This window comes from Chryseobacterium sp., assembly GCF_019236175.1.
In the GTDB taxonomy this organism is placed as follows: Bacteria; Bacteroidota; Bacteroidia; order Flavobacteriales; family Weeksellaceae; genus Chryseobacterium.
Genome location: NZ_JAFAJM010000017.1, coordinates 1 through 115343, shown reverse-complemented (window position 1 = coordinate 115343; position 115343 = coordinate 1). Strand labels below are relative to the sequence as shown.

At 36.1% G+C, this 115343-nt stretch carries 111 protein-coding genes and 1 other RNA gene (1 of these 112 running past the window's edge); 85 read left to right on the top strand and 27 right to left on the bottom strand.

The window, feature by feature from the left end; translation table 11 throughout:
* The 7 genes from glgB to apaG all read left to right on the top strand — a co-directional run.
* Positions 1–1529, top strand: the 3' portion of a protein-coding gene (glgB, locus tag JO178_RS15290) for a 1,4-alpha-glucan branching protein GlgB (RefSeq protein WP_291937755.1). It extends 418 nt beyond the left edge of the window; 1529 of the gene's 1947 nt are visible here — the last part of the coding sequence; the start codon falls outside the window, past its left edge; it ends in the stop codon at positions 1527–1529.
* 2 nt (positions 1530–1531) lie between these two features.
* Entirely contained in the window at positions 1532–2938 is a 1407-nt protein-coding gene (locus JO178_RS15285) for a glycogen/starch synthase (protein ID WP_291937753.1), read from the top strand.
* A 74-nt stretch (positions 2939–3012) separates the two neighbouring features.
* Entirely contained in the window at positions 3013–4281 is a 1269-nt protein-coding gene (locus JO178_RS15280) for a glucose-1-phosphate adenylyltransferase (RefSeq protein ID WP_291937751.1), read from the top strand.
* A gap of 250 nt (positions 4282–4531) precedes the next feature.
* Positions 4532–5572, top strand: a complete 1041-nt coding sequence (locus JO178_RS15275) for an SRPBCC domain-containing protein (RefSeq protein WP_291937748.1) — start codon at positions 4532–4534, stop codon at positions 5570–5572.
* 114 nt (positions 5573–5686) lie between these two features.
* Complete coding sequence (locus tag JO178_RS15270) at positions 5687–8500, top strand: 2-oxoglutarate dehydrogenase E1 component (RefSeq protein ID WP_291937745.1); 2814 nt, start codon at positions 5687–5689, stop codon at positions 8498–8500.
* Positions 8501–8537: 37 nt separating this feature from the next.
* Positions 8538–9791 (top strand): 2-oxoglutarate dehydrogenase complex dihydrolipoyllysine-residue succinyltransferase, encoded by a 1254-nt coding sequence (gene odhB, locus JO178_RS15265; protein ID WP_291937743.1) that lies wholly within the window; start codon positions 8538–8540, stop codon positions 9789–9791.
* An 81-nt stretch (positions 9792–9872) separates the two neighbouring features.
* Positions 9873–10262, top strand: a complete 390-nt coding sequence (gene apaG, locus JO178_RS15260) for a Co2+/Mg2+ efflux protein ApaG (protein ID WP_291937740.1) — start codon at positions 9873–9875, stop codon at positions 10260–10262.
* Positions 10263–10375: 113 nt separating this feature from the next.
* Here the strand turns inward: apaG and JO178_RS15255 are convergent, their stop codons facing one another.
* The 3 genes from JO178_RS15255 to JO178_RS15245 all read right to left on the bottom strand — a co-directional run bounded on the left by JO178_RS15255 (position 10376) and on the right by JO178_RS15245 (position 12890).
* Positions 10376–10930, bottom strand: a complete 555-nt coding sequence (locus tag JO178_RS15255) for a 3'-5' exonuclease (RefSeq protein WP_291937736.1) — start codon at positions 10928–10930, stop codon at positions 10376–10378.
* A 91-nt stretch (positions 10931–11021) separates the two neighbouring features.
* On the bottom strand, positions 11022–11999 hold the full coding sequence (locus JO178_RS15250) for a glycosyltransferase family 2 protein (RefSeq protein ID WP_291937733.1): 978 nt from the start codon (positions 11997–11999) through the stop codon (positions 11022–11024).
* Between the two features lie 6 nt (positions 12000–12005).
* Positions 12006–12890 carry a lysophospholipid acyltransferase family protein gene (locus tag JO178_RS15245; RefSeq protein WP_291937730.1) on the bottom strand — a complete coding sequence of 295 codons (885 nt, stop codon included), beginning with the start codon at positions 12888–12890 and terminating at the stop codon, positions 12006–12008.
* A gap of 80 nt (positions 12891–12970) precedes the next feature.
* On the opposite strand from JO178_RS15245, the gene JO178_RS15240 reads away from it, so the two are divergent.
* On the top strand, positions 12971–13540 hold the full coding sequence (locus JO178_RS15240; protein WP_291937727.1) for a thioredoxin family protein: 570 nt from the start codon (positions 12971–12973) through the stop codon (positions 13538–13540).
* A 59-nt stretch (positions 13541–13599) separates the two neighbouring features.
* On the opposite strand, the gene JO178_RS15235 is transcribed toward JO178_RS15240, so the two are convergent.
* From JO178_RS15235 to JO178_RS15220, 4 genes are all read right to left on the bottom strand, one after another.
* A complete protein-coding gene (locus tag JO178_RS15235; protein ID WP_291937724.1) occupies positions 13600–14961 on the bottom strand; it encodes an aldehyde dehydrogenase in 1362 nt (453 codons plus the stop codon).
* Between the two features lie 256 nt (positions 14962–15217).
* Positions 15218–16780 carry an MFS transporter gene (locus JO178_RS15230; RefSeq protein WP_291937722.1) on the bottom strand — a complete coding sequence of 521 codons (1563 nt, stop codon included), beginning with the start codon at positions 16778–16780 and terminating at the stop codon, positions 15218–15220.
* Positions 16781–17023: 243 nt separating this feature from the next.
* Complete coding sequence (locus JO178_RS15225; protein ID WP_291937718.1) at positions 17024–18070, bottom strand: HlyD family secretion protein; 1047 nt, start codon at positions 18068–18070, stop codon at positions 17024–17026.
* Between the two features lie 5 nt (positions 18071–18075).
* Positions 18076–19407, bottom strand: a complete 1332-nt coding sequence (locus JO178_RS15220) for a TolC family protein (RefSeq protein ID WP_291937714.1) — start codon at positions 19405–19407, stop codon at positions 18076–18078.
* Positions 19408–19549: 142 nt separating this feature from the next.
* Here JO178_RS15220 and JO178_RS15215 point away from each other — a divergent pair, with 142 nt between their 5' ends.
* The gene (locus JO178_RS15215; protein ID WP_291937712.1) at positions 19550–20353 is read left to right on the top strand and encodes an AraC family transcriptional regulator; all 804 of its coding nucleotides are present in this window, start codon (positions 19550–19552) and stop codon (positions 20351–20353) included.
* A 226-nt stretch (positions 20354–20579) separates the two neighbouring features.
* Here JO178_RS15215 and rplI read toward each other — a convergent pair whose 3' ends face one another.
* The 3 genes from rplI to rpsF all read right to left on the bottom strand — a co-directional run bounded on the left by rplI (position 20580) and on the right by rpsF (position 21862).
* A complete protein-coding gene (gene rplI, locus JO178_RS15210; protein ID WP_291937709.1) occupies positions 20580–21077 on the bottom strand; it encodes a 50S ribosomal protein L9 in 498 nt (165 codons plus the stop codon).
* Positions 21078–21185: 108 nt separating this feature from the next.
* Positions 21186–21488, bottom strand: a complete 303-nt coding sequence (gene rpsR / locus JO178_RS15205) for a 30S ribosomal protein S18 (RefSeq protein ID WP_002979091.1) — start codon at positions 21486–21488, stop codon at positions 21186–21188.
* Positions 21489–21520: 32 nt separating this feature from the next.
* The gene (rpsF, locus tag JO178_RS15200; RefSeq protein ID WP_291937706.1) at positions 21521–21862 is read right to left on the bottom strand and encodes a 30S ribosomal protein S6; all 342 of its coding nucleotides are present in this window, start codon (positions 21860–21862) and stop codon (positions 21521–21523) included.
* 154 nt (positions 21863–22016) lie between these two features.
* Between rpsF and JO178_RS15195 the strand changes: the two genes are divergently transcribed.
* On the top strand, positions 22017–22613 hold the full coding sequence (locus JO178_RS15195; RefSeq protein ID WP_291937703.1) for a hypothetical protein: 597 nt from the start codon (positions 22017–22019) through the stop codon (positions 22611–22613).
* A gap of 30 nt (positions 22614–22643) precedes the next feature.
* Here JO178_RS15195 and JO178_RS15190 read toward each other — a convergent pair whose 3' ends face one another.
* The 5 genes from JO178_RS15190 to JO178_RS15170 form a co-directional block, all read right to left on the bottom strand.
* Positions 22644–23996, bottom strand: a complete 1353-nt coding sequence (locus JO178_RS15190) for a chloride channel protein (RefSeq protein ID WP_291937701.1) — start codon at positions 23994–23996, stop codon at positions 22644–22646.
* A 42-nt stretch (positions 23997–24038) separates the two neighbouring features.
* Positions 24039–24725: a hypothetical protein gene (locus JO178_RS15185; protein ID WP_291937698.1), complete on the bottom strand. Its 687-nt coding sequence runs from the start codon at positions 24723–24725 to the stop codon at positions 24039–24041.
* A 91-nt stretch (positions 24726–24816) separates the two neighbouring features.
* Positions 24817–26247 (bottom strand): serine hydrolase domain-containing protein, encoded by a 1431-nt coding sequence (locus tag JO178_RS15180; protein ID WP_291937696.1) that lies wholly within the window; start codon positions 26245–26247, stop codon positions 24817–24819.
* Positions 26248–26420: 173 nt separating this feature from the next.
* Entirely contained in the window at positions 26421–27734 is a 1314-nt protein-coding gene (locus JO178_RS15175; RefSeq protein WP_291937695.1) for a dihydrolipoamide acetyltransferase family protein, read from the bottom strand.
* 63 nt (positions 27735–27797) lie between these two features.
* Positions 27798–28625: an SAM-dependent chlorinase/fluorinase gene (locus JO178_RS15170; RefSeq protein ID WP_291937693.1), complete on the bottom strand. Its 828-nt coding sequence runs from the start codon at positions 28623–28625 to the stop codon at positions 27798–27800.
* A 131-nt stretch (positions 28626–28756) separates the two neighbouring features.
* On the opposite strand from JO178_RS15170, the gene JO178_RS15165 reads away from it, so the two are divergent.
* The 5 genes from JO178_RS15165 to JO178_RS15145 all read left to right on the top strand — a co-directional run bounded on the left by JO178_RS15165 (position 28757) and on the right by JO178_RS15145 (position 33085).
* Positions 28757–29716 (top strand): PhoH family protein, encoded by a 960-nt coding sequence (locus JO178_RS15165; protein ID WP_291937690.1) that lies wholly within the window; start codon positions 28757–28759, stop codon positions 29714–29716.
* A gap of 116 nt (positions 29717–29832) precedes the next feature.
* The gene (locus JO178_RS15160; RefSeq protein ID WP_291937687.1) at positions 29833–30498 is read left to right on the top strand and encodes a porin family protein; all 666 of its coding nucleotides are present in this window, start codon (positions 29833–29835) and stop codon (positions 30496–30498) included.
* 145 nt (positions 30499–30643) lie between these two features.
* A complete protein-coding gene (locus JO178_RS15155; RefSeq protein ID WP_291937684.1) occupies positions 30644–31141 on the top strand; it encodes a hypothetical protein in 498 nt (165 codons plus the stop codon).
* A 552-nt stretch (positions 31142–31693) separates the two neighbouring features.
* A complete protein-coding gene (locus tag JO178_RS15150) occupies positions 31694–32344 on the top strand; it encodes an outer membrane beta-barrel protein (RefSeq protein ID WP_291937681.1) in 651 nt (216 codons plus the stop codon).
* Between the two features lie 90 nt (positions 32345–32434).
* The gene (locus JO178_RS15145) at positions 32435–33085 is read left to right on the top strand and encodes an OmpW family outer membrane protein (RefSeq protein ID WP_291937678.1); all 651 of its coding nucleotides are present in this window, start codon (positions 32435–32437) and stop codon (positions 33083–33085) included.
* Positions 33086–33169: 84 nt separating this feature from the next.
* On the opposite strand, the gene ffh is transcribed toward JO178_RS15145, so the two are convergent.
* Positions 33170–34531: a signal recognition particle protein gene (gene ffh, locus JO178_RS15140; protein WP_291937675.1), complete on the bottom strand. Its 1362-nt coding sequence runs from the start codon at positions 34529–34531 to the stop codon at positions 33170–33172.
* Between the two features lie 156 nt (positions 34532–34687).
* Here ffh and JO178_RS15135 point away from each other — a divergent pair, with 156 nt between their 5' ends.
* The 33 genes from JO178_RS15135 to JO178_RS14975 all read left to right on the top strand — a co-directional run bounded on the left by JO178_RS15135 (position 34688) and on the right by JO178_RS14975 (position 68919).
* The gene (locus tag JO178_RS15135; protein ID WP_291937672.1) at positions 34688–35059 is read left to right on the top strand and encodes a hypothetical protein; all 372 of its coding nucleotides are present in this window, start codon (positions 34688–34690) and stop codon (positions 35057–35059) included.
* Between the two features lie 59 nt (positions 35060–35118).
* Complete coding sequence (gene atpB / locus JO178_RS15130) at positions 35119–36216, top strand: F0F1 ATP synthase subunit A (protein WP_291937670.1); 1098 nt, start codon at positions 35119–35121, stop codon at positions 36214–36216.
* 48 nt (positions 36217–36264) lie between these two features.
* Positions 36265–36459, top strand: coding sequence for an ATP synthase F0 subunit C (atpE, locus tag JO178_RS15125; protein WP_048511689.1), 195 nt, complete (start codon positions 36265–36267; stop codon positions 36457–36459).
* Between the two features lie 82 nt (positions 36460–36541).
* Positions 36542–37039: a F0F1 ATP synthase subunit B gene (locus JO178_RS15120; protein ID WP_291937665.1), complete on the top strand. Its 498-nt coding sequence runs from the start codon at positions 36542–36544 to the stop codon at positions 37037–37039.
* Between the two features lie 2 nt (positions 37040–37041).
* Positions 37042–37581: an ATP synthase F1 subunit delta gene (atpH, locus tag JO178_RS15115; RefSeq protein ID WP_291937662.1), complete on the top strand. Its 540-nt coding sequence runs from the start codon at positions 37042–37044 to the stop codon at positions 37579–37581.
* Between the two features lie 16 nt (positions 37582–37597).
* A complete protein-coding gene (atpA, locus tag JO178_RS15110) occupies positions 37598–39175 on the top strand; it encodes a F0F1 ATP synthase subunit alpha (protein ID WP_291937661.1) in 1578 nt (525 codons plus the stop codon).
* A 74-nt stretch (positions 39176–39249) separates the two neighbouring features.
* Positions 39250–40113 (top strand): ATP synthase F1 subunit gamma, encoded by an 864-nt coding sequence (atpG, locus tag JO178_RS15105; RefSeq protein ID WP_291937658.1) that lies wholly within the window; start codon positions 39250–39252, stop codon positions 40111–40113.
* A 268-nt stretch (positions 40114–40381) separates the two neighbouring features.
* Positions 40382–41740: a hemolysin family protein gene (locus JO178_RS15100; RefSeq protein WP_291937655.1), complete on the top strand. Its 1359-nt coding sequence runs from the start codon at positions 40382–40384 to the stop codon at positions 41738–41740.
* A gap of 11 nt (positions 41741–41751) precedes the next feature.
* Positions 41752–42057 (top strand): ATP-dependent Clp protease adaptor ClpS, encoded by a 306-nt coding sequence (locus JO178_RS15095; protein ID WP_291937653.1) that lies wholly within the window; start codon positions 41752–41754, stop codon positions 42055–42057.
* A gap of 272 nt (positions 42058–42329) precedes the next feature.
* On the top strand, positions 42330–42944 hold the full coding sequence (udk, locus tag JO178_RS15090) for a uridine kinase (RefSeq protein ID WP_291937651.1): 615 nt from the start codon (positions 42330–42332) through the stop codon (positions 42942–42944).
* 2 nt (positions 42945–42946) lie between these two features.
* Positions 42947–43303: a septum formation initiator family protein gene (locus tag JO178_RS15085; protein ID WP_291937649.1), complete on the top strand. Its 357-nt coding sequence runs from the start codon at positions 42947–42949 to the stop codon at positions 43301–43303.
* Positions 43304–43404: 101 nt separating this feature from the next.
* Positions 43405–44568: a methylmalonyl-CoA mutase family protein gene (locus tag JO178_RS15080; RefSeq protein WP_291937647.1), complete on the top strand. Its 1164-nt coding sequence runs from the start codon at positions 43405–43407 to the stop codon at positions 44566–44568.
* A complete protein-coding gene (locus tag JO178_RS15075) occupies positions 44568–45011 on the top strand; it encodes a DinB family protein (protein WP_291937644.1) in 444 nt (147 codons plus the stop codon). Before JO178_RS15080 ends, JO178_RS15075 begins: the two co-directional genes overlap by 1 nt.
* A gap of 70 nt (positions 45012–45081) precedes the next feature.
* Positions 45082–45453, top strand: a complete 372-nt coding sequence (locus tag JO178_RS15070; RefSeq protein WP_291937642.1) for a GxxExxY protein — start codon at positions 45082–45084, stop codon at positions 45451–45453.
* 182 nt (positions 45454–45635) lie between these two features.
* Positions 45636–46811 (top strand): class I SAM-dependent methyltransferase, encoded by a 1176-nt coding sequence (locus tag JO178_RS15065; protein WP_291937640.1) that lies wholly within the window; start codon positions 45636–45638, stop codon positions 46809–46811.
* 138 nt (positions 46812–46949) lie between these two features.
* The gene (locus tag JO178_RS15060; protein ID WP_291937638.1) at positions 46950–47228 is read left to right on the top strand and encodes a hypothetical protein; all 279 of its coding nucleotides are present in this window, start codon (positions 46950–46952) and stop codon (positions 47226–47228) included.
* A gap of 168 nt (positions 47229–47396) precedes the next feature.
* Entirely contained in the window at positions 47397–48776 is a 1380-nt protein-coding gene (locus tag JO178_RS15055) for a dipeptidase (protein WP_291937636.1), read from the top strand.
* 208 nt (positions 48777–48984) lie between these two features.
* Positions 48985–49902: a T9SS type A sorting domain-containing protein gene (locus JO178_RS15050; protein WP_291937634.1), complete on the top strand. Its 918-nt coding sequence runs from the start codon at positions 48985–48987 to the stop codon at positions 49900–49902.
* Between the two features lie 77 nt (positions 49903–49979).
* Positions 49980–50687: an SDR family oxidoreductase gene (locus JO178_RS15045; RefSeq protein WP_291937632.1), complete on the top strand. Its 708-nt coding sequence runs from the start codon at positions 49980–49982 to the stop codon at positions 50685–50687.
* Positions 50688–50837: 150 nt separating this feature from the next.
* The gene (locus JO178_RS15040) at positions 50838–51584 is read left to right on the top strand and encodes an electron transfer flavoprotein subunit beta/FixA family protein (RefSeq protein ID WP_291937630.1); all 747 of its coding nucleotides are present in this window, start codon (positions 50838–50840) and stop codon (positions 51582–51584) included.
* A gap of 40 nt (positions 51585–51624) precedes the next feature.
* Positions 51625–52572, top strand: a complete 948-nt coding sequence (locus JO178_RS15035) for an electron transfer flavoprotein subunit alpha/FixB family protein (RefSeq protein WP_291937628.1) — start codon at positions 51625–51627, stop codon at positions 52570–52572.
* Positions 52573–52754: 182 nt separating this feature from the next.
* Positions 52755–53354 (top strand): bifunctional nuclease family protein, encoded by a 600-nt coding sequence (locus JO178_RS15030; RefSeq protein WP_291937626.1) that lies wholly within the window; start codon positions 52755–52757, stop codon positions 53352–53354.
* Positions 53355–53376: 22 nt separating this feature from the next.
* A complete protein-coding gene (locus JO178_RS15025) occupies positions 53377–54759 on the top strand; it encodes a nucleoside permease (protein WP_291937624.1) in 1383 nt (460 codons plus the stop codon).
* A gap of 293 nt (positions 54760–55052) precedes the next feature.
* Entirely contained in the window at positions 55053–55457 is a 405-nt protein-coding gene (locus tag JO178_RS15020) for a hypothetical protein (RefSeq protein WP_291937623.1), read from the top strand.
* 114 nt (positions 55458–55571) lie between these two features.
* Complete coding sequence (locus JO178_RS15015) at positions 55572–56750, top strand: acetyl-CoA C-acyltransferase (protein ID WP_291937621.1); 1179 nt, start codon at positions 55572–55574, stop codon at positions 56748–56750.
* A gap of 106 nt (positions 56751–56856) precedes the next feature.
* The gene (locus JO178_RS15010; RefSeq protein ID WP_291937618.1) at positions 56857–58347 is read left to right on the top strand and encodes an MFS transporter; all 1491 of its coding nucleotides are present in this window, start codon (positions 56857–56859) and stop codon (positions 58345–58347) included.
* Between the two features lie 602 nt (positions 58348–58949).
* A complete protein-coding gene (locus JO178_RS15005; protein WP_291937616.1) occupies positions 58950–60443 on the top strand; it encodes a ferritin-like protein in 1494 nt (497 codons plus the stop codon).
* 18 nt (positions 60444–60461) lie between these two features.
* Positions 60462–62723 carry a hypothetical protein gene (locus tag JO178_RS15000; protein ID WP_291937614.1) on the top strand — a complete coding sequence of 754 codons (2262 nt, stop codon included), beginning with the start codon at positions 60462–60464 and terminating at the stop codon, positions 62721–62723.
* 23 nt (positions 62724–62746) lie between these two features.
* Complete coding sequence (locus JO178_RS14995; protein WP_291937613.1) at positions 62747–64117, top strand: radical SAM protein; 1371 nt, start codon at positions 62747–62749, stop codon at positions 64115–64117.
* Positions 64118–64132: 15 nt separating this feature from the next.
* On the top strand, positions 64133–65611 hold the full coding sequence (locus JO178_RS14990; RefSeq protein ID WP_291937611.1) for a tryptophan 7-halogenase: 1479 nt from the start codon (positions 64133–64135) through the stop codon (positions 65609–65611).
* 207 nt (positions 65612–65818) lie between these two features.
* The gene (locus JO178_RS14985) at positions 65819–66745 is read left to right on the top strand and encodes a mevalonate kinase (RefSeq protein WP_291937609.1); all 927 of its coding nucleotides are present in this window, start codon (positions 65819–65821) and stop codon (positions 66743–66745) included.
* A 10-nt stretch (positions 66746–66755) separates the two neighbouring features.
* Positions 66756–67685, top strand: a complete 930-nt coding sequence (locus JO178_RS14980; RefSeq protein WP_291937607.1) for a UbiA family prenyltransferase — start codon at positions 66756–66758, stop codon at positions 67683–67685.
* Positions 67686–67749: 64 nt separating this feature from the next.
* The gene (locus JO178_RS14975; protein WP_291937605.1) at positions 67750–68919 is read left to right on the top strand and encodes a proline dehydrogenase family protein; all 1170 of its coding nucleotides are present in this window, start codon (positions 67750–67752) and stop codon (positions 68917–68919) included.
* Between the two features lie 489 nt (positions 68920–69408).
* On the opposite strand, the gene JO178_RS14970 is transcribed toward JO178_RS14975, so the two are convergent.
* Positions 69409–69948 (bottom strand): helix-turn-helix transcriptional regulator, encoded by a 540-nt coding sequence (locus tag JO178_RS14970; RefSeq protein ID WP_291937602.1) that lies wholly within the window; start codon positions 69946–69948, stop codon positions 69409–69411.
* Positions 69949–70812: 864 nt separating this feature from the next.
* On the opposite strand from JO178_RS14970, the gene JO178_RS14965 reads away from it, so the two are divergent.
* Positions 70813–71922: a M14 family zinc carboxypeptidase gene (locus JO178_RS14965; protein ID WP_291937600.1), complete on the top strand. Its 1110-nt coding sequence runs from the start codon at positions 70813–70815 to the stop codon at positions 71920–71922.
* A 154-nt stretch (positions 71923–72076) separates the two neighbouring features.
* On the opposite strand, the gene JO178_RS14960 is transcribed toward JO178_RS14965, so the two are convergent.
* Positions 72077–72577: a DUF4920 domain-containing protein gene (locus tag JO178_RS14960; protein WP_291937598.1), complete on the bottom strand. Its 501-nt coding sequence runs from the start codon at positions 72575–72577 to the stop codon at positions 72077–72079.
* A 143-nt stretch (positions 72578–72720) separates the two neighbouring features.
* Between JO178_RS14960 and JO178_RS14955 the strand changes: the two genes are divergently transcribed.
* The 6 genes from JO178_RS14955 to JO178_RS14930 all read left to right on the top strand — a co-directional run bounded on the left by JO178_RS14955 (position 72721) and on the right by JO178_RS14930 (position 80655).
* Complete coding sequence (locus tag JO178_RS14955; protein WP_291937595.1) at positions 72721–74133, top strand: amino acid permease; 1413 nt, start codon at positions 72721–72723, stop codon at positions 74131–74133.
* 163 nt (positions 74134–74296) lie between these two features.
* A complete protein-coding gene (locus JO178_RS14950) occupies positions 74297–74737 on the top strand; it encodes a GPW/gp25 family protein (RefSeq protein ID WP_291937592.1) in 441 nt (146 codons plus the stop codon).
* A 26-nt stretch (positions 74738–74763) separates the two neighbouring features.
* Positions 74764–76647, top strand: coding sequence for a type VI secretion system baseplate subunit TssF (locus tag JO178_RS14945; RefSeq protein WP_291937590.1), 1884 nt, complete (start codon positions 74764–74766; stop codon positions 76645–76647).
* A gap of 213 nt (positions 76648–76860) precedes the next feature.
* The gene (gene uvrA / locus JO178_RS14940) at positions 76861–79692 is read left to right on the top strand and encodes an excinuclease ABC subunit UvrA (RefSeq protein ID WP_291937586.1); all 2832 of its coding nucleotides are present in this window, start codon (positions 76861–76863) and stop codon (positions 79690–79692) included.
* A 282-nt stretch (positions 79693–79974) separates the two neighbouring features.
* A complete protein-coding gene (locus tag JO178_RS14935) occupies positions 79975–80379 on the top strand; it encodes a hypothetical protein (RefSeq protein WP_291937583.1) in 405 nt (134 codons plus the stop codon).
* 141 nt (positions 80380–80520) lie between these two features.
* Complete coding sequence (locus JO178_RS14930) at positions 80521–80655, top strand: protein with bacteriocin-type signal sequence (protein ID WP_291937580.1); 135 nt, start codon at positions 80521–80523, stop codon at positions 80653–80655.
* Positions 80656–80691: 36 nt separating this feature from the next.
* Here the strand turns inward: JO178_RS14930 and JO178_RS14925 are convergent, their stop codons facing one another.
* Positions 80692–81234 (bottom strand): hypothetical protein, encoded by a 543-nt coding sequence (locus tag JO178_RS14925; protein ID WP_291937579.1) that lies wholly within the window; start codon positions 81232–81234, stop codon positions 80692–80694.
* A gap of 186 nt (positions 81235–81420) precedes the next feature.
* Between JO178_RS14925 and JO178_RS14920 the strand changes: the two genes are divergently transcribed.
* The 4 genes from JO178_RS14920 to JO178_RS14905 all read left to right on the top strand — a co-directional run bounded on the left by JO178_RS14920 (position 81421) and on the right by JO178_RS14905 (position 83024).
* Positions 81421–81933: a YetF domain-containing protein gene (locus JO178_RS14920; RefSeq protein ID WP_291937576.1), complete on the top strand. Its 513-nt coding sequence runs from the start codon at positions 81421–81423 to the stop codon at positions 81931–81933.
* A 5-nt stretch (positions 81934–81938) separates the two neighbouring features.
* Entirely contained in the window at positions 81939–82430 is a 492-nt protein-coding gene (locus JO178_RS14915; protein ID WP_291937574.1) for an N-acetyltransferase family protein, read from the top strand.
* Positions 82431–82487: 57 nt separating this feature from the next.
* Positions 82488–82679: a quinol oxidase subunit 4 gene (locus JO178_RS14910; RefSeq protein WP_291937572.1), complete on the top strand. Its 192-nt coding sequence runs from the start codon at positions 82488–82490 to the stop codon at positions 82677–82679.
* A gap of 117 nt (positions 82680–82796) precedes the next feature.
* Positions 82797–83024 (top strand): hypothetical protein, encoded by a 228-nt coding sequence (locus JO178_RS14905; RefSeq protein ID WP_291937571.1) that lies wholly within the window; start codon positions 82797–82799, stop codon positions 83022–83024.
* Between the two features lie 55 nt (positions 83025–83079).
* Here the strand turns inward: JO178_RS14905 and JO178_RS14900 are convergent, their stop codons facing one another.
* Entirely contained in the window at positions 83080–83394 is a 315-nt protein-coding gene (locus JO178_RS14900; RefSeq protein ID WP_291937568.1) for a DUF4286 family protein, read from the bottom strand.
* Positions 83395–83543: 149 nt separating this feature from the next.
* Between JO178_RS14900 and gyrA the strand changes: the two genes are divergently transcribed.
* From gyrA to JO178_RS14865, 7 genes are all read left to right on the top strand, one after another.
* Positions 83544–86141, top strand: a complete 2598-nt coding sequence (gyrA, locus tag JO178_RS14895; RefSeq protein WP_291937565.1) for a DNA gyrase subunit A — start codon at positions 83544–83546, stop codon at positions 86139–86141.
* A 29-nt stretch (positions 86142–86170) separates the two neighbouring features.
* On the top strand, positions 86171–87202 hold the full coding sequence (locus JO178_RS14890; protein WP_291937563.1) for a tetratricopeptide repeat protein: 1032 nt from the start codon (positions 86171–86173) through the stop codon (positions 87200–87202).
* A 154-nt stretch (positions 87203–87356) separates the two neighbouring features.
* Positions 87357–88193 carry a 1,4-dihydroxy-2-naphthoyl-CoA synthase gene (locus JO178_RS14885; protein WP_291937561.1) on the top strand — a complete coding sequence of 279 codons (837 nt, stop codon included), beginning with the start codon at positions 87357–87359 and terminating at the stop codon, positions 88191–88193.
* A gap of 81 nt (positions 88194–88274) precedes the next feature.
* Positions 88275–89204 (top strand): 1,4-dihydroxy-2-naphthoate octaprenyltransferase, encoded by a 930-nt coding sequence (menA, locus tag JO178_RS14880; RefSeq protein WP_291937560.1) that lies wholly within the window; start codon positions 88275–88277, stop codon positions 89202–89204.
* 16 nt (positions 89205–89220) lie between these two features.
* Positions 89221–89667: an SRPBCC family protein gene (locus JO178_RS14875; protein ID WP_291937557.1), complete on the top strand. Its 447-nt coding sequence runs from the start codon at positions 89221–89223 to the stop codon at positions 89665–89667.
* Between the two features lie 5 nt (positions 89668–89672).
* On the top strand, positions 89673–89960 hold the full coding sequence (locus tag JO178_RS14870) for a hypothetical protein (RefSeq protein ID WP_291937554.1): 288 nt from the start codon (positions 89673–89675) through the stop codon (positions 89958–89960).
* Positions 89961–90031: 71 nt separating this feature from the next.
* Positions 90032–90718 carry a metal-dependent hydrolase gene (locus JO178_RS14865; RefSeq protein WP_291937552.1) on the top strand — a complete coding sequence of 229 codons (687 nt, stop codon included), beginning with the start codon at positions 90032–90034 and terminating at the stop codon, positions 90716–90718.
* Positions 90719–90833: 115 nt separating this feature from the next.
* On the opposite strand, the gene ffs is transcribed toward JO178_RS14865, so the two are convergent.
* Positions 90834–90931, bottom strand: an RNA gene (ffs, locus tag JO178_RS14860) — signal recognition particle sRNA small type.
* 131 nt (positions 90932–91062) lie between these two features.
* Here ffs and JO178_RS14855 point away from each other — a divergent pair.
* The 11 genes from JO178_RS14855 to JO178_RS14805 all read left to right on the top strand — a co-directional run bounded on the left by JO178_RS14855 (position 91063) and on the right by JO178_RS14805 (position 101750).
* Positions 91063–91665, top strand: a complete 603-nt coding sequence (locus JO178_RS14855; RefSeq protein ID WP_291937549.1) for a DUF4199 domain-containing protein — start codon at positions 91063–91065, stop codon at positions 91663–91665.
* A 17-nt stretch (positions 91666–91682) separates the two neighbouring features.
* Complete coding sequence (locus JO178_RS14850; protein ID WP_291937545.1) at positions 91683–92633, top strand: glycosyltransferase family 2 protein; 951 nt, start codon at positions 91683–91685, stop codon at positions 92631–92633.
* Complete coding sequence (locus JO178_RS14845) at positions 92633–93025, top strand: rhomboid family intramembrane serine protease (RefSeq protein ID WP_291937542.1); 393 nt, start codon at positions 92633–92635, stop codon at positions 93023–93025. Before JO178_RS14850 ends, JO178_RS14845 begins: the two co-directional genes overlap by 1 nt.
* A gap of 385 nt (positions 93026–93410) precedes the next feature.
* Complete coding sequence (locus JO178_RS14840) at positions 93411–94112, top strand: DUF2807 domain-containing protein (RefSeq protein WP_291937540.1); 702 nt, start codon at positions 93411–93413, stop codon at positions 94110–94112.
* A gap of 197 nt (positions 94113–94309) precedes the next feature.
* Positions 94310–96025: a phospho-sugar mutase gene (locus JO178_RS14835; RefSeq protein WP_291937537.1), complete on the top strand. Its 1716-nt coding sequence runs from the start codon at positions 94310–94312 to the stop codon at positions 96023–96025.
* Between the two features lie 19 nt (positions 96026–96044).
* Complete coding sequence (locus JO178_RS14830) at positions 96045–96959, top strand: hypothetical protein (RefSeq protein WP_291937534.1); 915 nt, start codon at positions 96045–96047, stop codon at positions 96957–96959.
* Positions 96960–96981: 22 nt separating this feature from the next.
* Positions 96982–98235 (top strand): aminotransferase class I/II-fold pyridoxal phosphate-dependent enzyme, encoded by a 1254-nt coding sequence (locus JO178_RS14825; RefSeq protein ID WP_291937531.1) that lies wholly within the window; start codon positions 96982–96984, stop codon positions 98233–98235.
* Positions 98236–98501: 266 nt separating this feature from the next.
* Positions 98502–99482: a phosphatase PAP2 family protein gene (locus JO178_RS14820; RefSeq protein ID WP_291937528.1), complete on the top strand. Its 981-nt coding sequence runs from the start codon at positions 98502–98504 to the stop codon at positions 99480–99482.
* Positions 99483–99615: 133 nt separating this feature from the next.
* A complete protein-coding gene (gene kdsB / locus JO178_RS14815; RefSeq protein ID WP_291937524.1) occupies positions 99616–100338 on the top strand; it encodes a 3-deoxy-manno-octulosonate cytidylyltransferase in 723 nt (240 codons plus the stop codon).
* Between the two features lie 134 nt (positions 100339–100472).
* Positions 100473–101135: a histidine kinase gene (locus JO178_RS14810; RefSeq protein ID WP_291937521.1), complete on the top strand. Its 663-nt coding sequence runs from the start codon at positions 100473–100475 to the stop codon at positions 101133–101135.
* 39 nt (positions 101136–101174) lie between these two features.
* Positions 101175–101750, top strand: a complete 576-nt coding sequence (locus tag JO178_RS14805; RefSeq protein WP_291937517.1) for a glutathione peroxidase — start codon at positions 101175–101177, stop codon at positions 101748–101750.
* Between the two features lie 76 nt (positions 101751–101826).
* On the opposite strand, the gene JO178_RS14800 is transcribed toward JO178_RS14805, so the two are convergent.
* Positions 101827–102489, bottom strand: a complete 663-nt coding sequence (locus JO178_RS14800; protein ID WP_291937512.1) for an NAD(P)H-binding protein — start codon at positions 102487–102489, stop codon at positions 101827–101829.
* Positions 102490–102623: 134 nt separating this feature from the next.
* On the opposite strand from JO178_RS14800, the gene JO178_RS14795 reads away from it, so the two are divergent.
* Positions 102624–102980 (top strand): MmcQ/YjbR family DNA-binding protein, encoded by a 357-nt coding sequence (locus tag JO178_RS14795; RefSeq protein WP_291937509.1) that lies wholly within the window; start codon positions 102624–102626, stop codon positions 102978–102980.
* A 98-nt stretch (positions 102981–103078) separates the two neighbouring features.
* Positions 103079–103564 (top strand): hypothetical protein, encoded by a 486-nt coding sequence (locus JO178_RS14790; RefSeq protein ID WP_291937506.1) that lies wholly within the window; start codon positions 103079–103081, stop codon positions 103562–103564.
* A gap of 42 nt (positions 103565–103606) precedes the next feature.
* On the opposite strand, the gene JO178_RS14785 is transcribed toward JO178_RS14790, so the two are convergent.
* Positions 103607–104527, bottom strand: a complete 921-nt coding sequence (locus JO178_RS14785) for a bifunctional riboflavin kinase/FAD synthetase (RefSeq protein ID WP_291937503.1) — start codon at positions 104525–104527, stop codon at positions 103607–103609.
* Between the two features lie 230 nt (positions 104528–104757).
* Here JO178_RS14785 and atpD point away from each other — a divergent pair, with 230 nt between their 5' ends.
* From atpD to JO178_RS14770, 3 genes are all read left to right on the top strand, one after another.
* Entirely contained in the window at positions 104758–106266 is a 1509-nt protein-coding gene (gene atpD / locus JO178_RS14780) for a F0F1 ATP synthase subunit beta (protein ID WP_291937501.1), read from the top strand.
* Positions 106267–106355: 89 nt separating this feature from the next.
* A complete protein-coding gene (locus JO178_RS14775) occupies positions 106356–106637 on the top strand; it encodes a F0F1 ATP synthase subunit epsilon (protein WP_291937498.1) in 282 nt (93 codons plus the stop codon).
* Positions 106638–106715: 78 nt separating this feature from the next.
* A complete protein-coding gene (locus JO178_RS14770; RefSeq protein WP_291937495.1) occupies positions 106716–107534 on the top strand; it encodes a hypothetical protein in 819 nt (272 codons plus the stop codon).
* Between the two features lie 119 nt (positions 107535–107653).
* On the opposite strand, the gene JO178_RS14765 is transcribed toward JO178_RS14770, so the two are convergent.
* Complete coding sequence (locus JO178_RS14765) at positions 107654–109843, bottom strand: radical SAM protein (RefSeq protein WP_291937492.1); 2190 nt, start codon at positions 109841–109843, stop codon at positions 107654–107656.
* A 225-nt stretch (positions 109844–110068) separates the two neighbouring features.
* Here JO178_RS14765 and JO178_RS14760 point away from each other — a divergent pair, with 225 nt between their 5' ends.
* Together JO178_RS14760 and JO178_RS14755 are read left to right on the top strand one after the other, a co-directional pair.
* Positions 110069–110656 (top strand): Crp/Fnr family transcriptional regulator, encoded by a 588-nt coding sequence (locus JO178_RS14760; RefSeq protein WP_291937491.1) that lies wholly within the window; start codon positions 110069–110071, stop codon positions 110654–110656.
* 141 nt (positions 110657–110797) lie between these two features.
* Positions 110798–111448, top strand: a complete 651-nt coding sequence (locus tag JO178_RS14755) for an NAD(P)-binding domain-containing protein (protein ID WP_291937487.1) — start codon at positions 110798–110800, stop codon at positions 111446–111448.
* Positions 111449–111535: 87 nt separating this feature from the next.
* Here JO178_RS14755 and JO178_RS14750 read toward each other — a convergent pair whose 3' ends face one another.
* The 3 genes from JO178_RS14750 to JO178_RS14740 form a co-directional block, all read right to left on the bottom strand.
* Positions 111536–112414, bottom strand: a complete 879-nt coding sequence (locus JO178_RS14750; RefSeq protein ID WP_291937483.1) for a DMT family transporter — start codon at positions 112412–112414, stop codon at positions 111536–111538.
* Positions 112415–112489: 75 nt separating this feature from the next.
* Entirely contained in the window at positions 112490–113761 is a 1272-nt protein-coding gene (locus JO178_RS14745; RefSeq protein WP_291937933.1) for an aminotransferase class I/II-fold pyridoxal phosphate-dependent enzyme, read from the bottom strand.
* Positions 113762–113840: 79 nt separating this feature from the next.
* Positions 113841–114878, bottom strand: a complete 1038-nt coding sequence (locus tag JO178_RS14740) for a cysteine synthase family protein (RefSeq protein WP_291937480.1) — start codon at positions 114876–114878, stop codon at positions 113841–113843.
* A 221-nt stretch (positions 114879–115099) separates the two neighbouring features.
* Between JO178_RS14740 and JO178_RS14735 the strand changes: the two genes are divergently transcribed.
* Positions 115100–115343, top strand: a 244-nt coding sequence (locus tag JO178_RS14735) for a DUF2723 domain-containing protein (protein WP_291937477.1), incomplete at its 3' end; no start/stop codon positions are given.

The following is a 115343-nucleotide window of genomic DNA, read 5'->3' as shown; positions in this document are numbered from 1 at the left end:
AAAGCCGCTGGAAAAAAAATAGTCTGGAAGCCCCTTTATCAGTCTATGAGATTCATCTGGGATCATGGCTCAGAAATGAAAAGGATCCCGATCGTTTTCTAAATTATCGGGATATAGCGGAAAAGCTTGTTCCCTACGTAAAGAAGATGGAGTTTACTCATGTGGAACTGATGCCTGTAATGGAATATCCATATGATCCGAGCTGGGGTTACCAGATTACGGGATTCTATGCGGCAACTTCACGTTTCGGATCTCCGCAGGATCTGATGTATCTTATCGATGAGCTCCATAAAAACGGAATTGGTGTCATTCTGGATTGGGTTCCGTCACATTTTCCGGGCGACGCCAACGGACTGCACCGTTTTGATGGTTCATACCTTTATGAACACGAAGACCCCAGAAAAGGCTTTCACCCGGACTGGAAATCTTATATTTTTAATTACGGAAGAAATGAGGTTAAATCTTTCCTTATTTCCAATGCGATGTTCTGGCTGGACCGTTATCATGCGGACGGACTTCGCGTAGATGCCGTGACTTCAATGCTGCATCTGGATTATTCAAGAAATAAAGGCGAATGGGAACCCAATATATATGGAGGTAATGTTAATCTTGAAGCGAAAGCTTTTCTTCAGGAATTCAATACGGCGGTATATAAAGAATTCGGGAATAGCATCATGACAATTGCTGAAGAAAGTTCAGATTTTCCTCTATTGACAAAACCCGTTCATGATGGCGGAGTAGGCTTTGGAATGAAATGGATGATGGGCTGGATGCATGACACACTGGATTATTTTAAAGAAGATTTCCCCAATAGAAAATTTCATCATCACAAGCTCACCTTCGCATCCATGTATATGTATAATGAAAATTATATGATGCCTTTGTCACATGATGAAGTAGTACATGGTAAGGCCAGTCTGATCTATAAAATGAAAGGTGATGAATGGCAGCAGTTTGCCAATCTCCGGACTTTATATGTCTATATGTATACGCATCCGGGAGCAAAACTGCTTTTTATGGGCGATGAATTTGGGCAGACCAGTGAATGGGACTTTACCCGGAGCCTGGATTGGCATCTGCTGAAATACCCTGTTCATAAAGGATTACAGGAACTTGTACGAGAATTGAATCATCTCTATAAAACAGAACCTGCTTTTTATGAAAATCAGTTTGATAAAAGCGGCTTTGAGTGGGTAGAAGCAGATGACATGGAAAATTCGGTCTATGTATATCTGAGAAAGGGAAAAAGAAGGGATGATGTTGGCATGGTTATTCTGAATCTTGCTCCAAAAGTAATGGAGTATACCATTGGGATTCAGACAGGAAGCCGTTGGGAGGTAGTACTCAATTCTGATGACGAAAAATATAGTGGCAGTGGCGTGAAACCGGAAATTCTGGATGAAAAATATGAAGAGTGGAAAGGGTATCAGAAACTGATGATTATAAAGCTTCCTCCATTAGCAGGAGTTGTTTTGAAACAGAAGAAAGATAAGAAGTATCAATTACACAGAATAAAACATAAAAGATAAAAATGGTTGTTTATCATTTAAGCACAGAATGTTACCCCGTAGCAAAAGTAGGAGGATTGGCAGACGTAGTCGGGGCACTTCCGAAATATCAGAATAAGATAAAAGGCATGAATGCTAAGGTAGTCATGCCCTGGTACAATAAACCTTTTGTATATGATCATGAATTTGATATTGTTTTTGATGGATTCATTCATCAGGGAGGCAATATGCTACAGGTTCAGGTTATAAAAGAAAAGACAAATGTGCTGGGTTTTGAATTGTATATGGTGAAAATTCCGGGGCTTTTAGACCGGGAAAATCCTTATGGCTATCAGGATGAAAGTTTTCAGTTTCTTGCCTTTCAGCAAGGAGTGTTGCACTGGTTATGTGCTATGGAAATTCGTCCCGATATTTTACACTGTCATGATTATCATACGGGTTTGGTTCCTTTTATGATTGAAAACTGTCCGGATTTTAAGTTTTTAAAAGGAGTGAAAACGATTGGAACTATTCATAATGGTGAATATCAGGGAATGATGAGCTGGAATATGGCGAACTATATGCCTTCTTTTGACTCCTATAAATGGGGATTGATGGATTGGAACGGAATGATCAATCCGTTGGCCAGTATGATCAAATGTTCCCATGCCTTTACTACGGTTTCGGAAGGTTATCTTGAGGAGCTTTTTATCAGTTTCAGAGGACTGGAAAGTTTGGTACGTCAGGAATTCGGAAAAGCATACGGGATCATCAACGGGATCGATACGGAAGTATGGAATCCTGAGACCGATCCCATGCTGGATTTTAATTTTAACAGTAAAAATGCTGTTAGCCAAAAGAAAAAAGGAAAGGAAAAACTATGTAAAGAATATGGGCTAAAACCCGAACTTCCATTATTTGCCTTTATCGGAAGGTTTGCTACGGAAAAGGGAGCCGATTTGCTGCCTGATGTTGTATGGAAAAGCATCAAGCAGAGTTATGGAGCTTTAAATATAATGATCCTTGGTTCCGGAAATACATATATCGAAAATAAATTAAAAGAATACGAGTATACCTACACCAATTTTGCCCTTGATGTAGGGTATAAAGAACATCTTTCCCATAAAATTTATGCGTCCGCTGATTTCCTGTTGATGCCGTCAAGAGTTGAACCTTGCGGACTGAATCAAATGTATGCCATGAGATACGGGACAGTTCCTATTGTAAGGTATACAGGTGGGCTTAGAGATACCGTAGAAGATATTTCAACCGGTGGAGCAGGTTTGAATTTTACCTATCCGGGAGTGGATGATATTGTACATGCGATGAACAGAGCGTTACAGATTTATAATCAAAAAGGAGTCATGGAAGATCTTATCCATGCCAACATGAATTTTGATTTTGCATGGGAGAAATCTGCGGAAAAATACATAGCTTTATATAATCACTAATCAGGAAGAAAAAATTAATACAGGCATGTATTCAATATATGCTGAACACTAAACCTAATAAACGCAAGATATTTATGAATCGAAATGTAATCTCCATTGTTTTAGGAGGCGGCAGAGGGACAAGGTTATTCCCGTTAACGTATTCAAGATCAAAACCGGCAGTTCCGATTGCAGGAAAATACAGATTGGTAGATATTCCTATTTCAAACTGTCTGAATTCGGGATTGAACAAAATTCTGGTTCTGACTCAGTTTAATTCGGCTTCCTTAAATTCACATATCAAGAATTCTTATCATTTTGATATTTTCAGCAAAGGTTTTGTAGATATTCTGGCTGCTGAACAGAATGTGGAAAACGAGAGTTGGTATCAGGGAACGGCAGATGCGGTACGTCAGTCGATGAAACATCTTGAAAAATATGATTATGACTATATTTTAATCCTTTCAGGAGATCAGCTTTATCAAATGGATTTCAGGGAAATGCTGGATTTTCATATTGAAAACGGGGGAGATCTTACCATAGCTACCATACCTGTAAATGCCAAAGATGCTACCGGTTTCGGGATTTTAAAATCCGACGATGAAGGCAATATCACCTCCTTTTATGAAAAGCCGGATTATGATATGCTTGAAGGTCTGAAATCTGAAGTATCAGAAGAAAATAAACACAGGGGGAAAGAGTTTTTGGCCTCTATGGGAATTTATATTTTTACCAAAACTATTCTTAAAAAAATGTTTGATGAAGGAGCCGGAGATGATTTTGGAAAAGATATCATTCCAAGTTCCATAGGGAAATATAAAACCCTGAGTTTTCAATATGAAGGATACTGGACAGATATAGGGACTATTGAATCGTTCTATGAAGCCAATCTGGATCTTTGTCAGGACCTTCCGCAGTTTAATCTTTTCTCATCTTCTCCTATTTATACAAGGGCAAGAATGCTTCCGCCGTCAAAAATCAACGGATCTTATGTGAGTAAAGCAGTTTTTGGAGACGGATGTATCATAATGGCGGATAAAATTGAAAATTCCGTTATTGGAAATCGTACACGTATAGATAAAGGAAGCACCATTGTCAATTCTTATGTAATGGGGGCGGATTTTTACCAAAATACCACAGAAATTGTTATGAATGACAGAGGAGGGCGTCCTAATATGGGAATCGGGAAATATTGCTATATTGAAATGGCTATTCTGGATAAAAATTGTTATATCGGAGATAATGTGAAAATCATTGGCGGAAAGCATTTGCCGGACGGAGACTATGGTACCCATTCTGTTCAGGATGGCATTGTAGTCGTGAAGAAAGGAGCTGTATTACCTCCGGGAACACATATTGGATAGGAGAAAATAAAATAAGGGCTGGAAGATGGAAATTATTAAAACCGGAGTAAAACCAGTTATCTTTATCAAATGAGATTTGGATAAGGTTGAATATTTTTAATCAGAATAGGATGAGTACTTATTCGTCGAATACTGGCCTCCAGCTTTCCTCAGCTGGCTTCCAGTCTTTAATTAGGTTAATTATTGTTAAACATACAACAAGAGTGATCAGCATATTGGTCACTTTTTTTATTTGTACTATTTTTGCGTGATGCGTATTTTCAAAATATTAACTTTAATCATTATTCTTTTAGGAGGAGCGTATGTTGCTTCTATGTATTATTTTGTGGATGAAAGTAAAAATTTCACCATTGAAAAAGAAATTGATTACCCTGTAGATAAAGTCTTCGGACAGTTTAATAATCTTCAGCATTTTACAAGGTGGAATAATTATTTTACCAGTTCACAATCTATGGATATAGATTACTATATGCCTTATGAAGGGCAGGGGAGCGCCATCAGCTATGTGGATCCTAAAAATAATACCGATGGAGAGATGTTCATCAGGTATGAAAACCTTAATAAGACTTTAAAATATCAGCTTTTTGAAGATGAAAATGAAAACCCGACATTAGTTGATGTGAAATTCAAACCACTTTCTGCTGAAAAAACACAAATTATATGGTATGTACATACCCCTAAACTTCCCGTCTGGAAAAGAGTGGAAAATTTCTGGACAGAAGACCGGTTTGCTGAAAATATCACTAAAAGTATGGTGAATCTTAAGAATGTTTTAGGAAATAAAGTAGAAAAAGATAACCAGATGGCAGCCATTAAATATGACAGCCTGATGGTGGAAAAAGAAGAAGATAAATTGTTACTCGGAATCAATGTAAGTACAGCCAATAAAAAAGATGCATTGTACAAAAATATTGTGATGAATTATAACAAAATGTATAATTTCGTAACGATGGATCTTGGAAAGAAAGATGATGAGTTCGGGTATCCCGTTTTAATGACGGATGCAGATAATTATAAAGATAAAGAGGTGTCTTACTTTTTAGGAATTCCGCTTTCCAAGAAAATTGGCGTTACAGACAATAATTTTAGCTTCAGAACCATTAATCCTTCCCAGAATTATGTGATGTATTATAAAGGCAGTTATGAAGGTCGGATTAAAGCAATTCAGCTGCTGATTCAGAAAGCTAAGAAGGATGAGATGCGTTTTGGGGACATCCGCCAGACTTTCATTGAACGACCAATGGAAGGGCAGGATGTAAACCTTAAGCTCTCATTATCAGTCTTTAAATAAGTTTTTTTTTCTTAATTTTTTTTAACGGTTTTAGACTGTTCTAACTCGGTTTTTTTTATTAAATTTGAAGATTAATTCTACAAATAAATTTTAATAAATAGATAAACTGTAATAATGGACAGATTTTCATTCCTAAACGCAGCTCATTCTCAATTAATTGAGGATTTATACCAACAGTACTTAAAATTCCCAGATTCTTTAGAACCATCATGGAAAGCTTTCTTTCAAGGCTTCGATTTTGCTTTAGAGAACTACGGAGATGACGATAACATCCAGTTTATTCAGGCTCCGGCCAACGCTGCTCCGGCAGTACAGCAGATTTCTCAGGCCGTATCAAACGGAGAAGTACCTGAGCACATCAAGAAAGAATTTAAGGTAGTAAACCTTATTGAGGCTTACAGAACAAGAGGACACCTGTTTACAAAAACAAACCCGGTTAGAGAAAGAAGACACTACACACCCACTTTAGATATCGAAAATTTCGGTCTTTCTAAGGAAGATTTAAATACAAAATTCAATTGCGCTGTTGAAACAGGAATGAAGGAACCTGCTACTTTAGCGGATCTGATCAAGCATTTGGAAAATATCTACTGTGATTCTATCGGGGTAGAATATACTTATATCAACAATGTTGAAGAAAAAGATTTTATCAAGAAGTGGCTTCAGGTAAATGAAAACCACCCAAGTCTTTCGGCTAATGAAAAGACAGAAATCTTATTAAAATTAAACCAGGCGGTTGCATTTGAAAACTACCTTCATACAAAATTTGTAGGACAAAAAAGATTCTCATTAGAAGGAGGTGAAACATTAATCCCGGCTTTAGATCAGTTGATCTCAAGATCTTCTCAACTTGGAGTAGATGAAGTGGTATTGGGGATGGCTCACAGAGGTAGACTTAATGTACTGACCAATATTTTCGGTAAATCTTACAAACAGATTTTCTCAGAATTTGAAGGTAAAGAATTTGAAGAGGATGTATTCTCAGGTGACGTTAAATATCACTTAGGATCTTCTAAAAAGATCAAAACAGCTTCAGGGGAAGAAGTTTGTATCAACCTTACTCCAAACCCGTCTCACCTTGAAACGGTAGCAGCTCTTGTAGAAGGAATCTGCCGTGCGAAAGTGGACGACAAATATAAAGACTATTCTAAAGTATTACCGATCATCATCCACGGTGATGGTGCTATTGCCGGTCAGGGAATTGCTTACGAAGTTGCTCAGATGATGACTTTGGAAGGATACAGAACCGGAGGTACCGTTCATATCGTTGTCAATAACCAGGTTTCATTTACAACCAATTACATGGATGCGAGATCTTCAACCTATTGTACAGACATTGCAAAAGTTACAGAATCTCCTGTAATGCACGTAAATGCTGACGATGCTGAAGCTGTTGTTCATGCGATCCACTTTGCTGCTGATTTCAGAGCGAAATTCGGTAAAGATGTTTATATCGACCTGTTAGGATATAGAAAATACGGGCATAACGAAGGGGATGAGCCAAGATTTACTCAGCCCAACCTATATAAAACCATCTCAAAACACCCGAATCCAAGAGAAATTTATAAAGATAAATTACTTAAAGACAGTATTACTTCCAACGATGTAATCGCTAAAATGGAAACGGAATTCAAAGCACTCCTGGATAAAGACTTTGATGCTTCTAAGGAGATTGAGAAAAACGTAATGGACCTGTTTATGGCAGATGATTGGGTAAATTATCCGATCGGAAAAAAAGGTGCAGTTCAACTACCGGTTGATACTAAATATGACTTAGCTAAACTGAAAGAATTAGCACTTAAAATGTCTACGCTTCCTGCAGATAAAAAATTCCTTAACAAGATTACAAGACTCTTCGAAAACCGTATTAAAGCTATTGAAGGAGATTCATTAGACTGGGCATTAGGAGAATGGTTGGCGTATGCTACACTTCTTGTGGAAGGTCACAATGTAAGAATCTCCGGTGAAGATGTGGAAAGAGGTACGTTCTCTCACAGACATGCTGTCGTAAAAACAGAAGATACTGAAGAAGAATATATCCCGTTACGACATGTATCAGAAAGCAGATTTGATGTATTCAATTCTCACCTTTCAGAATATGGGGTTTTAGGTTTCGACTACGGATATGCAATGGCTTCTCCTAATACATTAACCATCTGGGAAGCTCAGTTCGGAGATTTCGTAAACGGTGCCCAGATTATTGTTGATCAGTATTTGGCAGCTGCCGAAGAAAAATGGAAAATTCAGGACGGTTTGGTAATGTTATTACCTCATGGTTCAGAAGGGCAGGGTGCAGAGCACTCTTCAGCAAGACTGGAGAGATTCTTAACACTTTGTGCTAATGAAAACATGGTTGTAGCGAATATTACTTCCCCTGCCAATTACTTCCACTTATTGAGAAGACAGTTGAAATGGGCGTTCAGAAAACCATTAGTTGTAATGAGTCCTAAATCTTTATTGAGACACCCTAAAGTTGTTTCTCCACTTGAAGATTTTGCAAACGGTTCATTCCAGCCCATCTTAGATGATCCAACGGCAGATCCTAAAAAAGTAGAAAAATTAGTTCTTTGTTCAGGTAAACTATACTTCGAATTATTAGCGAAGAAAGAAGAACTGAACTGTGATACTATTGCATTGGTAAGATTCGAGCAGTTGTATCCGCTTCAGACGGATGCTATTGAAGCGATCTTCAGTAAATATGAAAACAGAAAACAATTAGTATGGGCTCAGGAAGAACCTGAAAACATGGGGGCCTGGTCTTATATTTTAAGAAACTTCAGAGATACAGGAATCCAGGTAATTTCCCCGGTACCAAGCGGTGCACCGGCTCCGGGTAGCCACAAAATGTTTGAAAAGAACCAAAATGCAGTCATCAACAGAGTATTCGACAGAGATGATGCTCCTGCAAAAAGACCAGTTACAGCTTAATAAATAATAATCAATTAAAAAATAAAAAATACTCGATATGTCAGTTTTAGAAATGAAAGTTCCTTCACCGGGCGAATCAATTACAGAAGTTGAAATTGCAACTTGGCTTGTAAAAGATGGTGATTATGTAGAAAAAGATCAACCTATCGCTGAAGTAGACTCAGACAAAGCAACTCTTGAATTGCCGGCAGAACAAAGTGGTGTTATCACTTTAAAAGCAGAAGAAGGTGATGTGGTACAAGTAGGTCAGGTCGTTTGTTTAATTGATATGGATGCTGCTAGACCAGAAGGTGCTGCACCTGCTGCTGAAGCTCCAAAACAGGAAGAAGCTCCAAAGGCTGCTGAACCTGCTAAACAAGAAGCTCCGAAACCAGCTACACCGGTTGCTGCTCCACAAACTTATGCTACAGGAGCTCCGTCTCCGGCTGCTAAGAAAATCCTTGACGAAAAAGGAATGGATGCAGGACAGGTTTCAGGAACAGGAAGAGACGGAAGAATCACTAAGACTGATGCTGAATTGGCTGCAGTTCCTGCATTAGGAGGAAGCCCTCTTACTGCTACCGGTTCAAGGTCTACCACAACGACTAAACTTTCAGTTTTAAGAAGAAAAATCGCACAGAGATTAGTTTCTGTGAAGAATGAAACAGCGATGTTGACAACTTTCAACGAAGTTGACATGTCTGAAATCTTCAGATTAAGAAAGCTATATAAAGAAGAATTTGCTCAAAAACACGGAGTTGGACTTGGTTTCATGTCTTTCTTTACAAAAGCGGTTACAAGAGCATTACAAATGTATCCTGATGTAAATGCATCTATTGACGGAGATTTCAAAGTAAACTATGATTTCTGTGATATTTCAATTGCCGTTTCAGGTCCTAAAGGATTAATGGTTCCTGTATTGAGAAATGCAGAAAATATGTCTTTCAGCTCTGTTGAAGCTAATATCAAAGATCTTGCTATTAAGGTAAGAGATGGTAAAATTACAGTTGATGAAATGACCGGTGGTACTTTCACTATTACCAACGGAGGTACATTCGGATCTATGTTATCTACTCCAATCATCAACCCGCCGCAATCTGCCATCTTAGGAATGCACAATATTATCCAGAGACCTGTAGCTGTTGACGGACAGGTGGTTATCAGACCCATGATGTATGTGGCAATGTCTTATGATCATAGAATTATCGACGGTAAAGAATCTGTAGGATTCCTTGTAGCGGTAAAAGAAGGTATCGATAACCCTGTTGAAGTATTAATGGGTGGTGACGAAAGAAAAGGCCTTGGATTATAAGTTTTAATAAAATTATAATATAATTATACAATCTCGCCTTCAAAAAGGCGAGATTTTTGTATCTATTAAGAAAATACTATAATGATGTTCTCAAAAATGACTTCCAATATCAAAGTTTCAGTAATACCTGAATATGATAGTAAAAACAGTTTTCCATCCGAAAACCGTTACGTCTTTAAGTACAACATTACGATAGAAAATGACGGAAGCTTTCCTATCAAAGTGCTTAAAAGAAAATGGTTAATTTTTGATGTAGGATTTGGATATACTGAGATTATAGGTGACGGAGTAATAGGTTTGACTCCGGAAATAGGAACAGGTGAAAATTTCGCCTATTTCTCAAATGTAATGCTTCGGTCCGGTGTCGGAAATATGAGCGGAAAATACCTGGTTAAAAACCTTAAGACCCAAGAAACTTTTGAAATTGATATTCCAAAGTTTAATCTCTTATCTGAAGTTTTAAGCAACTAATATTTCCTGTACCGTAAGCAAGCACCTGAATGAATTATTTTCTTGTAAAAAAGAATATAAGGAATTTGGAAGAGATTATAGATCATGAGCCCGGGCCCATCATCCATAATTGTTTAAAGCTTTTTAATTTTTGCTTTCATGTATTCGTTTACTTCATCATTGCTGGTGAGGAAGAGTTTTTCAAAAGCAAGTAAAGAAATTTTAGCACAGACTTCAGCGTCAGCTCCGGCTCTGTGATGGGTAAAATCAATTTTATGATATTCAGCCAGAGGCTTGAGCCCATATTTAGGGAGGTAGTTCCAAGATTTTTTTGCCAGCTGAATACTGCATAAATAATTCAATGTAGGTGTAAACATCCCATAATGTTCAAGACATCCTCTTAAAACAGAAGCGTCAAAACCTGCATTATGTGCAATCATTAGACTTCCATACATCATATCCTGTGCTTCATACCATACTTCGTCAAAGGTAGGAGCATCTTTTACATCTTCCGGTTGTATTCCGTGTACAGCAATATTGAATCTACTAAAATAGGGGAAACTTGGCGGTTTTATCAGCCATGTCTTGGTTTCCACAATCCGGGAGTCCTGTACCACGCAAATACCCATCTCACAAGCAGAACTTTTCTCGTGAGTGGCTGTTTCAAAATCTATTGCACAGAAATCCATCTTTATTTGGAATTTTTTAGTTTAAAGTTTAAAGTTTTTCTTTTAACCGGCTTTTAAGTTTTACTATCTGAAATCTATCCTTTACAGCCTGCTATTTTCCGCCCAGGAAATGTTTAAAAATAAGCCATTTCGACTGATAGAATTTATCTTTCTGATGTTTTTGGCGAAGTTTCCAGGTGGCCGGAAGTTGTCTGTAAAATCCGAAGTGGGCTCTCACAACAGCCCAAAGGTGAGGGAAACCATGCTTTAATCCAAAATAAATTCCGGCTATCCCATCCAGGCAAAGTCTGAAGAATATAAGCCAGATCAGTCTTGGAAAAGGTAGGTTTTTAAGCATCATCGAAAGATTATTTCGGATGTTCAGATAGGTTTTTTGAGCACTTTGTTTATTCAATGTTCCCCCGCCTACATGATAAACGTTGGATTTCCCCGTATAGAAAATCTTTTTCCCTGAATTAATGAGTCTCCAGCATAGGTCTATTTCTTCCTGATGTGCAAAAAACCTCTCATCAAAGCCATTTTGTTCCCAAAAATCATTTGACCGGATGAAAAAGCAACAGCCCGATGCCCAGAAAATCTCTGTTTCATCGTCATATTGGCCTTTGTCTTCCTCCAGATCATCAAAAATCCGACCTCTGCAGTAAGGATAGCCCAGATTATCTATTAAACCACCTGCCGCACCGGCAAATTCGAAAAAGTTTTTCTGGTGATAAGAGAGAACTTTAGGCTGTACTGCTGCAACTGAAGGGTTTTTCTCCAGAATTTCCAGCACAGGCTCTGTCCAGTTCTCAGTCACTTCCACATCAGAATTGAGAAGACAGTAATATTCATTTTTAATCTCCTTTAAGCCTTCATTATATCCTCCTGCAAAACCATAGTTCTTTTGATTCTGAATGATTTTTACGCCCGGAAAACGGGTGTTCAGAAAGTCTATGGAATCATCTGTTGAAAGATTGTCAATAACATAAATGTCTGCATTCTGAGAAAATTGAACAACACTTGGTAAAAATTTCTCAAGCCAGTTTTTGCCGTTCCAGTTTAAAATGACAACTGCCAGTTTTTTCTGCATGTAAGTCTAGTTTTTTTCGGTATCAAAAAATTTGATAGAATCCTGATATTTCCATTTTCTATGAGACCATAGATAATTATCAGGGTGTTTATGTAAAGTGTTTTCCAGTAATTTATGAAATTTTCTTACCACTTCATGTTCTACAAATTTCTCATTATCCGGGTATATTCTGTGATAATTTACCTGATAATACCCTCGTTTTACTTTTTTCATTTCACAGTAAATAAACGCAAGGTCCATTCTTGTAGCCAGTTTGTCATATCCTATGAAAGCAGGTGTTCGCTGGTTCAGGAATTCCAGTCCGTAAGTAACGTGAGAAAAGTGTGGGGTTTGATCAGCCACAAACATATAAGCAGAATCTCCATTGTTTTTAGATCTGAAAATATTCATAATCACTTCATTGGCTTCCAACGCTTCATTTCCGAATTTATTACGCACCTTCTTCATCTGGTTTTCCCAAAAATCACTGTTTACTTTTCTGTATACAGGATGGCAATGGGCCTGAGGAATTATTCTTGCCAGTGCATTGATCCACTCCCAGTTGAAGACATGTCCTGCCAAAAGGATGATATTCTTGCCTTCCGCTTTAGCTTCATGAAACAAATCCTGGTTGATATGCTGCATTCTTACCCGGGATTCCGTTTCAGAAATACTGAAAGATTTGATGGTTTCTACAAGGTAATCCGAAAAATTCCTGTAAAACAGTTTGCGGATTTCCTTGATTTCCTCTTCAGACTTATCCGGAAAAGAATTTCTAAGGTTCTGGGTAATCACTTTTTTCCTGTAACCTATAAGATAATAGTTTAAGAAAAAGATAACGTCCGAAAAAATATACAATACCTTTAGCGGAAGTTTAGAGATGAAATATAATATTTTGATTAGGTAATTCATAAAACATGCAAATTTAGTGATAATAAAATTATGGTTCTATTTTTGCTGAGAGATATGTATTATTTTTTTACTTTTATGTTATGAAAAAATTGACAATAATCGCTCTTCTGGGACTAAGCACTTTTGCCTTTTCTCAGAATGCAAAGAATTTACCGGATAAAGGAAAACAAAAGACGGCTCTTATCGTTCCTACAGAACAGAAAGAATTGGAAGCAAAGAAAAAGGCCGCTGAAGAAAAAGCTAAGCTTCCTAAGCCATATAATCCAAAAGCTGATGCTCTGGCAGATATCAATAAATTGGTGGCTCAGGCTAAGAAAGAAGGTAAGAATATTATGATTCAGGCAGGCGGAAACTGGTGTATCTGGTGTCTTCGTTTCAATAACTTTGTACAGACAACTCCTGAACTGAAAAGTATTGTTGACAAAAATTATTTATATTATCACCTGAATTTTTCTCCCGATAATAAGAATGAAAAGGTTTTTGCTCAATATGACAATCCAGGTGAAAAATACGGATATCCGGTGTTTATTATTTTGGATAAAAACGGTAAAATGGTGAAAGTTCAGCAGAGTGATGTATTTGAAGACGGAAAAGGGTATAGCCTTGAAAAGGTAAAAGAATTTTTTAATATATGGGCTCCTAAAGGATAAAAATAAAAAAGCTGTGTTTATAATAAGACAGCTTTTTTTATTTCTGAGAACCAATATGTTTATAAAAGTCTTTTAATCCAGCTTAATTTTTTATCAGAATAAGGTGGATATTTGATATTCGGTTCTCCCCAAGTTGTCTTTTCCAGAATAGATTTCTGATGTGAGAAAGCTTCAAAACCGAACTTTCCGTGATAACTTCCTGTCCCTGAACTGCCCACTCCCCCAAAAGGTAAATTGTCATTGCTTAAATGCATGATCGTATCGTTGATACAACCACCCCCAAAAGACAATTTCTTGGTAAAGAGTTCTTTTTCTTCCTGCTTATTGGTGAAAAGATAGGCAGCAAGAGGTTTTTCCAGCTCCAGAATAGTGTTGAGAGCAGTATTGAAATTCCGGAAACTTAATACAGGTAAAACAGGACCGAAGATTTCTTCCTGCATAACAGCGTCATTCCATTCTACATTATTTAGGATAGTAGGCTCTATATAAAGATTTTCTTCATTGTAGTTTCCGCCGAAGTATACTTTTTCTTTATCAATAAGCTGGACCAGCCGATGAAAATTTCTTTGATTAATAATTCTGGGGTATTGCTCTGAATCCGGTTTGTATTTAAATTCGTGAATATATTTTCTCAGCATTTCCAGAAACTGTTCCTGAATAGATTCTTCCACGAAAAGATAATCGGGTGCAACACAGGTTTGTCCGGCATTTAAAAATTTCCCCCAGACAATTCTTTTGGCTGCTACATCAAGGTTGGCATCTTTTGTTACGATGGCAGGCGATTTTCCGCCCAATTCCAGAACCACAGGAGTCAGGTGCTCTGCAGCAGCTTTGTACACGATTTTTCCAACTTTAGTACTTCCTGTAAAGAAGATTTTATCGAATTTTAATTGTAAAAGCGTTGTCGTCTCTTCAATACCCCCTTCGTAAACGTATACATATTCCGGTGGAAAGTTTTCATTAATGATGGCAGACATGGCTTTCATCGTATTTTCTGCAATTTCACTGGGTTTCAGGATACAGCAGTTTCCAGCTGCCATCGCTGCAATGACCGGGGAGAGAGAAAGCTGGTAAGGATAATTCCATGCTCCTATGACCAGAGTTGTTCCCAACGGCTCAAAATAAATTTTACTGTTTCCCAGCTGATTCACCAGATTTGTGCCCGCTTTTTTAGGGCTGGAAAGTGATTTTAAATTTTTTAAATAATAATTAATATCATTCAGGATAAAAGAGATCTCTGTCGTAAATGTATCAAATTGAGATTTTCCGAAATCTTTATAAATAGCTTCATATAGCAAATTCTCATTGGAAATAATAAGTTCTCTTAGTTTTTCAAGATACATTTTTCTGAACGCAAGGCTCTTGGTTTGTTGTGTCTTGAAAAATGCTCCCTGACTCTGTACAATTTTTTCAATTTCCATACGTAAGTTTTTGTTTTTTATCCTCAATCTACTCATTGATAAAACAACAATAAACCGGCCAAAGTGAAGTGAGCCGGAAATGGAAATGTGAAGCCGGAAGCTTCTTTTTTAACGTTAGAGAGGTGTAAATAATTTTTATAAGAATTTACTATGATTGGTTTTAATTAAAAAAAATCAATTAATATTTTAACTTGGATCTGCTGTTGTTTTTTTACGCAAAGTCTACAAAGAATTTGATTTGAAGATTCCTTTATCCCTACATAATATTCCTTACTGCTATTTTTACCGGATGATACAGCAGCAAAAGAAGAGCGGTTATGAATGCAAGCCAAAATAATCCCGTAAAAATTTCCATATTGGAAAGCAGGATAGCCTGAGCCGTAATTTTCGCTTTAAATGCTCCTGCCGTCATTGATAATGAGTCATTAACAGGTAGTTTTGAAATATTGGCTCCTAAGAGTTGATTCCATTGATTATAGAAAACAGGATTAGTATCCGTCATAGTAAAGCTAATCGTATCAGAATGTTTTAAGGTTAAAAACAACATTAAATTCTGCATTAAAGCATACCCGATTGCTGTGGTCCAGAATCTTGTGGTTGTTCCTAAAGCAGTTGCATTGGCTACATATTCTTCCGGCATTCCTGAAATTAAGAAGAATACAAGTGGTGTAAACAGTAGTCCCTGAGCAATTCCCTGTAAGAAGAGTGGTGGGCAGATGGTAGACAGACTGGTATCCGGATAAAAAGTGTAAGTAAACCAGGCACAATCCACGGCCAGTAAAAAGAATCCGACAAAGAAGACTATTCTGGAGGAAATACCGCGCATCAGGCAGATTCCGGATAATAATACACCCAATAAGGTTCCGGCTACATTCCAGTACTGGATATTGACAATATAATCCCATGGCCATTTCCATACTGTCGCCATAATACTGTATACATTATTCAGCGCAGAACGGATCAGATAGAAAATAAAAAACAGAATCATTCCTACAATAACATTTTTGGAACTGAAGACTTCAAAGTGGAAAAGAGGCCTTTTGGAGTTTCTTTGCTTCAGCATAAATAATCCGCCGGAAATCAGAAAAGCGAACAGACAAAGAATAATGATATCAGATTCAAACCACATGAGTCTTTTTCCGTAAATAATCGCATAGCTTCCGGACTGCAGGCAGACCCAAAGGAGAAACCAGCTGGGAATATCCAGTTGATACAATGGTTTTTTAGGGAAAAATCTGTTTCTGTTAAAAATAGCAATTCCGATGATCAGTACAAAAACGTGGAAATAGACCATCATCAAAACCATATGCTGAAAATTGTAGTCCTCAATACTTGATTTTAATAATGTGGTTGTGACCGTTCCTCCTGTGAGCATAATGGCGTACATCACGAGGTAAGCAAGTACTTTTGCGTGTTTTGTTTTTAACTCGGCAATAATCAATGGCAGAAAAATAGCCCCTTCCAGCAATCCGAATATTCCTTCCAGAAACCGGATAACCAGAATGACATGATAATCATTCGTTACAGATAAAACATACAGAATAATAACAGATACGGATGACATCAGCAGCACATAATATTTTACACTGAAATAGGACATAAACCGCTGTAAAACTAAAAGGGTAACCACAAATGTCCCATACATCAAAATCATTAAGTATTGGATGTCGTCTGAATCTACATCCATAAAAGAAGATGTGAAGGCGCTGTTAGAGTGTAACAGCGACAACAGCATCAAATGGGGAAACAATGCCAATATAAGAAGAGGCAGTTTCAGCCATTGTGGTACCCATTTATGATAAACTGTATTGTGTTGCATAATCTCGGAGGTAAAAGAAAAGAACACCCTCTTTTATTTTACCCTTTTGTATTAAAATAAAATGCGAAAAGACAAAAGAGCGGGGGTGTAAAAAAAGCAAAAGGTAAAATGGCAAATATGCTCAAGAAAAAAAAGCAGATTTGCGGTTTTGCAGTTTTGCCTTTTCGCAAAAGATGATTTGATTTGAAAGATGTTAAAATAGTTTAATTAAGTGATCAGTGCGGAAAACTCTAGACTTTCAGACTACATTTTTTTCGCACTCACCAGCACATTCATCCCGGAAAGCAGTTTCTCGTTGTCTTTACTGTTGTTCAGCATAATTTTTACCGGAAAACGTTGTTCAATTTTCACAAAGTTTCCGGTTGCATTATCCGGTTTTACCAGTGAGAACTGAGAACCTGAAGCCGGTGAAACCGATACTATTTTCCCTTTAAATTCAATATCAGGATAAGCATCAGCTGTGATGATTACTTCTTTTTGCTGATCGATTTGCCCAAGCTGGGTTTCTTTGTAGTTAGCAATAATCCACTTTTCCTTGCTTACTATTTGTACCAGAGCCTGCCCCTCTTTAATCAGTTGCCCTTCCTGGATTGTTTTTTTACCCACCCAGCCATCATAAGGAGCTGTAATCACGGTATAAGAAAGAAAAAGCTTAGCATTGTTAAGATGGGCAGAACTCTGCTGAATCTGGCTTTTAGCGGGGGCTACTTTGGTTTGTTGTTCACTGGCTCCGGCTTTGACTGCGTTTTTCTGCTGATCCAGTGCCATAAGATTAGCTTTTGCCTGTTCATAAGACGCTTTTACATTTTCAAACTCCTGTTCTGTGGCAGCATCTTCATTGAGTAGATTTTTATATCTTTTGAAGTCCTGTTCAGTTCTCCATATATCAATTTTTGCTGAGGCTATTTTAGCATCAATAATTTTTGTGTCACTTTCTTTGGTATTCACTCCGCTTTGAATGGTCGCGATGTTTTCAGTATTGGCATGAAGGCTGGCTTCAGCAACCTTGACCTGATTAACAAATTCTCTGTTATCAATAATAATCAGTGTATCTCCTTTACGGACAAACTGATTTTCATTAAATTTTATGATTTTGATAAAGCCTGATACTTTACTTGAAACAGGAGTGATATATTGTTCGATCTGAGCATCGTTGGTAGTTACATTCTTTCTCGAAAAAAGATAAAAACTTACCATTCCTGCAATTCCGCTGATAATCAGAATCCAGGCCAGTAAAGTAATCGTTTTGTTGATTCTTTTTTCTTTTTGGGTTAGTTCTTTTTTTGCCATAGTTTTTATAAGTTTCCAATCGTATATTGGAGTTGATAGTATTTAAGTTGTCGGTTTATTTTTACAGAGATAAGATTGGATTCGGCTTCAAGGTAGGTATTGTCGGCATCGATAAGTTCTGTAATCAGGCTTAATTTATTGGCATATTTTGTTCGTACGATACGATAATTTTCTTTAGCCTGATCTATAGCTTCTTCGGCAATTTTCACTTTCTGGTCTGTTTCTTCAAACTTTTTATAAGCTTCATATACCTGGTGTCTTACCTTTTCCTCATTTTCTTCGATCTGAAGTTTAGCCAGATCAATATTTTCCTTGGCTTCCTGCATTTTGTATTTATTTTTATACAGGTTTTCGATGGGGTAAGTGAGGTTCATCCCGATCATTCCCAAGCGGTAGGCGTAAGGTTCCGGAGGAAAGAACATCATATTCGGATATTTTAAAAAATATTCACCACCTGCTGTAATTTTAGGTAAATAATTAGCCTTGGTAATCTTTTGATCCAGTTCTTTCAAGGAAAGATTTTTGTGGGTAATTCCTATAGACTCATTTTTATTTAAAGCGGTTTCGGTTAATTCATCGATATAGGGAATGGTGGCTTTATCCGAAATCAGATCTTCTGTATCAACATGCATTTCCTGTTTTTCAGGAAGAGAAAGGATGGTTTTCAGCTGGTGTTCGGCAATCTGAATATCATTGTCCAGTTCTGTACGGCTCATGGTATGATTGGAAAGCTGTAAAGAAGTTCTCAATACTTCGTTCACAGTCACTACACCATTCGCTTTAAGGGCTTTCACCTGTCTGATATTTACAGAATCTTCTTTCATCTTGTCATTGATAAGATTCTGTTGTTCTTTTAAATGATGAATTTGCAGAAAAGCTGTAATGATTTGCATTTTAAGCTGTCTTTCGTCCAGATGAGTCTTTAAAGCTGAGATTTCAGTATCAATAGCAGCTTTTTTTTCAGTATTTCTGATTTTTCCCCCCATATATACAGGAATGGAAGCTGAGAGCGTGAAATCATACATACCGTTGATCACATCATATTTTGTGGCTTTATTAAATAGGCCATTCTGATGTTGAAAAAGGTTAGTTACCTGATTATAGCTGGTATGGAACTCGATGTCCGGAAGCTTTTCCATTTTGAGATCTTTCTCTTTGGTAACGGACATCTCCTGTTTGAGACGGCTGATCTGAATGTTCTTGTTGTTTTTTAACCCAACTTCTACAGCCTGTTGTAAGCTGAGATGCTGATAATCGATCATCTGTGATTGTAAAAGACTGCTTGTCAGTAATAAGCACAACGCAATGCACTGATATCTGCATGCGTTAAATATCATATTCATAAATTTATTAATGGATTTTTGCTAAAATGATTTTGATAGTGCAAATTTACGACAGCTGATGTCAGACCCGATTTGTGAAACCAGAAAAAGATTTTCTCATTTACGCCATTTTAAAAATTCTTCCTATCTTTAAGAAATGAATGATAATCATTTTAAAGCAGTCGAAGAAGAAGATGCAGAGTTTTATGTGTATCATGTTCTTACCGGGAATGTCACAACGGAGATTCATTATCACAGTTCGGCACAATTAGTCTATGCTGAAGGTGGTATTGTGCATGTTTTTACGGATCTGAAACACTGGTATCTGCCGGCAAGATGTTTTATGTGGATTCCGGCAGGTACTCCCCATTATATTTTTTCAACCAGTCCCAAAGTAGACCTGTATAATTTTTATTTTAAAAAAGAAGAAACTGAAAATGGCTTTTTTGATGAAATTAATATTTACTCAGTGAATAATCTCCTTCGGGAAATGATTTTGTATACTAAAGACTGGGATGGGAAAATCACAAAAAATGACGGATCTAAATATTATTTCCTTAAGGCCTTAAAAGGAGTATTACCTGAAAAAAGAGATAAAAAACTGGCGTTTCCGGTACAGCATCCGTTTCCAAAAGATGAAATGTTACTTAAAATAGCAAAGTATATTCATGCTAACCTTGAAAAGCCCCTGAGTATTGACTCTACAGCCAAAGAATTCGGAATGAGTACAAGAACCCTTTCCAGAAAATTTAAAGAGATTTTAGGCATGAATTACGTTCGTTTCCTGAGAGCTTTAAGAATTACCCGGTCTCTTGAACTGATGCTGGAAGGAAAATACAATATGTATGAAATTGCTATGTTGGTAGGCTATAATAGCCTGTCTTCTTTTAGCAATATTTTCAAAAAGGTTATCGGAGTATCTCCTACTGAATATCAGCAAAAGCTGAGAGGGGATAGATAGTTGTTGGACTGCTTTAGATCTGCGGTTATGGGGGCATCCGGGAAAAGATAAACTTTATACATACAAATGACACTACACTCGTCTTCCGGATCTTAAAACGTCCTGTATTCCCTTTCTTTGCAAGAGGATGAGAAAGACGGGGTAGTTTATAAAAGAGTATACTTACAAAAAAACCACCTCAAATAAATGAAGTGGTTTTATATTGTGAGAAATTCTCAGTCGCTTATTAAGCTTCTTCAGATTTAGCTTCTTCTTTTTTAGCAGGAGCTTCAACCGGAGCGTCAGAAACGATATCGAATTCATAGTTGTACTCAACATTTCTGTGAAGTCTGATAAGAGCAGCAAATTTACCAGTTCTCTTGATCGTGTTACCAGGAATTTTGATATATTTTTTCTCTACAGAAACACCAGCTTTTTCTAAAGCAGCAGATAGATCAGCATTGTTGATAGATCCGAATAATTTGTCACCAGCACCTACTTTTGCAGGAATCGTGATAGAAGTTTTCTTCAATTGCTCAACTACAGCTGTAGCAGTAGCGATTAATTTAGCTTCTTCTTCTTTTCTAGCTTCTAATGTAGCTTCTAAAGCAGCTTTGTTTTTAGGAGTAGCTAAAAGTGCAATTCCTTGAGGAATTAAGAAGTTTCTAGCATAACCTGGCTTTACGTTTACTGTATCAAACTCAAGTCCTAAGTTTTCTACGTCTTTTTTTAGGATAATTTCCATTGTTGTTGTCCTTTTTTAGATTTTAGTTTGGTCTAAAATCAAGTTAGAATTAATGATGTATTCAGCAACAAAAGAAGAGGTTGCCCTCTTCTTTTATTTATTTTTGTCTTATTTTAATAAGTCAGCTACGTATGGTAGTAATGCAAGGTGTCTTGCTCTTTTGATAGCAGCAGAAACTTTTCTTTGGTATTTTAAAGAAGTTCCAGTGTATCTTCTTGGTAAAATTTTACCTTGCTCGTTCACAAACTGTAATAAGAAATCAGCATCTTTGTAATCAACGTGCTTAATTCCGTATTTTTTGAATCTACAATATTTCTTTTCAGATTTTGTATTGATATCAAGCGGAGTAAGGAATTTTACTTCTGATTCTCCTCCAGCTGAGGCTTGTTTAGCCATTTCATCTATTGCCATGTCTTGTCTTTTTTAAAAAATAGGGTTAATAATTAAGCTTTAGCTGCTTTTACTTTCGTTCTTCTAGTTACAGCGTACTCAACAGCATGCTTGTCAAGTTTTGTAGTAAGGTAACGGATTACTCTTTCGTCACGTTTGAACGCTAATTCTAAATCAGCAACGATATTTCCTTCTCCTTTAAACTCGATTAGCGTGTAGAATCCATTCTTTTTTAATTGGATAGGATAAGCTAATTTTTTTAATCCCCAGTTTTCTTTAGCAACGATTTCGCAGTTCTTTTCTTTTAAAAGATCCTCAAATTTTTTCACTGCTTCCTCCACCTGCGCGTCAGATAGAACGGGAGTTAAAATGAAAACAGTTTCGTAATTGTTCATAATGTAAATAAATTTGTTAATTATTTCGAGGTGCAAAAGTAGAAAATATATTTTAAATATACAAGAGCGTGGTTGAAATAATTGAGACTTGTTCGTTGGCTGTTGGGAGATGATAGGGGATTTTTTGTACTTTTATAGCTTTAAACTGTACACCATGAAACTTCAAATTTATATTCTGCCATTACTACTAATGGGTATTTCAGGCTATTCACAGGATAAGGTTCTTAAAAAGAACGGAACATCTTTTGATGCTAAACTGGTTGAAATAGGCTCTTCCAGTATTACATATAAAGAATCGGATAATTTGGAAGGCCCTGTTCATTCCATCGATAAATCTGAAATCTATCAAATTATATATGGTAATGGTAAAAGCCAGACTCTTGGAAAATATAAAACAACGGATGAGGCCAGGCATTTTATTCTATCCGGAATCAATGAATACGGAATAGACCGTGATAGGAATGATCTGTCTCTGCATGCGGAATTTGAAGGAGATCATATAAAAATCAATTCAGTGAATGCAAAAGGCAGGGTTGTTCATGAAGGTGACCTTTGGGATGTAAGTAAAGTGGTGGCATTTCATAAGCTATCACAAAGGAAAGATAATATCACGTACTTAAATATGGTGACCTATAAAACCACTAAATCGAAAAGAGAACTGAGTAAACTCGTGATTAAAATGACAGATTATAAAGTGGCTGCTGATGTATTAGAAGCTATAAAAGATTTACATTGTATGCTTAAAAACTGATCCCGAATTCCATATTTCTCAATTTATAACTCAATCCTGTCGTCTTATCTCCGTTAAAAAATTCACTTTTAATACATCATATAAAGAATGTCTGCTAACCAGTATGGAGGCAATAGAAGATACCATTCCTGCGAGCATCAGGTGAAATATTAAGGAATGCCTGTCTGTCATTTCCAATACAATAATAGCGGAAGTAAACGGAGCTCTGGTAATTCCGGTTAGGAAAGCTACCATTCCTGCAAGAACCACCACATTGGTTTCATTGGGAGTGAGATGGATCGCTCCTGAGATTACCGAGCCTATACTGGCTCCGGCAGTCAGGGCAGGAGCAAAGATTCCTCCGGCACCCCCTGAAGTAAAAGAAAGGGCAGGTCCCAACATTCTCAGAATGGGAACATACCAGTCTTCGTGCTTATCTTTGGTGAAAAGAACGCGCTCCATAATCTCTTTTCCGGAACCCAGAATTTCTCTATTGATAAAATAAGCGATAAAAGCAATAATTAATGCACAAATTACTAAAAAGACAATATGGGCTTTCTCTGTTTTTAATTTTTTCTTTTTCCAGCCGTTTATTTTGAGCATGATAACGGAAAGCTGACTTGCTAAAATTCCGGCGGTTGCAGCTACAAGAATAATCGGAAACATGATCATTAATGAAACATCATGCGTTTTAGGATATCCCAGATATAAATAAGAGCCGGCCAGAGTCTGTGCCGTTAAGCCTGCAATAATGACCGCTGTAAATAAAGCTGTTTTAAAATAGTTGATATGCGTTTTTGAAAGTTCTTCAACAGCGAATACAATTCCACCCAACGGGGTATTGAAAGCAGCGGCAAGTCCTGCGGCAGCTCCTGTCATAATCATATTTTTCTTGGATATTTTCGGCCACCATTCCGGAAGGTATTCATTTACCTTTCTGAAAACAGAGCCTGCAATCTGAATCGTTGGACCCTCACGCCCCACAGCGCCGCCGCCGATGACTAAAACCACTGAAGAAATAATTTTAAAAAAGATAATTTTAAGGCTTAAAAGGCTTCTTATCTTTTTATGCTCTTTGGGATTGGCCAGTTCTACAGCAGCCATAACCTGTGGAATACCGCTTCCTTTAGCGTTGGGAGCAAATTCTTTTACCAGCCACCAGGAAAGTACAAAACCAACAGGCGCAATAATAAAGATCATCCACGAATGCCAGTCGAGAATCAGATTCATCAGATTTTCACCCCATGCAAATACCTTGGCATACATTACAGCAAAAAAACCGGTAATTAATGATCCGATCCAAAAGGGGATAGCCTGAAGCAGATTGTTTTTCAGCTGTTCATTCCGGATATTGTCAAAGGATTTTTTAATGGATCTACGAATGAGGATGAGGAATTTCAGCATTTGTTGGTTTTAAGGCATGAAATTACGGCAAAATTTTGAGAATTATATTTCTTTTAAAATTTTTGAAATAATAAAAGGGCTTTCAATATTCAAGGCATTAACTATTCTTAGACCAACGATATTGTTTTTAACTTCAATTTTGAAGTTTTTAGAAGAAATAGATTTTATTGCCTCTTTCCGCTCCGGATTTAAAAATTTTATTGTTTTATAAGAGTCACTTCCCAAGACATAGAAATCTCTGAAATCTTTATTTTGCTTATAATTAATATTACAATTACTAAATATTCCGGCAATTCTATCTGCCAGATTTTTTCTGTTGATAGAGATAAAACCAAAGTCTTCATTCATTTCCTTTAAGCCCCAAACTTCCAGCGAATCATATTTATCTGTCATACGAGCCCCTCTGATGGATGTTCCTACCAGATTAACAATAAAAAGATAGAAAGTACCTGCTGGGCTTTTGGTTGTGACCCTGTAGCAGAGTTTGGCTTCTTCTAAGAAATCTATATTTTGTGATTTGAATTTACTATATGGAGATTCTTCAATATCTATAAGGGTTATTTCATACATTTCAGATAAGCGATCATAAATATCAAAAATAAGCTCTTCATCTTTTTTGGAAAAATCAAATAATTTGGTCACATATAGTTTTCTGAAATCTAATTCCATGAATAATGGTTTGTTTAAAGATAAAATTATAAAGAAAATAAACAATAAAAAAACATTCAAGTAAAAATTGAAGGTTCTATATTTTAAATTACAATAGCTTGTTCAGAGGCCTTAAAATATTATTCTTATGAAATATTTAATAGGATAAATATTATTTCTTTTTCATCAGATCTTCTATTTTCTGAATCATTTTTGCTGCATTGGTATTTTCCGGATTCAATTCCAAAGATTTTTTATAGTTCTCTAAGGCCAGGGTATCGTTTTTGGCTGAAAGATATCCTTCCCCTAAGCTATCAAAAGCATTAGCCGATTGTGGATTTTCTTTAACATTTAAAACAAAAACTTTAAGAGCTTCATCCATTCTTGAATTTCTCAATAGGGTATAGCCTATATCATTCAGTGTATTTTCAAAATTCCATTTTGAATTTTTTGCTTTAAGAGAATGATAGATTCTCTCCGCATCAGGATTGTTCTTTTTAGAAAATTCAGAAATGATAGTTTCTTCTGCTAATGAATAGTCGTCTGCTAAGTTTTTATCAAGCATAGCAGCAATATGATTGATGATCCTGTATTGAACAGAGAATAAGTTATATCCATTAGACATTATTATGACGGCCAGATTACGCTGCGGGTAAATTTTATAGGCACTTACATTTCCTCCGGAAAAATTATAAGAGGGGATATCATTCACTTTACTAATGTCCCATCCATAGGCGAAAACATCCTTTTTATTGCCAAAATCAAAGGGCTGCCACATTATTTCTTTCGTTTTTGGATTTAAAAAATCATTTTTACTAAGGTGAACACTCCATTTTAAAAATGCAGGAAGTGTTATGGCAATGCCATTGGCAGAATGAGCTCTTATTCCGCTGACATCTGTAGATTTTTCATATTGTCTTTTTCCTGAATTGTAATTGTATTTTATCACGCGGTTCGGGATCTTTTCGAGAGCATTTGAAGAAAAAACGACCTGGTTTTTAGAATCGGAAAACTGATTATTCAGGATGAATTGTTCAAAAGGCTGTCCTGTAATTTTTTCAATAATCATCGTAAGCAAAAAATAATTGGTCTGATTATACCTGAATTGATTTCCTGTTTTAAAATCCATTTTTTCTCTGGATAGCCTTTCAATAACTTTAGAGTTAGAATCATCAGGCAAAATATCATTAAAAGCGATAAGATTGGGAAGTCCGGAAGAATGCGTGATCAGGTTTTTTACTTTAATATCTTGCCATTCTTTAGGTAGATTGTCAAGGTATTTGGAGATTTTGTCTTCTAAAGATAATTGTCCCTTTTCAATCAGCTGAAAAACGCCAACGTTTGTCATCAGTTTTGAGGTAGAATATATCCTGAACATAGAATTTGAATCCACTTTTTTGTTACTTTCCAGGGTTTCTGTACCATAGTATTGCTGAAAAATGATTTGTCCATCTTTTATAACCCCAACAGCAAGACCGGGAATCTGATTAATTTTAATCACTTCTTTTACATACTGATCAATGGCTGTAGATGGATTGGTTTTCTGAGAGTAAGTGGTGATAGAAACACTTAAAGCTAATGCCGTTAAAATGAATGATTTCATAGCTAATTAATTATGTTTTATAAAAGACAATTTAAACCCTGATGATATTACTTATCTTTTTCAGAAATACAGACATTGAACCACAAAAAAACCTCCGATCAAAAATCGAAGGTTTTCTATTATTATCATTTCATCAACACCAGGTATATTACTCATTGCTGATTACTTATTACTTATATTTCCGTATTCAGATCCCAGTTTTCCAGGTAATCATGAACATGCTTCAGCATCATTCCTCCTAATGAACCATCTACTACTCTGTGGTCATAAGAATGAGACATAAACATTAAGTTTCTGATAGCAATCACATCACCGTCTTTGGTTTCAAGAACTGCAGGTTTTTTAACAATGGCCCCGATTGCCAGAATAGCAACCTGTGGCTGAGGAATAATAGGAGTTCCCATAAGGTTTCCAAAGCTTCCCACATTAGAAATAGTATACGTTGCCCCTTGAGTATCTTCCGGTCTTAATTTCTTGTTTCTTGCTCTGTACGCTAAGTCATTGATTGCTTTTGCAAGACCTGAAAGTGATAGCTGATCAGCATTTTTGATAACAGGTACAATCAGGTTTCCGTCAGGAAGTGCAGTTGCCATACCAATGTTGATATTTTTCTTTTTAATGATGTTTTCACCATTTACAGAAACATTGATCATTGGAAAATCCTGAATTGCTTTTACAACAGCTTTTACGAAAATAGGCATGAACGTAAGCTTTTCACCTTCACGTTTTTCGAAGATTGCTTTGTTTTTATTTCTCCATTTTACAACGTTGGTCACATCTGTTTCAATGAAAGAAGTAACATGCGGAGCAATTTGTTTTGCTTTTACCATGTTTTCAGCGATGATCTTTCTCATTCTGTCCATTGGAATGATTTCATCGCCGGCACTTACCGGAATAGTAGCTGCAGGTGCAGAAACGGCCGGTTGTGGAGTAGAAGCAGACTGAGCCGGAGCTGCTTTTGGAGCAGGCTGCTTCCCTCTGTTTGCTACGTAGGCTAATATATCTTCTTTAGTAATTCTGCCTTCTAAACCGCTTCCTTTGATGGATTTTAGTTCAGTTTCAGAAATTTTTTCCTGTTGTGCAATAGACTTTACAAGGGGAGATAAATAAAGATCTCCTGAGAATTCTACATTTGAAGCAGCTACAGTTTGTAATGGCTCTTCAATTGTTTTTAAGGTTTCAGCATCCGGAGTTGTAGCCGGAGCTTCTGTTTTTGCTTCTTCGGAAGCTGTATTTCCGCCTTCTCCTTCAATTTCTAAAATAGCAATGGCTTCACCAACTTTTGCAACTTCATCCTTTTGCTTTAAAATTTTTACAATTTTCCCCGAAACTGGTGTCGGTACATCTGAATCTACTTTATCAGTTGCAATTTCTACTACGGAATCGTCCTCTTTTACGGTATCACCTTCATTGAATAACCAAGTGATAATTGTCGCTTCCATAACACCTTCTCCCATGGAAGGAAGCAATAATTTGTATTCTGCCATTTTTGATTTTTAGATTTTGACAAATATATAAAAAAAATCGGTTTTTTTATGAAATATATAATTTTAGAAAAATTCAATATAGATATTCTCGCCTACATTCAGCCCAAACAGGCTTTTTGCGCCATTTTTCTTACTCCCTTTATAAATGGTAAGCTCCAATAATTGACTGTCATTGAAGATCGCAGCGGACTGTCCGTGGTATTCTGTTTCCCTGTCCCAGTCTGCAACCACTTCAGTGTGGCTTGAAAATACTCTTGACAAGCTCAGATTTCTGAATTTTATAGTAAAATTACTGTATCCTTTGGCAGTAGTTTCAAAAAAATCTTTGTTGATATTTGAGATTATATTTCCGAAATTATCAATATAAGTTACTTCTCCAATGATCATTCCTTCGGATTCGTTGAAAACCGGTCTCGGGAACATCAGCTGTTTGGCGGCATCTATTTTTCTGCCGATCACCTCCGGAAGTCCCCCATTGGCAAGATGCACCGCTGCGGGAACAAAAATATCGGTAGACGTGAAGTCTATAATGTCATCAAAACGATTGTTCAGTGTAATTTCATAGATCGCCTCGGGCTTAATATCAAAAAAGATAAGACTTAAAAGGCCGTTATCAGCTGCCAGAAAGTAAGAACCATCTGCTTTATAAAGAATATTTTTTCTCGATTTATGGTAAAAACTGTCTACAGAAAGAATATGAATCGTTCCTTTTGGGAAATATTTATATGCGTTTCTTACAATATACGAGGTTTGTATCAAGTTGAATGCCTGGATGTCGTGGGTTATATCAATAATATTAACCTCCGGATTTAGAGACAGAAGACTGCCTTTTACAGCGGCGACTCTGTAATCTAAATTTCCGAAATCCGAAGTAAGGGTAATAATTGACATGAGCAATTTTAGAATAGTGTAGTATTGCAAAGTTATTTAAAATAAAAAGAATGCCCGAAAGATTGTTGAAAAGAATTTGAGATAAATTTGAAAAAAAGCTTTAATTTTAAAATCTAAAATAAAAATACTACATGTTTGAATTAACGTATGATTTGGAAGATATTGATGCAAAAATCTTCTATGGAGTTAATAACCAATATTTCAACTTAATAAAATCAAGCTTCCCAACTCTTAAAATTACAGGCAGAGATCATTTTATTTTTGCAATGGGTAATCAGGAAGCTTTAGACATATTGAAACAAAAACTGGATGATATCGTCCGTTTTATTTCTAAAAACAATTCAATAGGACTGAAAGACGTTGAAAATATTCTGAATATTAAAGACGAAAACGAAAAGCAACTGATCTTTGACCAGGATATCATTGTAAAAGGAGTAAACGGGAAGATCATCAAGGCGAAGACTACCAATCTTAAAAAACTGGTAAAGGAAACTGAGAAAAAAGATATGGTTTTTGCCATCGGACCTGCGGGAACAGGAAAGACCTATACCAGTGTTGCTTTAGCAGCAAGAGCTTTAAGAGATAAAGAAGTAAAAAGAATTATTCTTACAAGACCTGCCGTAGAAGCAGGGGAGAGTCTCGGATTCTTACCCGGAGACCTTAAAGAGAAGCTGGATCCCTATTTGCAGCCTTTATATGATGCACTTCGTGACATGATTCCTCATGAAAAGCTCGAAGGATTTATGGAGAAAAAGATAATTGAAGTGGCACCGTTAGCTTTTATGAGAGGGCGTACTCTTGACGATGCGTTTGTTATTCTCGATGAAGCACAGAATACTACCCATGCGCAAATGAAAATGTTCCTGACCAGAATGGGAATGAATGCCAAGTTTATCATTACAGGAGATCCAAGCCAGATTGACCTTCCGAAAAACCAGCAGTCCGGGCTCAAAGAGGCTATGAGGATTTTAAATGGTGTCAATGAAATTGGTTTTGTGCATCTTACAGAAGAGGATGTAGTAAGACATCCTGTGGTAAGAAAAATCATTCTGGCTTATAATGATGAAGAGAAAAGACTAAGAAATGACTGATGGCTGAATAAAAATGTAAAATAAGTATCATATTGGTGAAAAAAAACCGCTATAATTTGTCAGTTTTAAAAAAATAGTTAGTTTTGCATTCCTTTAAATATTAAAACTAATTACTAATGAAAAAACTTTTACTTATTGCAGCGGTCGCTGTTATGGGAATTTCGGCTCAAGCACAGGAATTCAGATTTGGTCCAAAAGCAGGATATTCATACTCTACATTAAAATTGAAAGGTGACGGGCAGTCTGAGACTTCAGATCCTCTGCATACATTTTATATCGGAGGTATGGCTGAATATAAACTGAGTGATAAATTTGCGCTTCAGGGAGAACTTTTGTATTCACAATTAGGAGGTAAAGTAAAAATTGCTGAAGCAGATCCGAGTGATCCAGGTACATTTTTAAACTTTAAATCCAAGGAAACTTTCCATACTTTATTGATTCCTGTTTCAGCTAAATATTTTATTACTGAAGGTTTATCGGTTTCTGCAGGAGCAAGTTTCGGACTTATTCTTTCTGCTAAAGCAAAACTTTCTACTGATTTTGGTATCGGTCTTCCGGGACTTGAGCTTAATTCAGATAAAGAAGTGGATATTAAAGATCAAACGAGTACTTTAAATATCGCTCCTTTCCTGGGTGCCGAATATGCTTTGGAAAACGGATTGTTCTTTGATGCAAGATACAATCTTGGGGTTTCTAATTTAGCAAAACATCCTGTAGGAAATGAAAAAACAACTAATAGCTTTATTCAGGTAGGTGTTGGTTTCAAATTCGGAGGAAATTAATCTGAAACTTTATATACAATATTCTACAAGCAGAACAAATTTTGTTCTGCTTTTTTTATTCCTAGAAATGAGATTCGGGGAACTTACCGTAAGGATTGAAAATAATTAGTACTTTTGGGTCGGTAATTTAAAAGCTACTAAAAAAATGAAAAAGCTATTATTAGTAGGTGCTTTTGCACTATTAGGAGGTGCTGTTCAAGCGCAGGAAGGTTTTAAACTAGGTGGGCATATTGGTGTTCCTGTATCTGATGCAAGTGATGTGTCTTCATTTACATTAGGAGTAGATGCGGCTTATATGTGGAATATTACTAAAGGTCTTGATCTTGGTGTAGCAACAGGATATTCGCATTTCTTCGGAAAAGATCATTTTGATGATTTTGGATTTATTCCTGTGGCTGTGTCCGGTAAATATAAGTTTTCCGGAGCTCCTGTTTTTGTAGGACTAGATTTAGGATACGGAATTTCTACTAAAGACGGGGTAGATGGTGGATTCTATGCTCAGCCGAAATTCGGATATCAAATGAAGAAAGGAGAATTGTATTTAGGATATCAGAGTATTAGTAACAGACGAGACTATGGATGGTATAGAAATAGCTGGAATGTAGGTGCTATTAACCTTGGATATAACTTCTTCATTAAATAAAGAAGTGAGATCATACAATATGAAACTTCGGCTGAAAAGCCGGAGTTTTTATTTTTATAAGAAGAATATTCTCTAAAAAGAAGTTAAGATAATATTAAATAATTACCAATAATTTTTATTGAAAGAAGGTTTTTATGACTTTCTTACATGCTTCTTCAAGTCGTAAGATCTGTGGTATATTGCAGGGTTTCATGCGATTTAGCTTAAATGATTCTCTGTTTTTTTATGTATATTTATAAACGGATGTTTAATTTTGTGTATTTAATGTGTTGAAAATTAGTATTTTATGCAACCTGTTTTTTTGAATTGAGAAGAAAGTCAATTTTTTCCGGCAAAAGTGATAAATCATAAACTACAAACATATTCGGCTCTGATTGATAAATTGCAATTTTTTTATTCATAAAATTGTGAAAAAATCAAAAGGCTTTATTGGCTAAGATTTATTTCTGTAAAAAGTCAATATTTAACAATGATATTAATCACATTAACAAATTTTAATATTCGTGGTGACCACTGTAAATTTGCCATCAGAAAGTATTAAAATTTTTTAAAATGAAAAAAATATTATTAGCGGGTGCTGTTGCACTTTTCGGTTTATCAAACGCTCAGATTGCTAAAGGAACTACATATTTATCAGGACAAGTTAGCTACTCTCAAACAGAAGATAACAATACTGATAAAAAAGTAGAGAACTTCAAAATCCTTCCAACGGTAGGATATTTTGTAGGGACTAACTTAGCTGTAGGTTTAGGTGTTGGTTACAAAGATGGGAAAACTACAACTACAAATACATTAGGTTCAGCAGTAACTGAAACTGAAAAATCTAAGCCAGCATTTGTTGTAGCTCCATTCGTAAGAAAATACTGGACTGTAGCTGATAAATTATATATCTTCGGTCAGTTAGAAGTTCCAATGGAATTTGGTAAAAACAAAACAGAAGTTACTACTACCACTACAAACGGAGGAAACACAAGTGTTGCTTCTACATCTACTAAAAACAACTACACTTCAATCGGTGTTAACATTAAACCAGGTTTAGATTATTTCTTAAACAAAAACTGGTCTATCGAAGCTACTATCGGTGAATTCGGATACAATACTTCTAAAGAAGATGTTGACGGAGCTAAGAGAGTTAACAACTATGACTTCGGTTTAAACCTAAAGGCTGTAACTTTCGGAGTTAAATATGTATTTGCAAAATAATAAACAAAGCATATAAATGTCTAAAGTCCTAAGTTTTCTTAGGACTTTTGGCGTATAAAAACAAATAAAACTTTAATTCAATAAATAATCATGAAAAAACTATTATTAGTCGGTGCAGTTGCACTTTTCGGACTTTCTAATGCTCAAATGACTAAAGGAGACTGGGTAGTAAGCGGAGATACAGGGTTGGGTTTCAATAACACTACAACTACTGTAAAAGTAGGAGGGCAATCTTTTGACGGGCCTAAAACAAACACTTTTTCAATCACTCCTTCCGTAGGATATTTTGTAATTGATAAATTAGCAGTGGGTATTGAGTTGGGCTATGTAAATACTACGACTAAATACGATGGTAATAAAACGACCAATTCTACTTTTTCAGTAATGCCTACAGCGACTTATTACTTCACTAATTCCACTAAGTTTGTGCCGTTCTTAGGCGCGGGGATCGGGTATGCATCCAATAAAACGAAAGTAGATCTTAAAAATAGCGGATTAACCGGGGATCCTTTGCTTATGCAGACTGAGACGACAACAGATGGTTTAGCATGGAAAGTAAAAGGAGGGGTTACTTATATGGCAACACAGTCTTTAGGAATTAATTTAGGAATTTCTTATGATCAGTTTTCCAATAAAGAAACTTATATGAATACAGACGTTAAAACGAATATTAAGACTTTCGGTGTCAATGTGGGTTTCTCTTATTTTATTAAAGCTAAGGCTCAAAAATCTGACAAATAATTAATTCTTTACCAGAATAAAAAAACAAAAAATCCGACTCAGAACTGAGTCGGATTTTATATTCTAAAGGCTTTATTTTCCGGATTATTTCCCAAACATTCCGCCCATTCCTGGCATATTAGGCATTTTGCTCATCATCTGCATCATTTGCTTCCCTTGAGGCCCCTGCATCATCTTCATCATTTTACCCATCTGCTCGAATTGCTTCATCAATTGGTTGACATCTTCAATTTTTCTTCCTGCACCTTTTGCAATTCTGCCTTTTCTCTGAGTATTGATAATAGAAGGCCTTCTTCTCTCTTCCGGAGTCATAGAGTAGATGATCGCTTCGATATGTTTGAATGCATCGTCGCTGATTTCTACGTCTTTGATCGCTTTTCCAACTCCGGGAATCATTCCCATCAGGTCTTTCATATTACCCATTTTCTTGATCTGGTTGATCTGTTTAAGGAAATCGTCAAAACCAAACTCATTTTTAGCAATTTTTTTGTGAAGCTTTTTAGCTTCTTCTTCGTCAAACTGTTCCTGAGCTCTTTCTACTAAGGAAACAACGTCTCCCATTCCCAGGATTCTGTCTGCCATTCTTTCCGGATAGAAAACATCTAAAGCTTCCATTTTTTCTCCGGTAGAAATGAATTTTATTGGTTTTTCAACAACAGAGCGGATCGTTAATGCAGCTCCCCCTCTTGTATCACCATCTAATTTAGTTAATACAACTCCGTCAAAATTTAATGCATCATTAAATGCTTTTGCTGTGTTTACAGCATCCTGACCTGTCATGGAGTCAACAACGAAAAGTGTTTCCTGCGGTTTGATGAAATAATGTACCGATTTAATTTCGTTCATCATTTGCTCATCAATTGCCAAACGACCTGCAGTATCCACGATAACTACATCATGATTGTTGGCTTTTGCAAAGTTAATTGCATTTTCAGCAATAGTAGAAGGGTTTGTAGATCCTTCTTCAGTGTAAACAGGAACTTTGATCTGTCCACCCAATACCTTTAGCTGATCAATCGCAGCAGGACGATAAACGTCACATGCTACCAATAAAGGTTTTTTATTTCTTTTTGTTTGTAGATAATTAGCAAGTTTTCCGGAGAAAGTCGTCTTACCTGAACCCTGAAGACCTGCAATAAGAATAACTGTTGGTTTTCCTGACAGGTTAATTCCTTCCTGAGATCCTCCCATCAAATCGACCAATTCGTCATGAACGATTTTAGTCATTAACTGTCCCGGAGTAAGGGACGTAAGAACATTTTCTCCTAATGCTTTATCCTGAACTCTTTTGGTAAGGTCTTTTGCAACTTTATAGTTAACGTCGGCATCTACCAATGCTCTACGGATCTCCTTTACGGTTTCCGCTACATTGATTTCGGTAATTTTTCCACGTCCGGAAATATTGTGTAATGCCTTGTCTAATTTATCCTGTAAACTATTAAACATATGTATTGTAAATTATAGGTTTGCAAAAATAAGGAATTTTTAGCATATCCAAACGGTCAGACACGTAATATTATATGTATAAGAAAAATGATAAATATCAAATCATAGGATAATACGATAGAAAAAGTCTATTTTTGTGATCAATTAAAATTGAAAATGAAAATCAGTCCTAATATTCTTGTTGTTATTTTGTTCTTTCTGACATTTCTGGTGCATTTCTCTCTTTGGAAATTCGTTTTTCACCTGGATGAAATTATGATCATTAAATTTTATCTTTTTCTGAGTGTTATGTTTATGATGATGATGACACTTCTTGTCTTGATTAATAGAGTAGCTCCCGAATTTTTAGGAATGTCGGTGATCGGTTTAATCCTTTTGAAATTCGGTTTAATGTATTTAATCAGAAAGAAACTGAACTTTGAAGTGATTCCGGGCTATAAATTTCATTTTATCATCCCGTATTTTATCCTGACAACGCTGCTTACGTACTATGCGATAAAGCTAATTAATCATGATAAAAAACAGTAAAATTATTTATTGAAACTAGAAAAAATATTATATTTTTGCACAACGAAAAAAACCTATCAATGTTTAAGAAATTCGCAGTTTTATTCTACAGTATTTTTGTATTAAACTTAGTGTCTGCACAGCACGGCGAGGCGGCTGCTGGGGCAGCTCCTACACAAGAGCTTTCAGAGAAAGACAAAGTAAGTAAAGAAAACAAAGAGTTCATCGATCATCACTTATTGGATGCGCATGATTTCACATTGATGGTTGATAAAGATGGTCATCACATTGGTTTTCCTCTTCCGGTTATTATTTTTGATAATGGGTTTCATACTTTTATGAGTAATAAAGAAGGCTTTATGCATGGTGAGCCAACTGAAGTAGACGGGTCTTTCTATGTGTTGCATCATGAAAAGATTTATAAGACAGATGCGGCTGGAACTTTAACACTTGGAGAAGACGGGCATCCTACAAATGTAAAGCCTTTAGATCTTTCTATTACAAAGAGTGTTCTTATCATCCTTTTAGTGTCAGTCTTCATGTTGGTGTTATTCGGAGGAATGGCTAAGTCTTACAAGAAGTCTGTTGTTCCTACCGGAGCCGCTAAATTCCTGGAGCCTTTGATTATCTTTGTAAGAGATGAAGTAGCAATCCCGAATATCGGACATAAGTATAAGAGATTTATGGGGTATTTATTAACTGTATTTTTCTTTATTCTTTTCCTTAACGTTTTAGGATTAATGCCTTTCGGAATTAATGTTACAGGTAATATTACCATGACATTCTTCCTGGCTATCCTTACTTACCTGATTACTACATTCTCTGCAAATAAAGATTATTGGAAACATATCTTCTGGATGCCTGGAGTACCGGTGCCCATGAAGTTGATTATGCTTCCTATCGAATTATTAGGAACAATCACTAAGCCATTTGCATTGATGATCCGACTTTTTGCAAACATGACTGCAGGTCACATCGTGGTAATGAGTTTGATCGGTTTGATCTATGTGTTTAAAAATGTTATTGCAGGAGTTGCTTTCCCGTTCTTGACATTGGTTATTTATTTATTGGAAGTATTAGTAGCATTCTTACAGGCTTATATCTTTACGATGTTATCGGCTCTGTTTATCGGAATGGCTGTGCAGGAACATGAGCACGAACATCACGCAGCTCACTAATAGAAAGTTAAATAGTATTTAGAAACAAATTTTTTAAAATTATATATTATGGAAATCCCTAAAATTGTAGGTGCTGGTATCGTAGTATTAGGTGTTGGTATTGGTCTTGGTAAAATCGGAGCTGCTGCTCTTGAGGCTATCGCTAGACAGCCAGAACAAGCTGGTAAAATTCAAACAGCTATGCTTATTGCGGCTGCACTTGTAGAAGGTGTTGCGTTTGCTGCTCTATTTGCAGTAAACTAATTAAAATCAAACCATTATCTGTAACGGTTGGTTGCAGGTAATGGTTCTTTAAAAAAGTAATAATTATTTATACATTTATATAATGGAATTAATTCACCAGTTTTCATCAGGATTATTTATTATCCAGTCTGTTATTTTTCTAGCATTATTGTTTTTGTTAGGTAAATTCGCTTGGAAACCTATTTTAAAGTCTATCAATGACAGAGAAACATCTATTGTTGACGCTCTTAATCAGGCTAAATTAGCAAGAAAAGAGATGGAAACTCTAAAGGAAGATAACGAAAGAATTATTCGTGAAGCTAAAATCGAAAGAGATGCTATCCTTAAAGAAGCCAGAGAAATTAAAGACAGAATCGTAGGAGAAGCTAAAGATGCTGCTAAAGCTGAAGGAGACAAATTAATTGAGGCTGCTAAGCAGACTATCAATGCTGAGAAAAATGCTGCAATGGCGGACATCAAAACTCAGATTGGTACTTTATCAGTAAACATCGCAGAGTCTATCTTGAAACAAAAATTAGACAACAGCGAGGCTCAAAACGAATTAGTTCAAAATTATTTAAACAAATCAAACCTTAACTAAGAATGCTTACATCTAAAGTAGCTAAAAGATACGCACAAGGTTTACTTGATTTTACAAATGAATCAGGTCAAACGGCTACTGTATTTTCTGAAATGAAAGCTGTAGTAAAGGTAATGACTGAATCTAAAGATTTAAACAAATTTTTCTTTACTCCTTACATCGATTCTAAAAAGAAAATAGAAGTAGCAAACGAAATTTTCAAAGGTTTATCAGCTTCTTCTCAGAATTTGATCAAATTGGTTATTAAGCACGGTCGTGAAAACCAATTGAAAAACATCGCTCAGGAATTCATCAATAAAGTTGAAGATTTAAGTGGTGTACAAAGAGTAACGCTTACAACAGCGACTCCGCTTTCACAAGAAAATCTTCATCAGATTTTAAGATCTACGAATCTTGTGAATGCTGATTCAAATTTTGATCTTACCGTAAACGTAAAACCTGAAATTCTTGGGGGATATGTTCTAAGAGTAGGAGACCAGCAGGTAGACGCGTCTGTGAAGACAAAACTGAACCAAGTTAAAAAAGATTTCCAATTAAATTAAGAAAAACAACCATACAATGGCAGAAATAAATCCGGCAGAAGTATCTGCGATCTTAAAACAGCAATTGGCCAACTTCGATACTCAATCAAACGTTGAGGAAGTAGGTACAGTTTTAACCATCGGTGATGGTATTGCTCGTGTATACGGGTTAGAAAACGTACAATACGGAGAGTTGGTGAAATTTTCTAGTGATGTAGAAGGTATTGTACTTAACCTTGAAGAAGACAACGTGGGTGTTGCTTTATTAGGTGAAAGTAAATTAGTAAAAGAAGGAGATACCGTAAGAAGAACAAACAGAATCTCTTCTATCAAAGTAGGAGAAGGTATGTTAGGAAGAGTAGTTGATACTCTTGGTAATCCTATCGATGGTAAAGGTCCTATTACAGGAGATTTATATGAAATGCCATTAGAAAGAAAAGCTCCTGGAGTTATCTACAGACAGCCGGTAACTGAGCCTTTACAGTCAGGTATCGTTGCGATTGACTCTATGATCCCTGTAGGAAGAGGACAAAGAGAGCTTATCATCGGTGACAGACAAACAGGTAAAACTACTGTTGCGATCGATACGATCATCAACCAAAAAGAATTCTTTGAAGCTGGGAAACCAGTATATTGTATATATGTAGCTATCGGTCAGAAAGCTTCTACTGTAGCACAAATCGTTAAAACTCTTGCTGATAAAGGAGCTTTAGCATATACGGTAATCGTTGCGGCTAACGCATCAGACCCGGTTCCTATGCAGGTATATTCTGCAATGGCAGGTGCTGCTATTGGTGAGTTCTTCAGAGATACAGGTAGACCAGCGCTTATCGTTTATGATGATTTATCTAAACAAGCTGTTGCTTACCGTGAGCTTTCTCTACTATTAAGAAGACCACCGGGCCGTGAAGCTTATCCTGGAGACGTTTTCTATCTTCACTCAAGATTATTGGAAAGAGCTGCAAAAGTAATCGCTGATGATGAAATTGCTAAGCAGATGAACGACTTACCAGAGTCTCTTAAGCCAATCGTGAAAGGTGGTGGTTCTTTAACTGCACTTCCAATCATTGAAACTCAGGCTGGTGACGTTTCTGCGTATATCCCTACAAACGTAATCTCTATTACAGACGGGCAGATCTTCTTGGAGTCTGATCTATTCAACTCTGGAGTTCGTCCGGCGATCAACGTAGGTATCTCTGTATCGAGAGTAGGAGGTAATGCTCAGATCAAGTCCATGAAAAAAGTTTCTGGTACACTTAAATTAGACCAGGCTCAGTATAAAGAATTAGAAGCGTTTGCTAAATTCGGTTCTGACCTTGATGCTTCTACTTTAGCAGTAATCTCTAAAGGAGAAAGAAACGTGGAAATCCTTAAGCAACCGGTAAACTCTCCACTTCCTGTAGACAGCCAAGTAGCGATGATCTATGCAGGAACTGAGAACTTGCTAAGAAATGTTCCATTGAACAAAGTAAAAGAATTCCAGATCGAATATATCGAATTCCTAAGATCTAAGCATCCTGATACAATGGCTGCGATCAAAGCTGGAAAAATCGATAACGATATTACAGGTGTTCTTAAGCAGGCAGCTAACGATTTAGCTTCTAAATACAACTAAAAAAATTCAATGTTTAAGGTTTAAATACCGTTTTAAACCTTAAACTTTAGACCTTAAACTTTGAACCCAAATTAATGGCAAACTTAAAAGAAATACGAGGCAGAATTACGTCAATTTCATCAACGATGCAAATTACCCGTGCTATGAAAATGGTTTCCGCAGCGAAACTTAAAAAAGCACAGGACGCAATCGTGATGTTAAGACCTTATTCTGAAAAATTACAGGAGCTTATCCAGAATGTAAATTCTAGCTCAGATCCTGACCAGGTTTCTGTATATGCTCAGAAAAGAGAGGTTAAAAGAATACTTTTCATCGCTGTTACTTCAAACAGAGGTCTTGCGGGAGCTTTTAACTCTTCAATTGTAAAAGAGCTTAACCTTCAGTTCCAGAACAATTCTCAATATGAGATCGAAGTTCTTCCTGTAGGTAAAAAAGTATATGATGCTGTAAGAAGAAGCCGTTCAGTATATGCTAATGGAAGTTCTGTTTATGACAATCTAAGCTTTGATGCTGTTGCTCATATTGCTGAAGGTGTAATGACCAGCTTTACGGAAGGAAAGTTTGACGAAGTTTATGTTATTTACAATAAATTCGTTAATGCAGCAACTCAGGAAGTTACTACAGAAAAACTTCTTCCGATCTCAATGCCTGAAACTACTGAACCACAGGTTGAAACAGATTATATCTTCGAACCAAACAGAGCGGAGATCTTAGACAACTTGATTCCTAAGTCTATCAAAACTCAGGTTTTCAAAGCGATCTTAGATTCAGTAGCATCTGAACACGGAGCAAGAATGACCGCAATGCACAAAGCAACCGATAATGCCGAAGCTTTGAGAAATGATCTTAAGATCTTCTACAACAAAGCAAGACAGGCTGCAATTACCAACGAAATTTTGGAAATTGTTTCCGGAGCAGAAGCTTTGAAAAATTCGTAAAGAATTATTTTAACATACTATCAAAAGCACCGATAAAATCGGTGCTTTTTTATTAGTAAAAAGTGAAAACCTCTTTTTAGCCTCCTAAAACCACCTTGAAAATAAAAAATGAAGAAAGGATCAGCCTATTTTTTTTCGTGTAAAAATGCCCTGTTGTATCGATTTATTTTTTCGTTTTAAAAAACCATTATCGAAATATCTGATCCGGAGTCAGCGGTATTTATATTTTGCCTATCTTTGTAGCTAATAAAATTTATACAACTTCTAAATGGACTCGGACATAGTCAGGCTTTTGCTGGCCTTATTTCTTGTTTTACTAAATGGCTTTTTCGTAGCCGCAGAATTTTCAATTGTTAAAGTTCGTTATTCACAAATTCAACTAAAAGCCGCAGAAGGTGACTCTATGGCTAAACAGGCAGAGCATATTATCAAACATCTTGATGAATATCTTTCTGCAACACAATTAGGTATTACATTGGCATCCCTTGCCCTTGGTTGGGTGGGAGAGAGTGCTCTGCACCATATCGTAGAAAATATTTTTCATTCGATTAATATAGACATGAGCCAGGCAACTGTTACTTCAGTTTCACTGGTGATCAGTTTTGTATTGATTACTATCATGCATATCGTATTTGGAGAACTTATTCCAAAATCAATTGCAATCAGAAAATCAGAAGCCACTACCATGGCGACCGCTGTGCCTCTGAGAGTTTTTTATACGATTTTCAAACCGTTTATCTGGTTGATGAATTCTATGTCAAATGGCTTTTTAAGACTTATAAAAATCCACCCGGCTTCAGAACAGGAAATTCACTCAACGGAAGAGCTTCAGCTTTTGGTGAAGCAGAGTGCAGACAGTGGTGAAATTGAAGAGGAGAACTATGAAATCATTAAAAATGCATTTGACTTTACAGATCATTCTGCCAAGCAGATCATGGTTCCAAGACAAAATATTACATCTATCGACTTTGAAGAAGATATAAACGATATTATCAATAAAATTATGGATAGCGGTTATTCCCGTATCCCTGTATATATAGACTCTATTGACAATGTGATCGGAATTTTCTATACCAAGGAAATTATCAGAGAATTTGTAAAAAGAAAAGGAGATCTGGATCATGAAGATCTTAAAGATTTAATGCGTGATGCCTTTTTCGTGGTGGAAAGTAAAAAAGTTTCAGACTTATTAAAAACATTCCAGTTGAAAAAGCAGCATATAGCGATTGTTATCGACGAATTTGGTGGTACTGAAGGAATTATTACCTTAGAAGATATCCTGGAAGAACTTGTAGGTGAAATTCAGGATGAGGAAGATGAAGAGGAAAAAATCGTTGATAAAATAGCGGATAATACTTATTGGGTGCAGGCAACCCAGCCTCTGGATGAGATCAATGAACACCTTCCTAAAAAACTGCCTCTTTCCGAAGAAAGCGAGTACAATTCACTGGCCGGATTTATTTTGTATGAACTTGAAGAAATTCCACAGGAAAATCAGGAGTTTGAACTGGATCATTATCATTTTAAGATTCTGAAGATGAATAATAAGAGTGTAGAACTTGTGGAACTCATCTATCAGGAGCCTAATCCTATTAATGATATGGCGGATAATATCGGTGAAGCCTAAAAGATTTAAAAATGAATTTCTATAATACTATAAAAGACTACGAAAATCCAAAACGTCAGTATGAAGAGGAAGTCCTCGTGCTGGATGATACGGATGACGTTTATAAGCTTGTCCTGCATAACGATGACATTCATACATTTGATTATGTGATAGACTGCCTGATCGAAATATGTAAACATACGCTGGAACAGGCTGAGCAATGTACAATACTGGTACATTATAAAGGCAAATGCACTGTAAAAACAGGCTCAATGGATGTATTGAAGCCCATGCATGAAAAATTACTTTCAAGGGAATTAACAAGCGAAATCGTATAAAATAAAAACCGGTCAATGTATTGTCCGGTTTTTTTGTGAAAGCCTTCTGTCATTCCGGTGCAGGAGGAATATCATTATTGTACTGTTTTAAAAATAAAAAAAATCGTTTTTTCCGATTAAATCAAAGCCGCTTTAAAATCATCTCAATTTTTAAGACTAATTATTTTCATCTCAATATGTAAGAGTTTCTTAATTGTTCAATTTCTCTATCTTCATTGCCATATTTTATCTAAAGTAGTATATTTGTACCAACTATAAAGAAACAAAAAAGAATGCTTGTAATAGGAATTGCCGGTGGTACAGGATCCGGCAAAACTACAGTTGTTGACAAGATACTTCAGCAGCTTGATATTGAAGGAATGAATATCCTTTCTCAGGACAATTATTATCATGATAATCAAAATCTTACCCTGACAGAAAGAGAGGCTTTAAACTATGATCATCCGAAATCTATCGATTTTGAATTATTGATAAAACATGTGAAAGCTTTAAAGAATAATGAGCCTATTGAACAGCCGATTTACAGCTTTGTCACTCATTCCAGAACAGGAGATCACGTCACTGTAGAACCTAAAAACGTATTGGTAGTAGAAGGAATTCTGGTTCTTACCAATAAAGAATTGTTAAAAGAATTTGATTTAAAGGTATTTGTACACGCAGATTCAGATGAAAGACTAATCAGAAGGATCAGAAGAGATACCCAGGAAAGAGGGAGAGATCTGAGTGAAGTATTACACCGTTATCAGACTACTTTGAAACCAATGCATCAGGAATTCATCGAGCCGTCTAAAAATGAGGCTGATCTTATTATCCCGAATATGAGACAGAATTCCGTAGCGATTGATTTTTTAACTACTGTTATTAAAAACTCGTTGAGAAAACATTAAAAATGGAAGAAAACAAACTTATCAAAGACATTCAGCCAAAATCGGAAACACTGAAACTTATCCAGAAATACATTCTGAATAAATATACCATTACGATCTGTTTGTTTTTGGTATGGATGATTTTCTTTGACAAAACCTCATTCCTTGTGATTAATGAACTGAATGGTGAGATTCATAAATATGAAGAGCAGCTGGAGTATTATAAAAAAGAATACGAAAAAAATGATGCTTTTTATAAAAAACTGATGAACAACAAATCAGAAAAAGAAAAATACGCAAGAGAGAATTATTTTATGAAAAAACCGAATGAAGAAATTTTCATTCTGGTTGTCGACAGTACTAAAGTCGCAAAGAAATAATAAAATGAATAGAATACCTCAATAGTGAATTGTGCTTACCTGTTTTAAAAACATTAAGGAAGTAAAATTCACTATTGATCATTCACAAATAAATAAAACTAATGTCAAATACAGATACACTTCCAAACTGGGAAAACCTAGTGAAAAAACAACTTAAAACGGAGGATATTTACCCCGTTTTAGAGAAAGAAAATCTGGAAGGAATAGAGGTTAAGCCTTTTTATACAGATGTTCAGAAGCCATTGGCCAATCTTCCAAAAGTTGAGGAAAGTACCCATTTGGTAGCCAGATATCACGAAAGCCTGGAAGATGAAGTATTTGCATTTATGCTGGACCAGAATGTAGAAAATCTGGAAGAGAAAACGATTTTTGTTAATAATAAAGAATTGGCAGGGCATATCAGCCCTAAAGAAGAAGATCAGTATTTTTCACTCATTGATGTTTTTGATGAAAAAAAAGGAGTAATTGATGATCAGCTGGCCAAAGAATTACTTTCAAAAGACTTTAAAAGAAATATCTGTGTTGATATTTCACTGCATCAGAATGCAGGTGCTGCGATCTATCAGCAGTTAGGAATTGCTTTAGCCAAAACTAAAGAACTTATAGAACTGTATGGGGCAGAGGTTATCAACAAATTGGTTTTCAGACTGGCTGTCGGTGGACATTATTTCTTTGAGATGGCCAAACTGAGAGCTTTTAAAATTGTTTTCAATCAGCTGTCTAAAGAATATGGACTAGATGAAGTGCCTTATATTTTTGCAGAAACTTCTTTGAGAAATAAAGCCGTTTCAGATAATGAAAATAATCTGATCCGCTCTACACTGGAACTTGCTTCTGCGATGATCGGGGGAGCAGATGCCGTTTTCACAAATAATTATCTGGTAGACAGAAGTACGGAGAATTCAGAAGAGATATCCTTTAAGCAGCAGATTGTTCTGGCTTATGAAAGTATTATCAATGTATTTGAAGACGCGTCCAACGGAAGTTACTATGTGGAAGATGTCACCACACAGTTTGCTGAGAAATCCTGGGCTTTATTTGTGGAAATAGAAGAAGCAGGAGGATATCTGGAGCTGTTAAAGCAGGGAGTAGTTCAGAAAAAAATTTACGATCATGCTATCCAAGAGCAGCAATGGATTGAAGAAGGTAAAATAAAGCTGATTGGCGTTAATTTATACCCTAAATTAGACGTTAAGAAGTCTATTGGAGATTTATACAACGAAAAAGAAATAAAAGCCGTGCGCTGGGCAGAAATGTTTGAGTAATGAAAGAAATGCTGATTGATTTATTTGAATATACTGATCAGTTCAACCGTGAAATGATCAAAGTCATTTCCGGAAACAGAGAAGCTGCAGATGATAAGATAATCAGTTTAATCAATCATACACTCAATGCACAGCAAATCTGGAATGCTCGAATATTGGGAGAATCCACATTTGACGTATGGCAGATCAATCCTTTTGAATCTCTGGATGAAATTAATCATCAGAATTTTTTGAAAAGTATTGACATCATTCAAAATTCTGATTTTGAAAAAAGAGTAGAATACCAGAATTCCAAAGGAACCAAATTTGAAAATAGTATTTTTGAAATACTTTTTCATGTCGTGAATCACTCTACTTATCACCGAGGACAAATGAATTCTCTTTTGAAACAGAACGGTATAACTCCTGTATTAACGGACTATATTTTTTATAAAAGAAAGTAATTTAAATTTGCTTTGATAGGCTGTAAGTAACAATATATTTGTTTTTATCTATCTTTAGAAAAACAAATGTATGAAAGAGAATGAAATAAGTTTCTACATCAGGAAGTTTATATTTTCTGTATACAATGAGCTAGGGCCTGGGCTTTTAGAAAAAGTTTTAGCTTATGAACTTGAAAAGAATGGCCTAAAAATTAGGACTCAGGTTCCTATGGGTATTAAGTTTAAAGATGCTTTTATCGATTCAGGTTTTATTGCAGATATAATGGTGGAAGATAAAGTCATAATTGAAATAAAAGCTATTTCTGAGATTCATAATATTCATCATCAACAATTATTAACTTATTTAAAATTAACAGGTTTAAAACTAGGAATTTTAGTTAATTTCAATACAGATTATATTGATAAAAGTATTATTCGAAAGGTTAATAGTAGCTTAGACTGAAGCTATAATGCTTTTATATGACCACAGATCACACAGATTTTCACTGATGATTATGGATAGATAAAAGAGTGTTGGGGGAATAATAGATAATTTGTCATTAAAAAGATTGAAAAGATCTGTGAAAATCTGCGAAGATCTGTGGTTGAAAATTATGTAATCACTTATAATAGAGAACTTCATAGATGATTATACGTATAAAGAAATTATTTGTGGGAGACAAGCTATTAAATAAAGACATTCAAAACTATATCAATGCAAATCTGAATACAGACTTGCATTCGTTATTATTAAAGAAATCTCCATTTCCTGAAGTTTCTATGCAGGAAATTGTACAACAAATCAAAGGAAAACAGGTTGCAGAACGGAAATTTCCTTTTCTGTTGAAAGATGGAATCATTTTTCCGCCACAACTCAACCTGGAGCAATCATCATCTGAAAAAACAGCTCTTTATAAATCCGGAATTTTAAAAGGAAAGAAATTCATTGATCTTACCAGTGGTTTTGGGATTGACGCCTATTATCTATCTCAAAATTTTGAAGATATTACCTTAATAGAGCAGAATGAAGAGCTTTTAAAAATCGTAGAACATAATTGGAATATCTTAGGAAGAAAGGCCAGGTTTATCAACCATAAACTCGAAGATTTTTTGAATCAAAATCAAGAAAATTTTGATATTATTTATCTCGATCCGGCCAGAAGAGACCAAAATAAAAATAAAGTTTTCCTTTTAGAAGACCTGTCTCCCAATATTCTTGAAATCCGGGAAAAATTATTATCAATATCAGGACAGGTTGTAATAAAACTGTCTCCGCTGATTGATCTTAAATATCTTGTTTCGGCTTTACCCGGAATTTTCAGAATTGAAATTATTGCCGTAAAAAATGATGTTAAAGAAGTGGTCATTTTTTTATCAGACGAGAAATTAGAGAAGATCAGCTGCCATTGTGTGAATCTGGAAAGTGGAGAAACAGATTTCAGCTTTAGATTTGGGGAAGAGGAAGAGGCTGTTTCAGACTATTCTGAACCTGAAAAATTCATTTATATTCCCAATAACTCCGTTTTAAAGGCAGGAGTGTTTAATTTGATTTCAGAAAAAATGGGGTTGAAAAAACTTCATCCCAATACACATTTTTATACGGCATCCGAAAGGAGAGATCATTTTCCGGGAAGAGTTTTTGAAATGGAAGTAATTGATTCTAAAAGTATTAAAAAGAAAGAGCAGTTTAATATCATATCAAAAAACTATCCGTTAAAACCAGAAGAACTGAAAAAGAAATATGGGTTAAAAGACGGTGGAGAGCGGTATCTTATTTTTACACAATCCAAAAAAGGAAAAATTATATTAAAATCAGTCTAAAAATGTTGCCGAAAAAAGCAGGATTTCTTACTTTTGGGCTATTAAAAATTTAAGCGTGAAATCGCCCGTTGTTTAGACGAGTAATCAGACTAAAATAATGCGATTTTATATGACCTTTAAAAAAAATAAATTTTACATATGAAAAAATTAGTTCTATGTTTAGCGATTGCAACTGTAGCTGTAAGCTGTAAAAAAGTACCGGCAGGAGGAAATAGAGCGGTTATAAAACTGGAAGACGGAGTAGAAAGATATTCAGACGATGTTCAGGGAGGAGCGGAAGCTCACACAACAGGTCATGAAGCTGCTCCTGAGCACAAAGAAGAAGCTGCTGCAAAACCTGAAGCTGTTAAAACAGATAGTACTGCCGCTGCTGCAAAACCTGCTGAAACAGAAAAAGCACCAAAAGCTGAACACTAATTAAAGTACAAAATATAAAAATGCCCTGTTTTCTGCAGGGCATTTTTTATGAAAAAAATGGACAATTTTTTACTCCCCGGAAAATAAGAAGCTGGCCGAGGAAAATCCTGCATTTTTGCTTGCTCCTGAGAACCATTTTTTTTAATTTTAACGAAATAAATTTTTACAATGCAAGAGACATTAAATTACATCAACGAAAATAAACAACGTTTCGTGGATGAATTATTTGAGTTATTGAGAATCCCTTCTATTTCTGCAGATCCGGCGTATAAGGATGATGTACTGAAGTGTGCTGAAGTATGTGCAGAACACCTTAGGAATGCAGGAGCTGATCATGTTGAAATATGTGAAACAAAAGGTTATCCTATCGTTTTTGGTGAAAAAATCTTAGACAAAAATTTACCTACAGTATTAGTATACGGACATTATGATGTGCAACCTGCAGATCCGCTAGAATTATGGACAAAGCCTCCTTTTGAGCCGTATATTGAAAAAACGGAACTTCATCCGCAAGGTGCCATCTTTGCAAGAGGAGCAGCCGATGATAAAGGACAGTTCTTTATGCACTTAAAAGCTTTTGAAGCAATGATGAGAACAAATACTCTTCCTTGTAACGTTAAATTTATTTTAGAAGGAGAAGAAGAGATAGGTTCTGTAAGTTTGGGAGATTTCGTTAATGAAAATAAAGAAAAACTGGCTTGTGACTGTATTCTTATTTCAGATACACATATTTACAGCAACGAACAACCTACCGTTACCACAGGATTAAGAGGATTAAGCTATGTAGAAGTAGAAGTGGAAGGGCCAAACAGAGACCTGCATTCCGGACTTTACGGAGGAGCTGTTCCTAACCCGATTCACGTGCTTTCAAGAATGATTGCCAACCTGATTGATGAAGAGGGACATATTACAATTGACGGGTTCTACGATAATGTAGAGATCGTTTCTGAATCTGACAGAACTGAGATGAATAAACTTAAGGATAATCCTGAAGAATTCAAAAAATCAATAGGATTGAGCAATGTTGAAGGTGAAAAAGGATATACAACATTAGAAAGAGCTTCCATTCGTCCGACTTTAGACTGTAATGGGATCTGGGGCGGATATACAGGAGAAGGCGCTAAAACAGTGATTCCTTCAAAAGCTTTCGCGAAAATTTCTATGCGTCTGGTTCCTTATCAGACTCCTGAAGAGATTACTGAAAAATTCACAAAATACTTTGAGAAAATAGCACCGGATACTGTAAAAGTTAAAGTTACTCCTCACCATGGAGGAATGCCTTATGTGCTGCAAAGTGATACAAAAGAGTTCTTAGCTGCTAAAAAAGCTATGGAAACTGCATTCGGTAAAGAAGTATTGCCTTACAGAAGCGGAGGAAGTATTCCTATTACAGCAATGTTTGAGAAAGTATTGGGTGCTAAATCCGTATTAATGGGATTCGGTCTTGATTCTGATGCGATCCACTCTCCAAATGAGCATTACGGATTGTTTAATTTCTATAAAGGAATTGAAAGTATTCCATTATTTTTTGAAAACTATTCGAAATAATACCGGTTTTATATACAACCAAAGACGCTTCTGCCGGAAGCGTCTTTTTTTTGTTTTATAATTAACATTGGTTTTATTGATAAAATGCTGATTATAATAGAATTGAATATTTTATTTATTAAAAATAAAGACTTTATTGTTAATTATTCTTCATGTTATTTCACTTTTGATGGAAAATTCATATTTTTAATTCAAACTTGAATTTACTATGAAAAAATATTACTCAATCGCATGTGCTTTATTTTCAGCGCTTTTCTTTGCCCAGCAAAATATTTCCTTTGAGCTCTCTGAAGGATTTATGGCCGTAAATATTGACGGACAGAATGGTTGGACTACCACTCCGACAGGAGGCGTTCCGGCCAATGTCACCCATCAGGTTATCTGTACGGATAATGCCAGTGACGGAAGTAATTCCCTTAAGATCGTAAAAGAAAATATGTACGGAACACAGTCGGAGCCTATAATCGGAGCTTTCTATAATTTACCTACAATGCTTTCCGTTTCAGATTTTTCTGTTTCATTTGATATTAATATGTCCCAGCTCAACGGATCTGTCTTTGGATTTCAGGGTGTTGATAATGTTAATGAAGTAACCCTTGTAAGAATGGATTTTGATAAAACGGGAGAAATAAAAGTTCTCAATACAGCAGGAGGAGTTTCAGATCTTATTTTAACCTCTGTTGGATGGCAGCCTAATGTATGGTCGAGATTTAAGATTGTCGGAACCGCTTTGGGAGTCAGGTATTATCTTAATGATACTTTAATGTATACAAGTGCGGTTGCAGGGGCATTGAATATGGACCAGCTAAGGTTTGTGCATGATAATGCCTCAGGAGTTGCTTATATAGATAATGTTAAGATCAGTAATACCGCCCTCATGGCAGTTAAGAATACTGCACTCAATACCGGTACGGTATCTCTATCTCCTAATCCGGCGACAGATTATATCAGAATATCTGCTTCGGACAAAATAAAAGAAGTTGAAATTTACGGAACAGCAGGAAAAAAAATAACTGCTGAAGCTCTAAACGGGGTTGTAGATGTCAGAAATTTCCCTGCCGGCCTTTATTTAATGACCATAAAAACAGGAGATAAGACTTATACTGAGAAGTTTATAAAAAAATAATACCTGACAAATCTTAGGAACAGGGAAACGCTCTAATTGGAGCGTTTTTATTATTTTAGGGAATTAAATTTTGCATGATGTCAGAAAATAAAACAGCTTATATAACGGGCGGAACCAAAGGAATAGGTTTTGGAATTGCCAGAATATTGCTTGAAAACGGAATCTCGGTAGCGTTTTCAGGAAGAAAAAGAGAGGAGGTGATGAAGGTAGAAGAAGAACTGAGACAATATTCGGAAAAGGTACTGGGAATTGTTTCGGATGTAAGAAGTCTTGAAAGTGAACAGGAAGCGATCCGGTATACCATAGAAAAATTCGGCAGACTGGACTATGTCATTGCCAACGCAGGATTAGGTATTTTTAAACCTGTAGATGAATTAACTGCTGAAGAATGGAATAATATGATAGAAACCAATCTTACGGGAGTTTTCTATACTTTAAAAGCTTCCGTAGAGGAACTGAAAAAAACAGAAGGATATTATATTACGATTTCAAGTCTGGCAGGAGCTAATTTCTTTGAAAACGGAACGGGCTATAACGCTTCAAAATTCGGTGTGGTAGGGTTTACCCAGGCTGCAATGATTGATTTAAGAAAATATAATATCAAGTCTACAGTTATTATGCCGGGTTCTGTAGCTACTTATTTTAACGGAAATACGCCCTCGGAAAAAGACAGCTGGAAGATTCAGCCTGAAGATATGGGAAATCTCATATTGGATATTTTAAAGATGAATCCAAGAGTTTTACCTAGTAAAATAGAGTTTAGAGCAACACAACCAGGCAAGTAAATACTTCTAATGTATTGAATAATAATTTAGTAAGTATTATGCATGCATAATATATTTTTTATTTATATTAGCAAAAATTAATTCAAACAAAATCTCTGCATAAACCGTTGTCGGTTTTGCGTATAAAAGGGAAAAAATAAAATAGTACACATGAAAATATTAGTTTGTATTAGTAGTGTTCCGGATACTACTTCGAAGATTAACTTTACAGCAGACAAATCTGCTTTCGACAAAAACGGAATCCAATGGGTAATCAACCCTTTAGACGAATTTGCGTTAACAAAAGCGATTAAACTTCAGGAATCTCAGGGAGCTACTGTAACTGTAATTAACGTAGGAGATGCTACTACAGAGCCGGTAATCAGAAAAGCTTTGGCTATCGGTGCAAATGATGCGGTAAGAGTAAACCTTGATCCTAAAGACAGCTATTCTACAGCGAAAGAAATCGCTGCTGTAGCTCAAAACGGAGGATATGATCTTATCCTTTGCGGAAAAGAATCCATCGATTATAATGGCGGATCTGTTCCGGGAATGGTAGCTCAGTTATTAAACCAGCCTTTCGTAAACGCATCAGTAGGATTAGATGTAAACGGAAGCGAAGCAACTGCAGTAAGAGAAATTGAAGGCGGAAAAGAAACTATTTCTGTGAAATTACCAGCAATCATTGCTGGTCAGAAAGGATTAGTAGACGAAAAAGATCTGATCATCCCGAACATGAGAGGAATTATGTCTGCAAGAACAAAACCTTTGCAGATAGTAGAACCTTCTTCTTCAGAAGTGAAAGTTCAGGGAGTATCTTATGACAGTGTGCCGCCAAGAGCAGCCGTGAAGATGGTTTCTCCTGATAATCTGGATGAATTGGTAAGGTTACTTCACGAGGAAGCAAAAGTAATCTAATCTTTTAATTCTTTAATTTTTAATCTTTAAATTTAAAAAAATGGCAGTATTCGTATACGCAGAAAATATAAATGGTGTTTATAAAAAAGCAGCTTTCGAAGCAGTTTCTTATGCTAAAGCTATTGCTGACAAAGCCGGAGATACCGTTACAGCAATCACTGTAAACCCAACTGATTCTTCAGATTTATTATACAAATATGGAGCATCCAATGTAATCAATATTAAAGACGAAGGTCTTAAGAATTTCTCAGCAAAGGCATTTGCACAGGCTGTTAATGAAGTGGTAGACGGAAATATCATCGTTTTCCCTCACACAACAGACGCTTCTTCAATTGCTCCGATGCTTGCTGTAATGAAGAATTATTCTTTAATTACAAATACGCTGGAAGCTCCTGAAAGCCTTTCTCCTTTCCAGGTGAAAAGAAAAGCCTTTTCAGGAAAAGGATTTATGCATGCAAAAGCTGAAGGAAGCGGAGTAATCGTTACAGTTTCCCAGAATGCTTTCGGAGTTAAAGAAAATACAGTATCAGGTTCAGAAGAAGTGAAAAACCTTTCGGTAGCAAATGAAGATACTAAAGTGATTTCTCACGAACAAAGTTCAGGAAAATTAGACCTTAAAGAAGCTGAAATTGTAGTTTCTGCAGGAAGAGGCATGAAAGGACCTGAAAACTGGGGAATGATTGAAGAATTGGCAAACGTTCTTGGAGCCGCTACAGCGTGTTCTAAGCCGGTTTCTGATATCGGATGGAGACCTCACACAGAACACGTAGGACAAACAGGTAAGGCTATTGCACCGAATCTTTACATTGCCGTAGGGATCTCAGGAGCAATCCAGCACCTTGCCGGAGTAAACTCATCAAAAACTATTGTAGTCATCAACAATGATCCTGAAGCACCTTTCTTTAAGTCTGCAGATTATGGAGTAGTAGGAGATGCATTCCAGATTATTCCTGCATTAACGGAGAAAATTAAAGCAATCAAAGGATAAAAGTAAATGGTGGATTCTTAACGCACTCCGCTTGTCAATTTTTTAATGATTACTTACGGAGCAAAAATTCACCCTTTATTATTGACAATCATACACAATACCATAAAAGCTCGGCTTTCCGGGCTTTTATTTTTGCGTAAAAAAGTGAAATCACAACAAAAAATTAATCTATATTTGTAGCTATGGATTATAAGCAGCTAATTATTCGCGGAATATCGTACAGCCAGACCCAGTCGGGGGCGTACGCATTGTTACTGGAGCATGAAGAAACACACATAAAATTACCTGTTGTTATAGGAAATTTCGAAGCCCAGTCAATCTCTCTTGGATTGGAAAAAGATATCCATCCACCGCGTCCTCTTACCCATGACCTATTCACAAAATTTATAGTTTCAGCCAATTACGAACTGATTTCTGTAATTATTTATCAGATCGTAGATGGTGTTTTCTTTTCAAATATTAATTTCAGAAATAAAGTTACAGAAGAAGATCTGATCCTTGATGCCAGAACTTCTGACGCTGTTGCCATGGCAGTGAGATTTGATGCCCCTATATTCACTACACAACAGGTACTGAATGAGGCCGGTATTTTATTAGAACTCGAAGATGTGGCAAAAGAAGACCAGTCGTTCTCAGAAACCGTGCAAAATGAAGATAATTTAAAGTCTCTTTCAATGGAAGAGCTGCAGAAGTTGTTGGATGAGGCCGTTAAAGAAGAGGACTATGATACTGCTCTGGAAATTCAGGAAGAAATCAAGAGGAGGAAAAAGAAAATTGACTAAAAAGAGATATTTTATATAAACTATGAATTTAAAATTACGACTGACCATCCTCAGTTTTCTCCAGTTTTTTGTTTGGGGAGCATGGCTGATTACGATGGCTAACTTCTGGTTTGGTACAAAACATTGGGAAGGAACACAGTTTGGAGCTGTTTTCGGAACAATGGGAATCGCTTCCATATTTATGCCGACCATTACAGGGATTATTGCTGACCGTTGGGTAAACGCCGAACGAATTTTTTCAGTTCTACATATCCTTTACGGGGCTGTTCTTTTCATTTTGCCACACTCTGCAGATCCCAATTCATTCTTTTCGGTGATGCTCGTAGCAATGTGTTTTTATATGCCTACAATTGCCCTTGCCAACTCTATTTCCTATACCATCCTGAAAAATAATAATATGGATGTGGTGAAAGATTTTCCACCCATCCGTGTATGGGGAACTATCGGTTTTATTGTTGCGATGTGGATCACTAATCTTAGCGGAAATAAAGCAACAGAAGGCCAGTTTTATATCGGTGGAGCCGTAGCTATATTTTTAGGAATTTATGCACTTACTTTACCAAAGTGCCCGCCACAAAAATTGATTGATAAAAATTCTCCTTTATCAGAACAGTTGGGATTAAATGCATTTAAGCTTTTCGGAAACTATAAAATGGCATTGTTCTTTTTATTTTCGATGCTTTTAGGAGCCGCTCTTCAGCTGACGAATGCTTATGGTGACGTATTCTTAAGTGAATTTGCCCATTTTCCTAAATATGCCGACTCATTTGTCGTTCAGAGATCTACCATTATCATGTCGATTTCTCAGGTTTCAGAAACCTTATTTATTTTAGCGATACCATTTTTCTTAAAGAAGTTCGGAATTAAAAAAGTGATGCTGATGTCTATGCTGGCGTGGGTGTTAAGATTCGGATTCTTTGCTTATGGTGTTCCTGAAGGTTTTGGATTGTCTCTGATCATTCTTTCCTGTATTGTCTACGGGATGGCTTTTGATTTTTTCAATATTTCCGGGTCTCTTTTCGTGGAAACTACTACAGATAAAAAGATACGTTCTTCAGCACAAGGTTTATTTATGATGATGACCAATGGTTTTGGTGCCGTTTTCGGAAGTTATATTGCAGGCTGGGCTATTGATAAGTTCTTTACTCATAAGTTTACCACTGCCTCAGATTTATCTTCATATTTACAGACAACCCCTGATAATCCTACATTCCTGGAGATTCTGAAAACCAGCTTTAATGCAGCCGTAAATTCAGACGGTAGTCTTTCTGCTGTTGTGATGGTTAAAGACTGGCAGCAGATATGGCTTTCCTTCGCTGTTTATGCGTTGGTTCTTGCTATATTCTTTGCCGTATTATTCAGACATAAACATAATCCTGAAGATGTCTCTTCAGTAAAACATTAATTAAGATAATAACACAATATAAAATTGCACTTTTGATAAGAAAGTGCAATTTTTTTATTTAAACCCTTTTCATAATCTAATTTAGCTTCTGATAAACGGAAAAAGTGATTTGAAAAATAGTATTGTAATAATTTGTTTTTATGATTTGATAATATAAACCGCATATCATTAATAAATAGGCGGTCTCGAAGGTGTTTTGTTGTGACTAATGAGTGTTAGGTAAATAAAATTTCAGATTATGTTCGGATGATTTGAAAATGTGTTTTTTTTCGTATTTTGGCACTTTAAGAAATATGAAAAATATTCAATTATTAGGATTGTTGTTAGTGGTTGTAGGGAGCTTTTTACCTTTGGTACATGTACCTGTTATCGGGAACTGGAACTATTGGAAGCTTGATTACTATCTGGCTATTGCGTGTTGGATATTGGCCGCATGCGCTGTGTTTGGAATTGTTAATAACAGTACAAAAATCGTAAGGCTTTTCGGAGTTTTGCTTATTCTCTTGTTTGTGTTCACTTTAATAGCCGTAAAGATGCAGTCTCTGCAATATTTCAGTTTTCTGCCGTTTAAATCCTGGAGAGAAGCTTTTGCCGGAGTGGTAAAGCTGAAATGGGGTTGGGCGGTTGAATTCTTAGGAGCTTTACTGATGATTCTTCCGGGAGGAAATAAAAAAGTAAATAAAAGAACCCAGTTATAAGGATGTGAAAAATTGCAGCCTTGAGACTATCATTTAAAAATTCAGACGCATATCAGGAACCCCTTTACAGAGGCATCAGTATGCAAAAACAAAATAAAAAATAAAATTATACACATGAAAGAAGTATTCATTGTTTCCGCAGTAAGAACTCCTATGGGGAGCTTTATGGGAAGCTTATCAACAGTTCCGGCAACAAAATTGGGAGCTGCTGCAGTAAAAGGAGCATTAGATAGAATTGGCCTTGATCCAAATCAAGTTCAGGAAATCTATATGGGGAATGTATTGCAGGCAGGAGAAGGACAGGCGCCGGCTCGTCAGGTGGCTTTAGGAGCAGGTCTTTCAATCAATACCCCTTCTACTACAGTTAATAAAGTTTGTGCTTCAGGAATGAAAGCCGTAACAATGGCTGCACAGGCTATTAAATCAGGTGACGCTGAGGTAATCGTGGCCGGAGGTATGGAGAATATGTCTTTAGTTCCTCATTACTATAACGCAAGAGTTGCTACAAAATTAGGCGATATTAAAATGCTTGATGGTATGGTGTTGGACGGTCTTACAGACGTGTACAACAAAGTACATATGGGAGTATGTGCAGAGAAATGTGCTACAGATTATAATATTACAAGAGAAGATCAGGATAACTTCGCTGTAGAATCTTATAAAAGATCCGCAAAAGCCTGGAGCGAAGGTAAATTCAATGATGAAATTGTACCGGTTTCAATTCCTCAAAGAAAAGGAGAGCCTGTCATCTTTGCAGAAGACGAAGAATATAAAGCCGTAAATTTTGACAGAATAGCAACGCTTCCTACCGTATTTAAAAAGGAAGACGGTACAGTAACGGCAGCCAACGCATCTACATTAAATGACGGGGCTTCCGCTTTGATTCTTGTTTCTAAAGAAAAAATGGAAGAATTAGGCCTTAAACCTCTTGCAAAAATCGTTTCTTATGCTGATGCAGCTCAGGAACCTGAAAACTTCACAACTGCGCCGGCAAAAGCTCTACCTATTGCTCTTAAAAAAGCAGGATTGGAAGTTTCTGATATCGATTTCTTCGAATTTAACGAAGCTTTCTCTGTAGTAGGATTAGCGAACAATAAAATCTTAGGATTAGATGCTTCTAAAGTAAACGTAAACGGAGGTGCCGTTGCATTAGGGCATCCACTGGGTAGTTCAGGATCCAGAATTATCGTAACATTGATTAACGTATTGAAGCAGAACAATGCAAAATATGGTGCTGCTGCAATCTGTAACGGTGGCGGAGGAGCTTCTGCTATCGTAATTGAAAATATGTAATATTCTGTTTAAGAATATATTGCCATTAAGGAATGTATAATTTTTTTAAAATCTTATCCATTTCTTAATGGTTTTTTTATTTTTGTGCTACTAATATTTAATTGAAATGTCTGAAACTGAGAATCGACAATCTAAAAACATAAAGAATAATCCGAAGATTATGAAAGCCTGGGCCGTCTATGACTGGGCAAATTCCGTGTATTCTTTGGTCATTACTTCTACCATTTTCCCAATCTATTATTCTATTCTTACTACTGCGTATGAAAAGAAAGAATATGTAACGGAAACAAAAAAATGGATCGATGTTCCGGTAAGACACATGATCAAGATTTTTGGGGAAGAATATCAGCCCGATGCGGTATATGGATATTCATTAACCATATCTTTCTTTATCGTTGTCTTGCTTTCACCATTCCTGTCTTCTCTGGCAGATACCATTGGAAATAAAAAATCATTCTTACAGTTCTTCTGTTATCTGGGGGCTACCTCATGTATGGGATTAGCCATGTTTACAGGGATGCATAATGTGTTTCTGGGACTTCTTTTCAGCATTACAGCGAGTGTCGGGTTCTGGGGAAGTCTGGTGTTTTATAACTCATTCCTGCCTGATATTGCAACACCGGATAAGCAGGATGCCCTTTCTGCAAAAGGGTATGTGTACGGCTATATTGGCTCTGTAGTGTTGGTGGTCATCTGTCTGGTACTGATTCAGGTGTTTGCTAAAGGAGCTGCACAACAGTTATTATTTACAAGAATCAGTTTCTTACTAACCGGAGCGTGGTGGTTCGGATTTTCACAATATACCTTTAAACATCTTCCTCAGTTTGGAGATGTAAAAGATAAATTACCTAAAGATCTTGTATTGCTGAACTATAAAAATATCTTTAAAAAACATGCAGAACAAGGAGGCTTTTTTGAAGTATTTAAAGATAATATGAGCTTCTATAAAGATATTGCCAAAGAGAGTTTCCACGAATTGTTTAAAGTCGGGGGTGAGCTTTTCAAAGACAGAAATCTTAAGTTCTTTTTATCGAGTTTCTTTTTTTATAGTGTAGGAATGCAGACCATTTTCCTGATGGCAACACTATTCGGGAAAAGTGAAATCAATCTTGCTCAGGATAAACTGATCGGAACTTTACTGGTGATTCAGATTGAAGCAATCATTGGCGCTGTAATATTCTCAAGATTATCTAAAAGAATCGGTAATAAAAATGTGATCTCTATTGCAATCGTGTTATGGATTATAGCCTGTTTATGGGCGTATTTCCTGAACAAAGAAAATCCTACGGTAGAATATCAGTTCTATGGTGTGGCAGCGGTTGTAGGACTTGTAATGGGAGGCCTTCAGGCTATGTCAAGATCCACTTATTCCAAATTGCTTCCTGAAAACTCAATGGAAAACACCACTTATTTCAGTTTTTATGATGTATTGGAGAAAATTGCCATCATTATCGGAACCTTTATTTTTGCAACACTTATTGAGCATTTTAATAATATGAGAATTGCCGCTTTGTCCATGACTATATTTTTCGGAGCCGGATTAATTCTGATCAGGTTTTTGAAAGTTAAAATGAGAAAAGACAGAGATACCTTATAAGTGAAGGATGGCTTTTAAAGTAAAAAAGATAGAAAAGAGGATATTTTAAAGTGAAATATCCTCTTTTTTTATACAATAACCTTTAATAGATTAAATTAGATTTATATCATGTAAAGCGTGGCTGTATCGGTTTTTGAAACACGTATCTCTATAATTATAAACGGGTTATGTTTTACTTTTTTAATTATTTTGAGACAGATTAGTTGGCTGGTACTATTAAAAATCATATATTAGATCAACCATAAAACGATGATAACATGTTCCCAAATTCAAACATTCTAACAATGTATTGCAGGTATCCTCTGCGATCCCATTTCTTTAAGGAGTACGATTCTCCTGTTTCCAGTGTATTGATGAATTCTTATTCGGGCAAAATAAACTGCCTTAAACAGGATTACTGAAAAAATTGCCGTACCGTTCTTTTAACCGTTAAAAGAGTGGCAGCTGCTATGCCGGTATGTATTGAATCTGAGACTCAATACCTGCTCTGCACGTAATTGCCTTTGTTGTACGAGATTTACTTTTATATCCCTATTTACTTATAAATAAGGAAGGATATAACTATGCACATATCAAATATTAAACATCCAAAAAACAATACCATGCAAGCAAATTTTGAAAGGTTTCTGAAACCTGTTTTTCAAGTAGCTGAAAAAACAAACAGGCTAAGAAATGAAAGCGTTATGAACTTCCAGGGAGGAGAAGGTTTTGAATCTTTTGAAACCCCGGATCCTAAACAAATCAAAGTAGAAATTCCTTACGAATTTAATGCTAAGGATTACCTTTCCTTTTTACTCTATATCAATTCAGAAATAGAACACGGGCTTATGCTGCAGTATCTCTATGCGGGCTACAGTATGGGGGGATCTCATATTCCGGAAGAGTATCAACCGAAAGTAAAAAACTGGCAGGAAACAATACTCGGAATCGCCAAAGAAGAAATGGGGCATTTTATCTCTGTTCAGAACGTCCTTAAGCTGATCGGGGCACCCCTGAACTTCGGCAGGATGGACTACCCATGGGATACCCCTTTCTATCCGTTTCCATTTAAACTGGAAAGACTCACGCTGAAGTCACTGGGCAAATATGTATACGCCGAATCTCCGGAAGGCTGGATTGACAGTGATAATAAGTATGCTCAGGAAATAAAAAAGGATATGGAAAGTGTAACCGATGATCCGCACAGGGTAGGTGCTTTATTTGCCGTGATTTTAAGCCTTATCAATGATACTGACCAAATTCCTGATGAACTTTTTAATGCCAATACCTACGCCTTTCAGGCTAAATTCGATGAATGGGGACGTGGCTATACGGGAGGACAAAGAGGAAGTGTTCCGGGAGGTCCAAAAGGAAGCCCTGATGTATTGGTTGCTCCTTTAACCTGCAGAGACGATGCTTACGCTGCATTATCAGAAATCTCAGAACAGGGAGAAGCGCCAAAAGAGACTGAAAATGAAGATAAACCTTCGCATTTTGAACGTTTTCTGTCTGTTTATTCTGCCCTTAGCGATGCGAAAAAAGAATTGGGTGATTCATGGGAGCCTTCAAGAAATGTCGCTACCAATCCTTTTATTGCCGAAAGAGAATCAGATGGCAGCCTGGAATCCTCAAGGAAAGCAGGTACAGATTATGAACAGGATGCCATTAAAAATCCCGAAGCAAGAGCCTGGGCTCACCTTTTTAATGTTCGCTACAGAATGTTACTGAATTATCTTGCCCATAGTTTTGTACTGGATAACGGTTTTAATAATAATGGTGCTATTTCACCAAGAGCAACCATCATCAATGCAACCTTTGGAGAAATGTATAATCTAAGAAGTATTTCCAATGTACTGGTTCAGACTCCGCTCAATCCGGGTGGCGCAGACGGTAAGATGACAGGGCCGCCATTCAGTATTCCTTATACATTAGATCTTCCGGTAGGTGAAGCTAATCGCTGGCAGGAACATCAGGACCTTATAGAGGCCAGTGAAATCATTATTGAAAGTCTTACTCCTTACGTATCACAGGCTAATCTTAAATACCTGAACGTATTAAGAGAAGCAGATCAGGGACTTTCCGCCATTATCAAAGAACTCCTTTCCAATGCCAAATAAACCCTTAAAAATACCATTATGAAACTTTTAGAACTTCGCATACTCCCTCCAATGGCTATTGGACGTTTAGGCTCTTCTAGCCAGCCATTATCCGCTTATGATCTTGGTCTGTCAGAAGACAGTCCGCTCGATTTCAGGACAATCATTCCAAAAGAAACGTTCAGTGTAGATCCGGTAACAGGGCAAATTACCAATCAGTTTCCCAATCAGATTTACTTCAAAGAATCTCCCACATTAGAGTCAAAGAATGGAACAATACATCCGGTTGCCCCTTTCTTGGAAGTCTTTGCCATTACCGACGAAGATGAAAAGACCCTGGTTCCTCTTACGAACAGTATTCTGAAAAAGGCTGGATTAGATATGACCAATATAAGCTGGGATGTAGAGGTAGGAAACATTAAAATATTCCGAAGAACAGGAAATGAAGATGATAAAATCTATGCTAAAATCTCAGGAATTACCACTCACGCCTCACAGGAGTTACTAGGGGTATGTAAAAATTTTAAATCCAATAAAACATTAAAACTCGGAAAGGTACAGTTTATTGCTCCGTCAGATGATTTTCCAGAAATAAGATTTCGTTTTACACCTGCAGAAGGAAAAGTATATGGTTCAAGTCTTTTTAGAGACGAAAGTGAAACTAAGCGCAATCAGAAGGATCCAATCATCAATTCAGAAGATCTGGTACTCTATGACGAAACAAAAGGATGGAAAGGATATCGGGAGGACAGCAAAGTTAAACCAACTTATACCAATCCGGCTCAAATATTCGCCGGGTATTCATTAGCTAATGACGACCGTATCAGCTGGGGATATCTGGATGATGAATGTGACGGATTTGTTTCTGTACATTTAGTAGGAAATGGGACGAATTTAACGGCGAGGGCCCATATCAGCGCAGGACCACCTGCCTTTGCACCCGATACTCTGCCTGTAAGAGTGGTTTCTGATGAGCTGGAACAGATCTTACTGGGGCCGGAAGTAGAAGGCGATGTGGATATTGATCAGGCTGAAGAGATCGTCAGAAGGGCATTTGAAACCATCAGGCTGATGAATACCGCAGTAATGAATGGTAATTCTTATGAAGGAATACAAAATGCAGCCAGTACAATGGTAAGACAAAATACGAATGATTTCGGACGTCTTTACGAGCCGATTATGGCGACTTCAATTGTAGATAATCTGGCTTTACGTGCTTTACATGAAAGGGTATTTGGAGGATTAAGTACAGGAGCCGCCGCATGGTTTGTAGATGCTTTACGCCGTCCGGAAGAGATTGGAGATCTTTCCAGTCCGACACTTCGTAAAATGCCTGCATTGATGCGGGGTGCAGACGGAAGAGCATTGACATTTACCCGAAGACAAATCAGCATGGTGATTAATGCGGCGGCAGGAGCCCTATTTAAGGATAGTCAGGATCCGGGTACTTATGAAGACTCTCCGGGAGCCAACGCACTCCAGGCCAGTAATCTTACTGCACAGATGCATTACCTGGGAAAAGGAAATCCTTTTTCTGTTTTACCAAGATCTGCTATTTCAAACTGTTTTCCGGGACTTGAATTCGATTTCAGAAATCTATGGCGTCGTGCCTTTCAGAATATTGTTCTCATTGAAAACAACAACTACGTCATCGAGACTGATCCAAGTCTTGCCGATCAGAACCTCGTAGGATGCCGTTTAGTCGCCATCGATAATAAACCTACTATGGTGGCAACAACAGGTCCCGTCTTTCCGGGAGGTGATAATATTTCATTGATTACTGCTGCCAATCCAAACGGAGTGTCATTCATGGAGTGGTCCAACTCTATGGCAATGGTACTTCAGAAACAGGGGCAGGAGGTAGTATGTCATTTTACCAATGAACCTTGTCCTACAGAAATTGTAGTTACCGCAGATGAGCTTGATGATACAAAACGTTTCCGAAAAATTACCCTGAAAGTAAATTACTTTTTTGATAAAGGAACAAGTGTTTTGTCTGATGCTATTATAAAACCGGGTGAAATGACTCAGGGATTATGTGCTCCATGGCAAAATGATTACCGCGAATGCGCATGTTATTACTGGGCAGCCAGCAGGCCTGATTTCGTGAATGTTGTTCCGGATGAGAAAGGGCTGAGCACAGGAGATAACTGGATGGCAAAAAAACGTACAGGACAATATATTCCGGATAACAGAACAGATTCCAGGCTATTGAGCTATGATGATCTGTTCAGTAATTGGGAAGGTGAGCTTAGCTTTATCATTAAAGGAAAAGATGCTATCAAAACAGATATTAAATGATTAAACCTTAACTGAAATATTACATGACAACACTTATTGACACACGTAATATGACTAAAGAAATAGCGGGCAGACTGGCAGGGAAAATAGCTTCCGAATCAGGGCCCGCTTCTCCTCAGATTCACCTGGTGAAAGGCGGTAAAAGTACACAGCTGTTAGTGACAAACGGTACCATGCTCTATCGGATTTCACCACAAACCGAGGCAGAATTTCAATCCTTATTAGATTTGAAAGATGAGGAAGGAATCAGGAGAAAATTGTCAGAAATGGGATTGGAAACACCACCGAAAATAGAGGATGAGCCTTTAAAAAATCCATCAGTATATGCACTTTCACTGGCTATTGCGCAGAAGTGTAATATGGGCTGTACGTATTGCTATGCCGATCAGGGCAGCTTTGGGGGAGCGATGAAAAATATGTCCATAGATGTCGCTCTGAAATCTATTGATCTTTTACTCAGAGATTGTCCCGAAAATGGAAAAGTACAATTAACTTTTTTAGGCGGTGAGCCTCTGCTGAACAGGAAAGGAATCAAAGAAGCTACAGAATATGCTGTACAAAAAGCCGCTGAAAAAAAAATTAATATAGGTTTTTCCATAACTACAAACGGAACTTTGTTAACTGAAGAGGATGCTGTTTTTTTTGAACAGTATGGCTTTTCAGTGACAATCAGCCTTGACGGATTAAAAGAAGAACATGATGCACTTAGACCCCTCAAAGGAGGAGCAGGAACCTATGACAAGATCATGGAAAATATTAAACCGCTATTGAAAATCCAGCAAAAAATGCAGGTTTCAGCACGGGTAACCGTTACTCCGGCCAATCTTAATCTCTTGGAAGCGCTTGATTATTTCATTGATATGGGGTTTCATAGTGTAGGCTTTTCTCCTTTACTCAATTCCAGCAACGGAAAAGGAGAAATGAACGGGAAGGATCTGGAACAGCTGTTAAGCGCTATGATTGCCTGTGGACTCCATTTCGAGAAAAAGATATTGGAAGGCAAACGTTATCCTTATCTGAATATGGCAAATGCCTTTAAAGAAATTGAAAAAGGAACACATCGTCCTTATCCCTGTGGAGCAGGAGCAGGATACATGGGAGTTTCTGCAGAAGGAGAATTAGCAGCATGCCATAGATTTGTTAATGAACCTGCCGGTCGTATGGGAGATATTGAAAAAGGTGTAGATGAAGAGCTTCAGAACAACTGGCTGGAATCAAGACATGTTCATCAGCAGTCCCCTTGCAGCCAATGTTGGGCACGATATCTCTGTGGTGGCGGATGCCATCATGAAGTACTTGATAAAGGGAGAAATGCCTGCAATTATATCCGGGGATGGCTACATTATACCATTCAGGCTCATGAAAGAATATCAAGGATGGTGGCTGGTTTTTAATTAAGAGACAAGAGAATGAAAGAGTCTGATTTTTTTGATGTATTAATTATAGGCGGTGGCCCTGCAGGATCCTGTGCTGCGCTAAGACTTTTAGCACTTGGCTATCATGTAGGCCTCATTGAGCAACAGATTTTTCCGCGACATCAGATAGGAGAATCACTATCTTCAGGAATAAGAAATATTTTTGAATACCTCGAAGCTGGTCATCTTCTGGCAGAGCATAGCTATATCAATGCATTGCCGGCACAGATTATCTGGGAAAATGCTGGTGAAGAAAATATTGAATTTAGGCAAGGTGGGGATGGTATTATGGTAGACAGAGGAAAACTGGATGCTGACATGCTTCAATTAGCCGTTCTGAGAGGAATGAGGCTATTTCAGCCTGCAAGGCCTGAAAGTTTTCAGAAAGAAAACAGTTGCTGGAAAGTTGGGATCCGTGAAAATAATTTACAAAAAGAATTATATGCTAATTTTATTCTGGATGCAAGAGGAAGGACTAGCTCCAGAATTTCGGAAAAAATTATCACCGCATCTTCAATGGTTGCTCTTTACACCAATACGGAAGGTTCGGCAATGCCGCATTGTACACTTGTAGAAGCTCAGCAATCCGGCTGGTTATGGGGCTCTCCTTTACCGGATGGGAAATTCAGAATGATGGCCTTTATGGATCCCGAAGATCTTAAAAAAGAAAATTATGAACAGGTTTTCCTTGATCGGATTGCTTCATCTTTGTTATTTGCAAAGGGAGTCAAGGCTCTTGATTTTTCCGGTATAAAAAGCTGTTCAGTGATGAATTATAGCCATTATAAACCATGGGAAGACCATTATATAAGAATCGGTGAAGCCGCATTCACTCTTGATCCTCTTTCATCAACAGGAGTGGAAAAAGCGATGCGGTTTTCTTTGCAGGCGGTAATCGCTATTAATACCGTACTGAAATCCGGTCATTATGAATTGGCCCGCACCTATTATGAAGATCAAATGGCAAGTTCCGTGATTCGTCATTTGGTGTGGACAGCCGGATATTATGAAAGTGCATGGCCGGAAAGTGTAAACAGGTTCTGGAACGAAAGATCAAAACTTAATATCATATCTGATCATGCTGAAAGACAGTTCTGTAATAAGTTGAAATTAAAACTTGATGAGGTTAAAAAAAGTGAAAAAAATAAGATCACTTATTCCGGAATAAGCGATAATCAAGACTTAAGTGAATTATGGTATAAAAAAATACGTATTTCTTCACAAATCACTCAGATTCAGACTGTATGCGTTGAAGATGATCGGTTGCATCTTAAAAATGCGATATCGCATCCTTTATTGGAAAGGGAATTAGCCTATATGGATAATATAGAACTCATTCCGCTGCTTGCTCATTTGGAAAATGCTCATACATTTGGCGAAATGATTTATTCCTGGAGCCAGAAAATACCGTTTGAAAAAGCCAGTCAGATAGGAATTAGGCTTTGCGATCTGGGAGTGGTGGAACTAAGCTGACCTCTTAACAAAAGATTGGAGATAACTCTAAAAAAAGGCTGATTATTTCAGGCTTTTTTACACCATTTACATCAAAAATTTTTATTTTTGTAGAATGATTAAAAACAGAACACTGTTTTTTCTGCGTTAATAAATCAGAATTCGGCTTGGATTTTGCTTATATTCCGCGGAATAATTTTTAACTTTGCAAAAAGATTTATTGTCAAAATGACCAACCCTCTATTTTATGCAAAAATAATCCTGTTTGGAGAATACGGAATGATTGAAGATTCCCAGGGTCTTGTAGTGCCTTACAGCTTCTATAAAGGGACACTGAAATTCTCAGATCTGAGTTCTGAATTTGAACTTAACTCCAACAGACATCTGCAGAAATATGCTGAATTTCTTTCAGTACTTGATCTTTCTGATGATTTTAAACTGAATATTGAAGATTTCAAAAAAGATATTTCAAACGGACTTTTCTTTGATTCCAATATTCCTCAGGGATATGGAGTAGGAAGTTCAGGAGCTTTGGTAGCTGCTGTTTTTGAGAAATATTCTATCAGTAAACTTGATGCTGAAAGCATTTCAAAAGATAATCTTAAAAAATTAAAAGCTGTTTTCGGTGAAATGGAAAGCTATTTCCATGGGAAAAGTTCAGGAATGGATCCGCTGATCTGCTATATGAATCTGCCCATTTTAATTGAAAATAAAGAAAATTTAGACAGAGTATCTATCCCGGAAGGAGAAGAAGGAAAAGGAGCTATTTTCCTGATTGACTCCGGAATGACGGGAGAAACAGGACCCATGATCCAGATCTTCTTTGAAAAAATGAAAACGGAAGGTTTCCGTAAGACGCTGAAAGAAGAATTTATCCGTTACAATAACGCATGTATAGAAAGTTTCCTTAAAAAAGATATGAACCCTTTCTTCAGACATTTAAAAAAACTTTCTCATTGGGCTTATGAGCATTTCCGTCCAATGATTCCTGAAAGTATCTTTAATATCTGGAAAAAAGGCCTGGATTCCAATGCTTATTATCTTAAACTCTGCGGAAGCGGTGGTGGTGGTTATATCCTGGGATTTACCAAAGATTATGAGAAAGCAGAAAAAATGCTTGATGGTTTCCAAAAAGAGGTGATTTACAGGTTTTAAAAAGATTGGAATGAATTCTGAAAAAGAAACTTTCCAATCCAAAAATTATATCTCTAAAACTCTATTTTACAGATTCTCACAATTCGTGGGCTTTCTGCTCGGAGCCCGTTTTTTTGTAGCCGCTTTGTTGACATTTGCGCTCTATGTTTCTACTTTTTTCCTGTTCAATCAGGATGAATCATTTCGTAATTTTGTATTTGATTTTAAAGTTCACGGAATTATTTTCTGTACTGTCCTTACTATTTTAGCCGGTGGAATTATCAACCAGTTTTATGACCTGGAAAAAGATCATATTGTAAAACCATTCAGAACAAGAATTCAGAGCTTTATCAAGCAAAAATATTTCCTGTACGCTTATTTAGGATTAAGTGCAATTTCTTTAGGAGTTGCCTGGATGATTTCTCATAATGTTTTCGCTTTTTTCCTTGTTTATCAGTTTTTTATGTGGTTTTACAGCCATAAATTAAGCCGTATACTCATCATCAATAATCTCACTTTTGTCAGTCTTACCCTATATCCGTTTTTCGGAATGATGGTGTATTACGAAACATTTTCCAAAAAGATTATTCTGATGGCTGTTTTTCTTTTTCTTATTCTGTTGTGTATTGATATTGTGAAAGATACGCTGACCCGAAGTGTGGATAAAACCTTCGGATACACTACTATTCCCAATTATTTTAAAACCAGAAATACAAAAATGATCCTGATCTCCCTGTTGCTGGTGACAATGGCTGTTTCTATGAAAATTATTGCCAAAACAGGAGTAACCAGCTTTATGGCCTATTACTTTGCCGGAGGGCTATTTGTAATGATTCTTTGTATTTATCTCCTTTTAAACGCTTCCAGAAGAAGTAACTTTTTTACAATCAATATATTACGTTTCTGGGTTTTTATCGGAATTATCGCCATGCTTTTGAACGGAATTGAAAGTAAATTATAGAAAAATTTCTTTAAATAAACTAAGGTTATTATTACCTTTGTAAAACTAAATTTAATAAATAGGAATGCCCATTTTTAATGATACTAAAGTTGCATTTGCAGACAAGTCTGATGCACAACTGAAAAAGGCTTACTGGATGTTTAAAATGATTGAACAGCCCGCACTTACCAGCCTTGGAACCTCTGTCCTTAATTTTACGGTACACAATAACTTTCCTTTCGTTACGGGAATTGTGAAAAGCACTTTGTTTGAACAGTTCTGCGGAGGAGAAACCCGTGAAGAAAGTATGAAAGTAGTAAAACAACTTTTCAAAAGAGGCGTCGGAAGTATTTTCGATTACTCCATTGAGGGGAAAGAAGATGAAGAAACTTTCGATGCGGTGTGTAAAGAAATTAAAGATATTGTAAGGTTTTCAGTAGGAAATCCGGCTATTCCTTTTATTGTATTCAAACCTACGGCTTTCGGCAGAATAGATCTGTATGAGGCAGTTGGAAAAGGAGCTGAGCTTACTTCAAGTCAAAAAGAAGAATGGGAGAGAGTTGTAAAAAGATTTGATGAAGTATGCAGCCTTTGCCATGAGAATGATAAAAAGGTGATGGTGGATGCGGAAGAAACCTGGATGCAGGATGCAGCAGACCACCTTTGTGAAGAAATGATGGAGAAATATAATCAGGAAAAACCTATCGTTTGGAATACCATTCAGATGTATAGAACAGGAAGACTGGAATATATGGAAGCGAATCTTCAGAGAGCAAGAGAAAAGAATTATTGTATCGGATATAAGATCGTTCGTGGTGCTTATATGGAAAAAGAAAGATCCAGAGCTGCAGAAAAAGGGTATGCAGATCCTATCCAGCCTAATAAAGAAGCTTCAGATAAAAACTATAATGCAGGAATTGATTTCGTAATGAATCATCTGGATAAAGTATCTGCATTCTTCGGGACTCATAATGAGATCTCTTCTGAATTAATTATGGATAAAATGAAGCAAAAATCTCTGGAAAATGGCAATCCGCATGTTTATTTCGGGCAGCTTTACGGAATGAGTGATAATATTACCTTCTATTTGTCTGATAAAGGCTATAATGTGGCTAAATATCTTCCATACGGGCCCGTAAAGGATGTTGTACCCTATCTTACCAGAAGGGCTCAGGAAAATACTTCTGTGGCCGGACAGACAGGAAGAGAACTGGGACTTATTAAGAAAGAACTGGAAAGAAGAAAAAAGCAATAATTGCTTTCAAATCAGATAGAAAGACCTGCAATTCTGCGGGTCTTTTTTTTGACTTAATCAAAATAAACAATAACAATATCGTGTAAGTTCATAAGTTTTATTAAAATATTAATATTAATAAAAATTGACGCAAATGTTAATTGTATTGAAAATTTAATAAAATAATTCAAATTGTATTGCTAATTTAATTTTAAATTATTATATTTGGTTAGACGATAAAAAACAGATGTATGAAAATATTCCCTACTAATTATACTATATTCTTGAAAGAATAGAACGATACTCTCACATAAGGCATGAATAGTTTTTAAATGTAGCCCCCGTATATTCTTTACTATTTATATAGTTGAGATGAATGCACGGCTGTAAAAGAACAGGAATAGAGGTGAAGGTAAAGATTCTATCTCAGGTTAAAAATAAATAAAGCAATAGCTTTAGTTTTCTTCTTCAAATATTTTTTAGCCTGACCATCTTCTTTGGTCAGGTTTTTTATGGTTCGAAACTTTCAAATTTTCCGTTCTCATAGAACAACACGATACGTTTTATTTTATTGGACTGATTTCCAGGTGCTTGTCCTATTATTTGATCTACAGAATTTTCTAATCGCTGAGAATCCGGTATTTTATCAGCTGCCTTAATCGGGGACGGTATAACCGATTCTCCAGAAGCATACTGGAGAAGCTCTTCCCCCGTTTCGTCAGCTCCAAATTCATCATCATTATTCATCATGGTAAAAAGATCGGGCAGAGGAGTAGGTTTCCCTTTTTCTTCTTCATAAGGATGAGCTGAGGGGTCAATGATTTCAGGAAGTTCTGATTTCATCATTTCACCTTCGCCGGTTACCAGCCAGTCCCAAAGAAGTTCCGGAAAACGCGATTTTATTTTTATGATAAATTCCAAAGATGGCTTGTTTCTTCCGGAAGTAATATGCGAAATGGAAGAACGTTGTACATCAATCTCATCTGCAAATTCAGAAGGAGTAAGATTTGAATACTCTATAACTTTTGAAATTCTCTCGTTTAAACTCATAAAAATAAGCTGTTAATTGTTTTACAAATGTAAAGAATAAAATTTACAAATGCAAAATACAAATGTAAATAAAAACACATCTTATAAATATACAAATGTAAATAACGTGTAATTATATGGGAATGAACGTATTGATAACATGTTACAATTGTATTTTATTAAATTAGGTAATTGCCAAGTCTAAATGCGTTACTGAATTTAGATACCTTTATTTGGAATAATACGATTAAAAATCTGATTAGAAATGTAAATTTATGCTTCTAAAACACCCAATTTAACAGATAAATACCCTTAATTTGCAGTTTACAAAGGTAATTACAGATAAATAACTTTTTTTACATCAATTAATTATAAGCTATTGGTTATCAATAGTTAATAGCTTGTTACATATGTATATTTTGATGAATTTTATGGTTTAAAATGGTCTTTAAAGCACTTTTAAAGGCGTATTAAAGAAAATACGGGTCGATTATAATACCAATTATCAGTAAACACCCTAATTCTGATTTTAAATAGATAAAAGTCATTGAAATAATAATAAAAAATCTGATTTCCAGCCAATTTACAATTGTATACAAATGTAAAAATAGATGTTATCCACATTTTGATCGTTTAATAAAATAATAGGTAAACAGCCTGAAATAGCGATTTTTACACTTCAAGTAATATTCATATTTTCATTTAGATGAGTTTTGTAATTTATTGACTATTAATATTTTAAATAAATACAATTAAATTATTCGCAATCCACAATTTTATTAACAGACAATCTGTCATGATCAGTTGTTTAGATGTGTTACAGATGTTAATTTAGTTTTTGTGCTTAAAAATGGTTAAATTTGACTCTTGTAAACAATTTTAAAAATGAACTTCGAACAGATTTACTCAGAAAACCCTGATTTTCCTAATCGCTATATTTCCCCTGAAAAATTATTTTCTTACCTACAGAAGAATCTCAGCGATTATATTCAGGAGATCGGAAAATCATATTTAGAGAAACCTATTTATAAGCTAAGTATCGGAACAGGAAATATCAATGTTTTAGCCTGGTCTCAAATGCACGGAAATGAATCCAATGCCACTCATGCTATGTTGGATCTACTGGTAAGCTTAGATAAGGCTCCTGAAATGAAAAATGATTTGTTCAGTAAAATAAAACTTGATTTTATATTTATGTTAAATCCTGACGGATCAGAAAGGTGGACGAGACTGAATGCCGCAGATATTGATCTTAACAGAGATTTTCACAATGAAGCCAGTATAGAGATTAAATATCTTAAAAATGCCGTAGCTTCCAAAAAATATGATTATGCACTAAATCTCCATGAGCAAAGAACCATCTTTACTACGGATGGCATCCATCCTGCAACACTTTCTTTTTTGGCACCCTCTGAAAACGTAGAACGTACCGTAACTGAAAACAGAAAGAAATGTATGGCTGTTATCGGAAACATATACCATCACCTGAAAGAAATGATCCCGAATCAGATCGGAAGATATTCGGATGAATTCTATCCGACTTCAACGGGTGATAATTTTATCAAAGCAGGAATGCCTACCATTTTATTCGAAGGGGGACATTTTGTGGATGATTATACCAGAAAAGGAACGAGAAAATATTATACTATTGCACTTTATTACGCACTGAAAGCAATAAGCGACCTTAATTCCGATACCACAGGATGGGAAACTTACCTTGAAATCCCTGAAAATAAAGAAACCCATTATGATATCGTATATAGAAATGTAAAGCTGAATACGGATCATGAATGTATTTTAGATATTGCTGTTCAGTATAGAGAAACAAAAGAGGATGGAAAAGATGAAATTTCTTTTGTTCCTTTTGTCATGGAAGCCGGAGATGTTAAAAAGCGAAAAGGCTGGCTCGAAGTAGACTGTACAGGAAAAAAATTCATATCAGCAACGAAATATCCGAAACTGGATTCAGTAGCAGATTTTAAAATAGAAGATTAAAAGAAAACGGCAATCAGACTGATTGCCGTTTTTGTTTTTATTCTTTGTAGAACAAATAAATTCCAATATCCAATAGAAACGGATTTTATCCCGTATATTTAAATAAAATATTCCATAGGCTTTAGCTTTGGCCAAAGCATAAGAATTTTATATTTTAGTTAACCACCTTAATTCCGCTGGCTAAAAACCTGATTTCTTCTTTAGGCTCAGTGATCGCGTCGATTTCAGCCTGAGGTCTTTTAGCGTCTTCAGCATAATGTTTCTGTTCATTCACAGACGTTACTTTTCTTTCTGCATTCCCTTCCAGCACTACATTTTTTCCTTTTAAAGCAGTAGGAACGAAGAAGGCATAATCTTTCATTTTTACGAAAAATTTAGAATGATCATCAGTCTGGATGGTAAGCCAGCATCCTTTCTTTTCGCATACATCGGTAACCTTGCCTTTAATGGCTATGTTTTCCAGCTTTTTATTTTCTTTTTTAAGTTGTTTTCCCAGTTTATCTACTGTGATGGCTTTAGATTCTGCGGAAGAAGCCACTCCGGCTCCGTAAGTGTCACCTACTAAAGCTTTTCCTGAAGGTGGGCCAACTTCCTGTGCAAAAGCAAAAGAAGAAAAACTTACTGCAGCAATCAATATTATAGCTTTAAATTTCATTTTTATTATTTTTTTCAAAAGTACTAATTAAAATTGAATCATAAATCACTAAAAAGTTGATAAAAAACAGGTCATTTTGTAAAATAGTAATAAAATTCAAAATGAAAGGCATATTTGTTTATATTTGACGCCTATACTTGACTATGCAAAAGAAATTAAAACTATGGGACGCTATTATGCTGGTAATGGGGTCTATGATCGGAAGCGGGATCTTCATTGTAAGTGCAGATATGATGCGTAATCTGGGATCCGGATTCTGGCTTATCGTGGTATGGATCATCACCGGAGTAATGACGGTAGCAGCTGCCATAAGCTATGGAGAGCTTTCCGCATTGTTTCCAAAAGCAGGAGGTCAATATACCTATCTGAAAGAGATTTTCGGAAAAAAGATGGGATTTCTTTACGGCTGGGGTTTGTTTACGGTAATACAAACCGGAACAATTGCTGCAGTGGCTATGGCTTTTGGTAAATTTACAGCATATCTTATTCCCTCACTGAATGATGCAGCACCCATTTTCCAAAGCGGGGAATTTAAAATTACATGGATACAGATTCTGGCGATAGCAGTCATCATGCTGCTTACCTATATCAATACAAGAGGAGTAGAAAGCGGAAAACTCCTTCAGAATGTATTTACAGGATCTAAGATCATCGCTTTACTAGGATTGATTGCATTAGGCTTTATACGGGTGGATTTCTCTCATTTAGCAGAGAACTTCAGCCTGGGAATGAATTCATTTAATAACCTTATTAAAGATCCGGCCGGTAATTTTCTTAAAGAAGGATGGATGCCTATTAATGGGATGACTCTGTTAGGCGGAATTGCCGCAGCAATGGTAGGTTCTGTTTTCAGTTCTGTAGCCTGGGAAAGTGTAACATTTGTTTCCGGAGAGATTGATAATCCAAAGAGGAATGTAGTTAAATCAATGATTTATGGGACTTCTGCCGTAATGATCCTTTATATAGCTGTTAATTTTGTGTATTTAAATGCCCTTGACAGAGACGGGATTGCCTTTGCTGCCAATGACAGGGTAGCAGTAGCGGCATCACAGAATATTTTTGGAAGTGCCGGAACCATCATTATTGCACTCTTAGTAATGATTTCTACATTCGGATGTGATAACGGGCTTATTTTAGCAGGTGCCAGAGTTTTTCAAACCATGGCTAAAGACGGTATGTTTTTTAAATCTGCTGTTCAGAATAATAAAAATGAAGTTCCTGAAAATGCTTTATGGATGCAGGGAGTCTGGGCTTCTATTTTATGTTTAAGCGGGCAATACGGGAATTTGCTGGATATGATCTCTTTTGTTATTGTATTATTTTATATGATTACCGTTTTTGGAGTCATTTATCTGAGAATTAAACAGCCTGCTCTTGAAAGACCTTACAAAACATGGCTGTACCCGATCACTCCGGTTATTTATCTGATCATAGGAACAGGATTTTGTTTGTTATTGTTAATCTATAAACAACAGTATACCTGGCCCGGATTTTTAATGGTTCTTCTGGGGCTTCCGGTATACTATCTTATTAACCGGAAAAAAACTAAAGCATAAAATAATCTGATTATCATAGGACAGGGTTTCCCATTCATTTGGGTAACCCTTATTTTTTGAGTAATATTTTAATTAACGATAACCAATTATTTAGTGAAAATGTGTATTTTGGTATTTCGTTTCTAGTAAACATGACCATGAAGTAAAAATTAAGAAGTTGACTATGGATACACCAAATTACAGAATGCCTTTTGTGCCGTCTACTTTAATGACCGAGGGCGGAAGTATCGATACCTGCGATATGGGAGAAAGTATTGCCCACAATATTATGTTGCTGATTACCACTAAAAAAGGTGAAAACAGATATGATGAGAACTACGGAAATGATGTCTGGAACCTTGAGTTTGATAACGGGGTGACCAGCGCAGTCTGGGAAAATGTTTTTATCAAAAGCCTTAAAAGACAAATTCAGGAATATGAACCACGGATTGTACAGCCACAGGTGGAAGCTCACATCCAGTTTGTAGAACACAGCTACGATACCAAAGAACACACAGAAATCAAAAAGAAAGTAAGAATTGCCATCAATGCCAAAATGGAGGCAACAGGGGAACGTTTTAGTTTTTCTACAGAATTGTTCCTGAGCCCGATGTCTATTGATTAAATAATTCCCAACAGCACCAATAATTTATGAATTTAGATCAAAATATTTATTCCAAAGAATCCGTAAAAGCCAGAATGCTTCAGAATGCCACTAAAGTCTGGGGACTGAAAAGCCCGCAGTCTTTAGATCCTTTTGTTAAATTACTGATTGATGCATTCAGTACCGAAGTCTTCAAGGCTAATAACGAAATTCAGACGGTGAATGCCCGTATTTTAGAAAAACTGGCAAAACTGCTTACCCCATCTATATATACGCATCCTATCCCGGCGCATTCGGTGGCTTTCACACAGCCTTATGAATCTTCGGAAATTTTACTGGAGCACACGGAGTTTTTTTTTCGCAAGCAAATGACTTCCACAATAAAGTCGGAATCGGATAAACAGGTAAATATACCTTTTACACCCGTTGGAAATGTAAGGATTAATAAAGTGCATACTTCCATCATGTTTGTTGGAAGTACCTGCTATAGTGTAGATGACCGTTTTAATAAAATTCCAATTGCAAGATTTCCCGGAAAGCCGGAAGACTACAGGAAAATTACAGTAGGGATTGATGTTACTAAATATACCAATGAAAACTTCCCGAAATATCTGAGTATTTTCTGTTCCAATCCAGCGTTTGAACATCTGGATTTTGTGTATAAACTTTTACCTTATATTACAGTTTCAAGCAATGGGAATCCTTTATTTGTAAGGGAGGGATTGAGCTATCTTACTGAAAACTTACCGGAGGGTTATGAGCAGATGTTCAGAGAACAGTCTATCCGCAATAAAGTCATTGAAGATATTAAAAGTATTTACCGTCATAAATTTATTGAGGTGACAGGTATTTCTCAAAGTCTATTTTCAGAACCGGGAGTACTTCCGGAAAATCTTGAATTCCTTCAGGGAAAAGATGAGATTATAAAATACATGGAGAACAAAAAGTATCTCTGGCTTACTTTTGAATTTCCACCACAGTTTTCTGCAGAAATTCTGGACAATTTTTCATTTGTCCTGAATGCATTTCCAATCTACAACAGAGGCTGGAAGAAAACAGAATACAGTCTGGATATTATGGGAAATAACATTCCTCTTGTTACAGATGAGGGAGAGCATTTCTTATATGTAGATGAGGTTCAGGATGGTGACGGAAGAAAGTATACGGAAATTCCTTTTACTCCTGCTGATGACCTTAAAAAAGGGCTATATACGGTAAGAAAAGGAGGAATGGAACGTTTTACGAACAGAAATGCTGTGGACATGATTGCCAATGTTCTTGAGCTTACAAGAGATGAAATTGCCGCATTTTCACTTTTAAACAGAGATAATGTAAAAGGAGTTCTTAGCGAAATGTCTGATAAAATGAAATCTATGGTACAAAAAGTAAATAATGCCAAAAGAAACATCAGGCAAGAACTGAATTATGTTATCATGGAGCCTGTAGAGAAAACAGACCATACTTATGCTTCTTTCTGGATTACCCATTGTACCTTAGCCAATCATATGCGTCCGGGAACGGAATTATCCAATCAATTGAAATCCCAGACGATTGTTTTACTTACCGAAACTCTTGGAGGAGCAGAAGAGCAAAAAGGAACAGATAGTATTCAGGCTTATAAATATGCTTTAACTACCAGAGACAAGATCATTTCCCTGGAAGATGTTAAAAACTATTGCCGAATGATTCTGAAAGATGAAATGAGGGAAGTAAGAGTAAGAAGAGGAACTATGATCAGTAATAAACCTAAAGAAGGTTTTGTACGCACGGTAGAAGTAGAGATTATTCCACAGAATTACTCTTTTTACGGCAGAGGCTATTGGGAGAATATGTCAAATATTATTCGAAATCAGATTATTGCCAAAGCAATAGACGGAATAGAATATCTTGTGAAAATTACCAACGAAGATGTAGATTTTCAGGATATATAAATTAAAATAAAAAGATTTTTTTATTCAATACTCAAAAAAGACCAATACTCAGCGTATTGGTCTTTTTATTTTCTGAAGAAACACTCCGGGACATTTTTCGCATCATAAAATTTAACAGAGATTAAACTTTTTCTGGGGACTTCGGTTAAATAAATTCCATAAAATTTCCGTATTTTTGCACGTTGTGATTTTCAGGCAAAATCACTCTGAATTATGAGCAAATCAACAGAATATATAGAAGTTTACGGAGCACGTGAACACAATCTGAAAAATATTAATGTTAAAATTCCGCGAAACGAACTGGTTGTCATTACCGGGCTTTCCGGAAGTGGAAAATCTTCACTGGCATTTGATACCATTTTTGCTGAAGGACAGCGTCGCTATATCGAAACATTCTCGGCTTATGCACGCCAGTTTCTCGGTGGGCTGGAACGTCCGGATGTAGATAAAATTGAAGGACTTTCACCTGTCATTGCTATTGAACAGAAAACAACTAACAAAAACCCACGTTCAACGGTAGGAACAGTTACTGAATTGTACGATTTTCTACGTCTTTTATATGCTAGAGTTTCTGATGCTTATTCCCTGACTACAGGACAGAAGCTTGTAAGTTATACGGAAGATCAGATTCTTGAAACCATTAAAGAAAATTATAAAGGCGAAAAAATCATGCTTCTGGCTCCTGTGGTACGTTCCAGAAAAGGACATTACCATGAACTTTTCGTGCAGATGGCGAAAAAAGGATACGGACAGGCAAGAATTGACGGAGAATTACAGGATATTGAATATGATTTAAAGCTTGACCGTTATAAAACCCATGATATCGATATTGTCATCGACCGTTGGATCATCGGAGAAAGTGCTTCTGAAAACAGAATGGAGAAATCATTGCGTACAGCAATGGAAATGGGAGAAGGGATCATAGGAATTCAGAAACTGGGAAGTACAGAAATTGAATATTTCTCTAAAAATCTGATGGATGCTGAAACAGGACATTCTCTGGCATTACCCGAACCTAATACATTTTCATTCAATTCGCCGAAAGGAAGTTGCCCGAACTGTAAGGGATTAGGTACCATCAAAAAAATCAATACCGATTATTTTGTTGAAAATCCGAAATTATCGATCAATCAGGGTGGGTTATTACCATTAGAAGATATTAAATCTAATAAATGGATTCTGTCGCAAATCAAGAATATTCTTGAAATTTTCGGATTAGGATTAACAACACCCTTCCAGGATATTCCGGAAGAGGCACTGGATTATATATATAATGGCTGTCATAAAGAATTTAATAAAGATCTGAAGTACGCAGGAATTACCAAAAAAATAAAAATAAGTTTTGATGGTCTGATTCCTTTTATGGAGGAAATTATTGATGAAAGAGAATCTTATGAAGCTATTCTGCTGGAAAGACATTTTACAACAGAAGAAACCTGTCCTGAATGTAACGGAACCCGTCTGCAGCCAGCCAGCTTAAGTTTTAAAATAGACGGAAAGAATATTGCTGAGGTCAATGGATTAAGTTTAGCTGATTTGAAAGACTGGCTTATTGATGTTAAAGATAAATTCTCGGAAAAAAATAAAATTATTGCTCATGAGATTCTAAAGGAAATTGAAACCCGTCTTCAGTTCTTACTGGATGTGGGGTTAGATTATCTGAGTCTGAGCAGAAGCTCAAAAACCCTTTCCGGAGGAGAATCACAAAGAATTCGTCTGGCTACACAGATCGGGTCTCAGCTCGTGAATGTATTGTATATTCTTGATGAGCCAAGTATCGGCCTTCACCAGAGAGATAATGAAAGGCTGATTCACTCCCTGAAAAACCTCAGAGATATAGGAAACTCCGTATTGGTAGTAGAACATGATAAAGATATGATTCTGGAAGCTGATGAGGTACTGGATATCGGCCCTAAAGCCGGAAAATTCGGCGGAGAAATACTTTGGCAGGGAAAACCAAAAGATCTCCTGAAAGCGGATACCATTACGGCGCAATATATTAACGGAAAAAGAAAAATTGAAATTCCTGCTGAAAGAAGAGCGGGAAGTGGGAAAAATATAGTATTAAAGGGGGCTACAGGGAATAATCTTAAAAATGTGACGCTAGATGTTCCTTTAGGGAAACTGGTAGTGGTTACCGGAATTTCAGGAAGCGGAAAATCTTCCCTGATCAATGGTACCCTATATCCGATCCTTAACAAACATTTTTATAGAGCTGTTCAGGAACCTCTTCCTTACAAGAAGATTGAAGGTCTTGATCATATTGATAAAATTGTAGATGTAGATCAGACCCCAATCGGAAGAACCCCTCGCTCAAATCCGGCAACGTATACCGGAATGTTTACAGATATCAGAAATCTTTTTGCAGAATTACCGGAAAGTAAAATCCGGGGTTATAAGCCCGGGAGGTTTTCTTTTAATGTAAAAGGCGGAAGATGTGAAACATGTCAGGGCGGAGGATTGAAAGTAATTGAAATGAACTTCCTTCCGGATGTATATGTTCATTGTGAAACCTGCAACGGAAAACGTTTCAACAGAGAAACCCTGGAAGTTCGTTACAAAGGAAAATCGATCTCCGATGTACTGGATATGACGATTGATGAAGCGGTAGAATTTTTCCAGCCGATTCCTAAAATTTTTGCGAAAGTAAAAACATTACAGGATGTAGGATTGGGATATATTACTTTAGGACAGCAGTCGACAACCCTTTCCGGAGGAGAAGCGCAACGTATCAAACTGGCAACCGAACTCGCCAAAAGACAAACGGGAAATACCCTTTATATTCTGGACGAACCAACAACCGGATTGCACTTTGAAGATGTGAAAATTCTTATGGATGCCATCAATCAATTGGTAGAACTTGGAAATTCATTCATTATCATCGAGCATAATATGGACGTAATTAAATTAGCAGATCATATTATCGACGTAGGACCGGAAGGAGGAAAGTACGGCGGACAGATCGTTGCACAGGGAACTCCTGAGGAAATCGTGAAGTCTAAGAAAAGTCTGACAGGGAAGTTTTTGAAGAGGGAACTGGAATAAAAAAATATCAATATTAAGTATAAAAAGAATTTGCCTGCGCAAATTCTTTTTTTATTTTATGAACCGAGTTTTATTCCTGATCTGGTTAAGTAACTGTTCATCATAATGATTTTCCAAGATCAAATTTTTAATCATTTTTAATTTTATATATCTGTAAATCAATTATTTATATTTTAATGTTAATTTAATGTTAACTGAAAGTGAATTTAATATGAATTATTTTGCTAACTTTGAGTTAGAGATATAAAATAAGGTGAGTAGAATATTAAAAATCAAACGGTTATGAAAAATAAAATTCAGATATTATTTGCTTCGCTTTTCATTTGTGGATTTGCTGCTGTTGTAAATACAACAAATGCTCAAACTACAGCCCATAACACCATTCAGGAGATTCAACTGAACAGGAACGATACCTTTAACGATATCAGAACACGTTTGATAGATAATTTTGATCTTACCAATCCGGATTACAAACAGGGAACGGTGAACTCAGTCGTTAAATTTGATATTGCTAAAAACGGAAAAATTGTAAATGTACATTCAACAGGAGATTGCAAAACCGTAAGTAAAGAAATTGAAACCGTCTTAAGTGAACTTGATTATAAAGTAGACAAAAAAAAATTAAGTGAAAACATGGTTGCTTATACGTATGTGATGCCTGTAACGGTAGAAATTAATAACAGATAATATATTTCAGGATTTTACAAAATCATGTAAACCTCCATGGTTTCGTGATAAAAGTGTAAATAATGAAAATTTAAAATAATAAATTGTAATACAATTTAAAGAAACAGTTTTAATTTTACAAAACCATAAAATTAAAACTATATGAAAAATTTAAAGAAACTGACTAAGTCAGATTTGAAATCTGTGAACGGAGGCGAGCCTAAAAAGTATTGCGTATTTTGCGACTGGATGAACCAGGTTGTTTGCAGTGAAGTTCCAATCGGTCAGTGTCCGTAAAAAATTCAAGCCGCTTTTCATAAAGCGGCTTTTTTATTACGGTGTATTCTGGACAAAATCAGTCAGTCTTGTTTTAAGATCTTTAGAGCTTCCTACGGGAGCAAAAGTAATATTGTCAATTTTCCAGTAGTTCCCGGAATGAATCAAATGAATTGTATCTGTCCATGTGACTTCTGGATAGGATTTGTTGTATTTAAATCTTAAAGAAACTTTTGCCTTTTGATCGTGAATGGCGATTGATTGAATGGTATAGCCGGTATATCCTTCATATAAACTTGAGAAAATAGCCCCCTCAAATATCAAAGGTTTTTCATCAGGATGGTCACTTTTTTTTACCTTTTCAATATCATCTTTCGAAATATTGATGGCGTGTTCTAATTTTTTTTTCAAATCCGGTGAAAAAGCAGTGTCGGAAATAGGTTTCCGGTAAACTGCTTCATTAGATTTACCATATTGATAGTACATATCATTTATTGTTTTAGTAATTGCAGCATTCTCGGCCGAGATCAGTTGTTCTTTCCGATGACAGGCCGTCAGGATCAATACAATACCCAGAAACAAAAAAGGTGATTTTATCATAACGGTCAATGTGTTAAATTTCAATGTCAAAAGCTATACCAAATTAACGGGTGAAACGCTGAAAAATGTCAGTCGGTTATGAGTCTTTGCGGGTAATGGGCAATTTTCCGGTATTCCGTTATAAATCTGAAAATTCTTTTCCCGTCAATAACAAAAAATCAATACATTTGGATAATATATAAAATTGTGGATCCTATTCTTAACGTAGCTGTTCGGTCTCTTTGTGTTTACCTGTTCATGGTAATCGGAATCCGTTTGTTTGGTAAAAATCAACTTTCTCAGCTTAATGCAGGAGATGTGGTTTTATTATTGCTGATTTCCAATGCGGTTCAAAATGCAATGGTAGGACCGGATACTTCATTACAGGGTGGGCTTGTAGCAGCATTAGTCTTATTTGTTGCTAATTTTATTTTAAAAAGACTGATGTTTTCAAACCGCTCTTTTGCTGCTTTTCTGGAAGATGAGCCGGTAATTCTCATAAGAGACGGGATTGCTAATCAGGAGGCTTTAAACCGGGTGAAAATCAGCCGGGATGAGCTGGAAGAAGCTATAAGAGAACACGGTATTGAGAATATAGAAAATGTGAAGCTGTCTGTTCTGGAAGTAGACGGAAATATCAGCGTGGTTTCGGAAGATGAAAAAAGTAAACAAACCCATTATTCAAGGATTAAAAGAAAAATCAAAAGAAAATACCATTAAACACAATGAATTACGAATTAAGAGAAATGCTTCCCAGTGATGAAGCAAGAGTATTGGAAATTTTCAGACAGGGAGTAGATAGTGGTATAGTCACCTTAGAAACAGAGGTACCCACTGCCGAAGCCTGGAGTATGGAATATTTCAACGACTGCCGCTGGGTACTGGAGAATGAAACCAATGAAGTCGTAGGCTGGTGCGCCTTAAAGCCGGTGAGCAAAAGAGAATGCTTCAAAGGAGTAGCAGAAGTAAGTATTTATTTTGATAAAGATTATCAAGGTAGGGGATTGGGTTCCATATTGCTTAAGAAGATGATTCTTGACAGCGAGGATCACGGATTCTGGACATTGCAAACTAACATCTTCTCCGAAAATGAAGCTTCAATTAAATTTCATCAGAAAAACGGTTTCAGAATGGTAGGTGTCCGCAAAAAAATAGGAAAGCTCAATGGTGAATGGAAAGATTTACTGCTGATGGAAAAACGAAGTGAAATGGTGTAATTAATTCTTAGGCATCAACATTGATCTGTTATACCACTGGATTTGAAAAAAGAAAGAATGGAAAGTATAGTTAAAATTACAGGGGCTCTTCTTATAGCATTGATGCTTACATCTTGTGTTGCTTACGATAATAACTACGGAAATGGCAATGGCGCGAAAAAACTTCCGCCGGGACAGGCAAAAAAGATATATGGAGGAAGTGCGAAAGATTACGCTCCGGGACAGGTGAAAAAGAATAATGGCTATTAATGAAGTAGGATAAGTCTAATTTTTAAATATAATATAATTTATACTTAAAGTCTGAATTTCAGATGGCTTTGGCATTAACATTGATTATTTTCATACAGAACAAAAAGTGACAATACAATGAAAACTATGTTTAAGGCTTTAATGGTCATGACAATAATATTCATGCTGTCATCCTGTACAGCAGATGCATATTATGGAGTAAGAACGCCTGCATATGGATATTACGGACCGAGATACTATGGATACGGTCCCAGATATACAGAAAGAGTATATGTTTATGGCGGAGGACATCACGGAGGATACCATCATTTTGGCGGTGGTCATCATGGTGGATTTCACCGATAACAAACTGTAAAATAAAAAAGCACTGATGAATTCAGTGCTTTTCTTGTATACTCATTTACAGTCTTGATTTTTTCGGATTCAGAAAAGTATTGAAGATCATTACTTCCTGTCCGAATTTGCTCTCAATTCTTTCTGAAATATTCAAAAGTTCACTTTCGATAAAATCTTCCCTTAATTCGTCATTATCAAAGATCAGAAGAAGATTGTAGTTTTTTCCGTCTTCTATATAATCACTGTGTACTTCGGAAAGCATATACTTGCTGACATCCATTAAGTTTTCTGTCATTAAAACCAGTGTTTCATCAATATAATTTTCCCATTCTTCGAGATTGTCTTTCGTGCAGTGGAAAGTTATACTTAATACGCTCATATTTTAAGAATTTTTAAGATTTTTTTGGATAAATTCTACCGCAAAAATCGGTAATTTTTTCGTAAATTAGCCCGTTAATAAAAATTGGAAATAGATAATTTTCAGACTTACAGCTAAGGGTCTGATTATCATTATAATAAAATTTGTTTATGCAAAAAGAAGGAGAAAGACTGATTCCTATCAACATTGTTGATGAAATGAAGTCGTCTTATATCGATTATTCGATGTCGGTTATCGTCTCAAGAGCGTTACCGGATGTAAGAGACGGCCTGAAACCCGTTCATAGAAGAGTGCTTTATGGTATGTATGGATTAGGGGTTTTTTCTAATAGAAAATATTTAAAATCTGCGAGAATTGTTGGGGATGTGTTGGGTAAATATCACCCGCACGGAGATTCCTCTGTATATGATGCAATGGTAAGGATGGCTCAGGACTGGAGTTTACGTTATCCTCAGGTAGACGGGCAGGGTAACTTCGGTTCTATGGATGGTGATCCGCCGGCTGCTATGCGTTATACCGAGGCAAGATTAAAAAAGATCTCTGATGAGGTTCTTTCAGACCTTGATAAAGAAACAGTTGATTTCCAAAATAACTTCGACGACAGTTTACAGGAGCCAACGGTAATGCCAACAAAAATTCCGAACCTTCTGGTAAACGGTACTTCAGGTATTGCTGTAGGGATGGCTACCAATATGGCCCCTCACAACTTATCAGAATCTATAGATGCTATCTGTGCGTATATCGATAATAAAGACATTACAATCGATGAACTGATGCAGCATATTATTGCTCCTGATTTCCCTACGGGAGGTATTATCTACGGGTATGACGGTGTAAGGGATGCTTTTCATACAGGAAGAGGAAGAGTTGTCCTGAGAGCTAAGGTTAACTTTGAAGAAATCGGAAACAGAAATGCAATTATTGTAACTGAAATTCCTTATCAGGTTAATAAAGCTGAAATGATTGCCAGAACAGCAGAACTGGTGAAAGATGATAAAATCCCTGGTATCCACGAGATCAGAGATGAATCGGACAGAAAAGGATTACGTGTTGTTTATGAATTGAAAAACGATGCTATTCCGAATGTTGTTTTAAATCTATTATATAAGTATACTGCGCTTCAGACTTCATTCAGTGTTAACAATATTGCATTGGTGCACGGAAGACCTGAACAGCTGAACCTAAAAGATATCATTCATCACTTCGTAGAGCACAGACATGAAGTGATTATAAGAAGAACGCAGTTTGAGCTTAAAAAAGCAAAAGAAAGAGCACATATCCTGGAAGGGTTCATGAAAGTAATCGGAACTCAGGATTCATTAGACAGGGCAATTTCTATTATTCGTCACAGTGCCAATCCTCAGGCAGCAAAAGAAGGCTTGATCGAAGCGTTTGAGCTTTCCGAAATTCAGGCACAGGCGATTCTTGATTTAAGACTGGCCCGTCTTACCGGAATGGAGCTTGATAAGATCCGTGATGAGTATGATGCTATCATGAAAGAGATCGCGAATTTGGAAGATATCTTAGCCAATGAGCCAAGAAGATTCCAGATCATTAAAGATGAATTGATTGAGATCAAAGAGAAATACGGAGATGAAAGAAGAACTGAAATTGATTATTCAGGAGGGGAAATGTCTATTGAAGATATCATTCCGAATGAAGCAGTGGTTCTTACGATTTCTCATGCCGGATATATTAAGAGAACTTCCCTTTCAGAATATAAAATTCAAAGCAGAGGGGGGGTAGGAAACAGAGCGGCAACGACAAGAGATGAAGACTTCCTTGAGTATATCGTATCTGCAACCAACCACCAGTACATGCTGTTCTTCACAGAAAAAGGAAGATGTTATTGGCTAAGAGTATTTGAAATTCCTGAAGGTTCAAAAACAGCGAAAGGAAGAGCGGTACAAAACCTGATTAACATCGAGCCGGATGATAAGATTAAAGCATATATCAGAACCAACAACCTGAAAGATTCCGAATATGTAAATCAAATGAGTGTAGTGATGGTAACTAAAAACGGTACGATCAAGAAAACATCATTGGAAGCCTATTCAAGACCAAGAGTGAACGGGGTGAATGCAATTGAAATCAGAGATAATGACCAGTTATTAGGAGCTTATCTTACCAATGGTACTTCTCAGATTATGATTGCCACTAAAAATGGTAAATGTATTCGTTTCCCGGAAGAAAAAGTAAGAGAAGTAGGTAGAGGATCTATCGGGGTTCGTGGTATTGCAATGGATGACAATGACGAAGCTATTGGTATGATTGTTGTGAATGACGTAGAGAACGAAACGGTACTTGTAGTATCTGAAAAAGGATACGGAAAGAGAACCGCAGTAGAAGACTACAGAATTACGAACAGAGGAGGAAAAGGAGTTATTACCCTAAATATTACCGAAAAAACAGGAAGTCTGATTGCTATTCAAAATGTAACAGATGAAGATGGATTGATGATTATCAATAAATCAGGTGTTGCCATCAGAATGGGAATGGATGAAATGAGAGTGATGGGAAGAAATACCCAGGGTGTAAAACTGATCAATCTTAAGAAAAATGACGAAATTGCTGCCATAGCAAAAGTAGAAATGGATAAAGATGTTGAAGAAGATACCGAAGATGCTGAAGAAAATGTAGAAGGAACGGGATCTCTTTTTGATAATCAGGAAAATGATAATATAACACCTCAGGCTGATAATGAAACACCGGCAGAGGGAAATGAGAATGCTGATTCTGAAGAATAAATTGTACAATAAAATATAAAATAGTTATTATGAAGAAACTAATTTTAGGTATAGCTATCGTAGCATCAGCTTTTGCTTTCGGACAAAAGGGAGGAGATGTGAATGCGAAACTTCAAGCTGCCAATGCAGCTGCAATGGATGCGTATAATGCAAAAAACTATGCAGCAGCAGCACCTAAGTTTGTAGAAGTTTACGACTTATTGAAGGCAAACGGTCAGGATAATAAAATATATATGTATTATGCAGGGCTTAGTAACGCGTTAGCAAATAACAGCGATGCAGCCATTAAAATTTATACAGATCTGATCAACTCCGGATTTACGGGAGTGGAAACTACTTATACTGCAAAAGAGAAAAAAACAGGACAGGTAGTAACTTTGGATAAAGCAAGCTGGGAGCTTATGAAAAAGACTTCCGATTATTCAGACTTCAAAACGGAACAATCCAAAGGAGTAGAGGCCGACTTATATGAAACTCTGGCTACTTTACTGCTTAATGAGAAGAAAGGAAATGAAGCTGTGGCAATTATTGAAAAAGGATTGGCAAAATATCCTAATAATGCTAAACTTAAAGAAGCGCAAAGTACAGCTTATTTCCAGTCAGGAAATACTGATAAATTTGTAGCAACATTAAAAGAGCAATTAGCTAAAAACCCTAATGATGCAACAAACTGGTATAATTTGGGGGTTATGCAGGCTAAAAATCCGGCAACATCTGCAGATGCTATAGAAGCATTCAAAAAAGCAATCGAGCTTAAGCCTACTTTTTCAGAAGCGTATCAGAATTTAGTATTTACAACTATTGGTGATGATTCTAAGACGGTAGCAGATATTAATGCAACGAGAAAAGAAAAGCCGGACGAAGCTTCAAAGCTGATCGATGCAAGAAGAGAAAGATTTGCTAAAGCTTTACCATTTGCAGAAGCATGGTACAAAGTAGCACCTGATAATATTGATGCTGTTTCTACTCTTAAAGAAATCTATGTTGTAACGAAGAACGTAGATAAGATTAAAGAAATGAAAGCTAAAGAAGCTGAACTTAGCGCGAAAGCAGCTAAATAATAGCGAACTACAATAAGAATAAAACCGGAGCAGAAATGTTCCGGTTTTTGCTTTTTAGATCTAAAAATACAACGCTATTTTTTATAACAGACAACCTCAAATTTCACCTCAAATTTCTCTGTAATTCCGTATCTTTGAGAAAAATTTTTATAAGATGATTGAGTGGAAAACCGCCAAAGAATACGAAGATATTACCTATAAAAAATGTAATGGGGTAGCACGAATAGCTTTCAACAGACCGGAAGTACGTAATGCTTTCAGACCTAAAACAACTTCAGAATTATATGATGCTTTTTATGATGCCTATGAAGATCCTTCAATAGGAGTTGTTTTGCTTTCCGGAGAAGGGCCAAGCCCTAAAGACGGAGGCTGGGCTTTCTGTAGTGGCGGAGATCAAAAAGCAAGAGGTCATCAGGGGTATGTAGGAGAAGACGGAAGACATCGTTTGAATATTCTGGAAGTCCAGCGTCTGATCCGTTTTATGCCGAAAGTAGTGATTGCAGTGGTTCCGGGATGGGCTGTAGGTGGAGGTCACTCTCTTCATGTAGTCTGTGATCTTACATTAGCAAGCGAAGAACACGCTATATTCAAGCAGACCGATGCCGATGTTACCAGTTTTGACGGCGGGTACGGATCTGCGTATCTTGCTAAAATGGTAGGGCAGAAGAAGGCTCGTGAAATATTCTTTTTAGGAAGAAACTATTCTGCTCAGGAAGCTTTCGAAATGGGAATGGTGAATAAGGTAGTTCCTCATGCTGAGCTTGAAGATACGGCTTATGAATGGGCTCAGGAAATACTGGCAAAATCTCCGACTTCTATCAGAATGCTGAAGTTTGCGATGAACCTTACCGATGACGGCATGGTAGGACAGCAGGTTTTTGCAGGAGAAGCTACCCGTCTGGCTTATATGACAGAGGAAGCTCAAGAAGGAAGAAATGCGTTTCTTGAAAAAAGAAAACCAAACTTCGGAGACGATCAATGGATATCTTAAAATTATAAAAAGTACAATGTATTAATGGCTTGAGATCGCAGTTTTTACATTGTACATAATACTTTGTACATTATACAAATTATGACGGATTGGATAAAAGCCGCAAGGCTCAGAACTTTACCGCTTTCGTTAAGCGGAATTATTATGGGGGCTTTCATTGCCAAATGGAGACTTTACAGAGAAGGAGGAATCTGGGACTGGAAAATCTTTGCCCTGGCTCTTCTGGTAACGCTATTATATCAGATTTTATCAAACTATGCCAATGATTATGGTGACGGAGTAAAAGGGACTGACGCCAAGAGAATCAATGAAGCCGAAGCAAGAGCAGTAGCATCAGGGAAAATTACGGCAAAGCAAATGAAAAATGCAGTCATTCTTTTCTCAGCTTTGTCTTTTGTAGCTACCCTTGCACTCTTGTATGTTGCTTTCATTCCTAATTACATGAATGAATTTTATATTTTCATAGGATTAGGAGTAGCGTGTATTTTAGCTGCTATCGGATACACAGTAGGTAAAAAACCTTATGGATATATGGGACTGGGAGATGTCTTCGTATTTATCTTTTTTGGACTTGTTTCGGTGTGCGGAAGCTATTTCCTGTTTACCAAAACCTTCAGCTGGGATATGTTATTACCGGGAACTGCAATAGGAATGATGAGTATGGCTGTTCTTAACCTGAATAATATGAGGGATATTGAAAGTGACAGGTTATCAGGGAAAAATAGCTTTGCATTGAGAATCGGATTTAAAAATGCAATGATTTACGAAATGATCCTGCTACAGCTTCCTTTGATATTAATCCTTATATTTTTAGGGATCAACGGATTTATACAGGCTCAGAATTATTATGTATTTATCGTGATGATTCTCATGTTTCCGTTAGCGAAACTGAGAAGAAATATAATGTCGGTAAAAGAACCCAAAGAATTAGATCAGTTTTTGAAGCAGGTTGGAATTATGACCTTTGTAATGGCAATTCTTATGGCGGTTGGCTTAAATCTGTTTAACTAATCTAAAATATAATCTCATGAGTATTACGATCTATGTTGAAGCGCAAATGCTTATCAGAAAACCGGTTGAGGAGGTTTTTGAAGCATTCGTCAATCCTGAAGTAACCACTCATTTCTGGTTTACAAAATCAACCGGAAAACTGGAAGCGGGAAAAACTGTTGTTTGGGAGTGGGAAATGTACAACGTAAAAAACACGGTACATGTCCGCCATATTGTTCCGAATCAGGTAATCAAGACAGAATGGGGAGAGCCTTCAGTGCATGTAGATTATGAATTCAGAGAGATGGAAAAAGGAACCCTCGTTGTGATTAAAAGCTATGGATTCAGGCAGACTGGTGAAGATCTGTTAAAAACTGTCAATGACAATACAGGAGGCTTTACAACGGTTTTAGACGGTTGTAAAGCTTATCTGGAATATGGGATTAAACTCAATCTTATCGAGGATAAATTTCCACAGAAATAGGGGGTATGAAGAGCGCTTTAAAAATAACCTCCTGGCTGTCTATTATTCTGGCTTTATTACTTGTCTATTATTTGATTGAAGAATTAAGCGGAGGTATGTCAGTTCTTGAAGTTGATTTTATCCCTGCCTTGATTATTCTGGTTGTTATTTCCAATGCTGTTTTAGGCTTTTATCTGTTAATCGGAAAATTGAAACCTGTGAAGCCGTTATTAGTCCTCCAGATTTTAATAATAATACCGACATGTCTGTTGATATATGAGTTTTTTTTAAAGCCACCAATGGGGTGTTCTTAAATTAAAAAAATGTTTCTTTCGCTTCGTGTGATGAATCATTTCTATTCAAAAAATTTAAAACTAAATTTAAAATGAAAATACAATTCTTAGGGCAAAATTGTTTCCTGTTCACCTATAAGGACAAAACAATTTTAAGTGACCCTTTTTACAACTACAAAAAAGCGGAATCAGGTTTTGATATTACCGCTCAAAAAATTGATTACATTCTTTTGACCCATGCACATGGTGATCATATCGCGGATGTTGGTGAGGTATTGGAGCATTATCCTGAAGCTACCCTAATCGGAGTGCCTGAAGTATGCGGGTATTTTAAAGCAGCGAAAAATACAGATGATGTGAACTTAGGTGGGTCGGCAAAAATCGACGATCTTAAAATTTCCATGGTTCCGGCTCACCATACCAGTTCTTTTCCGGACGGAAGCTACGGCGGAGTTCCTGTGGGATATATTTTCAGACTTCCTGAAGGAAAAAACATCTATTTGGCAGGAGATACGGGGGTAATGGCAGATATGGAGCTTTTTCCGAGACTTTACGGGAATATTGACCTTTCGATCTTACCAATCGGCAGCCACTACACAATGTGCCCGAGAAAAGCTTCTTTTGCAGCCGCAGAGCTGTTAAAAACTCCAAAAGTAATCGGATGTCATTTTGATACTTTTCCTGCTATTGAAATCAATCATGAAAGTGCATTAAAACATTTCGCCGATAAAAATGTAGAACTTGTTTTACCAAGACTAGGGGAAACGTTCGAATTTTAATTGATAAATAAAACCGGGTAATCTGAAATTAGAAAAATGGAGATGATGCATAAAGTATTAAAAACAAAAAAAGATAATTATCAAATTACCTCTCTTCTTACTTTAAAACAAAAAAAAATGGCAAGCTACCTAAATCACACCGCTACGACCGATTACCTTTGCTGCGTTCCCACCCTGGAGGATTCTCAGGAGCTGGTTGTTTAGGACTTGCCGTTGCAAAGGTAGGAATAATTTATAAACTTCAAAACTTTATTAAAGAAAATTTGTTGAAAAAATGCAGTGGTAGCGCTAAAATGCTGACATTTAGGGGAATAATTTTTCAACTTTTTTCAAAAAAATTAAATATGACTAAAAGTCCATCAACACTAGGAATTATACTTTTTATCGCTACAATGATTGTTTTCTTTGTAGTTTACATTTTTTTCTCAGGAATCAATTATTTTGATATATCACTGAAAGCCAATGCTTTCGTGTTGCCTGTTTTATATGCCGGAGCTGCGTTCTGGTCTGTAAAATCGTATTGGAACAAGCATCGAGTAGTTAGTTTTAGAGAAGCTTTCAAGAGAGCATTTGTTCCAATGTTTATCGGAGGTATTCTTTCTATTTTCAGTATTTATGCTTTTTTAAACTTCGCAGATACGGATGCTAAAAAGCTATTGAACTATCAATATGTTCAAAGACAAAAATCAGAATTGGATACGGAATATAATTCTGCAAGAAAAATTCTGAAGCATCAAAAAGACATCGATGAGCTTGATCAGAAGTACAAAGAAAGATTACCAAGCTTTAGTCCGGAGGCTGTAAAAGGAAAAGATATGCTGACTGCAAGTCATTTTTCAGGATATTTTGCAGCAATTCTTATATTTTACGTAGTTTTGTCGGTGTTTTTTGGAGCGTTTTTTAGAACAAGAACTATTCATCAGCCTGAAGAAACAAATCAAGCCTAATTTTATTAAAAAATTAAATGAATCTATCTATAGTTATTCCGTTACTGAACGAAGAAGACTCTTTGGAAGAGCTTTTTTCAAGAATTGATAATGTCTGTAAAACCAGTGGTTTATCTTATGAAATCTGGTTTGTAGATGATGGAAGTACGGATTTGTCGTGGAGTATTATTGAGAATATGAAAGTTCAGCATCCCCAGATCCATGCTATTAAATTTTCCAGAAATTATGGGAAATCCCAGGCACTTCATGCTGCCTTTTCAAGAACAAACGGAGATGTGGTAATTACCATGGATGCAGATTTGCAGGACTTCCCTGAGGAAATTCCGGATCTGTACAATATGGTGGTTAATGAGAATTATGACATTGTTTCCGGCTGGAAAAAGAAACGTTTTGACAATGTGATGACCAAGAATATCCCGTCAAAACTATTCAATGCTGCTGCCAGAAAAGTATCCGGAGTTTATCTTCACGATTTCAACTGCGGTCTGAAAGCTTACAAAAGACAGGTCGTAAAATCTGTTGATGTGTATGGTGATATGCACCGCTATATTCCGGTATTGGCGGCCAATGCAGGATTCAGAAGAATTACCGAAAAAGAAGTACAGCATCAGGCAAGACCTTACGGAACTTCAAAATTTGGTACTGAAAGATTTATCAGAGGTTTTCTGGATTTGATCACGCTTTGGTTTGTCAGCCGTTTTGGAGGGAGACCGATGCATTTTTTCGGAGCTGTAGGAACCTTGATGTTTATCTTTGGTTTTCTTTCAGCACTTTGGTTGGGGATTTCAAAGTTAATTGACGTTGCCAGAGGTATTTACGGGCATTTGATTACCAATAATCCTTGGTTTTATATTGCTTTAACGATGATGATCATGGGAACATTGTTATTTGTAGCAGGGTTCTTGGGAGAAATGATTATCAGAACGAATCGTGAGCATAAGAACTACAATATTGATGAAGTAATATAATGGAAGAAAAGTTGCCCAAAATTTATTCTAAAAAAGCTATTTTAGGATTCTCTATTTTTCTGTCCACCCTCTTCGGAGGAGTGTTGCTTTATCAGAATCTGATAGAAAGTAAAAGAAAAAAAGAAGCTTATACGGTATTGGGAATTTCTGTTGTCATTACCTTGCTGACTGCGGTTATTGTGAATATTCCGGAAAAACCTGTCAGTGCGATTGCTTATATATGCGGATTTGCAGGGGGGACGTTGTTATCCAATTATTTTGTTCCCAAATATTTTCCTGACGAGGCACAGTATCCCAAAAAGCCAATATGGAAACCTTTAATTATTGGGGTTATTATCGTAGCTGTCATTCTTTCATTAGCCATTTATTCAGCTTCAGCTGAAAATAGCTAAAAATATTTTGATTGTTATCAATATAAAACGAACACCTCTGAAAGTTGACAGCTTTTAGAGGTGTTTTTTATTGGTTATCATGAAACATAATGATTGTAAAGAGATGGCACATATAAATATTTTCTCTATTGTATTCTAATTTTCAATACTTCAATTTTGCCATCCTATTTTATCAAAAATTAAAATCAAAAGCTGCAGAAAACAGACTTATGCCTGAAAAGCAAAAAATTAAGAATAATCAGTTATTTAATTGCCAAAAGACAAAGATTTTTAGAAATTTTAATCCTATTTTTGTTTAAAATTATTATTGAAAGTTTCTATATTGTGATTAAAAACACTTCAGAAACTCTCTTCCGTTTTTATGACTAGAATATTTAAATTAAATATGAAAAAAATAGTATACACATTGATGCTGGTTGCAGTAGTTTCCTGCGGGAAAGTATCTCCTAAAGGGAATATTGAAAAGAAAGATGTGGATGTTTCAGAGTTTGTCAACCTGGATCTGAATGGTAAATTTCGTGTGTTTTATGCAAGGGGGCCAAAGAATTTTGTAGAAATAGAAACGTATCCCAATGTTGCGGGTAACCTTGATGTGGATGTAAAAGATAAAACACTTTTCATCAGAGAGAAAAGAGGAACAAAAGGAGTAGATTTTTATAATGTAACGATTTATTCAAAATATAATCTTGAAAAAGTGGCTGTTTCTGATTCTGTTGAAATGAATATTTCTAGCGAAATTAAAACAGATAATTTCAGGCTTAATATGAAAAATTACGCCACTTTTATGGGGTCTGTCAATACAAGGAGGGCGGAAGTGGAAATGCATAACAGAAGCAGGGCCAATTTTTTAGGGTTAACGAAAGATGCCGTAATAAAGATATCAGATACAGCGAGTCTAATCGCTCCTTACTGGAAAATTACCCATCTGAATATTGATTCTAAAAACGGAAACTATGCAGAAGTTAATGTAAAAGATTCATTAAAAGGACATATTCAGAACACTGCAAAATTTGTCTATTATAATGACCCGATTAGAGCATTTAAAATAGATAAGGCAACGAAGGTTGAGAATAAAAAATTAGAATAATATTGACGGGAAGTGAGAAGCCGGAGCATGGAAGTGATAGTATTCTTGCATACCTCTTGTTTTCCAGATTAAAAATATTCTTCCGAAAAAAAAAAAAAATAGAATAAACAAAATAAAGCAGAAGTTTGAAACGGGTCAGGATAATGTCTTCCAACCTCCAGCTTCCTTCTTCCGGCTTAAAAAACCTAAACATAAATATGACAACATTAGAAAAAGCGAAACTTTGGTTAAGCGATACATTTGATCAGGAAACAAAAGATGCCGTACAATCGTTAATTGACAGCAATTCACCTGATCTTGAAGATTCTTTTTACAGAGAACTTGAATTCGGAACAGGAGGAATGCGTGGCATCATGGGAGTAGGAACCAATCGCTTGAATAAATATACATTAGGACAGGCTACACAGGGACTTGCCAATTATATGTTGCAACAATTCAAAGGAGAAGAAATCAAAGTAGCGATTGCTTATGACGTTCGTCATAACTCAAAGGAATTCGGAAAACTGGTGGCTGATGTTTTAACAGCCAATGGGATTAAAGTACTTCTTTTCAAAGATCACAGACCAACACCTGAATTGTCTTTCACCGTTCGTGATAAAAAATGTAATGGTGGAATTGTATTGACAGCTTCTCATAATCCGCCCGAATACAACGGGTATAAAGTATACTGGAATGACGGAGCGCAGATCGTTCCGCCACATGATGAAGCCATCATCAATGAGGTCTATTCTGTAAAATTTGACGAAATTAAATTCAACGGAAATGATGACCTTATAGAATGGATCGGGGAGGAACAGGATGATATCTACATTGATGCATGTATAGAAAATTCTACCTATCAGAATGTCGGAAAAGAAAATTTGAATATTGTTTTCACCTCTATTCACGGAACAACCTATACTACGGTTCCTAAGGCTTTAGCGAAAGCAGGATTTAAAAAAATCGACCTTGTAAAGGAGCAAATGATTCCAAGCCCGAATTTTCCGACAGTGGAATCTCCAAATCCGGAAGAACCTGCAGCGTTGGAAATGGCTATGGATTTAGCGAAAATTACCAACGCAGATATTGTGATCGGAACAGACCCGGATGGTGACAGATTAGGAATTGCCGTCAGAAATCTTGATGGTGAAATGCAGCTGTTGAACGGAAATCAGACCAATACTATCCTTACGTATTACATTCTGAATGAATGGAGAAAGCAGGGAAGAATTACAGGAAAGGAATTTATCGGTTCAACGATTGTTACCTCTGATATTTTCTATGACATTGCACAAAAATTCGGTGTTGAATGTAAGGTAGGTCTTACCGGATTCAAATGGATTGGTAAAATGATTCGTGAAGCTGAAGGAAAGCAAAAATTTGTATGTGGAGGCGAAGAAAGCTTCGGGTTTATGACCGGAGATTTCGTACGCGATAAAGATTCCTGCGGAAGTATTCTTGTAGCGTGTGAAATTGCAGCATGGTGTAAAGCCAACGGAAAAACAATGTACCAGTACATGATTGAGATCTATGAAGACCTTGGCATGTATTATGAAGGACTCGTAAATGTGGTAAGAAAAGGAAAAGAAGGAGCTGAAGAAATTCAGAATATGATGAAAAACTTCCGTGAAAATCCTCCAAAAGAATTGGCAGGTTCATTAGTGGAAGAAGTAAAAGACTTTAAGGAGCAGACGAGCCTTACCATTTCCACAAACGAGAAAAAGGGAATGAATGACATTCCGAAATCGAACGTATTGATCTATTATACACAGGATGGAACAAAGGTTTGTGTAAGACCTTCAGGAACGGAACCCAAAATTAAGTTTTATGTTTCTGTAAAAGATTCAATCTCTTCAGAAGCTGATTTCAGAGATAAATTAAAATCATTGGAAGCTAAAATAGCAGCTGTTAAAACAGATCTGCAGCTGGATTAATCTCCTGATAACAGCAAAGATGATAAAAAATATTATAGCAGTTTGTATGCTGTCTGTAGCTGTTGCTTCCTGTAAAAAGGAGGCTGCAGTTTCCGACACAAAGCCCACAGGAGATTCAATTGCCGGAACAGAAACAAAAGAAGACCAGTACAAACCAATAGATACTGTTTGTTCTCCTGTCGGTAAAACGGAGGATTATATTGAAGCTCTTCAGTGGTACCGTTCAAAAATCGAAAAAGAAATTGCAGAAAACAGCCCGGAACAGAATGATAAGACGTATGAAGATTATTTAAAAATCAGAGAAAAGTATACCGGATGCCTTAGTACTTTACACAGTGAGGTTTTAGATAAATACGTGAATTATTATAATTCCGATAAAGATCAGTACAACCTTCCTGAGAATGTGAAGAAAATTACCGCTGAACTGAAGACTGCAGGTCTCGAATTCAGGGAAGTAGGTGAGGGAATGACTGAGATCTGGACTATTCCCGGATATTACTCTTCTCTTTTTAAGAATAAGCTGACTCCTGATTATACTGTTTATATCAGACAGACAGATAAAGAAAGTGAAAGCAATTATGCGGCGGATGCAGGCCTGATTGTTACCTGGGAAGAATTAGGAGCGAGGATCATGTTCTGGGAAAATTTCATGAATAAATACTCTGAAAGCAAGCTGATAAAGACAGTAAGACAAGACTATAATAATTATCTGTATGATTATCTTTTTGGGATGGATAATACCCCCACCTTTGAAAGAGATTCTGAAGGATACGGAAAACTAAACGATGAAAATATAGCGGAATTCAACAGGATCATCAAAAAATATCCGAATTCCAATACGGCAAAAAAAGCAAAAGAGGTGATGGGCCTTTTCGACGCTCATATGCCGGTAGATCAGATACATGAAAGAATCAATGTGGAAAGAAAATATTAGTAAATTTTAAATAAGAAAAAAAGTGAAAGTTTCAAAATTAGCAGCGAACCTGATCGGTTCTGAAATTGTAAAAATTGGTAACGAAGTAAATGATCTAAAAGCAAAGGGAGCAGAAATTGCCAATCTTACTATTGGTGACCTGAATTCTAATATCTATCCTATTCCGGCATTGCTGAAGGAAGAAATTCAGAAAGCCTATCAGAATAACCTGACAAATTATCCTCCTGCCAACGGACTTTTATCTTTAAGAAAAGAAGTTTCCAAAGATTTAAAAAACAGATGGAATCTGGATTATTCTCCTAATGATATTTTGATTACAGCCGGATCAAGACCTTTGATCTATGCAGTATATAAAACCATTGTAGATGAAGGAGATAAAGTAGTATATCCTACACCTTCATGGAATAACAACCATTATGCTTATCTTACTTCTGCCAATGCTGTAGAAGTAAAAACAAAGCCTGAAACCAATTTTCTTCCAACAGCAGATGATGTAAGGCCTCACCTGGATGGAGCTGTTCTTTTAGCACTTTGCTCACCACTGAATCCAACAGGAACAATGTTCACAAGAGAACAACTTTCTGAGATCTGTGAACTGGTGATCGCTGAAAACAAAAAAAGAGGAGCTGATGAAAAACCATTATACTTAATGTATGATCAAATCTATTCTAATCTTACTTTTGGTGCAGAACACGTAGATCCGGTGTCTCTTTTCCCTGAGATGAAAGAATATACGGTGTATATTGATGGAATTTCAAAATGCCTTGCAGCAACAGGAGTACGTGTAGGATGGGGATTCGGACCAGCTCATATCATTGATAAAATGAAGGCTCTTCTTACTCACGTAGGAGCATGGGCGCCAAAACCAGAACAAGAGGCTACTGCAAAATTCTATGAAAACCCTGAAAATGTAAATCTATTTGTAGAAGATTTCAAAGCTAAATTGGAAGAAAGTTTAAAAGTCCTTCACGGAGGAGTTCAGGATCTGAAAGGAAAAGGACTTGCCGTTGACAGTATTGAGCCAATGGGAGCGCTTTATCTTACCATTAAATTAAACTATATCGGAAAAACAAAACCGGATGGAGCTGTAATTGAAAACTCTTCTGATCTGGTATTCTACTTAATCAATGAAGCCGGAGTGGCTTTAGTACCGTTCTCAGCATTCGGAGAAGATACATCTGAACCATGGTTCCGTGCTTCTGTTGGAGGATTAGCTGTTGATGAAATTAAAGTGATGCTTCCGAAAATGGAAAATGCTTTGAATAATTTAAAGTAATAAACCTCATTTATTAATATTTGTACCAGTGTAGCTACTTACCATTTTTAAGGTTGTCACACTGGTACTTTTTTATAGATATATCATCATATTCAGGTCAACGGAATTAGTTTTCTCATTAAATATACCCCTTGAGAACTGAATAATATTTTAAAAAAATTAAATAAACATTAAAAATTAAATAAAGATTTTGTAGGAAAGTCAACTAGGGATTACCTTTGGGGTTTTTATAAAACTAGGAATAACTAAGGTTGAAAACAACTACGATGAAAAAATTGAAATTTCTGCTATTACCTGTCTCTATGTTGGTATGTGCACAGGAAGCTGATACAGCTAAGGTAAAGGAATTACCGAAAGAACTGCCAAAAGTACAGACTTATACTTTAAAGGATGGCTCCGTAAGGACTTATCCTAAACCTAAACTTCTGGATTTTGTAACCAAGCTGCCCCGAAATTTTATCAATACGAATAAAGATTTTGTAGCAAAAGACCATGCCTATTATTTAGGCGGTGCGGTTGCCGCAACACTGATTCTTATTCCGGTTGACCAGAAATTAACCGATAATTCAAGAGAAATTGCCGAAAAATGGGGAATGAGTGAAGATAATACCTATCACAAAATCGGAGGTGTTTTTAAAATTCCTAAAGATATTGGGTCTACATTATATTTAATTGGAAATGGCTCAACGGTGGTATTGGTCGGAATTGGTTTTGGAGTCTATGGATTAATCAAAAATGATTACAGAGCACAGGCTACAGCAAGCGGACTTATGGAAAGTTTAATCCTTTCCGGTGTTTTTACTCAGACTATTAAAAGAATTACCGGAAGAGAAAGCCCTTTTATAGCTGAAGCCAATGGCAATAAAGGCGGAGCGTGGAATCCTTTCCCGAGTTTCGCAGCATTTGGTAAAAACACTTCAAATTATGATGCGATGCCATCCGGACATTTAACAACATTTATGGCTGGATTAACAGTTATTGCAGACAATTATCCGGATGTAAAATGGATTAAACCGGTAGGGTATACACTGGCCGGAGCTTTGTGTTTTCAGATGATGCAAAGTAAGGTGCATTGGGCTTCAGATTATCCTCTGGCTTTACTAATGGGGTATTTTATCGGAAAAACAATCTCAAAAAGCAGATATACGGTTTCAGACCCTAATGCAAAAAATACAAAATATAAACTTGATTTTATAGCATCCCGTCAGTGGGAGTACAATATGGTAGGAGTAAAAGTTTCTTTTTAAATAAAAAACAAAGCCTGCTTATATAGTATAGTAAAAGAGTTTTTACTACTTTTGATTTGAGAACAAATGATGGTCTGTTTCTGTTGAAATAGGGTCATTATAGACTACGAACTACTTATTAATACTTTATTGAATGAAAATAATCGCTGTCATTCCTGCACGTTATGAGGCAAGTCGCTTTCCAGGGAAATTAATGCATAAGCTGGGAAATAAAACCGTTATTACAACCACCTATCAAAACGTGGTAGAAACAGGGCTTTTTGATGAAGTATTCGTAGCTACGGATTCTGAAATTATCCTTGATGAAATTATAAAAAACGGCGGAAAAGCCGTAATGACAGGACAACATGAGACAGGTAGTGACCGTATTGCGGAAGCTGTACAGAATATTGACTGCGATATTGTTATTAATGTTCAGGGAGATGAGCCTTTCCTTAAGCTTGAACCTCTACGACAGCTCATTCAGGTCTTCAAAGAAGATGACCGTCAGGAAATTTCATTGGCTTCATTAAAAATTAAACTATCTGAAAAAGAAGAAATTGAAAACCCAAATAACGTGAAAGTTATTACCGATAATAATGATTTTGCATTATATTTCAGCCGCTCAGTAATTCCTTTCCACAGAGAGGTTTCTTATGAGGTAAATTATTTTAAACATATCGGGGTGTATGCTTTCAGGAAAGAAGCTTTGCTACAGTTTTCAAGACTGGAGATGAAACCACTGGAAATATCAGAAAAAATTGAGTGTATCCGTTATCTGGAATACGGAATGAAGATTATAATGATTGAAACTAATTTTGTAGGAGTAGGAATTGATACTCCTGAAGATCTGGAAAAAGCGAGAAAACTCATCTGATTTGAAAATAGGAAACTGAATAAAGAAAGCCTGTCAGTAAACGCATGATGTTAGCTTGTCATTTTCTTCTCTTTCTTGGCCTTTTTTGCAATTTCGATCAAATCCCCTTATATTTGAATTTATAAATAAAATTAATGAAGAAGTTACTTTTAGTATTTGGCCTGATATTGTCGCACTTATCTTTTGCGCAGACCGCAAAAGAAATTATAGATAAAAACATTGAATTGTCCGGAGGATTAACGAATTGGAAACTTATGAATTCAGTGTTGCTTCAGGGAAAAGTAATTTTAGGAATTAAAGATGAGTATCCTATAAAAATTTATCAGCAACGTCCCAATCTTACCAAAACAGTGATTACCACCAACGGAAAAGAAACTGCAATAGAAGGTTTTGACGGTACAAAAGGATATGCAATGAATTATGCTACTAATAAGCTCCAGGAATATCCCGAATATGTTCCGGAAAGTTTTGATAATGATTTTATTGACTGGGAGAATAAAGGTTTTGAAGCCAAATATCTTGGAAAAGAAAAAGTAGGTGAAATTTATTGTCATAAAGTGGAGCTTACTAAAAATGTAAATAAGAATATGTATTATTTTGATACCAAAACTTATATGCTTTTAAAAGAGGTGAAAAAGGAGGAAACGACTGTATATTCCGACTATAAAAAAGTAGGTAATCTTACCATGCCGTTCAGAATTGAATCCTCAAGCCCTAAAAAAGATGGAGACTATGTAATGATATTCAATAGAATTGACATCAACAAAGTTTTCCCGGCTAATATTTTTAAGTTTTAAATTCAATAGCAGTCTGACTGCAAATAAAATTTATAAGAAATGAAAAAGATTTTTTTACTGCTGCTTTCTTTTATGGCATTTTTGCAAAGCTGCACCAATCAAAAAAGTGAAATTTCTCAATCTAAAACCAAAGAACTTATGGGAAAAACAATATATGACTTCAAAGTAGAAGGTATTGACGGTAAGGAAATTAATTTTGCAGATTTTAAAGGCAAGAAAATCCTTATTGTGAATACGGCTTCAGAATGCGGTTTTACTCCACAGTATGCAGATCTGGAAAAAGTATATGAACAATACAAAGATAAATTAGTGATTGTAGGATTTCCGGCTAATAATTTTGGGGGTCAGGAACCCGGAACAAATACTGAAATCGGAGCATTTTGCCAGAAAAATTACGGAGTAACATTCCCATTAGCAGCTAAAGTTTCTGTAAAAGGAGATGACACAGCGCCTATCTTTAAATATTTAACAGAGAAAGAGTTAAATGGAGTAAAGAATACAACCATTCTTTGGAACTTTACCAAATTCTTAATTGATGAAAACGGAAAACTAATCGATACGTTTGTAAGTACGACAAAGCCAACAAGCGAGTCTATTACAAAATATTTAAAATAAAATATTGTAAAAAGAACCCTTCGGCTCCGCTTGGCAAGATCATGATAAATGGTGTGCAGAGCGGAGCCGGATCGTTTTATGAATGATCAATAACTTTCTCTGCAAAACAGAAAATATTTCCCAGCTTTATACTGGAATAACCATTACTTTTTATCTTTGAAGAATTGATCATTGCTTTAGCCAAAATAGCAGTAGGTAAGGGCTTCTGACTCTCCAGTAAACCAAGCTTATTGGCAAATTTTATAATTCGGCTGCCCAGAACCTCTCCGGTTCTTGCGGAATCTTTTCTTTCAAGCATCCCCGGTTTAAAAATAGTAATTTTGTTGAAATGAAGTTGTTTTACAGCTTCTTCAAGCTCTCCTTTCATTTTAGAATAGAAAATTTTAGAATGGGGGTTCGCTCCATAAGCTGAAACTAAAATATAATCTTCCACCTCATTTTCTTTAGCTGCTTTCGCGAATTCGTACTGATAATCAAAATCTACCTTTTTCTGGGCTTCCTTACTTCCCGCATCTTTTAAAGTCGTTCCCAGACAAGAAAATGCTACATCTCCTTTCACCATCTCTTTCCACTCTTCAGGGGTTTCAAAATTGACCACATGTACTTTCAACCTGTCATTCTGAATATCAACAGGTTTTCTTACAAAAATATCCACTTCATCAAAGGCTTTATCGTTGAGTAACTGCTTTACCAGATCTTTTCCTGTGGCACCTGTAGCGCCAATTACCAGAGCTTTCATAATAATTATGATTTTGTGATATTATTTTCTTTCTTAAATGTAGTAAATTTGAATTAAACAGCCAACAGCCAAGAGAACCAAGAATTAAGCTTATTATTAAACATTTTCAACCTTCTATCCCCAACTACAATCTTATGAATGCCAACGAAATTTTAGATTATTGTCTTGCTAAAAAAGCAGTCACAGAAAGCTTTCCTTTTGATAATGAGACACTTGTTTTAAAAGTGGATACAAAAATGTTCCTTTTGATGGGACTTGAAAAGCAGCCATTGGCTATTAATGTAAAAACTGATCCGGAATGGAGTGCAGAACTTCGTGAACAATACCCTCAGATTACCGGAGCCTATCATATGAACAAAACCCACTGGAATTCTGTTTTGGTAGATGGGCTAAAAAGAGATCTGATTTGGAAACTTATTGATCAGTCTTATGATCTGGTATTTAAATCCTTAACAAAAAAAAATCAAAATGAAATTAATGATTCTTTATAAAAAAAGAAATTAAATTTATATAGTTTTTTTAAGGCATAAATTTTGTTGTTAATTTTTTAATAAACACTTAAAAATAATATTAACGAAACAAAATTCAAATGAGAAATACTGTTTTATTATTCATGGCAGCTGGTGCATTAGCTTTATCAAGCTGTAATAAGCAAGAGAAAAAAGATCAGACTGCAATGCCTGCAAGTCCTGAAAATACAGCATCTGAAAGTATTAAAATAGAATTTACGGGAACAGAAAAATTCACGATTAAAAATCCAAAACTTAAAGTGAGTTTATATGGGATAAGTGAAGGTTTACAGGATGCTCCTGCCACATTAATCACCGAAAAGGAATTTGAAGAAAAAACAGTTCCTTTTACCATAGACTTACCAATACCCAAAGATGCAGAAAGCAAGATTACCCCTAAGCCAGCGAATGGTGCAAAATATTATATTGCGACTGAATGGGATTCTGACGGAAACGGAAAAGCGAATGAAAAAGGAGATATCTTTATTGATCATGACAAAGAATTTCCTAATGTGAAATTAAATGCTGAAACTCCTCAGAAAATTTATTTAAAAACATTGAAATAAAACATAAAAAAGGCTATTTAAACAAATAGCCTTTTTTATATCTTAAAAATTATATTCCTCAGTTAATCTTTTATCTTCATCAAGTCTTTCAATTAATTTTTCAAGCCCTTCGAATTTGATTTCATCATGAAGAAAATCTCTGAATTTTACCGTAATTTTTTCATCATAAATATCATCATTAAAATCAAGGATATAGACTTCAACCGTTAATTTTTCTCCATTTACCGTAGGATTAGTCCCAATACTCAGCATTCCTTTATATTGTTTGCCTTTTACTGTTACTTCAACGATATAAGCTCCTTTTTTAGGTAAAAGTTTTATAGACTCCGTATCAATATTGGCCGTAGGGTATCCTATTGTTCTGCCGATTTTCTTTCCGTGAACTACAGTTCCTGAAACGGAGTAGGGATATCCCAACATTTCATTGGCCTCTTTAATACTTCCGGTTAAAAGGGCATTACGGACTTTCGTTGAACTGATATTATTTTCATGAATATTGATGGCTTCCATCTGTTCCACTTCAAAATCCAGTTCTTTGGATAACCTCTGAAGAAGTTCAAAATTTCCGCTTTTATTTTTTCCGAATGAATGATCGTATCCTATAATAAGGTATTTTACATTCAGTTTATCAATCAAAATCTGACGTACAAACTCTTCTCCTGTTAAATTTCTGAATTCTTCATCAAATTCTTTCAGAAAAAGATTATCAATGCCGTATTTTTCAACCAGTTGTTTCTTTTCTTCTTTCGTATTCAGAAGTTTAAGATCTTCATTGGGATTAAATACGAATCTTGGATGTGGCCAAAAAGTAAGAATAGCAGTTTCCAGATTGTTTTCTGTACCTACATTTATCAATTCATCAATGATACTTTTATGCCCTAGATGTACTCCGTCAAACATACCTAAAGATAATGCTAAAGGCTTTTGAGAAGAATAATCTGTAAAATTTTTGAAAACTTTCAAAACGGAAAAATTTTGATTGCAAATATAGAAATAATGTGCCAATGTATCAATACAAGTCTGCAGTATACTTTGTAACTGCAACATTGCTACGTTCATATATCTGTATATACCCTGTGAAATTGATAAATTGGGTGCATGAAGGTTTCTCAAAAAGCATGATAAAAATCTTTTTTTTACCAATTGCGGGTTTATGAAGAATCACTATATTTGCACCAAGAAAAAATTTAGCAATGGCAAACCAAATTAAAGGTAAAATTTCTCAAATTATTGGTCCGGTAATCGACGTTGTCTTCACAGATGTGGAAGCAGTTCCAGCAATCTATGACGCGTTAGAAATTACAAAAGAAAACGGTGAAAAAGTAGTTTTAGAGGTAGAACAACATATTGGCGAAGATACAGTAAGATGTATTGCAATGGACGCTACTGACGGTCTTAAGAGAGGTCAAGATGTAATCGGATACGGAAATCCTATTACAATGCCAATCGGTGAGGCTGTAAACGGAAGACTATTCAACGTTGTTGGTGATGCTATCGACGGACTTCAAGATATTTCTAAGGATGGTGGTCTTCCAATTCACAGACCAGCTCCAAAATTTGATCAATTATCAACTTCAGCAGAAGTTTTATTTACAGGGATTAAAGTAATCGACCTAGTTGAGCCTTATGCAAAAGGAGGTAAAATTGGATTGTTCGGTGGTGCCGGTGTAGGTAAAACAGTATTGATTCAGGAGTTGATTAACAATATTGCAAAAGGGCACGGAGGTCTTTCTGTATTCGCCGGAGTAGGTGAAAGAACGAGAGAAGGAAATGACCTTTTAAGAGAGATGCTGGAATCAGGAATTATCAAGTATGGTGATGATTTCATGCATTCTATGGAAAACGGAGGTTGGGATCTTTCTAAAGTAGATTTAGAAGTAATGAAAGATTCTAAAGCAGCATTCGTTTTCGGACAGATGAACGAGCCGCCAGGTGCAAGAGCTAGAGTAGCCCTTTCAGGTCTTACATTAGCAGAGTACTACAGAGATGGTGGTGAAAGCGGACAAGGTAGAGACGTACTTTTCTTCGTAGACAACATCTTCCGTTTTACACAAGCTGGTTCTGAGGTATCTGCACTTCTTGGTCGTATGCCATCAGCGGTAGGTTACCAACCAACGCTTGCTTCTGAAATGGGAGCTATGCAGGAAAGAATTACTTCAACTAAAAACGGTTCAATTACTTCAGTACAGGCGGTATACGTACCTGCGGATGACTTAACTGACCCTGCTCCTGCAACTACGTTTGCTCACTTGGATGCAACTACGGTACTTGACAGAAAGATTGCTTCATTAGGTATTTACCCAGCAGTAGATCCATTGGCTTCTACTTCAAGAATTCTTGCTCCTGAAGTTATCGGTCACGATCACTATAACTGTGCTCAAAGAGTAAAAGAAATTCTTCAAAGATACAAAGCGCTTCAGGATATCATCGCGATCCTAGGTATGGAAGAACTTTCTGAAGAAGATAAATCAGTAGTTTACCGTGCTAGAAAAGTTCAGAGATTCTTATCTCAGCCTTTCCACGTAGCAGAACAGTTTACAGGTATCCCAGGATCATTGGTAGATATTAAAGATACGATCAAAGGATTCAACATGATTATGGATGGTGAATTAGATCATTTACCAGAAGCTGCTTTCAACTTGAAAGGAACTATCGAGGAAGCTATCGAAGCTGGACAAAAAATGTTAGCTGAAAACGCTTAATAAATTAGACATAAAGATAGAAGATACCAGACATGAGACTTTAAGGTTGTCTGAAATCTGAAATCTGAAATCTTCAAATCTAAATTAAAATGAATATAAAAATTTTAACACCAGAATATGTAGTTTTTGAAGGAGAAGTAAACTCTGTATTATTGCCTGGGAAAAATGGTGAATTTCACATCATGAATAACCACGCAGGAATCGTTTCTTCTTTAGTAGGTGGTAAAGTAAAGCTTTTTGCTAATTCAATTGATGATGCTTTTGCTAAAAACTTTACTAAAGAAAGTGAGAAAGACTCTGTTTTTTCTTACTCTATCAAAAGCGGTGTTGTAGAATTTAATCATAATAAAGGAATTATCCTTTGTGAATAATTAAATGAAAAGCTAAATATATTTTCAAGAAAGTGTAACTTTGTGTTACACTTTTTTATTTTGTAAAAGTTTGATTCTATGAAGAAAAGTATAATTATATTCTTTATAGTTCTGGGGGCTTTCTTTCATGCTCAGAATATCAAAACCAAAAGAGGAATTATCAATTTAGACGGAATTCCGGTGGCTAAACTCTCCAATAAATCCAATGAATATATTTTTATGGATTTAAAGGAAACACCTTTGTATACAATAAAATTTATTGATAAAAGTATTGTTGATTCTGTGAGAGACAGCTACATACTAGTCAATAGAATTTATAACAGGGATAAAATAATAGAGATCGATTATAGTTCACCATCAGCATTTTCAGGTGAAGAAAGATCCGCAGTGTATACTTCCGTTAAGGATTTTAAAATCATTGATAATAAAGGAATCAACGTAAAAAATCTTGATGAACTTTTTTCAAATGCACCTAAAAGGAAGCTTGATTCCAAAACAAAGGAAGCCTATGCTATCAGAAAAAAAATCGATAAACTGAATATTGAAGTCAATAAAGTTGGAGAAATTTTAAGCAATGGGGTTCCGGTTGGATATTTTACCAACCTTCCTGTAAGCTTTGGATCAGAAGATACCATCATAGATAAAACCTTTCTTGATATTGAGATCTATGATGCTAAAAGTAAGTATATTGGTAAATATATTACCACTACAAAACAATTGAAAACTGCTGCCGGAAAGTCTTTTACCATTTACAGGGAAATGTCCGGGAGAGCTTCTATCCTAAAGTTTCCAACCTATAAAGCTATTGCAGAACGAATGGCGATTATGGATCCGAATTTTATCAGGATACAGGAAAAAGTTTCGGTAGGGCCTGTTTCAAAAGATGTTTCCAATTAAAATAATCACCAGAAACGGGCTTTAGCCCGTTGATAATAAATAACCGATATTACAAAATCTACGTTGAAGAATTCAAAAATTGATGAAATTTGAAAATTCCGGAGAAGAAATAGAATTTTTTATAAACTTAAAATTACTCCGTTTTCCTTCAATTGTTGGACCGGTTTTGAGAACCAGAATAACTCAAAATCTTCAAATTTTTCTTCGAACTGATTTTTAAGTTGTTGAACTGTAGTCTTTTTGGTGTTTTCTATGGTGTTTTCCTGCAAAATATTGATTAACCATTCTGCTTTTTCCTGTTCCATTTCAACGGTAACAATATTCGTTTTTAAGTGGAATGTAAGTAAGGTATACGTACCAGAATATTTCTTTTTATTTTTTACGCGATTCTCAGCGATTACATTTTTAGTTAAAAACACAATTTTTGAATTGCCTTTAAAGGTAAACTGATCTTCTTCCAAAAGACAGTCGTGAATATAGTCAGGGTGGATAGCGGTTCTTGGTATTTTGAAATCGAACCACTCCTGAAGAGGAATTTCAAAATTAACTCCATGCATATAATTGAAAAGGGATTTTTTTAACCCAAAGCTGAACTTGTTGTGATCGATTCCTGTTTTATCTTTAAAGTCGACATCGTTGTTAGCAAATAAGATTTCCTGTTTTACCGGTACAACTCCGAAATCTTCAGGACTCATTCCGACCGGTGAGTGAGCAGTCATGGCAAACTGATGCCAGAATCCACTTTGCAAAATTCCCATTTCAAACATTTGACGAACCATCTCCAGAGAGTCTACTGTTTCCTGAACAGTTTGGGTAGGGTAACCATACATCAGATAGGCATGAACCATAATTCCTGCTTCTGTAAAATTTCTTGTTACTTTGGCAACCTGTTCAACTGAAACTCCCTTATCAATTAATTTCAACAAACGATCGCTGGCCACTTCCAGCCCCCCTGAAACAGCAACACATCCGGAAAGTTTTAACAGATAGCATAAATCACGGGTAAAGCTTTTTTCAAAACGGATATTCGTCCACCAGGTAACCACAAGGTTTCTTCTGAGAATTTCGAGTGCAACCTCTCTCATTAATGCAGGTGGAGCGGCTTCGTCTACAAAATGAAAACCGGTTTCACCTGTAGTGTTAATAAGCTCCTCCATTCTGTCGACCAGGATTTTAGCGGAGATCGGTTCATAAATTTTAATATAGTCCAGGGAAATATCACAAAAAGTACATTTTCCCCAATAACATCCGTGAGCCATTGTAAGTTTATTCCATCTTCCGTCGCTCCAGAGACTGTGCATAGGATTGGCAATTTCAATAACGGAAATATACTGATCCAGTTTTAGATCTGTATAATCAGGTGTACCAATATCGACCTGTTTATAGTCGTGTCTTTTAGAATTGTTTTTATAAACAACTTCTTTATTTTCAATTAAAAATGTTCTCTTGAATTCTGGTGTTTCCGTAGTATTTTCCAGACTCTGACAAAGCAGTTCAAGAGGAAGTTCCCCATCATCTAAAGTTATAAAATCAAAAAATTCAAAGACCCTCTGATCTTTGATTTCTCTTAATTCGGTATTAGGAAAACCTCCACCCATGGCAATTTTAATGTGGGGAAAGTTCTTTTTTATGAACTGGGCACATCGGAATGCTGAGTATAAATTTCCTGGGAAAGGAATGGAAAAACAAACCAGCTTAGGCTGAATTTTTTTTAACTTTTCCTGAAGGATTTTCAGCGTAAACTCATCAATAAATGTTTGATAATCCGCAAGTTTTAAGTAGAGTTCATCAAACGAATTGGCACTTTTCCCAAGACGTTCTGCATATCGGCTGAATCCAAAATCAGGATCGATATTCTCAACAATATAATCCGAGATATCTTCCAGATATAAAGTAGCCAGATGTTTGGCTTTGTCCTGTAATCCCATATTTCCGAAAGCGAATTCCATATCATCCAACTGGTTGAAACGGGAAGCTTCCGGAAGAAAATTCATACTGCAGATCTGTCTTGCCAATGTTGGCGTTTTACCTTGTAAAAAAGGAATAACCTGGTCAATGGTTTTGAGGTACTCATCTCTGAGTGCAAAAATCCTCTGGGTATTTTCAGAGGTATTCTGAAGATCAATTTCTTTGCTGAAAACTTTTTGAAGTCCACCTCTTGAAAACAATTCCAATATAACATCAATTCCAAGATCAACCTGATAACTGGAAATATTTTTGGTATTCAGGAACCCTTTAATATAAGCTGTCGCAGGATAAGGAGTATTGAGTTGGGTAAAAGGCGGAGTAATAAGAAGCAGGTCTTTCAACAGAAATTTTTTGCAAAGTTATTCCAAAGTTTTTTCAGAAAAAAATTTTTTGTCGTGATTATGAGCAGTGAAGAGGTGCTTTGAAATAATGATGGAGTATAGGAACATTTATGCAATCAGTATCATGAGTATTTGAAAGTCTGTATTTCCATTTTTTTTATATATTGTATTATAGATTTTCTATTGTCATCCTTGAAAATTAAAATAAAACACAATTTATAAGCAATGTCTAAAAAAACGACTTCACTGATCAACTATTTTAAAAGTTTCATCCCTCTTTCAAAAGAAGAAATTGAAGTATTGAATGAAAGAATTACAGAAAGGAGAATTAAACGGAAGCAGTTTATTCTGCAAGAGAATGAGATATGCCGTTATTATACATTTATAGTTTCAGGATGTTTCAAAATGTACAGTACAGATGATCACGGGGAAGAGCATAACCTTCAGTTTGCTTCAGAAAATGATTGGATTGTAGATATAGACAGCTTTCATAATAAAAAATCCAGTAAGCTATTTATCGCTGCTTTAGAAAATTCTATTGTATTACAAATTGAAAAAGATGATCTTTGGTATCTTTATACCTATTATCCGAAGTTTGGCAGAAACTTTAGAGTGATTATCGAAAATAAATTCATTGAGCTTCAAAATAGAGTATTGCAGAATATAAGTGCAACCGGAGATGAAAAATATGAGTTTTTTCTCAGACAATATCCTCAGTTGGCCAACCGCCTCTCTAATGTAGATATTGCTTCTTATCTCGGAATAACCCCCCAATTCCTTAGTAAAATAAGGCAAAAAAGGATAAAAGGCTAATCACTTATTTACGTTAGCATTAAATTAGTTTAATCATTTATCTTACCAAATGTCAACATGATTTCTTAAACTAGTTTACCGTTTTTCCATGATATTTTCAGGTAACTTTAGCTTAAATAAATATCAAAAAAAATAAAAGAAATGGAAACATTGAAAAAAGTGGCTGTTATTGGCCTTGGAAATATCGGTAAGGTAATAGCTGATGATTTAGTAAAGAATAATCAACATGTGATTGTTGCAACAAGAAATAATGAAGAAGCCAGTCAGTTTGCAGAACAATCTGCAGGATTAGCCCAGAACATGAAGATCGATCAGGCGATCAAGGATGCAGATATCGTTATCCCGGCAATAGGGTTTGGTGCTTTCAAAGACTTCTTTAATGACTATGGTGAAATACTGAATGGAAAAATTATCATTGATGTTTCAAACCCCATCACTCCGGATGGAAACGGAGGATTTAAAAAAATTATTGGTGAAAAGGAATCTGCGGGAGAACTGAACAAAGTCATTTTACCTGAGGGGGCTAAATTGGTAAAGGCTTTTGGAACTCTTAGTGCGGGAAGTCTTTCGGGAGCTTCAAACAGAAGTCCTGAAAAAGCAGTATTATTTTATGCATCTGATGACTCATCAATCAATCACGATATTGAGAATCTTATTAAAGGTGCAGGATTTGATCCTTTAAAGGTAGGTGGAATTGATCAGTCAATAAGAATTGAAGTTTTTGGGGATTTACATGAGTTGGGCGCATTGGGTAAAACGGTGAATCTTTCAGAGGCTCAATCAAAAATTTAGAATAATCATTATTAATTATCTGATATTAAAACTAAATGCCGGACTATTCAACGGTTCGGCATTTATATAATTTAAAAGGTGAAATTTTTAGATAAGATTGGCATTTTTTTGATTTCCAATGACATTAAGGGTTACTCCAAGAAGGATCAATGTAATTCCGATAGACAAATTGGTGGTGAATTTTTCATGAAACATCAACACACTCACCATCACAGCCACTACAGGTTCCAACGCTCCTAAAATAGCAACCGGAGTAGAACCAATACTTTTAATAGCATATACCAAACATAAACTGGAAATAACGGTCGTAAGGAAAGCAAAGATGAGAAAATTAAAAAAGATAGTTGTTGAAGGAATTGCAAACGACTGATTTCCTATCATTGATTTTGTCATAAAAAACAACGAAGTAAAAAGCATAGAGTAGAAGGTAAGCTTGAACCCTGAAACTTTAAGCTTCGATTTGTTGACAATCACCATGTAAAGAGCATAAAACAGAGCGCTAAGCATCACAATTCCCAATCCTGCAAAATTGATTTCAAAACCACTTTCTTTCAGACATAAAACAATAACCCCTGCAAAAGCAAAAAATAGTGAAATAATAGACAATTTGGTGAGTTTCTCTTTATAAAAGAAAAACATAATCAACGCTACGATCACCGGATAAATGAATAGAACTGTAGAAGCAATTCCCGGAGTGAGAAAATCATATCCTATAAACAGAAATTCAGATGAAAGCGCATAACATATTCCAAGAATGGCTAGTATTAGAGCTTCCTTTTTATTGATTCTGAAATTTTGTTTAGAATAGATGAGATAGGCTCCTACCATTAATGCTGAAAAGAAAAACCTGTAAAACAGGGTAATATCCATTGAAAAATGTGCCTGCTTGATCGGCAGGATAAAGATCGGAATCAATCCGTATGAAACTGCCGACAAAACGCCCAACAAATAACCTCTAAGTTTCATTTGCTTTTAATAGTTTATAGTTTTTAAAACAAAAAACCACTGAATCAATCAGTGGTTTTTTTATTTTGTTAAAGATTAAATCGGCTTAAAGCTTAATCCCTGTTCCTGCAGTAATAATTGTTCCTGCTCTTTATAGTAACCACTTACTAGTTTATCATGAATGGCTTCAAATGCGGCCAGAGTTTCATTAATCTCTGAATCTGTATGAGAAGCGGTAGGAATTAATCTTAAAAGAATCATTCCTTTTGGAATGACCGGATAGACTACTACTGAGGTAAAGATTCCGTAATTTTCTCTCAAATCTTTTACAAGAAGAGTAGCTTCTACAGGTGTTCCCTGCATCATTACAGGTGTTACACAGGTATTGGTATCACCAATATTGAATCCTCTTTCTTTTAGCCCATTCTGTAATTTAGCTACATTTTCCCAAAGTTTGGCTTTAATTTCCGGTCTTGATCTCAATAGCTCCAGTCTTTTTAATCCTCCAATAACCATTGGCATTGTTAAGGATTTCGCGAAGATTTGCGATCTAAGGTTGAATTTCAGATACCTGATGATCTCTTTATCTCCTGCAAGGAATGCTCCGAAACCTGCCATTGATTTAGCAAAAGTAGAGAAATATACATCAATCTGATCAGTACAGTCCTGTTCTTCACCTACTCCGGCGCCTGTTTTACCAAGAGTTCCGAAACCATGTGCATCATCTACCAGAAGTCTGAAACTGTATTTGGATTTAAGGTCACAAATTTCTTTGATTTTACCTTGTTGTCCTCTCATTCCGAAAACCCCTTCAGTAATCACCAAGATACCGCCTCCGGTTTCTTCGGCTACTTTAGTTGCTCTCTGAAGGTTTTTTTCAAGACTTTCCATATCATTATGTCTGTAGGTAAATCTCTTACCGGAATGAAGCCTCACTCCATCCACGATACAGGCATGAGAATCTACATCATATACGATGACATCATTTCTGCTTACCAGAGCATCAATCGTAGATACCATTCCCTGGTAACCGAAGTTTAATAAATATGCTGATTCTTTTTGTACGAAATCTGCCAATTCTTTTTCCAGCTGAAGATGCTGATCTGTCTCACCAGACATCGCTCTTGCTCCCATCGGATAGAACATTCCATATTCTGCAGCCGCTTTTGCATCCGCTTCCTTTACTTCAGGATGATTACACAATCCTAAATAGTCATTGGCACTCCAGAAAATTACTTCTCTACCCTGAAACTGCATTCTTGGACCAATCGGGCCCTCTAATCTTGGGAAAATAAAATATCCTTCTCCATAATCTGCAAATTGTCCAAGTGGTCCTGGATTTTCTTTTATTCTTTCAAAAATATCCAACATTGTATCGTAATTTTAAGTAAAAAAGCCTTTTTTGTAGAACACGCAAAAGGCTTGATTTATATTGTGATTTATATTATTATTTGATAAATTCTGTCTTAAAAACTTCATCATAATTGTGAACACAATTATTGACAAAACCTTGCTCTGCCATCCATTTATCACTATATACCTTAGTGATATATCTTGAGCCGTGGTCAGGGTAGATTAAAACAATAACATCATCTTTAGTGAATTCATGAGACTGTGCATACTGAATAAGCCCCTGAGTGACTGCTCCGGTAGTGTAGCCTCCCATAATAGCTTCTTTCAAAGCAATCTCACGGGTTCTGTAAGCAGACATTTCATCATTTACTCTTACAAACTCATCTACTTTATCAAAAAGAAGCGCTGCAGGAATTAAATTTTTTCCCATTCCTTCAATCTGATAAGGATGAACATCTTCTTTATGAATTTCTCCTGTTTCGTGGTAGCTTTTCAATATAGATCCATCTGCATCTACACCAATAATCTTAATATCAGGATTTTTTTCTTTTAAAAATTTGGCAGAACCTGAAAGCGTTCCTCCCGTTCCTGTACAGGCAAAAAGGTGAGTGATCTTACCTTCTGTCTGTTCCCATATTTCCGGACCGGTAGACTGATAATGGGCATCAATATTCAGCTCATTAAAATACTGGTTGATATAAATAGAATTAGGGGTTTCCAATGCGATTCTCTTAGCTACTTCATAATATGATCTCGGATCATCTGCAGGTACATTGGCTGGACAAATATATACAGTGGCACCTAAGGCCTTTAAATAAGCGATTTTTTCCGGTTTGGTTTTGTCGCTTACTGCAAGAATACACTTATATCCTTTAATAATGCAGACCATGGCAATAGAAAATCCTGTATTTCCGGAAGTCGTTTCTACAACTACAGAATCCTCTTTTAATAAACCTTTTTTCTCTGCATTTTCTATAATATGAAGTGCGATTCTATCTTTGGTGGAATGTCCAGGATTATATGATTCTAACTTGGCATAAACGGTTGCTGGAATATCTTTTGTGACAGTATTTAGCTTCACCATAGGAGTGTGTCCTATTAGGCCAAGGATATTATCGTAAACATTACTCATTACTTGTTATTTTCAATAAAAATCTGACTGCAAAAATACAAAAAAATAAATAATTCCTAAACTTTTGTTTGATTTCTAGGACCTCTTCCTGGAAAATTATTTTTCTTGCTTACAGTTTTAACAGAAGTATAGTCGCAAATACTACGCCAATTTTTTAAATTTTGTTAAAAACAATATAAAATAATATAAAAGCCTTATTTTCGCATAATTGATTTAATACTATGAAAAATTGGACTTTTAGGCAATGGAACACCGTTTCAGGATGGGTGATTTTCGTCATTGCGTTTTTTACGTACTTGTCCACAATAGAACCCAATTTCAGTTTCTGGGATTGTGGAGAGTACATTTCCTCTGCCGTAAAACTTGAAGTAACGCATGCTCCGGGAGCAGCTTTGTTTCAGATCGTAGGGGCTGTAGCTGCTATGTTTGCATTGGGGAAAGGCGAAAATTATTCGATCGTGATTA

Excerpts from the sequence above, each read along its gene's own strand:
- JO178_RS15285 (WP_291937753.1), top strand. The coding sequence starts at position 1,532 with ATGGTTGTTTATCATTTAAGCACAGAATGTTACCCCGTAGCAAAAGTA.
- JO178_RS15280 (WP_291937751.1), top strand. The coding sequence starts at position 3,013 with ATGAATCGAAATGTAATCTCCATTGTTTTAGGAGGCGGCAGAGGGACA.
- JO178_RS15275 (WP_291937748.1), top strand. The coding sequence starts at position 4,532 with ATGCGTATTTTCAAAATATTAACTTTAATCATTATTCTTTTAGGAGGA.
- JO178_RS15270 (WP_291937745.1), top strand. The coding sequence starts at position 5,687 with ATGGACAGATTTTCATTCCTAAACGCAGCTCATTCTCAATTAATTGAG.
- odhB (WP_291937743.1), top strand. The coding sequence starts at position 8,538 with ATGTCAGTTTTAGAAATGAAAGTTCCTTCACCGGGCGAATCAATTACA.
- apaG (WP_291937740.1), top strand. The coding sequence starts at position 9,873 with ATGATGTTCTCAAAAATGACTTCCAATATCAAAGTTTCAGTAATACCT.
- JO178_RS15255 (WP_291937736.1), bottom strand. The coding sequence starts at position 10,930 with ATGGATTTCTGTGCAATAGATTTTGAAACAGCCACTCACGAGAAAAGT.
- JO178_RS15250 (WP_291937733.1), bottom strand. The coding sequence starts at position 11,999 with ATGCAGAAAAAACTGGCAGTTGTCATTTTAAACTGGAACGGCAAAAAC.
- JO178_RS15245 (WP_291937730.1), bottom strand. The coding sequence starts at position 12,890 with ATGAATTACCTAATCAAAATATTATATTTCATCTCTAAACTTCCGCTA.
- JO178_RS15240 (WP_291937727.1), top strand. The coding sequence starts at position 12,971 with ATGAAAAAATTGACAATAATCGCTCTTCTGGGACTAAGCACTTTTGCC.
- JO178_RS15235 (WP_291937724.1), bottom strand. The coding sequence starts at position 14,961 with ATGGAAATTGAAAAAATTGTACAGAGTCAGGGAGCATTTTTCAAGACA.
- JO178_RS15230 (WP_291937722.1), bottom strand. The coding sequence starts at position 16,780 with ATGCAACACAATACAGTTTATCATAAATGGGTACCACAATGGCTGAAA.
- JO178_RS15225 (WP_291937718.1), bottom strand. The coding sequence starts at position 18,070 with ATGGCAAAAAAAGAACTAACCCAAAAAGAAAAAAGAATCAACAAAACG.
- JO178_RS15220 (WP_291937714.1), bottom strand. The coding sequence starts at position 19,407 with ATGATATTTAACGCATGCAGATATCAGTGCATTGCGTTGTGCTTATTA.
- JO178_RS15215 (WP_291937712.1), top strand. The coding sequence starts at position 19,550 with ATGAATGATAATCATTTTAAAGCAGTCGAAGAAGAAGATGCAGAGTTT.
- rplI (WP_291937709.1), bottom strand. The coding sequence starts at position 21,077 with ATGGAAATTATCCTAAAAAAAGACGTAGAAAACTTAGGACTTGAGTTT.
- rpsR (WP_002979091.1), bottom strand. The coding sequence starts at position 21,488 with ATGGCAATAGATGAAATGGCTAAACAAGCCTCAGCTGGAGGAGAATCA.
- rpsF (WP_291937706.1), bottom strand. The coding sequence starts at position 21,862 with ATGAACAATTACGAAACTGTTTTCATTTTAACTCCCGTTCTATCTGAC.
- JO178_RS15195 (WP_291937703.1), top strand. The coding sequence starts at position 22,017 with ATGAAACTTCAAATTTATATTCTGCCATTACTACTAATGGGTATTTCA.
- JO178_RS15190 (WP_291937701.1), bottom strand. The coding sequence starts at position 23,996 with ATGCTGAAATTCCTCATCCTCATTCGTAGATCCATTAAAAAATCCTTT.
- JO178_RS15180 (WP_291937696.1), bottom strand. The coding sequence starts at position 26,247 with ATGAAATCATTCATTTTAACGGCATTAGCTTTAAGTGTTTCTATCACC.
- JO178_RS15175 (WP_291937695.1), bottom strand. The coding sequence starts at position 27,734 with ATGGCAGAATACAAATTATTGCTTCCTTCCATGGGAGAAGGTGTTATG.
- JO178_RS15170 (WP_291937693.1), bottom strand. The coding sequence starts at position 28,625 with ATGTCAATTATTACCCTTACTTCGGATTTCGGAAATTTAGATTACAGA.
- JO178_RS15165 (WP_291937690.1), top strand. The coding sequence starts at position 28,757 with ATGTTTGAATTAACGTATGATTTGGAAGATATTGATGCAAAAATCTTC.
- JO178_RS15160 (WP_291937687.1), top strand. The coding sequence starts at position 29,833 with ATGAAAAAACTTTTACTTATTGCAGCGGTCGCTGTTATGGGAATTTCG.
- JO178_RS15155 (WP_291937684.1), top strand. The coding sequence starts at position 30,644 with ATGAAAAAGCTATTATTAGTAGGTGCTTTTGCACTATTAGGAGGTGCT.
- JO178_RS15150 (WP_291937681.1), top strand. The coding sequence starts at position 31,694 with ATGAAAAAAATATTATTAGCGGGTGCTGTTGCACTTTTCGGTTTATCA.
- JO178_RS15145 (WP_291937678.1), top strand. The coding sequence starts at position 32,435 with ATGAAAAAACTATTATTAGTCGGTGCAGTTGCACTTTTCGGACTTTCT.
- ffh (WP_291937675.1), bottom strand. The coding sequence starts at position 34,531 with ATGTTTAATAGTTTACAGGATAAATTAGACAAGGCATTACACAATATT.
- JO178_RS15135 (WP_291937672.1), top strand. The coding sequence starts at position 34,688 with ATGAAAATCAGTCCTAATATTCTTGTTGTTATTTTGTTCTTTCTGACA.
- atpB (WP_291937670.1), top strand. The coding sequence starts at position 35,119 with ATGTTTAAGAAATTCGCAGTTTTATTCTACAGTATTTTTGTATTAAAC.
- atpE (WP_048511689.1), top strand. The coding sequence starts at position 36,265 with ATGGAAATCCCTAAAATTGTAGGTGCTGGTATCGTAGTATTAGGTGTT.
- JO178_RS15120 (WP_291937665.1), top strand. The coding sequence starts at position 36,542 with ATGGAATTAATTCACCAGTTTTCATCAGGATTATTTATTATCCAGTCT.
- atpH (WP_291937662.1), top strand. The coding sequence starts at position 37,042 with ATGCTTACATCTAAAGTAGCTAAAAGATACGCACAAGGTTTACTTGAT.
- atpA (WP_291937661.1), top strand. The coding sequence starts at position 37,598 with ATGGCAGAAATAAATCCGGCAGAAGTATCTGCGATCTTAAAACAGCAA.
- atpG (WP_291937658.1), top strand. The coding sequence starts at position 39,250 with ATGGCAAACTTAAAAGAAATACGAGGCAGAATTACGTCAATTTCATCA.
- JO178_RS15100 (WP_291937655.1), top strand. The coding sequence starts at position 40,382 with ATGGACTCGGACATAGTCAGGCTTTTGCTGGCCTTATTTCTTGTTTTA.
- JO178_RS15095 (WP_291937653.1), top strand. The coding sequence starts at position 41,752 with ATGAATTTCTATAATACTATAAAAGACTACGAAAATCCAAAACGTCAG.
- udk (WP_291937651.1), top strand. The coding sequence starts at position 42,330 with ATGCTTGTAATAGGAATTGCCGGTGGTACAGGATCCGGCAAAACTACA.
- JO178_RS15085 (WP_291937649.1), top strand. The coding sequence starts at position 42,947 with ATGGAAGAAAACAAACTTATCAAAGACATTCAGCCAAAATCGGAAACA.
- JO178_RS15080 (WP_291937647.1), top strand. The coding sequence starts at position 43,405 with ATGTCAAATACAGATACACTTCCAAACTGGGAAAACCTAGTGAAAAAA.
- JO178_RS15075 (WP_291937644.1), top strand. The coding sequence starts at position 44,568 with ATGAAAGAAATGCTGATTGATTTATTTGAATATACTGATCAGTTCAAC.
- JO178_RS15070 (WP_291937642.1), top strand. The coding sequence starts at position 45,082 with ATGAAAGAGAATGAAATAAGTTTCTACATCAGGAAGTTTATATTTTCT.
- JO178_RS15065 (WP_291937640.1), top strand. The coding sequence starts at position 45,636 with ATGATTATACGTATAAAGAAATTATTTGTGGGAGACAAGCTATTAAAT.
- JO178_RS15060 (WP_291937638.1), top strand. The coding sequence starts at position 46,950 with ATGAAAAAATTAGTTCTATGTTTAGCGATTGCAACTGTAGCTGTAAGC.
- JO178_RS15055 (WP_291937636.1), top strand. The coding sequence starts at position 47,397 with ATGCAAGAGACATTAAATTACATCAACGAAAATAAACAACGTTTCGTG.
- JO178_RS15050 (WP_291937634.1), top strand. The coding sequence starts at position 48,985 with ATGAAAAAATATTACTCAATCGCATGTGCTTTATTTTCAGCGCTTTTC.
- JO178_RS15045 (WP_291937632.1), top strand. The coding sequence starts at position 49,980 with ATGTCAGAAAATAAAACAGCTTATATAACGGGCGGAACCAAAGGAATA.
- JO178_RS15040 (WP_291937630.1), top strand. The coding sequence starts at position 50,838 with ATGAAAATATTAGTTTGTATTAGTAGTGTTCCGGATACTACTTCGAAG.
- JO178_RS15035 (WP_291937628.1), top strand. The coding sequence starts at position 51,625 with ATGGCAGTATTCGTATACGCAGAAAATATAAATGGTGTTTATAAAAAA.
- JO178_RS15030 (WP_291937626.1), top strand. The coding sequence starts at position 52,755 with ATGGATTATAAGCAGCTAATTATTCGCGGAATATCGTACAGCCAGACC.
- JO178_RS15025 (WP_291937624.1), top strand. The coding sequence starts at position 53,377 with ATGAATTTAAAATTACGACTGACCATCCTCAGTTTTCTCCAGTTTTTT.
- JO178_RS15020 (WP_291937623.1), top strand. The coding sequence starts at position 55,053 with ATGAAAAATATTCAATTATTAGGATTGTTGTTAGTGGTTGTAGGGAGC.
- JO178_RS15015 (WP_291937621.1), top strand. The coding sequence starts at position 55,572 with ATGAAAGAAGTATTCATTGTTTCCGCAGTAAGAACTCCTATGGGGAGC.
- JO178_RS15010 (WP_291937618.1), top strand. The coding sequence starts at position 56,857 with ATGTCTGAAACTGAGAATCGACAATCTAAAAACATAAAGAATAATCCG.
- JO178_RS15005 (WP_291937616.1), top strand. The coding sequence starts at position 58,950 with ATGCAAGCAAATTTTGAAAGGTTTCTGAAACCTGTTTTTCAAGTAGCT.
- JO178_RS15000 (WP_291937614.1), top strand. The coding sequence starts at position 60,462 with ATGAAACTTTTAGAACTTCGCATACTCCCTCCAATGGCTATTGGACGT.
- JO178_RS14995 (WP_291937613.1), top strand. The coding sequence starts at position 62,747 with ATGACAACACTTATTGACACACGTAATATGACTAAAGAAATAGCGGGC.
- JO178_RS14990 (WP_291937611.1), top strand. The coding sequence starts at position 64,133 with ATGAAAGAGTCTGATTTTTTTGATGTATTAATTATAGGCGGTGGCCCT.
- JO178_RS14985 (WP_291937609.1), top strand. The coding sequence starts at position 65,819 with ATGACCAACCCTCTATTTTATGCAAAAATAATCCTGTTTGGAGAATAC.
- JO178_RS14980 (WP_291937607.1), top strand. The coding sequence starts at position 66,756 with ATGAATTCTGAAAAAGAAACTTTCCAATCCAAAAATTATATCTCTAAA.
- JO178_RS14975 (WP_291937605.1), top strand. The coding sequence starts at position 67,750 with ATGCCCATTTTTAATGATACTAAAGTTGCATTTGCAGACAAGTCTGAT.
- JO178_RS14970 (WP_291937602.1), bottom strand. The coding sequence starts at position 69,948 with ATGAGTTTAAACGAGAGAATTTCAAAAGTTATAGAGTATTCAAATCTT.
- JO178_RS14965 (WP_291937600.1), top strand. The coding sequence starts at position 70,813 with ATGAACTTCGAACAGATTTACTCAGAAAACCCTGATTTTCCTAATCGC.
- JO178_RS14960 (WP_291937598.1), bottom strand. The coding sequence starts at position 72,577 with ATGAAATTTAAAGCTATAATATTGATTGCTGCAGTAAGTTTTTCTTCT.
- JO178_RS14955 (WP_291937595.1), top strand. The coding sequence starts at position 72,721 with ATGCAAAAGAAATTAAAACTATGGGACGCTATTATGCTGGTAATGGGG.
- JO178_RS14950 (WP_291937592.1), top strand. The coding sequence starts at position 74,297 with ATGGATACACCAAATTACAGAATGCCTTTTGTGCCGTCTACTTTAATG.
- JO178_RS14945 (WP_291937590.1), top strand. The coding sequence starts at position 74,764 with ATGAATTTAGATCAAAATATTTATTCCAAAGAATCCGTAAAAGCCAGA.
- uvrA (WP_291937586.1), top strand. The coding sequence starts at position 76,861 with ATGAGCAAATCAACAGAATATATAGAAGTTTACGGAGCACGTGAACAC.
- JO178_RS14935 (WP_291937583.1), top strand. The coding sequence starts at position 79,975 with ATGAAAAATAAAATTCAGATATTATTTGCTTCGCTTTTCATTTGTGGA.
- JO178_RS14930 (WP_291937580.1), top strand. The coding sequence starts at position 80,521 with ATGAAAAATTTAAAGAAACTGACTAAGTCAGATTTGAAATCTGTGAAC.
- JO178_RS14925 (WP_291937579.1), bottom strand. The coding sequence starts at position 81,234 with ATGATAAAATCACCTTTTTTGTTTCTGGGTATTGTATTGATCCTGACG.
- JO178_RS14915 (WP_291937574.1), top strand. The coding sequence starts at position 81,939 with ATGAATTACGAATTAAGAGAAATGCTTCCCAGTGATGAAGCAAGAGTA.
- JO178_RS14910 (WP_291937572.1), top strand. The coding sequence starts at position 82,488 with ATGGAAAGTATAGTTAAAATTACAGGGGCTCTTCTTATAGCATTGATG.
- JO178_RS14905 (WP_291937571.1), top strand. The coding sequence starts at position 82,797 with ATGAAAACTATGTTTAAGGCTTTAATGGTCATGACAATAATATTCATG.
- JO178_RS14900 (WP_291937568.1), bottom strand. The coding sequence starts at position 83,394 with ATGAGCGTATTAAGTATAACTTTCCACTGCACGAAAGACAATCTCGAA.
- gyrA (WP_291937565.1), top strand. The coding sequence starts at position 83,544 with ATGCAAAAAGAAGGAGAAAGACTGATTCCTATCAACATTGTTGATGAA.
- JO178_RS14890 (WP_291937563.1), top strand. The coding sequence starts at position 86,171 with ATGAAGAAACTAATTTTAGGTATAGCTATCGTAGCATCAGCTTTTGCT.
- JO178_RS14885 (WP_291937561.1), top strand. The coding sequence starts at position 87,357 with ATGATTGAGTGGAAAACCGCCAAAGAATACGAAGATATTACCTATAAA.
- menA (WP_291937560.1), top strand. The coding sequence starts at position 88,275 with ATGACGGATTGGATAAAAGCCGCAAGGCTCAGAACTTTACCGCTTTCG.
- JO178_RS14875 (WP_291937557.1), top strand. The coding sequence starts at position 89,221 with ATGAGTATTACGATCTATGTTGAAGCGCAAATGCTTATCAGAAAACCG.
- JO178_RS14870 (WP_291937554.1), top strand. The coding sequence starts at position 89,673 with ATGAAGAGCGCTTTAAAAATAACCTCCTGGCTGTCTATTATTCTGGCT.
- JO178_RS14865 (WP_291937552.1), top strand. The coding sequence starts at position 90,032 with ATGAAAATACAATTCTTAGGGCAAAATTGTTTCCTGTTCACCTATAAG.
- JO178_RS14855 (WP_291937549.1), top strand. The coding sequence starts at position 91,063 with ATGACTAAAAGTCCATCAACACTAGGAATTATACTTTTTATCGCTACA.
- JO178_RS14850 (WP_291937545.1), top strand. The coding sequence starts at position 91,683 with ATGAATCTATCTATAGTTATTCCGTTACTGAACGAAGAAGACTCTTTG.
- JO178_RS14845 (WP_291937542.1), top strand. The coding sequence starts at position 92,633 with ATGGAAGAAAAGTTGCCCAAAATTTATTCTAAAAAAGCTATTTTAGGA.
- JO178_RS14840 (WP_291937540.1), top strand. The coding sequence starts at position 93,411 with ATGAAAAAAATAGTATACACATTGATGCTGGTTGCAGTAGTTTCCTGC.
- JO178_RS14835 (WP_291937537.1), top strand. The coding sequence starts at position 94,310 with ATGACAACATTAGAAAAAGCGAAACTTTGGTTAAGCGATACATTTGAT.
- JO178_RS14830 (WP_291937534.1), top strand. The coding sequence starts at position 96,045 with ATGATAAAAAATATTATAGCAGTTTGTATGCTGTCTGTAGCTGTTGCT.
- JO178_RS14820 (WP_291937528.1), top strand. The coding sequence starts at position 98,502 with ATGAAAAAATTGAAATTTCTGCTATTACCTGTCTCTATGTTGGTATGT.
- kdsB (WP_291937524.1), top strand. The coding sequence starts at position 99,616 with ATGAAAATAATCGCTGTCATTCCTGCACGTTATGAGGCAAGTCGCTTT.
- JO178_RS14810 (WP_291937521.1), top strand. The coding sequence starts at position 100,473 with ATGAAGAAGTTACTTTTAGTATTTGGCCTGATATTGTCGCACTTATCT.
- JO178_RS14805 (WP_291937517.1), top strand. The coding sequence starts at position 101,175 with ATGAAAAAGATTTTTTTACTGCTGCTTTCTTTTATGGCATTTTTGCAA.
- JO178_RS14800 (WP_291937512.1), bottom strand. The coding sequence starts at position 102,489 with ATGAAAGCTCTGGTAATTGGCGCTACAGGTGCCACAGGAAAAGATCTG.
- JO178_RS14795 (WP_291937509.1), top strand. The coding sequence starts at position 102,624 with ATGAATGCCAACGAAATTTTAGATTATTGTCTTGCTAAAAAAGCAGTC.
- JO178_RS14790 (WP_291937506.1), top strand. The coding sequence starts at position 103,079 with ATGAGAAATACTGTTTTATTATTCATGGCAGCTGGTGCATTAGCTTTA.
- atpD (WP_291937501.1), top strand. The coding sequence starts at position 104,758 with ATGGCAAACCAAATTAAAGGTAAAATTTCTCAAATTATTGGTCCGGTA.
- JO178_RS14775 (WP_291937498.1), top strand. The coding sequence starts at position 106,356 with ATGAATATAAAAATTTTAACACCAGAATATGTAGTTTTTGAAGGAGAA.
- JO178_RS14770 (WP_291937495.1), top strand. The coding sequence starts at position 106,716 with ATGAAGAAAAGTATAATTATATTCTTTATAGTTCTGGGGGCTTTCTTT.
- JO178_RS14760 (WP_291937491.1), top strand. The coding sequence starts at position 110,069 with ATGTCTAAAAAAACGACTTCACTGATCAACTATTTTAAAAGTTTCATC.
- JO178_RS14755 (WP_291937487.1), top strand. The coding sequence starts at position 110,798 with ATGGAAACATTGAAAAAAGTGGCTGTTATTGGCCTTGGAAATATCGGT.
- JO178_RS14750 (WP_291937483.1), bottom strand. The coding sequence starts at position 112,414 with ATGAAACTTAGAGGTTATTTGTTGGGCGTTTTGTCGGCAGTTTCATAC.
- JO178_RS14740 (WP_291937480.1), bottom strand. The coding sequence starts at position 114,878 with ATGAGTAATGTTTACGATAATATCCTTGGCCTAATAGGACACACTCCT.